A 112147-nucleotide genomic window follows, 5' to 3' on the forward strand; every position below is an offset into this window, starting at 1 on the left:
GCTCGCACCTCCTACAACTGCCTGAGTTCGAAAAGTACAAGGCCACCTGATGAATGCCCCGAGGCGTCCACGAACAAAACCCAATTTTGCAGGTCCGACGACGTACAGGCCCGCTACGAGCAGCAGCGCCAGGACGCGACGGTGTCCGCGCCGAAGGGCGGCGTGGTGACGTTCTCGGGACTGGTGGCGGGACGCATGTTGTCGACGAGCGATGTCGCGCTGGTCATCGCGACCAAGGAGGGCGGGCCGCTGCGTGTCGCGCTGAGCATTCCGTCGCGGCGTCGCGGCTTCGTGCGCGAAGGTCAGCTCGTGCGGCTCAAGTTCGACGCCTTTCCCTACGCCAAGTTCGGCACCTACGAGGCGCGCATCGATTCCATTTCGGGAACCACCGTGCTGCCCGCGAGCCCGCCCAGCAACCAGGGCACGCCGGGCACGCCCGACCCGGAGCAGACCGCCGGCTCGAAAGGCTCGGACAGCGAAGGCGACTATCTCGCGTGGGCCACGCTGCGCGGCAATACCTTCGACTTCGAAGGTCAGCATTTCGCGATTCTTCCCGGCATGCGCGCGACCGCGAGCATCGTCGTGGAGCGCAGAAGCATCGCCGAATGGGTGTTGGCGCCACTGTTTCGAATGTTGAGGGGATGAACGTGCGAGTGATCTATCAGAATGAAGTAGCCGAATGCGGCTACGCGTGCCTGGCGATGGTGCTGTCGCATCTCGGCCGCGCGACGGAAGTGCGCGAGCTGTCCGCCTACAAGCCCATCTCCGCGAACGGCCTGAGCTTGATGGACCTGTACGACGTGGCCGTGGACTTTGGCCTGGCGGTGCAGGCGTATCGCTTCGACCCGTCGCATCTTTCCGAAGTCAAGAAAGGCTCGATCCTGCACTTCGGCGGCGCGCACTTCGTCGTGTTCGAGAAGGTGAGCCGCGGCTATATCAGCATCCTCGATCCGGCCACCGGCCGCCGGCGCGTGTCGATGGATACCTTCCGCTCAGCCATTTCCGGCTTCCTGCTCGAGTTCTCGCCCACACCCGAGATGCCGCGCATCCGCGCGAAGTCGCGCGTGCCGGCAGCGTTGAAGCGCGTGCGCGCCTTCAGTCCGCAACTGAAGCGGCAGACGGCCAAGGTGCTGTTCGTCGCGCTCGGCAGCCAGTTCGCCATTCTCTCGATGCCGTACTTCGGCAATCTCACGCTGGACCATGTCGTTGCGGCGGACAATCGCAACCTGCTGAACGTGCTCATCATGAGCTTCGCCAGCATCTTCCTGCTGGGCGCGCTGAGCGAGTACGTGCAGAAGTATCTGACCGAACTGCTCTATACCCTCACGCAGATCAACTCGACGGAAGGTGTCGTGCGTCATCTGCTGCGCAATCCGATGTCGTGGTTCGAGAAGCGTCACGTCGGCGATGTCTTCGCCCGCGTGAAGGCGCAGGATGAAATCAGCGCGTATGCCACGCGTTCGGCCATTACGCTGCACATCGATCTGGCGGTCGGCGTGCTGGCGCTCGTACTGATGCTGATCCAGAGCGCGCAGCTCACGTTCATTGCGCTGGCGGTGTTCGCGCTGTATGTGCTCATCGCGCTGAGCATGTACCCGGCAATGCGCGACACTCACGCGCTCGTGCTCGAAACCTCCGCGCGTTGCGACGATTCGCTGATCGAGACCATCCGCGCCGCGTCGCTGCTCAAGCTGGCTCAGGGGGAGACGCGCCGCACGGCCATTCACATGACGCTGTTCAAGGCCTATGCCTCGGCCCTGTTGCAGAGCAGCCGCCTGGCCTGCCGGCGCGACGGCTTTCTCAAGCTGGTCAATTATGCGGACACGCTCGTCATCACCTGGATGGCGGCGCGCCTCATGCTGGGCGGCAAGATTTCGGTCGGCGTGTTCTATTCGTTCCTGATCTACAAGTCGCTGATGTCGGAGCGGCTCGCGAGCGCCATCGGCGCAATGTTCCAGTACTTCATGCTGAGTGTGCCGACGGCGCGTGTCGACGACATCGTCGAATGCGAGAACGAGCGCTATACGCCGCTGCCCGATACGCAACGCGCAACGGAAGTGCGTCAGTTCGACTGCATCGACGTGCGCAACGTGACCTTCAAGTACGGCATTTCGGATCAGCCGGTATTGCGCGATGCGGGTTTCCGGATCAGCAAGGGCGACAAGATCGTCATCACCGGACCGTCCGGCAGCGGCAAGTCGACGCTGTTCAAGCTGTTGTCGGCGGCCGAGCCGCTGCAGGACGGGCAGATCGTGTTGAACGGCATCGCGTGGCCGAATCTCGCCGTCGATGAAATCCGCCGGCATCAGGCGCACATGCGGCAGGGCGACATCATCCTGCATGGTTCCATCGCCGACAACATCACACTGTTCGCAGGCCAGACGGACGAGGATCGCGTCCACGCGATCCTCGACGACGTCGGTCTGCTGCCGGACGTCATGCGGCTGCCGATGCGCACACGCACGGTCATCAGCGACACCATCGCGAACATCTCGGCGGGGCAGCGTCAGCGTCTGCTGCTGGCGCGGGCGCTGTATCAGCAGCGCGAGGTGCTGCTGCTTGACGAACCCACCTCGAATCTCGATCCGGTGTCCGTACAGCATATCGCCACGCTGCTGCGCAATCTCAATCGCACGGTGGTGGTGATCACGCATGACATGTCGCTCGCATCGTGGTTCGACATCCGCTATCGCTTCGAAGACGGCGCGCTGGTGCGCGAAGACGCCGGCGCTGAGCAGGAGGCCGCCTATGCTTAAGCGAGGCTTGGGCGCAACGGCGCTGCTCGTGCTGCTCGGAACCACCCATCTGGCGCAAGCCGACGATCTTTCCACGGTCGTGCAGCAAGCACTCGATTACGACGCGGAGCTGGGCCAGGCCCGCGCTGCCTACGAGGCCGCGAAGCTGTCGGTACCGATCGCACGCGCGGGCTTGTTGCCACAAATCACCGGCGGCTGGGGCCGCGCGTACAACCGTATCGACATGGATCCCTATCCGCGGCAGACCTACTGGCAGAGCGGCTGGATGGTCAACATCACGCAGCCGCTGTTCGACTGGAGCAAGTGGACGGCCTATCGGCAGGCGGATTACATCGTTGCGCAAGGGGCCGTCGATCTGGCCGCGGCGCAGCAGAAGTCCATCCTGCGCGCAGTGCGTGCCTACTTCGACGAACTCGCCGCGGAAGACGAAGTGAAGCGCTCGGGCGAGTATCTGAAGGCCATCGAGGCGCAGCGCGATCAGGTGCGCCGCAAGCGCGCGGCGGGCGAGGCGACGCTGATCGACGAACGCGAAATCGACGCCGCGCGTGAACAGGCGCAATTGCAGGCAATGGACGCGCAAGAGGAACTGGGCGTCAAGCGTCGCGCGGTGCAGCAGGCGACGGGACAGCCGTTCGTGGCGCTGACGCCGTTGCCCGCCGGCATGACTCCGCCGGGTCTCACGGAGGGGCAGGAAGCCTGGGCCGAGCAGGCGAAGACGAGCGCGTATGAAGTGCAGTCGAAAGAATTGGGCTGGAAGATCGCGCAATTCGATTCCGCGAAGGCGCGCGCGGCCGGCTATCCGGTGGTCAGCGTGACGGGCAGCTATACGCCGGCGGGCGCGGCGGGCGGCTATTCGCGTCCGACCACGACCACCGTCGGCATGTTGCAGGTGCAGGTTCCGCTGTTCTCGGGAGGCGAGATCCAGGCGCGGGTGAAGCAGTCGCTCGCGCAGCAGGACAAGGCGGAGCAGACCTTCAACGCGGCCTCGGTGCAGGCCGAAGCCGCCGCGCGCGATGACCACGCGCGCTATGTGCGTGAACGCATTCGCAGTGAATCGCTGACGCATCTCGTCGCGACGGCAGACGAGTCGCTGCAGGCGACGACGGTCGGCTTCAAGGTGGGCAGCCGCGCGAGCACGGACGTCCTGCGCGCCATCGACACGCTCTATACCGCGAAGCGCGACCTGTTGCGTTCACGTTATGAGGCGCTGGTTGCGTTCCTGCGGCTCAAGGCGGACGTGGCGACGCTGAGCATGGAAGACATCGATTCGATGAACGCGCTGTTGGGCGGCTCGCCCGAAGTGTCTTCCCGCTAAGACTGCTTCATTCCGCGCTGGTGCCGCGCTTCACCGCGCGCACCAGGCGCGCGAGCGCCTTCAACGCATCCGCGGGCGAGTCGGCGAACTGCGCGGCGACAATGGCGCCGTCCACTGCGAGGGCGAGCGCCTGCGCGTCGGCTTTGGCGGTGCGCGCGGCCGGCATGAGTGCGCGAATGGCGGACGTCATGTCGCGCTTGTGCCGTCGCGCGATCTCTACCGCCTGCGGCAACGTGCCGCCGATTTCCACCACCGAGTTGATGAACGCGCAGCCGCGATAGCTTTCGGCGCCGAACCATTCCGCCAGCGCCGGCACCAGCGCCGCCAGCGTGCCGCCGTGCCGTTGCAGCGCGTCCTTGAACCAGTTCATCCAGTTGTCGTGCCTGAACTCGAGGAACGCGACAATCAGATCGTCCTTGCTCGGAAAATAACGATAGAACGTCTTCTTCGCGACGCCTGATTCGGCGATCACGCGGTCGATGCCCGTGGCGCGAATGCCGTCGCGATAAAACAGATCATGCGCGGTCTGGAGAATGCGCGCATCGGGCGTGAGTTCCGGAAACTCGATCAGGGAGGCTGCCGTATTCATGCCGGCGATTGTAGACAGGTTCGTCTACCTGCGCTAGAGTGCGTCGGAGTAGACAGACTTGTCTACCAGGCGCGAATCTGTCAATTGTCTGCCGCTGTTCTGTTTACAGGAGGAATCGTCATGGAAAGCAAGCCGCCGTTCCCGCCGTTCGATGAAGAATCGGCCCGTCTGAAAGTGCGTCTCGCGGAAGATGCATGGAACACGCGTGAACCGGAGCGTGTGTCGCTCGCCTACAGCACGGATACACGCTGGCGCAATCGCGCCGAATTCGCGAACGGACGTGAGGAAGTGGTGGCGTTCCTGCGCCGCAAATGGGCGCGCGAACTGGACTATCGCCTGATCAAGGAACTGTGGGCCTTCACGGGCAACCGCATCGCGGTGCGCTTTGCGTATGAATGGCACGACGATGCCAACAACTGGTATCGCAGCTACGGCAACGAGAACTGGGAATTCAACGAGCAGGGGCTGATGACGCATCGTCATGCGTCGATCAACGACCTGCCCATCAAGGAAGCGGACCGGAAATATCACTGGCCGCTGGGCCGTCGTCCCGACGAGCATCCGGGCCTGAGCAACCTGGGCTTCTGACGCGCCCTTGAGACGCTCAGCCGTTGCGGCGGCGCCGGAAGGCCCACCATCCCGCCAACGCGGTGAAACTCGCGACGATCACCACGAGCAGCCAGAAGCCGTGGTGATTCTCGGCGAGCGGAATGCCGCCGACATTCATGCCGAAGAAGCCCGCGACGATATTGATCGGCAGCGCCAGCACGGTCACGAGCGTCAGCGTGAACAGTGTGCGGTTGCTCTGTTCGTCCATGCGCGTGCCCACTTCCTCCTGCAGCAGCTTGATGCGCTCGACCAGACCCGCGAGATCGTTGAGCACGAGCGAAAACTCTTCGGTGGCGTCACGCAGGTCCTGAATGTCCTGGGCATGCAGCCAGCGCGGCGGCCGGGCAAGCAGCCGGAACACGGAGCCGGGTTCCGGCGCGAGCAGGCGTTGCAGCCGGACCAGCACGCGGCGCAGTCCACCGAGGTCGGTGCGCATCTCGGTGCCGCGCATCGACAGAAAGCGGTCTTCCAGTCCATCGACCTCGACGCTCGTGCGCCGCACGATCTGCACCAGCAGGTCGGCCTGATCGCGCAGCAGATGCGCCAGCAATTCGGCCGGCGAGCGGAAGACCTCGCCGCGCCTGACCGATTCGCGCAACGAGTCGACCGATCGCAACGGCTTGAGACGCGCGGTCACGATCAGCTTCTGGTGCGTATAAACCCACAATGTGGCGATCTCGGAAGGCGTCAGTTCGAAGTTGAACATCACGTCGTTGATGAGCGCGAACAGCGCGCCCTCGTGATGCTCGAGGCGCGTCGAGTGCGAGCCTTCGTGCAGCGTGTCGAAGAACGCGTCCGGCAAGTCGAGCCGGCCGCGCATCCAGCGTTCGCACGCACTGTTCGCCAGATCGAAATGCAGCCAGACGAACTCCTTGGTCGTGTCGTCGCGGGCGAGCCATGCGCTCGCGGCCTCTGCATCGATCGGTTCGCCGGGCTGATCGACGTGGAATCGAAAGCCGCAGACGAGGCCGGAGAAATCGGAGCCGTAAGGCGGTCTTTGCAGGGTAGCGGGATTCATGCGGGATTCGGTTGCGGTTCTGGGGCGATCTGCGTGTCTGCGACAGGCGCCGCGGCGGACGCCACGCAGTAGTGTGCCATCGGTCGCGCCCCGAATCGGGATCGTAACGCGTGACGACCGTGAAACGATCATGGTGAGTGCATCGGTACATGCAAATAATGACTGTCATATTGGCGGCGTATCATCGCCGGACCGGAGACGGGCGCTCATGCGGCGTCCGCATCGGGCCGGCCGCGCACCGGGCGCCGCGCGCCAACTTGGGGAGAAGGTTTTGGAAGACCACGACGATCTGGACGGCGCGACTCAGACCACCGCCGGAGGACTCATCCGGCTGGCATCGGTCATTGGGACGTTGACGCGCGAGAGCGCCATCGATACGCGCTTCGGCGCGAAACTCCTGAAGCGTCTCGACAAGGAGGCGCGGCGCGTGACACAGAGCGGTGCGCTGCTGGACGATGCCGAGCAGGCGGCGCTGCTGGGCGCGCTCGGCGAGCTGGATCTCGTGTTGCGCCAGCGCGACGCCGCATCGCTGGTCGAGGCCAACGCTCGCCTGCGCGACACCGAAGCGGCAGCGTCCAGCAAGAAACGCAAGGGCAAGAAGGACGACAAGGCCGCACCGTCCGCCAACGACGACACCGCCTGAATGCTTTCCGCCTGGGCCGGGCTCGATTCGTGCTGCACTGCGGGCATACGAATCCGTCGACTGGCTCATGTCCGTTTCCCTGCATTCCCCCCATTGCGCGCTGTGGTCGCGCCGTAATGTCGACGTGGATCGCGACCAGTGGCGCATCCTGGTCGTCGACGACAACGCCTTCAGCGCCGAAGCGCTTTCTGCCGCGCTGATCTCGGACGGTTTCGACACGCGCTTCGCGCTCTCCGGCGTGGACGCGCTGCACGCCGTCGATCACTGGGTGCCGCATGTCGTCATTCTCGACATCACCATGCCCGAACACGATGGCTACGCAACCGCGCGCGTGCTTCGGCGTATCGCTCATACGCGGGATGCGGTGATCATTGCGTTCACGGCGCTTGGCGAGGAAAGCGTGCGGCCGCAAGGGCTGCCCGCAGGTTTCGACGGCTATTGCCAGAAGGGCAACCCGCCCGGCGCGCTGGTGCATCTGATCGAGCGGCTGGTCGTTCACTGATAACGCCGGAAATCACGTGCGCCAACGTTTTTAACGCACGCTCGTGCGCTAAATATTGTTCCGTCCCCGCCGAATGAAGCGTGCGGTGACAGAACATCTATTCCGGCTTAAATCCCTTACGCTGCGAGCCGCTGCGCGGTTTCAGCACGATTGTGCGGCCAGCGATTGTTGGCATTCCACGAAAACTGTATTGAAACCAATGGGGATAAAAAAGCGATAGTAGGGGTATACACTGCATTCCATCGACGTAGCAGACAGTTTCTCGCAAGACCGCTGCGGCGCTTTCTGATTGAACGTCAACCGTCTTTAGAGCACACACCATGAAACGCAATCTTCTCGCTACCCTGCTTATCGCTGTTTCCGCCGCTGTCGCCGCCCCCGCGTTTGCAAGCGGCTACGGTCCGGCTCCGTTCTACCGTCCGGCTGTCGGCGCGCCCGCTTCGCAGCAAGGCCCGAGCGCACAAGCCATCGCCGCTCAGGAAAACGCCAACGGCGTGAACACGACCGCTTTCGGCGGCTCGCGTGAATCGCTGGCTCAATCGGGCAATCGCGCCCAATCGAGCAACAACAACGCGCAATCGGTTTTCTTCGGTCACTGATCGAACCGGTCAAGCCTGGCGTACCGGCCAGGCTGACGGTCTGAATGAATTTCGGCGCCCGGCGGCGCAGACTCACGAGGTCTGCACCACCGGGCGCCGATCGTTTTGGGAAACGCTGTTCAGGCCGGCGTCACGCGGCCCGGGCGAGGGCGCCGCGCATCACGCTGGCCAGCTCGGACGCCTCGAATTTCGACACATAGGCATTCGCGCCGACCTTGCGCACATGCTGTTCGTTCGCTGAACCGGACAGCGACGAATGGATCACCACCGGAATGTGCATCAGGCCGCTCTCGGCCTTGATGCGGCGCGTGAGCGTGAAGCCGTCCATCTCCGGCATTTCGAGATCGGTGAGTACGAGCGCGATCTGATCGGCGACTTCGGTGCCTTCCTTCTGCGCTTTCTTCAGCGCGGCTTCCAGCACGTTCCACGCTTCCTGGCCGGTCTTCGTCATGACGAACGGCACGCCCATCGCGGTCAGGCTTTGCTCGATCAGCGCGCGCGCCACGCCGGAATCGTCGGCGGCGAGCACGCGTGCGCCCGGCCTCAGTTGCAGGCGGCCGGTGCTGGCCTCGGTGATGTCGGAGGTCTGTCCCGGCAGCACGTCGCGCACGATGCGCTCGACATCGAGCACCTGCGCGAGGCGCGAGCCGTCGACGTTGCCGTCCAGCCGCGCGAAACTCGTCACGGCGGTGCCCCCTGAGTGCGATTCCGCCGACAGCACCTGATTCCATTCGAGCCGCACGATATCGTCGACTTCCTCGACGGCGAAGCCTTGCGTCGTGCGCGCGAATTCGGTGACCAGCAGGATTTTCGGACCGTTCTTCGGACGGCAACCGGTGATGCGCGCGAGATCGATGACCGGAATGATCTGGCCGCGGATATCGGCGACGCCGAGAATCTCTTCGCTCGATCCGGCGACGGCCGTGATCGACGGCATCGCGAGAATCTCGCGGACCTTGAAGACGTTGATGCCGTACAGTTCGCGCTGCTCCGAGCCCGGCGCCTCGCCGAGCCTGAAAAGGAGCAATTCGAACATGTTGCTGCCTGCGAGCCGCACGCGCTGCTCGATATCCTGTTGTGAAGTGCTCACCTGTTCTCCCTGAGTGGCGCGTCGCGCCGCGTTGCCGTCCTGTATGCCGCATCCGGCGATGATTTCCGCCGGGTGTCTGAATAGCGGCACGCGTCGCGGAAACTGAAGGAAGACGGTGCGCGGCCTTTGCACGATGCAGGCGGCGCGTCACATCGTTGATCTATACTTTTTTCCGAATGGTCGGGTTAATGCCGATGAGGGCGTCGCGCGCAAGGCTTTAGGCTCTTGAAAGGCGCACAACAAGACCGTCGCCCAGAGACAGCATCGTTTTCCGCGTACAACAATGCGCACCACGCCGGCACGATGCGCCGGCAGACCGCGCGAAGCCAGTCGGAGGCGCTCGATGGCAACAGTCGCACAGGTACTGAGTTCGAAACCCGACCAGACGGTCTTTACGGTGGCCGCCACGGCATCGGTCTTCGATGCCATCAAGATGATGGCCGACCGGCATATCGGCGCGGTGATCGTCACCGAGGGCGACGAGATCGTCGGCATCATGACCGAGCGCGACTATGCGCGCAAAGTCGTCCTGATGGACCGCGTGTCGAAGCAGACGCCGGTGCGCGACATCATGACGTCGCAGGTGCGCTACGTGCGCCCCGACCAGACCACCGACGACTGCATGGCGCTCATGACCGAAAAGCGCATGCGCCATCTGCCGGTGATCGACGGCGGCAAGCTGGTCGGCATGATTTCGATCGGCGATCTGGTGAAAAACATCATGGCCGAGCAGCAGTACACCATCCAGCAGCTCGAGTACTACATTCGCGGCGAACACACGTAAGCTGCCGCATCCGGACTGTAAGCCATTCGTTATAATCGGCAAGCCGCCGCGCACCTGCGCATCAGGCGCGCGGCGGTTCGCCGTGTCCATCGCGCACGGGAATCGCAACGAAACCGCGAGGAGCGCTGCCGATGACCCCTACCGTTGCATCCCCATCCGTCACGTCGGCCGAAACGGCCATCACCCTCGCTCCTGACGCGCCGTTCTTCATCGTGATGAACGCGGGTTCCGGCCGCAAGCTCGTCGACGAAACGCGCGTCGTGCTCGAACGCGAACTCGGCGCGGCGGGGCGCCGCTTCGAACTGCGCGTCGTCGAGGATCCGCGCCGGCTGCAAGCGGTCGCGCGTGAAACGGCAGACGCGGCGCGCGCGCAGGACGGCGTGCTCGTCGGCGCGGGCGGCGACGGCACGCTCTGCACCGTCGCGCACGCGGCGCTGGACGCCGGCTGCCCGTTCGCGGTGCTGCCGCGCGGCACCTTCAACTATTTCAGCCGCGATCACGGCATTCCCGCCGACCTCGAATCCTCCACGAAACTGCTCCTCGCCGCGCGCGCGTATCCGACGCAGACCGGCTTCGCCAACGGACGGATGTTTCTCGTCAACGCGAGCCTCGGCCTCTATCCGCGCCTGCTCGAAGACCGCGAAACCTACAAGCAGCAGTTCGGCCGCAGCCGGCTGGTGGCGCTGTGGTCGGCGCTGTATACGATGCTCAAGCCGCACCGCCATCTGCGCCTGCATCTCGAACACGAAGGCCGCACGACCGAGTTGCGCTCATCGACGCTCTTCGTCGCCAACAACCGGCTGCAAATGGAGCAGATCGGCATGCCCGATGCCGCGCGCGCACTGGAACAGGGTTTGCTCGCAGCGCTTGCGCCGCGGCCGGTCGGACGGCTGATGCATCTGTGGCTGTCGCTGCATGGCGCGGCGGGGCGTCTCGCCGATTCGGATCACGTGACGAGCCTGACCTTCGAGCGGATCGTGGTGACGCATCCGTCAAAGAAGCGCAAGCTCGTCAAGATCGCCACCGATGGCGAGATCACGCGGCTGCAACTGCCGCTCGAATTCCGCGTGTCCGACCGGCCGCTGCTCCTGCTCAAACCCGAGCCCGAGGTGGCGGAAGCGAATCGTTCATGACCTTGCTGTTGCAGATATCGGATCCTCATTTCGGCACCGAACGGCCTGCGGTGGTCGCCGCGCTGCTGCATCTGATCGAAACGTTGCCGCCCGATCTCGTGGTCCTGTCGGGCGACATCACGCAGCGCGCGCGCCGCAGCCAGTTCGCGGCCGCGCGGGCGTTCGTCGATAGGCTCGGGGCCACGCCCACGCTCGTCGTGCCGGGCAATCACGACATTCCGCTGTTCAATCCGCTCGCGCGTCTCTGCACTCCCTACGCCAATCATCAGCGCGCGTTCGGCGCGGACCTCGAGCCGAGCTTCGAATCGGCGGCGCTGCTGGTGCTCGGCGTCAACACGACGCGTCCTTGGCGGCACAAGGACGGCGAAGTGTCGATGGCGCAGATCCGGCGCGTCTCGGCACGGCTGGAAGCGGCGCAGGCCGAACAGCCGGCGCAGTTGCGCGTGGTGGTCACCCATCAGCCGGTGGCCGTGACGCGCGCGCAGGACGAGACGAACCTGCTGCACGGACGCGAGCGCGCGGTGACGCGCTGGGCGCGCGCCGGCGCGGACCTGATTCTCGGCGGGCATATCCATCTGCCTTATGTCCTGCCGCTGCACCATACCTTCGCCGGTTTGCCCCGGCGCATGTGGGCGGTGCAGGCGGGCACGGCGCTGTCGAGCCGCACGCGCGGCACCATCGACAATTCGGTGAACCTGATCCGTCATGACGCCGCCGCAAGCGGTGAGCGCCGGACCACGGTGGAACGCTGGGACTATTCGGAGACGCATGGCGCGTTCGAGATGATCGCGCGGCACGATCTGGCGCTCGACGGCGTGCTGCCGCCGGCCGTGGTCACCCAGCCCGGATGACCAGTTCCGCGAAGCCGGTGATGGCATCGGGTTCGCGGGTGTAGCGCTCTTCGGGCAGATGCGCGACGACGAGCTCGACCGTCGTCCGCACGATGCAGCCCGGCGCGACGTGCCCGCCGATGACCCGGCCGTCGGCATCGGAGATGCTCATGTGCAGGTGCGGACCTTGCGCGGAAAGCGAACCGGCCAGCGTCAGGATTTCCAGATCGCCCTGCAACGCGGCGATGTCGTCGCGGCCCGCATAACGGATCCGCGCGACACTCAGGCTGCCGATGCCCTGCAGCACGAACGCCGCCGAAAGCCCGCGCGACTGGAAGGCGTCATCGAGCGCGGCGCGCAGGTCGCAGCCGGGCGAGAGGTGGAGGGTCAATGCATGCATGACGACGGGACGAGTAGAGCCGGACCGTATTCAAGGTAACACGCTCGCGGATCGCGATGGCATGATGGCGCGACCCGTTCCGGGCATTCATCGATGGAGGCGCCGTGAGTTTCGAACTGACGATGCTGGCATGGACACTCGTGCTCGCGCTGGTGCAAGTCTTGCTGCCAGCCTTCGTACGCAGCCGCGAAGTGGGGCTGCGCTACAACGCCGGCCCGCGCGACGCTCCCGCACGGCCGCCCGGCAGGCTCTCCGGGCGGCTGCTGCGGGCCCAGACGAACCTTTTCGAAACCCTGCCGATCTTCGCCATCGCAGTGCTGATCGTGCACGTGACCGGGCGCGAGAACGTCCTGACGCATTACGGCGCGCTGGCCTACTTCGTCGCGCGCCTGGTGTACGTGCCGCTATACGTGGCGGGTGTGCCGTTCGTGCGCTCGCTCGTGTGGCTGGTGTCCATCGTGGGGATCGTGCAGATTCTCGTGCCGATCGTCTAGCCGCTGTCCCGCTGTCCCGCTGCCCAGCAGCGCATCCAGGCAGCCCGCGTATTCAAGCCATGGAGTGCCGATCAATGACCGACCAACCCGCCACTATCGAGATCGAAACCGCGCCGGATCCGCGCTTTGCCGTGATCCTGATGCACGGCCTCGGCGCCGATGCCAACGACTTCATCCCGCTCGTGCCTGAGCTGCGCCTCGCCGATGCCCCCGCCATCCGCTTCGTGTTTCCGAACGCGCCGGAGATCGCCGTCACCGCGAACAACGGCTATGTGATGCGCGCGTGGTACGACATCCTGTCCTTCGAAGGCGTGAACCGGCGTGTGGATGAGTCGGGGATCGAGGCATCGGTGGCGCGGGTGCGCGAGCTGATCGCCGAACAGACCGCGCGCGGCATTCCCACTGAACGCATCTTCCTGGCGGGCTTCTCGCAGGGCGGTGCGATGACGTATCACGCCGGCCTCACGCATCCGGAGCGGCTCGCGGGGCTGATCGTGCTGTCGGGCTACATTCCGTCGGAAGGGCTGATCGGCGAAGCCTTGAGCGAGGCGAACCGCACCATACCGATCTTTGCCGCGCACGGCACCTTCGATGACGTCCTGAAGCCGAGCCTCGGCGAACAGGCCTGCGAGTTCGCGCGCGAGCAGGGCTGCGACGTCGAATGGCATGCCTACCCGATGCCGCACTCGGTCTGCATGGAGGAAGTCGAGGCGCTACGCCAGTGGCTCGGCGCGCGCCTGGTTGCTTAAGGTCGCGGCGAAGAGTTCCAGCACGGCGTCCGCATCCACGCCGATGCATGCATCGCAGGCCGGACGCGTGTCCCACTCGGGCGCGGGCGCGTGCATCGAAGCGGGCTTCTGCACGGTGAGGCCGGCGGCGATGCCTTCCGTCAGCACACGCACCGGGCCGCGCCGCGTCACGTAGCATTCGCGCGCCACGACGAAGGCCGCCGCCGAATAATCGTGCGCGTAGATGCCGCCCGTGACGCCTTCCTCCGCATGAAAGCGCTCGTAGAAGCGGGACACGTCCCACACGAACCGGCCCGCGTCGCCGGCGTTGTCGCGCAGCGCGGCCAGGAAAGCGGTGGTCATCACGGTTTCGTGCGTCACATCGAGTCCGGCAATCGACACCTTCCAGGGCGCGCCGAACACGATGTCGGCGGCATCGGGATCGCCGTGCATGTTTGCTTCGGCGGCCGGCGTGACGTTGCCGAGCGCGCCATGGATGCCGAACGCGCCGCCCATCACGACGACCTCGCGCACCAGCGTCGCGATGCCGGGATCCAGTTGCAGCGCGAGCGCGAGATTGGTCAGCGGCCCGACCGCGAGCAGCGTGATCTCGCCGGGATGCGCCCGCACCGTCTCGACCATGAAGCGATGCGCTTCCCGCCCGTCTTCTTTCCCGGAACCGCCATCCCGCTCGATCTCCCCGAGCCCGTCCTTGCCATGAATATGCGGAATCGGCAGGGGCGCGGGCCGCCGCAGCGGCGCCGCCGCGCCGCGCACGACCGGCACGCCCGGCGCGAAGCGCTGCGCGAGATAGAGCGCGTTGGCGGTGGTCGTGTCGATATCCGCGTTGCCGAACACGCTCGTGATGCCCACCAGTTCGATATCCGGATGCAGCGCCTGGAACACGAGCGCGATGGCGTCGTCGATGCCGGGATCGGTGTCGTAGATGATCTTGTGCAGCGTCATGCGGCGTCCGCCGTCTCGTGAAGCGGCAGCAGCGCGAGCATGCCGCGCCGCAGTTCGGCCGGGCTGACCGGCTTGCTCAGCACGTCCTGGTCACAGGCGAGCGGCACGATGCAGGCCGCCGGCTCGCCGGTCACCACGAGCACGGGACACGGCCGGCCGAGCTTCGCGGCGCCGAGCATCGCCACCTGGCGGGCAGTGCGGGTGTCGCGCAGACGGAAATCGGTAATGATGAGATCGGGAAAACGCTCGATGTCGCTCAGGATGTCCTCGTATTCCTCGAAGGTCGCCGCCGAATCGAACAGCACGCCCCACTGGGACAACAGCGCTTCCGTGGAGGCGCGCACGAGCCCGTCGTCTTCCACGAGCAGCACGTAGCGCCCCTTCAGCTGCGCGGCTTCGGCCGCTTCCGAGCGTGCCGGCGCGCGCGCCGACGGCTTGTCCTGCGACGGCCCGCACAGCGGCATTTCCAGCGAGAAGCGCGAGCCGCGTCCCTCGGTGGACTTGAGTTCGATCCGATGCTGGTCGAGCATCGACATGACCGCGTTGACGATCGACAGTCCGAGGCCCAGCCCCTTGTCGCGATCCTGCTCGGGATTGTCGACCTGGAAGAACGGCTGGAAGATGGCGTCGAAATAATCGGCGGGAATGCCGATGCCGTTGTCCAGCACGTCGATGCGCGCGCGCGTGGCCGAGCGCACCACGCCGACGATCACGGTCGGCCAGGTCGACTTGCTGGCGTCCGCGTACTTGATGCCGTTCGAGACCAGATTGGCGACCGCGCGCCCGAGCCAGTGCGCATCGCTGCGCACGCAGACCACTTCTTCCTTCGGCAGCCGCAGGCGCAGCTCGACGCCCCGGCTCGTCGCGAACGGCCGCAACTGCTCGGCGGCTTCCTCGACGATCTGCCGCACGTCGAACACGTGATAGCGCGGCACGACCCGTCCCGATTCCAGCCGCGACAGATCCAGCACCGCGTTCAGCAGCCGCGCGAGGATCACGGAGGAACGGCCGCAATCGTTGATGAGCCGCTCGGCCTGGTCGAACTCGCCGTTGCGAATGGCTTCGGCGGCGGCCTGCAGGAACAGGTTGAGGGCATGCATCGGCTGCCGCAGGTCGTGGGTCGCGGCGGCGAGGAAGTTGGACTTGTCGCGGCTCGCGGTCTGCGCCGCGATCATCTGCTGTTCGCGCAGCGCGAGCAGCGCGTTGGTCTTGTTTTCCTGATCCTTCTTGGAAATCTCCAGCTCGCGGTTCTTGCGCCCGAGCGAGCCGTTGGCGGCACGCAGTTCGTCGTTCAGCGAGGCCAGCGCGCGCTCGGAGCTGTAGCGTTCGCGCGAGACGCGCTCGGCGTGCGTGCAGACGCCATGTCCGACGATCAGCACGTTGAACATATAGAACAGGCCGGCGAAGAAGTCCTCGGTGTTGAGCAGGTGGATCGTGATCTGGCACAGCACGACCGAGGCCATCGTGATGGCGCCGGCCGTCAGCGCGACGCGCGAGCGCAGGTAGAAGAAGCTGAACTGGAAGAACAGCGCCAGATAGAGGCCGATGAAATACTGCGTGTAGTTGTAGGGCGCGGGGGTGATCGCGACCATCGTCAGGATCAGGCACAGCAGCCCGTAGATGCCGGTGAGGATGACGCGCTGCGCGTTCGCATGCGAGCGGAACGACGGCCGGAGCACCAGCGCGCCGACGAAAATCAGCAGCGCGACGCCCGCGAAACGCAGCGCGAGGATGTCGGCGAGGCGCACGTTGAGCGCCTTGTTGCCGCGCACGAAGCTGAAGTCCCACCAGAGGAAGCACGTCCAGATGACGAGCGCGAGCAGCGCGGACGCGCGCCGGAACGCGCAGAAGCGCTGACTGTGATCCTCGAGGAACTGGGCCTCGAGAGCGGGATCGGAGAACGGCGCCGGGATCGCGAGATTGCGCACCAGGCTCGCGACGGCTTCGCGGGCGGCCGCGGACAGCACTCCTGGGGTACGCACGCCGGCGGCGCGTTGCGGTACGGCCATCTTCATGCTCGCTCTGGGATGGGGGACTCTACTTTAGGACAATGCAGTCATACCAATACGCCTTTTTTTAGCCAACAACCGTTATATCCGGCAAATATTGCGGTTTTATGGGTCTTTTCAGGCGGGGTATCGGGGGATCAGGCAGGAACCGGCGGGGTCGAACAGCGAGCGCCGCGAAGGCCGCGCCCGCCGTGTCGAAGGATAGCCACAGGAAATGCCCCCCGCGCGATGAAGAGGGCGGATCGTGCGATGACCGCTCAGGACTTCGGTTTTGCCTTGGTGGTGCGCTTGGTGACCTGCATCTCTTTTGCGCCTGCGGCCTTGGCGGGCGATGCCTTGGTGCCGGCCGTTTTCTTGCGGCTCGACATTTCAGTTTCGGCGGGTTGCTGAGCTGAAGCCTTGCGTGGGGATGGCATGATGACCTCCTTCAGGACGTGTCCGGATCGACACACTGATAACCATAGGCGGCGCTCCGCCGCTATTCAAGACCTGGCGCGGCTGAAAACGCTTCTGATGACGAAGCATTTCGGTCTTGCTCCCACCGAAGCGGTTCAACGAAGCAGTTCAACGAAGCAGCTTGAGCCCTGCCGGCAGCGTCTCGCCGAACACACGGCCTTCGTCCGCGCGATCCAGATCCACCGTCTCGCGGACCATCGCGATCCACGACTGCGCCGCGTTCATCGCTTCGAGACGCTGCATGACGGCGGCGCGCGTCTCGTCGGGGAGATCGCGCGAGCGGTCGCCAGTCATGCGGGCGATCTGCACGGCGGCGAACGCGGCGGGATCGACCTTCTTCCAGTCGAGCGCGAGCAGGGCGTCCAGCCAGTGTGCAGCGACATCGGGCGGCACCACGCCGTGCGCGCTGCCGTAGAACGGCTGGCGCGCGCCGATCCGCCCCAGCGCCCACCAGCTCTGGATGTTCTCGGAAGGCTTCTTCAGCCGCGTGAGCAGCCATTCGCCGACCTCGATCTTGCGTTCCACCGGCACGCGTTCGAGCGACGCCGCGAGCCGCACCATGTCCTCGTAGCCCGCGCGCGCCGCACCCGCCGCACGGCGGTAACGGCTCGTGCCGGGCGGCTGGAGCACGAAGGCCATGTCGTCCAGCAACCGCAGCTGGGCCGCTTCGGACAGCCCGCCGGCCGCGCGCCGCCACAGCGTCCACCACTCCGACCAGATCTGGCTTTCGTTGCTGTACTGGATGCCCTGGTCAAACAGCGTCCATAGCTGCTCGACGCGCCAGTCGTCGAGCGGATGGCCGAAGCCCGGCCGCATGCAGGAGCCCGTCAGGTTGAGCCACAGGCGTTCGTGATCGGCGCTGCGCCGGCGCTTCTTCGCGCGCTCGAACAACGCGCCGAAGAGCTCGCGCAGCAGGGCGATGTCCCAGGTATCGCGCGTGCCGAGCGCGTGTTCGAGCTGCGCACGCAGGCGCTTCACTTCCTTCGGGCCGACGTCCTGCGAACGCGCGCCAAAGGTGCGGTCGATCAGTTCGACAGCCTTCGGCAGCGCCGGATGCGTGACCGCGCCCGCCGGCTCGGCCGGCGCCGTCTCATGGCGCAGCTGGAATTCGAGCCGCCAGCGTTTCGACGGGTCATCGACGGCGATGCAGTGCATCTCCAGCGTGCCCACTTCGGTCAGCGAGGTCGTCAGCTGCACGGCGGTGTCACGGGGGCGGGCCGGGTCGCCGGCGTGCGCATCGACGACGGTGGCGATCGGCGGCAGCCGCACGAAGTCGGCCGATGCGCCGAGGTCCGCAAGTTCGCCCGCCTGCCAGGCCGTCTCCGCCACCGACGACGCCAGGTGGAACCGCACCGGCGCGCCGAGCGTCAGCGCGAAGGTGCGATCGGCGAGATGCACCGGCTGGTCTTCCTCGGTGCCGCGCGGCAGCACGCAGACGCCGCGCGTGCTGTCGGGCGCGTTGTCGAGCAACAGGAAGAAGCTGCGCGCCGAGCCGCCGCCGATCTTCGGCGCATGCCCCGAGCGCGCCAGCGCATAGGCGACGGCGCCGCGCGCAACGGCCACATCGGGATCGGCGTTTTCAAGCACGTTGACCGACGCGCCGCGCCAGTCCGACAGCGTCCGGGCGATGCGCCGCGACAGCGGCCCGGCGCGGAACACGCCGCCGTTCAGCAGCAGCGTGTCGGGAATGGCGAGGGCGTCGGCGGGCAGGTCGAGCGCCTTGCGCGCCTCGCCCGCGTGCTGGCCGAGAAAGGCCGCGACGTGCCGCGTGATGGCCGGATCGCTTGCATAGGGCAAGCCGAATTCCACCAGACCGCCGCGTCCACGCCCCGGCCGGTCGCTCGCGGTGACTTGCGGGAAGAAGCCATCGACGATGATCTGCCCGATCTCGTCGCGCGTGATCTCGACGGAACGCGCCCCGCCGATCAGCTTCGAGCCCGCGCCCAGCAGCGTCACCGCGACGGACGCGGGCGCGTCCTTGCCGAGCAGTTGTTCCTTGGCGGCCCGGCAGCGTTCGACCAGTTCCGCCATGCGCGCCGCCGAAAGCCGCGCGGTATCGCCCGTCAGCCGCCTTTCGACGAGATGGGCGAGCGCCAGGTCCATGTTGTCGCCGCCGAGCATCAGATGGTTGCCCACGCCGACGCGCGTCAACACCGGCTCGCCGTCCTGCATCGCGACCTGGATCAGCGTGAGGTCGGTCGTGCCGCCGCCCACGTCGACGATCAGCACGAGGCGTGTCTGTGCAAGTTCATCACCAAGCGTCGCTCGATGATGGAACAGCCAGTCATAGAACGCGGCCTGCGGTTCCTCCAGCAGGCGCAGCGAGGTCAGCCCCGCCATGCGCGCCGCTTCGAGCGTGAGGGCGCGCGCGCCTTCGTCGAACGAGGCGGGCACGGTCAGCACCACGTCCTGGGCGTCGAGCGGCGCGTCCGGAAAGCGCTCGTTCCACGCGGCGTGCACGTGCGCCAGATAGCTCGCGCTGGCGATCACCGGCGAGATCTTCTCGACATCGTCGCCCGCGCCCCACGGCAGAATGGGCGCGAGGCGATCCACGGCGCCGTGCGACAACCAGCTCTTCGCGCTCGACACGAGCCGTCCCGGCGCCTGCGCGCCGAGCTTGCGGGCAAACTGGCCGATGACCGCGGCCGCTTCCATCTCGCCCCACGGCAGGTGCAGGTCTTCGCTGCGAAGCTCGCCCGGCGCGTAGTGATAGCGCAGCGACGGCAGCAGCGGCAGCGCCGCGATCTCGCCCGGAGCGACGAGCTGGTCGATGCCGAACACGCGCACCTCGTCCGAGCCGGCCGCCGCATACGCGACGACCGTATTGCTCGTGCCGAGATCGATGCCGACGCTGAAACGGGACACTTACAGGCCCATGCCCTGATCGACGCTGGCGTTCGGACCGCCGCGCACGTCGAACTCCACCTTCCAGCGTTCCGACGAACCGCGCGGAATCGCTTCGAGTTCGAGCGTGCCCGCCTCGGTCACGCGGGCGTGCAGCTTGACCGGCACGACTTCGCCGGGCGTGCGGCCTTCCGACGGCAGCGAGGCCTCGATCTCTTCGAGTTCCTGGAGCTCGTCGGGCTGCCAGAAATCGAGCAGCGTGCCGACCTGGTCCTGGCGCCGCACCGATGAGCCGAAGAAGCGGAAATGCACCGGCTCGCCGACGACGAGACCGAATTCCTGCGCGGGCAACGCGGCGTCGGTGCCTTCCTCCATGCCGAACGGCGCGACGCACAGCGCCTGCACCGGCGGTTCGAGGCCGGGCACGGCGGGCATCGCCGATTCGATCGCCACGTAGTACGCGCGCGCCGTGCCGCCGCGAATCCGCACGCCGCGGCCATGCCGGACGTAGCCGTAATAGGCCGCGCCGCGCGCGACCGCGAGGTCGAGGTCCGCGCCTTCGAGCAGGCGTGCGGCGGGCGCGTTTTCGGCGGCGAGCCACTGATTGAGCGTGGCCATCACGCGGTCCACCAGCAGCGGCGACTTGAACACGCCGCCATTGAACAGGACGACGGTCGGATGGAGCATCGTCGCGCCCTGCGGCGCCTCGCGCCGGAGCCCTTCGACTTCGGCAAGCGCATTCACCTGACGGCCGAGGAAAGCCGCCAGATGACGCGTGACGGCGGCGTCCTGCGCATAGGGCAGGCCGAGTTGCGTCAGGCCGACACGTGCGCGCGACACGGGACGCGCCGCGGCGTCGACTTGCGGGAAGAAGCCTTCGAGCAGGATCTGGGTCAGCTCGGCGCGCGTGAGTTCGGTGCGCAGCGAACCGCCGATCAGCTTCGAGCCGCGGCTCGGCACGACGAGCGGCACGGCGTCGGCGGCGGGATCGGAGAGCAGGGTTTCCTTGGCCGAACGGCAGGCGTAGGTGAGCGCGCGCAACTGCCACGGATCGGGCTGCGTGCCCTGCGCCGCCAGCTTCCGGGCGACGGTATGCGCGAGCGCGAGGTCCATGTTGTCGCCGCCGAGCAGGATGTGCTCGCCGACCGCGACGCGATGCAGTTCAAGATTGCCTTCACGCTCGACCACGGCGATCAGCGAGAGATCGGTCGTGCCGCCGCCGACATCGACCACGAGGATCACGTCGCCGACCTTCACCTGCTTGCGCCAGCCGCCCGCCGACTTCTGGATCCAGCTGTAGAGCGCGGCCTGCGGCTCTTCGAGCAGCGTCATGCGCGTATAGCCGGCGGCCGCCGCGGCTTCGGCGGTGAGTTCGCGCGCGGCGGGATCGAAGGACGCGGGGATCGTCACGGTGACGTCCTGCTGGCCGAACGGCGCGTCCGGATGCTGATGGTTCCACGCTTCCCGCAGGTGCGTCAGATAGCGCACCGAGCTTTCCAGCGGCGACACGCGCTCGACTTCCTCGGGGGCATCGGCGGGCAGGATGGCCGCGCGGCGATCGACGCCCGGATGGCACAGCCAGCTTTTTGCGCTGGAGACGAGGCGGATGGGCGTGCCCGCGCCCCGGCTGCGCGCCAGTTCGCCGACGATGAAGCGGCGTTCCTGCGTCCACGGCAGCGTCATGTCGCCGGGCGCGAGTTCGTTTTCGTGCGGCAGGTAGAGAAAGGAGGGCAGCAGCTCGCGTTCTTCGGCGGCGCCGGGCGCGGTCAGCTGCGCGACCGGCAGCACGCCTTGCGCGGTCTTTTCGCCGTCGCTGGCGCTCATGTCGACGTAGGAGAGCGCGCAGTGCGTCGTGCCGAGATCGACGCCGATCGAATAGCGGGCGCGCGTTTCGTTCATATCGCTCACAGTTCCACCTCCGCCGGCGCAACGATGCTCGCATCATGGGACGGCGCCAGCTTCGGCAGGCGCGTGTCCTCGACCTTCCAGCCGCGATGGCTGATGCTGCCGCTGAACGGCGCGCGGCCGACGACATTGCCGGTCAGGCGCACGGCTGCCGCGTCGAAGCCTTCCTGCAGCGTGATGCGGCTGCCTTCAGCTTCGCTGCGCACGGGGTTGATCGTGAAGTGCTCACGCAACACGGCGCGGCAGCCGTCGTGCACGAGGCGGGCGGCAGCGCCGATATCGGCGTCGCTGTATTTGGCGATGTCTTCCTCGACGAAATCGACGAAGCGCGCGTCGCGTTGCAGCAGCGCGAGCAACTGGAGCGCGGCGACCGGGCTGGCTTCCTTCAGCGCGGACGGCGCGGGCTGCACCGGCGCGGCGGCGGGCTTCGGCGGCTGCGGGGCGGCGGGTGCCGCTTCGGGCGCATGGGGTGCGTCGCGCAGGCGCTGCACGCGGCCGGCGAACGCGGCGTTGCCCAAGACGCCGAAGAAGGCGCCGAAGGCAATGCCGATCCTGCCGAAAAAGCCTGGGTTCATGTCGGTCATGTGATGCTCCTGTAGGCCGCGCGAGGACGACTCCGATCCTCGGGCGGCGCGGGTGGCCGGTGTTGGGTGCCGTTGGGCGAAAGGTGCCGGAATGCCCGCAGGTTCGTGCTCCGTGCGCCTGCGCGAGCAGTCGGCATGCCTTCGCTGCGAAGACGACGGGACGAAGCAAGGGACAACGCGGGAAACCTGGCAAACGCGCGCGTGGTGCGTTCAGCGAATTCCGCTATTTTCCATGATGTCGCGCCCCGGCCGGAAAAACGCGCCTGAACGCGCAGGCGCGCGAGACGCCTTGGGCTGCAACGGCGGGCCTCATTCTCGCGATTTGCGCGGCCAAGTCAAGGCGCGGCGGGGCTTTTCGAACGCCGGCAGGTCAGAGCTTGTAGCCGATCTGGCGCAGCAGGTCCTTGCGCCATTGCACGTCCTGCTCCGCTTCCACGCCGAGCGGCGGCAGGCCGTCCACCACGCCGACGATGCCGCGCCCCTGATCCGTCTGCGCGACCAGCACCTGGGTGGGATTGGCGCTCGCGCAGACGATCCGGCAAACCTCGGGCACCGCCTTGACGGCGTTGAGCACGTTCACCGGAAAGAAACCATCGCCGAGCATGATGATGAAGCTGTGTCCCGCGCCGATGGTCAGCGCGTTGCGCGCAGCCAGATCGACGAGATTTTCGTCGGTCCCCGACGTGCGCACGAGCCGCTTGCCCGATGCCTCGCAGAACGCGAGTCCGAAGCGGATGCCGGGCACCGCGCCGACCAGTGCCTCGTGCAGGTCCTCGACCGTCTTGATGAAATGCGACTGGCCGAGGATGAAATTCGTGTTCTCGGGCTTGTCGATGCCGATCGCGAGCAGTTCCATGGCGTGTCTCCCGTGCGCGCAGGAACTTCCATGGTAGGCGCTCCGGCGCCGCTCACGCGCGGATTTCGAAGCCCGCGAGATACGCCGCGCTGTCGCCGCCGTCCCACACGCGGCCGTCGCAGAAGGTGGCGGCGCGCCGCTCGCCCGGTATCGCGATGCCGGCCGCCTGCGCCGCCTCGCGATACAGCGCGGTCTGGTTGACGGCCGCGGCGAGGGCGGCGTCGTCGGGGGCGCTGTCCAGCATGCCCCAGCGCCGGTACTGCGTGATGAACCACTGGCCGTCCGAGAGGCGCGGATAGTTGACCGCGCCGCCATCGAAGAAACGCACGGGCAGCGCGTGCGCATCGCCGCCATGGGCCACCGAGAGACGCGCCTCGATCAACCCGCGCGGCACATCCAGCAGTGACGCCGAGGCCAGCGCCTCCGCGATCTCCGTGCGGTGCGCGGGCGCATCGAGCCAGGCGCAGGCGTCGAGCATCGTGCGCACCAGCGCGCGCGCCGTGTTCGGATACAGCGCGGCGAAATCGCGCCGGCACGCCAGCACCTTTTCCGGATGGTCCGGCCAGATCTCGCTCGTATAGGCCACCGTGCGGCCCGCGCCGTGCGCCTCGGCCACCGCGTGCCACGGCTCGCCCGCGCAGAAGCCGTCGAGTTCGCCGGCCGCGAGCGCGTCGGCCATGCGCGGCGGCGGAATCACCACGCTGCGCACGTCGCGCAGCGGATGCAGGCCGTGCGCCGCGAGCCAGTAGTAGAGCCACATCGCGTGGGTGCCGGTCGGAAAGGTCTGCGCGATGACGGGCGGACGGCCAAGTGCCTGTAACGCTTGCTTGATGCTTGCGCCGTCTTCGATTGCATCGGCGAGCGCGCGCGACAGCGTGATGGCCTGGCCGTTGCGGTTGAGCACCATCAGCACGGCCATGTCCGCCTGCGGTCCGCCGATGCCCAGCTGCACGCCATACACGAGGCCATAGAGCGCGTGGGCGGCATCGAGTTCGCCGGAGAGCAGCTTGTCGCGCACGGCGGCCCACGACGGCTGGCGGCACAGTTCGAGCGTGATGCCATGACGCGCGCCGAGTTCGCGCAACGCGGCGACGGCGAGCGGGGCGGCATCGGAGAGCGCAACGAAACCGAGCCGCAGATGCGTGCGTTCGGGCGTGGAGAGAGGGGTGTCGGGCGGGTTCATGATGGTTCTTGAATGCTGTATCGGTCAGCGCAGCAGGTCGGCCATGGCGAGCAGCTGGCGCGCGATTTCCGCGACCTTCACGCCCTGATCCATGGCGCGCTTGCGCAGCGCGGCGTAGGCGTCGTTCTCGGACATGCTGCGCTTGTCCATCAGCAGGCGCTTGGCGCGGTCGATGACCTTGCGCTGCTCCAGTTCGTTTTCCACTTGCGCGAGCCGCAGGCGCAATTGTTCTTCATGGGCGAAACGCGCGAGCGCGACCTCGATGATCGGCGCAAGACGCGCGCTCGCGAGTCCTTCGACCGAATAGGCCGTGACGCCCGCGCCCACGGCCGCGCGGATGAATTGCTGGTCGGCGTCGTTGCTGAACATCAGCACGGGGCGGGGCGCCGCCTTGTTCATCACGGCAAGCTGTTCGAGCGTGTCGCGCGACGGCGAGTCGGTATCGATGATGACGACATCGGGTTTCTGACTCTCGACAGCCGCATGCAGCGCCGAGGGCGCGGCGACTTCGGCGAGCATGTCATAGCCCATGCGCGCGAGCTGCTCGCGCAGGTCGCCGATGGGCTTGTCGGTGTCGGTGACGAGGAGAACGCGCAGCATGCGGGAAGCGGGAGACGGGGTCATGCGAGGAACGGCGATGGCGGCCGCGGAGACTTCAACGACTTTAACGCGCCGCCCGCCGTTTGAGAACCCGCATCAGGCAGCATGCGCGAAGCCTTGGGCGTGAACGGCGAATTCGACCGCCTCGCCGATCGCGCCGCCGATCAGGATCACGGCCGGGCTGCCGAGGCCTGCTGCGGCGGCGTCATCGGCGAGACGGCCGAGCGTGGTGACGAGACGCCGTTCCTGCGCCGAGCCCGCGTGCTGCACGACGGCGGCGGGCGTGCTCGCGGGCAGCGCCTTGCGCAGCGCCGCCGCGATGCTCGCCATGCGGCTCATGCCCATGTAGATGGCGAGCGTGGTGCCGGTGGCGGCAAGCGCCTGCCAGTCCGGCTGGCGATGATCCTGCAGATGCGCGGTGACGAAAGTGACGCCCTGGCAATGATCGCGATGCGTAAGCGAGATGCCGAGTCCGGCCGCCGCCGCGAAGCCCGACGACACGCCGTTGACGATCTCCACCGCGATGCCCGCTTCGCGCAGCGCCGCGATCTCTTCGCCGGCGCGGCCGAAGAGCAAGGCATCGCCGCCCTTGACGCGCACAACGTGCAGGCCTCTGCGTGCATGGCGCTGCATCAGCCGCTCGATGAAGGCCTGCGGCGTGGAGCGGCAGCCGCCGCGCTTGCCCACGCGGATCACGCGCGCTTGCGGCGCGAGCGAGACGATGTCCGGATTGGCGAGGTCGTCGAGCAGCAGGACGTCGGCGGCGGCGAGCGCGCGGGCGGCGCGCAGCGTCAGCAGGTCGAGATCGCCGGGACCTGCGCTCAGCAAGGTGACTTTCCCTTTCGCGGTGTTCATCTTGATGTCCTCTTTCGACTGAAGCGCAAAAACAAATGGCGTCCGCTCGTGCCGGTGCACGAAGGGACGCCATTGTCCTTGCTCTCATGGATTCGTGTGCCGCGCACGTCGTTGCGCGCGGCGCTGCATGAGTCAATGCAAGTAGCAGGCCATGCCACATTCAACCGGATTTCGGCACCCGCCTTGTGCGCGGCGCACTGGACGAGCACCGTTTCGGCGCATGCATGCCTGCTCTGTGTGAACGGTGCGTGTTCACCGGGTGGTTAAAAAAGATAACCAGACGGTACACATAAGCAAGCAGCGCTGCGTGTCGATGCAGCGGCCCGCACGGCATCAGTGCTGCGCCGCACCAGCGCTGTGCCCGCCTGCATCGAAAGCGCGCTGCGCCGGGTCTTCGCGAAGGCTCCGGTCATGCCGCGCACAGCCATGCCCAGCAAGGCTTTGCAGCCGATTCCGCCGCCGATGGCATAGCCCTTGCCTTATGGCTTGCCATCGGATCAACGGCGATCCGTCTCGATTACAGCGCCCGCAGGTGAACACCGTGCGGGCATCGGACAACGGCGTCCCCCGCATCGGCTTACCGGCTGAATGCGCGGGACGCCTTTCTTTTTTTGGCGGTTAGACGATGGACAAAGCCACCCGGATCGATCTCTTCAGCATGCGCAGCGTGCCGATGCGCGCCTTCCATCTCACCTGGATGGCGTTTTTCGTGTGCTTCTTCGCGTGGTTCGCGTGCGCGCCGCTGATGCCGCTCATCAAGCGCGAGTACGGTCTCAGCGCCGATCAGGTCGCCAACATCAACATCGCGGCCGTGGCCGTGACGATTCTCGTGCGGCTCGTGATCGGCCCAATGTGCGACCGCTTCGGTCCGCGCCGGGTCTATAGCGTGTTGCTCGTCGCAGGCGCGGCGCCGGTGATCGGCGCGGCGCTCTCCACCGGTTACGACAGCTTCCTGTGGTGCCGTCTTGCCATCGGCGCGGTAGGCGCGAGCTTCGTCATCACGCAGTACCACACGTCGGTGATGTTCGCGCCGAACGTGGTCGGCACCGCGAACGCGACGACCGCGGGCTGGGGCAACGCCGGCGCAGGCGCAGCGCAGGCCGTCGTGCCGCTGCTGGTGGCGGCGGCCATCGCGCTCGGTGCGGGTGCTGCGTCGTCGTGGCGCATCGCGCTGCTGGTGCCCGGTCTCGCGATGCCGGTCATGGCGTTCTTCTACTGGCGCTATACGCAGGACTGCCCGCAAGGCGACTTCGTCGAACTGCGCCGCGCGGGCATCGCCATCGACGGCGGCAAGAAGGGCGGCTGGCAAAGCTTCCTCGCCGCGTGCTCGAACTATCGCGTGTGGATGCTGTTCGTCACGTATGGCGCGTGCTTCGGCGTCGAAGTGTTCATTCACAACATGGCCGCGGTGTATTACGTCGACCGCTTTCATCTCACCCTCGGCGAAGCGGGTCTGGCGGCGGGCAGCTTCGGCCTGCTCGCGCTGTTCGCCCGCGCGCTCGGCGGCTGGCTCTCGGACAAGGTGGCCGCGCGGCGCGGTCTCGACGTGCGCTCCACGCTGCTGTTCGTGCTGATCGCGGGCGAAGGGATCGGGCTGTTTGCCTTCGCGCATGCGCCGGGCGTCGCGCTCGCCGTGATCTCGATGCTCGCCTTCGGCCTCTTCACGCACATGGCCTGCGGCGCGACCTACGCGCTGGTGCCGTTCATCGACCGCAAGGCGCTCGGCGGCGTGGCCGGCGTGATCGGCGCGGGCGGCAATGTCGGCGCGGTCGCGGCGGGCTTCCTGATGAAGGGCCTCGGCAGCGCCCAGGCCACGCTTTCGATGCTCGGCGTGATCGTCGCCGGCACGGCGCTGTGCGCGCTGGCCGTGCGCTTCTCGCCCGAACACAAGGCGCGCGAAGCCGCGCTGCGCGAACACGCGCTTGCAGCCAACAACGTCGTCGCGAACTGAGAACAACAAGGTCCCCCGTCATGAAAATCGTCGTCATCGGCCACGGCATGGTCGGCCACAAATTTCTCGAAGCGCTTGCCGAAAGCGGCAACGATGCCGTGCAGGTCACCGTGCTGTGCGAAGAGCCGCGCGCCGCGTATGACCGCGTGCATCTCACGAAATTCTTCACGGGCAAGAGCGCGGATGATCTCTCGCTGGTCGAGGAAGGCTTCTTCGAGCGTTCGGGTTACGCGCTCAAGCTGAATGCACGCGCTGTAGCAATCGATCGCACGGCGCGCACCGTGACTGCCTCGACCGGTGAAGTCCTCGCCTACGACAAGCTCGTGCTCGCGACGGGTTCGTACCCGTTCGTGCCGCCGGTCGAAGGACGCGATCGCGCGGGCTGCTTCGTGTACCGCACCATCGAGGACCTCGAAGCGATGCAGGCCTTCGGCGCGCATTCGAAGACCGGCACGGTAGTCGGCGGCGGCCTGCTCGGACTGGAAGCGGCCAAGGCGCTGCGCGACATGGGCTTGCAGACCCACGTCGTGGAATTCGCGCCGCGCCTGATGGCAGTGCAGGTCGACGAAGGCGGCGGCCGCATGCTGCGCGGCAAGATCGAGGAACTCGGCGTCACCGTGCATACGGGCAAGAACACGCTGGCGATCGTCGAGGGCGAAGGCGCGGCGAACCGCATGAACTTCGCCGACGACACGCATCTCGACACCGACATGATCGTGTTCTCGGCGGGCATTCGTCCGCGTGACGACATCGCGCGCGCGGCGGGGCTGGAGATTGGCGCGCGCGGCGGCATCGCGATCGACGACGCCTGCCGCACCAGCGATGCGGACATCTACGCGATCGGCGAATGCGCGCTGTGGAAAGGGCAGTTGTTCGGGCTCGTGGCGCCGGGTTACGACATGGCGCGCATCGTCGCGAAGCAGATCCTGGGCATCGAGGCCGCCTTCGCCGGTGCGGACATGAGCACGAAGCTCAAGCTGATGGGCGTGGACGTGGCGAGCATCGGCGATGCGCACGGCAAGACGCCGGGCAGCCGCACCTACCAGTACAGCGACGAGCGCAAACAGGTCTACAAGAAGATCGTCGTGTCCGATTGCGGCAAGTTCCTGCACGGCGCGGTCATGGTGGGCGATGCCGCGGAATATGGCACGCTGTTGCAGATGATGCTCAACCGGATCGAGCTGCCCGAGGCGCCCGAATTCCTGATCCTGCCTTCGAGCGACGGCCGCGCGAAACCCGCGCTTGGCGTGGAAGCGCTGCCGGACGGCGCGCAGATCTGCTCGTGCAACAACGTGAGCAAGGCCGAGATCTGCGCTGCGGTATGCGCGGGCGCGACCAGCATCGGCGCGGTCAAGTCGTCGTGCAAGGCAGGCGCGACTTGCGGCGGCTGCGTGCCGCTCGTCACGCAGGTGATGAAGTCGGAGATGAAGCGGCAAGGTCTTGCAGTCAACAATCACCTCTGCGAACACTTCCCGTATTCGCGCCAGGAGCTGTATCACATCGCGCGCGTGGAAGGACATCGCACTTTCGCCGCGCTGCTCGCGAAGCACGGCAAGGGACGCGGCTGCGATATCTGCAAGCCGGTCGTCGCCAACATTCTCGCGTCCTGCTGGAACGAGTTCGTGCTGAAGAAGGAACACGCGAGCCTGCAGGATTCCAACGATTACTACCTCGCCAACATCCAGCGCGACGGCACGTATAGCGTCGTGCCTCGCATGCCGGGCGGCGAGGTCACGCCCGATGGCCTGATCGCGGTGGGGCAGATCGCGAAGCAGTATGGCCTCTATACGAAGATCACCGGCGGCCAGCGGGTCGACATGTTCGGCGCGCGCGTCGAGCAGTTGCCGTTCATCTGGGAAGCATTGATCGCGGCGGGCTTCGAGTCGGGACATGCTTACGGCAAGGCGCTGCGCACGGTCAAGTCGTGTGTCGGCTCGACGTGGTGCCGCTATGGCGTCGGCGATTCGGTCGGCCTCGCGATCGAACTGGAAAATCGCTACAAGGGCCTGCGCACGCCGCACAAGATCAAGTTCGGCGTGTCGGGCTGCACGCGTGAATGCGCTGAAGCGCAAGGCAAGGACGTCGGCGTGATCGCGACGGAGAAGGGTTGGAACCTCTACGTGTGCGGCAACGGCGGCATGAAGCCGCGCCATGCCGAACTGCTCGCGTCGGACATGGACCACGCAACGCTCGTGCGTTACATCGACCGCTTCCTGATGTTCTACGTGCGCACCGCCGACCGCCTGCAACGCACCAGCGTCTGGCGCGACAACCTCGAAGGCGGCCTCGACTATCTCATCGATGTGGTCGTCAACGACAAGCTCGACATTGCAGCGGAGCTGGAAGCGGAGATGCAGCTCGTCGTGGATACCTACGAGGACGAATGGAAGAAGGCCGTGACGGATCCGCAGACGCGCAAGCGCTTCCGTCACTTCGTCAACAGCGACGCCGCCGATGTCAACGTGACCTTCGTCGAGGCACGCGGCCAGATCCGGCCCGCCACGCCGGATGAACGCAAGTCGAGGCTCGCTGACATCCCCGTGGTTGTCGAGACCGTCTGACCCATTGAAACGCAAGGAGATCAACATGAACGACCGCATCGAACAGGACTGGACTGCCGTGTGCGAACTCGACGACATCGTGCCGGACACGGGCGTCTGCGCGCTCGTAAAGGGCGCGCAGGTCGCGGTTTTCCATCTCGCGGGCGAAGAGGCGCATGTCTACGCAATCGACAACTACGATCCGCATTCGCAGGCGGCGGTGTTGTCGCGCGGCATCGTGGGCAGCGTCGGCGAGCGCATCGTCGTGGCCTCGCCGATCTACAAGCAGCATTTCGACCTCCAGACAGGCGAATGCCTCGAGACGCCCGAGCTTTCGGTCAGCGCGTATCGCGTGAAGGTGGCGGGCGGCAAGGTGTGGGTCGCCGCCTGACCCATCTGCAGTTCGCTTTCATTGCATGACACAGCGCCGCCCGGCGCTGTGAAGCTGCTCTACGCTACTGCGCGCAACGCGCACGCCTCCGTGGAAACCCCTGAAAACAGGGCGTTTCTGTCTGCATACCTCCTACAAATGAGCGCTGGGCCACTCAATTTCTCACGATCTGGAAGGACGTGAGGTCGAGTGTTGGCTTTCCCACGCTTATTGCCGTTCATTTTCCTTACAGTCACTCAAAACACAGGCACTCAGTTCAAGACCAAACGCCTGGAAACATCACCAAAAAGGTGATACGGGGATTGCGATGAAGAACGACCAACAACAAGCACAAGAAGCGGAAGGCCTGCGCGCCGCGCTCCGCTTCACGGACGGCCACCGTCCGCCACGCCTTCAAGAGCGCCGCTTTCGCTTGCCGGAAGCGCGCGCCGTGACCAGCCCGTACCCACGCTGAACACGCGCTCCGGCGCTTCCTGATTCACCCGCTTGCGACATCGCCCGGATCGACCGGGCAGATTCGAAGCAAGCCTGTGAAACAGGATGCCTAACTAAATGGATTTGCTGTGCCCGCTACATATCGGCGTCGATGTAGCTGGATAAAAACGTGCGCCAAAACCAGGAGACATCACCATGCAACGCAAACTGATCGCAGCCGCCATCCTGTCGCTCGTGTCCGCTGCCGCCTTCGCCACGGGCACGAATTCCAGCTCCAGCTCGACGTCGGGCGGCAGCACGGCAGCCGCCGTGCACGGCTTCGGCGCCTTCACGGCCACCAACTCGGGCATCGCCAACGGCAACGCCTCGGCGCTGGCCGGCACGGGCTTCGGCGTCACGGGCAACGCAACCAACGCGACGACCGGCCACATCAACAATTCGTCGGTGGGCGGCGCGGGCTTCGGCGGTTCGTCGGCGAAGGGCGTGTCGGGCGCGGATGCCGCAGCGAATGCCTGGAGCAAGCTCGGCGGCGGCTGGCATTGAGCCACGGCGACGGACGGCGGATGCCGCCTGAAGGCTCCGTTTTCCCGTCACCGCATGAAGCAAACAGATGTAACGACAACTGATTCCAATTTCACTCCGTCAACAAGGAAGGTCCATCATGAAACGCACTCTGATCGCTGCCGCACTGCTCTCTTTTGTCTCCGTCGCCGCCATGGCCACGACCACGAATTCCACCTCGAGCTCGACCTCGGGCGGTTCGACCTCGGCTTCCGTCTCGGGCTTCGGCCGCTTCACCGCCACCGACTACGGCACGGCCAACGGCAACGCCCAGTCGGTCGCGGGCGGCATGTATGGCGTCACCGGCAACATGACCAACGCGACGACCAGCCACAGCAACACGTCGACGGTCGGCGGCTTCGGCCACGGCTCGTCGCAGGCAGGCGGCCTGTCCGGCGCGGATGCAGCCGCGAACGCCTGGAGCAAGCTGGGCGGCGGCTGGCGCTAAGCGGGTCACGAGCCACGGCTCACCCGCCAGGCAAAGGCCGCGTCGTGACGCGCCACGAGAGCGCAAGACGCGTCCTTTGCCCCAGCCGATAACAATAAAACCAGATCGTGTCACGGGACCGCCACGCTCACGGCGCCCCCTTCCTTCCGGAGAACCATAATGAACAAGACCACTGTGCAACTGGCCTGTGCGGTTCTGTTTTGCGCCGCGCAACTCGCTCATGCCGATACCACGGCCAACTCGTCGTCGGGCTCGGTGTCGGGGTCCACGTCCACCGGCATCGGCCAGGGCGGCGGATCGAGCCTGAACAACATCGGCACGTCGGCCAATTCGACCGCCAGCACCACCTCGAATTCCTCTTCCGTCGGCGGCCTCGGCGTGGCGACGGCGAACGGCGGCCGTTCGTCGGCCACGGGCGGTTCGTCGAACGTGAACATCTCGCTGACCATGCCCTCGCTGACCAACTCCAGCTCGTCATCGACGGGTGCGGCCGGCAGCGGCACGAGCGGCACCAGTGGTTCTGCGAACGGCATCGACGCGACCGGCAAGGCCTCGACGCCGGGTTCCAGCGCCTATGACACACGCGCCACGGTGGACTACAACCAGAGCTCGTACTCGGTGCGCACGACGCCGTCCATCGCCGCGCCCGCGCTCACCACGACGCTCTCCGATACCTGCATGGGCTCGGCAAGCTTCGGCCTCTCGATCACCGGCTTCGGCGCCACCGGCGGCACGACGATGGTCGACCAGGCGTGCGTACGCCGCCTCGACGCCCGCGAGTTCCGCGCGATGGGCCTGACCGATGTCGCGCTCGCGCTGCTGTGCCAGAGCGATTCGAACCGCCGCGCTGTCGAAGCCACCGGCCATCTGTGCCCGGGCACGACGAAGCCGCTGGCGAAGTCGGGCGAAGACGCCGTGCTGTCGGACGACGAGAAATACCGCGACCCGCTGGTTCGCGCACGCCTCGGCCTGCCGGTCACCGCCGCGAATCATCCTGAAGTCAGCATGAAGACGCAGGACGCGCCCGAGGTGAAGCAGCCCGCGCCGGCATCGGCGAAGCAGGCTGTGCAGCCGTCGCCGGTGGCGGAGCGCGGTCACGACAAGGCCGATGTCGCCGGCAATGGCGTCGAAGTGGCGAGCTCGCCCATCGGTGAGAAGATCGAAGTCGCGCTGATGCAGTGACGCAGCGCCGGTTCGCCGGCAAGGTGGTGCAGTGAAGCAGGAGACGCTTCGCGTTGCATGAGCGTCTCATCCTTTCAAGGGTTGGCTCGTTGTAGGGTTCCCGGAGAGCCAACCCTCGTTTTCCCGCTGAGGCATGCGATGAAGAGTCAGAAGATAGCGGCGGCCATCGCGCTCACGGCAGGCTCGATGCTCGCGACGATGCCGCCCGCGCACGCCCAGACGAGCGCGGGCGTGGTGTGGGCCGCGAACCCGGCCGGCGTGCAGGCGATGCCCAATGCGCAGGCGCTTGCGTTGTTGCCGTCGAGTGGTTATGTGCCGTTGCAGACGTCGGGTGGCACGTGTCTGCTGGTTGCGCGGCGCGGCACGCAGATCGTCGCGCTGGAGTTGTCGCCGCTCGCAATCGGCGCGAAGGTGATCGGCTGGAAGCCGCAGGTAATCGACATGAGCACGCTCACGTCGAAATGGGGCTACAAGACGCCGGATGCATCGATGGAAATGCAGTCATTCGGCAATCCGGTGACGGCGCAGATCTCGGCGCAGAGCAGCATGGACATGTCGAACCAGGCAAGCTCGTGGAGCAACGGCAAGGTGGAAGCGCACAGCAGCGCGATTGCAGCGGCATCCGGCGCGAGCGCGGGAGAGATGGAGTCGGCGGAATCCGTGACGGTGAACGGCAAGACTTATCGGCGCTACAGCCACTTCAAGCCGGCGACGGCAGATGCGCCGGTCGCGGCATCGGACGAATATTTCTGCCAGTGAAATGCCGATGAGACTCAGGTCGCGGTCGATTTGCTCTCGGCCACCGGCGGCACCGGCAACGCCATGTCGTGCGTGGTGCGCGGCTCGCTGCCGAAGCGCGCGACCGAGAATGAGAAGGTATTGATGCCGCCCGCGCTCGTGGCCGCCACAGTGCCGCGATGCATCTCGGCCACCGCCTTCACGATGGCGAGCCCCAGGCCGTGATTCTCACGGCTGTTGGTGCGCGAACTCTCCGCGCGATAAAAGCGGTCGAACAGATGTTCCATCACGTGCGGCGCAATTGGGTCGCCCGGATTGGCCACCGCAATGCGAATCCGTCCGTGTTCGCGCACGACGGATACGGCAATCGTCGCGCCCGGCGCGCAATGCTGGATTGCGTTCATCACGAGATTCGACAACGCGCGTCCGAACAGCGATGTATTGACGAATGCGCGCGCGTCGCCGCTTGCCACTGCGCTGACGTGCGCTTCTTCGAGCGGAATCTCCAGGAATTCGAGCGTGCGATTGATCTCCGCCGCCAGCGATACCTCCACGAGCCCGGTGGCGCGTTCGCCCTGGTCCGCGCGGGCGAGGAACAGCATGTCGTTGATGATGGCGCGCACGCGCTCGAATTCTTCGAGATTGGATTGCAGCGTGTGGCGCAGTTCATCGATTGAACGGTCGCGCGTCAGCGCCACTTCCGTCTGTCCGATCAGAATGGTCACTGGCGTGCGCAGTTCATGCGCGACATCGGCATTGAAGGATTCGAGCCGGCCGTAGGCGTGATCCAGACGTTCGAGCGCGCCGTTGAAGGACTTCGCGAGATCGTCGAGTTCCATGGGCAGTGCGCGCGTATTGAGGCGCTGCGAGCGGTTGTTCGGGCTCAGCGTCTGCGCATCGCGCGACAGGCGTGTGAGCGGCGCAAGCCCGAGGCGCGCCACCGAATAGCTCAGCAGCAGGACCGCGACCGTGGCGAGCGCCATCAGCGCGGCGAGCGCCAGACCGAAGGCGCGCATGGTGTGGACGTTCGGAGAACAGTCGATGGCGACGAACAGCTGCAGCGGCGGCCGGTCCACATTGGGCGGAATGGTCAGCGTGGTCATCAGCATGTCGTAGGCGCGGTCGGCCGGACGGAAGTGTACGTAGCCGCCCATCACCTGCTTGATGACGCGGCCCGCGGGCGGCGCGCCGTATTCGAAACGCGGGTCGTTGCTGGTGACGGCGAACAGCGTGGAGCCGTCGCGCGGCGTGATGTCCGCGAGCTTCTCTCGGGCGATCTTCCACTTGTCCGGATTCGACACGTGCGCGACGATGAGCCGGGCCACTTCCGCACGATTGTCGAGCGAGTCGCGCAGATGCTGCTCCAGCTGCATGCGCAGCACGAGAAACAGCCCCGACCCGACGAGCGCGAACACGAACAGCGCGACGAGCGCGAACATCACGGCGAGCCGCCGCGAGATGGAGCGGTGCGCGCGTGGTTCAGACGGCGACGACGCCCACGGCATGTTCATGATGGTCTCGCATCTTCCCGGGTTTCACGCAGGTCGCGGGCTTCGCGCACTTCGAGCACATAGCCCATGCCGCGCACGGTGTGCAGGAGTTTGGTGCGGAACGGGCCGTCGAGTTTGGCGCGCAGGCGCTTGATGGCCGTTTCCACGACGTTCGTATGACTTTCGAAATCGACTTCCCAGACGAGTTCGGTGATCGCGGTCTTCGACAGGATGTCGCCGTGGCGGCGCGCCAGCACCGACAGCAGCTGGAACTCCTTGGCGGTGAGATCGAGGCGCACGCCGTCGCGGGTGGCGCGGCGGCCGATCAGGTCCACGTACAGATCGCCGACGGAAATGAGCGTGGATTCCTGCGCGCGCGTGCGGCGCGCCAGCGCATGCAGCCGCTCGACGAGTTCCAGGAACGAAAACGGCTTGGTCAGGTAATCGTCCGCGCCTTCGCGCAGGCCGCGCACGCGGTCGTTGATGTGATCCCGCGCGGTCAGCATGATGACCGGCGTCGACTTCTGCAAGCGCAGCGCCTTCAGCACGGCGAAGCCGTCGCGGCGCGGCAGCATGACGTCGAGCACGACCACGTCGTAGTCGTATTCGATGGCGAGATGGGTGCCTTCCTCGCCATCCATGGCGACGTCGACGACCCAGCCCTGCTCGGTCAGGCCCGAGCGCAGGTAATCCACCACCTTGTGTTCGTCTTCGACTATCAGGACTTTCATGCCGGGCACCTGTGAGGGTTCTGTTCAGTGTTCATGTCTTGTTGTAGCGGTAACTATACGAGCCTCGCGATCATCCTGCTTACGTCTTCTTTCAAGTCACTGCGCGGGCGTGTTGCCGTGCGTTGCAGCCATTGCTTCGTCGTCTGGTGCAGCGCGTGTGTCCCAGCCGCCGCCCAGTGCCTTGACCAGCGCCACTGAAGTCGTGCGTTGCTGGCCCTGGATCTGCACGTCCTGGCGCTCGCTCGTGAGCAATTGTTGCTGTGCGGTGATGACGTCGAGATACGCGACCAGGCCGCCTGAATAGCGGTCGTTCGCCAGCGAGAGCAGACGCTGCGCGTCGTTGACCGCCGCGTGCGACTGCTTCGCCGCGCCATCCAGCACCGACAGTCCGACGATGCCGTCCTGCACCTGCTGGAACGCGCCCAATACCGTCTGCCGGTAATTCGCGACCGCCGCAACATAGCCTTCATTGGCGAAGTCGACGGCAGCGGAGCGGCGCCCGCCATCGAACACGACCTGGCTCGCCATCGTGCCGATGGTCCATAGCAGGCTCGGCGCGGAGACGAGGCTGGCGAGCGCGGTGCTTTCCCAGCCGACCGTGCCGTTCAGCGTCAGGCTCGGGAAGAACGCCGCGCGCGCGACGCCGATCTGCGCGTTGGCCGCAGCCATCGCGCGTTCAGCGGAGGCGACGTCAGGCCTGCGTTGCAGGATGTCGCTCGGCAGACCGAGCGGAATGGCCGGCAGCGGATGCATGGCGAGATCGGGCGCGATCGAGAACTGCGGCGCGGGCGTGCCGACGAGCGCCGCGATGGCGTGCTCGTACTGCGCCCGCTGGGTCAACAGCAATTGAGCCTGCACGCGCGTCTGGTCGAGCAGCGCCTGTTGCTGGAGCACGTCGAGACCCGACACCGCGCCCAGATCGTGTTGCGCCTGCACATAATCGAGCGCCTTCTTTTGCAGCGCGACCGAGCGATTCAGCACGTCGAGCTCGGCATCGAGTTCGCGCAGCGAGAAGTAGCTGCTGGCGAGGTCGGTGGTGAGCACGAGACGCGCGTTCGCCAGGTCGTCGCCCAATTGATCCGCCGAGGCCCGCGCGCTTTCCACTTCACGGCGGATGCGCCCGAACAGATCGATGTCGTAATTGACCGTCGGCGCGAGCTTCAGGTCGTTCTGCACGGTGGTGGCGTTCGGCGTGTTGTAGTTGTTGACCGGACGATTCTTCGAGATGCGCAGGCGCGATGCGTTCGCGCCGAGATCGACCTCGGGCAGCGCGAGCGCGCCCGTTTGCGCGAGTGTCGCGCGTGCCTGCGCGTAGTGCGCGCTGGCGGCGGCGAGCGTCTGGTTCTGCGCGAGCGCCTGGGTTTCGAGCGCGTTCAGCGTGGCATCGTCGAAGCCTTGCCACCAGTCGGGCGCGAGCGGCGCATGCGACGGTTCGCCCACGCGCCAGTAGGAATCGGTCTTCCAGGTGGGCGGCGTGTCGGCGTCGGCGCGCCGGTAGTCGGGACCGACCGTGCAGGCCGCGAGCAGGGAAACAAGCGTGAGGCCGAGCAGCGCTTTCATGATGCAGCCTTCGTTCCCGACGCGGCCTGCTGACCCGGCTGTCCTTGCTTCTGCTGCGGCGCGATGACCACGTGATCGCCGTCCGCAATGGAGTCACTCGGGTTGATGATGATCTTGTCGCTCGGCTCGATCCCGCTCTCGATTTCCAGCGATTGCCCGAGATCCTGCGCGATCACGATCTTGCGCAATTGCACGTGCCCGTTTGCATCGACCACAGCGACGCGCGGCCCTTCGGAACGGAACAGCAGCGCATTGCCCGGCACCAGCAGACGGGCATGCGCGGCCGCCGGCAGCGCGACCTGCACATAGGCGCCGGGCCGCAGGCGGCCGTCGGGATTGGGCAGCGTCACTTCGATTTGCAGCGAACGGGTAGGCACATCGATGGCGCCCGACACATGCGTGATCTTGCCGTGGAATTTCTCGCCCGGCAGTTCCGCCTGCGTGACGGTGGCGTCCTGTCCGACGGAGACGTTCTGCGCATAGGCCTGCGGCAACTGCACGAACACGCGCAGCGGATCGGACTGCGCCAGCGCGAAGAGCGCGCGGCTCGTGCCGCTGCCGGCATCGATGAGATCGCCGACATCGACGTTGCGCTGCGTGACCACGCCCGCGAACGGCGCGACGATGCGCTTGAACGATTCGAGCTGGCGCAGGCGCTTCACGTTGGCGTCGGCGGCGGCGAGATTCGCGACGTCCTGGTTGTAGGTGCTTTGACGTTCATCGAGTTCCTGTTGCGAGACCGCATCGCGCTGACGCAACTGCTGCCAGCGATCCAGCGAACTCTTTGCAAGACCGAGGCTCGATGAGGTCTGGTCGCGCTGCGCGACGGCCTGCGCGAGTTCCTGGTCGATCTCGGGCGTATCGAGATCGGCGAGCAGCTGGCCTTGCTTCACGCGTGCGCCGATATCGACATACCAGTGCAGCAGATAACCGGTGGCGCGTGCATAGATCGGCGATTCGACGAAGCCGCGCAGCGTGCCCGGCAAGGTGGTTTCAGCGCCGCTGTCGGTGTGCGAGGGCTGCACCACGTTTACGTACTGCTGCGCGTTCTGCTGCGTGCGCGTGGCGATGGAGCGGTTGTGCACCATGTCCGTGACGACGGTGCGCGCGGCGCCGATCGCCAGCAGCGCGAGCACGATGACGAGCGCAAGCTTGGCGCGCTTCCATTCGGCATGGCGCGGCGGCAGCGCGGGCCCTTCGTCGGAGTCGCGCGCGGGAATCGCAAGCGAGGCGTGGTTCTTTTCGGTCATGTTCGTGATCGGGTCTATATCGATATCAATGTTGTCCGCTTGCGGCGTCGCGCTGCGAAGGCGTCTTGCGCGCGGCGCGGCGCGCGAGCCTTGCATGGATGCCCGCGAAGATGAGCGGCACGAAGAAGAGCGTGGAAACGGTTGCGAACAGCAGCCCGCCAATCACCGCGCGGCCGAGCGGCGCGTTCTGTTCGGCGCCTTCGCCGAGGCCGAGCGCCATCGGGATCATGCCGATGATCATCGCGAAGGCGGTCATCAGCACCGGGCGGATGCGGCTTGCGCCTGCTTCGAGCGCGGCGGTCAGCGGCGGCATGCCGGCGTTCAGCCGTTGCCGCGCGAAGGACACCATCAGGATGCTGTTGGCGGTGGCGACGCCCATCGTCATGATCGCGCCGGTGAGCGCGGGCACGGAGAGATGCGTGCCGGTGAGAAAGAGCATCCAGACGATGCCCGCGAGCGCGGCGGGCAGCGCGCTCACGATGATGAGCGGATCGATCCACGACTGGAAGTTCACGACGATCAGCAGATACACGAGCACGATGGCCATCGCGACGCCGATGCCGAGCCCGAAGAACGACGTGCGCATCGTCTCGACCTGGCCGCGCACGACGATCTGGCTGCCGCGCGGAAGCGTCTTGCGGGCTTCGTCGACGAGATGATTGACCTGGCGCGCGACGCCGCCGAGATCGCGGCCCTCGACGCTCACGAACAGGTCGATGACGGGCCGGATGTTGTAGTGCGTGACCACCGCGAACTGGCTTTGCGGCGCGATGCGCACGAGATTGCCGAGCAGCTGCGTGGGCCCGTTGAGCGAGGCCGAGACCGGCGTGCGCAGCAGTTCGTCGATCGACGAGACCTGATACTGCGGCGTCTGCACCGCGAGGTTGTACTCGACGCCGTTGCGCGGATTGAACCAGAAACCCGGCGCGGTCTGCGAGCTGCCCGACAGCGACACGAGCACGTTCTGCGCGACGTTGTTCGCATTGAGATTGAGCTGTTGCAGACGCGTGCGGTCCATTTGCAGGTCGATGACGGGCTCGTCCAGCTTTTGCTGGATATGCGTATCGACGTTGCCGGGAATCATGCGGATCTGCTTCATCAGCTTGCTCGCGGCTTCGAAGTTTGCCTGGCCGTTTTGCCCCTGGATCTGCACGTCGATGGCGGCGGGCAGGCCGAAGTTCAGGATCTGCGTGACGATGTCGGCCGGCTGGAAGAAGAACTCGACGCCCGGGAACAGGCGCGGCAGCCGCGCGCGCAGTTCGTCGATGTAGGTCTGCGTGGGCGCGTGATCGGCGGTGAGCGCGACCTGGATCTCGCCGTCCAGCGTGCCGATCGTGCCCGCGTTGCTGTAGGACAGGTTGATGCCGCTGTAGGGCAGCCCGAGGTTGTCGAGGATCGTCGAGAGTTCATGCTGCGGCACCACTTGACGCACGACGTTTTCGACCTGGTCGGCGAGACGCGCGGTTTCCTCGATGCGTGTGCCGGTCGGCGCGCGCATGTGCATGCGGATGTCGCCGGCATCGACGCTCGGGAAGAAGTCTTCGCCCAGGATGAACACGAGGCCCGTGGAGATCACGCAGAAGCCCAGGAACAGCGAGCCGAACAGGCGCCGGCGTACCAGCAGCGTCGAAAGAATCACGATGTACGCCGCGCGCATGCGCTCGAAGCCGTGGTCGAAACGCCGATGCAGCCGCATGAAGACATTGGGCCGGGCGTGCGCATCCGGTGCGTGCGCGTGGCCCATCAGCAGCATCGCGAGCGTCGGGACCAGCGTGCGCGAGAGGATATACGACGCGATCATCGCGAACACGACCGCTTCCGCCAGCGGCACGAACAGGAACTTCGCGACGCCGGTCAGGAAGAACATCGGCACGAACACGATGCAGATGCAGAGCGTCGAGACGAGCGCGGGCACGGCGATCTCGCCGGCGCCTTCGAGAATCGCTTCGTGCAGGTCGGTGCCCATGTGCAGATGGCGCTCGATGTTCTCGATGGTCACCGTGGCGTCGTCCACCAGGATGCCGACCGCGAGCGCGAGGCCGCCGAGCGTCATGATGTTGATGGTCTGCCCGAGCGCGTGCAGCACGATCAGCGAGGAGAGGATGGACAGCGGAATCGAGATCGCGATGATGCAGGTGCTGCGCCAGTTGCCGAGGAACAGCAGGATCATCGCGGCCGTGAGCGCGGCGGCGATCAGCGCTTCACGCACCACGCCCTGCACGGCCGCCTTGACGAAGACGGACTGGTCGAACAACGCGCTGATCTTGAGATCGGGCGGCAGCGAGGCGCGCGCTTGCGGCAACAGGTCCTTCAGCGTGTTGACGATGGACAGCGTCGACGAGTGGCCGTTCGTCAGCACCGAGATCAACACGCCGCGATGGCCGTCCTGCCGCACGATGTTGGTCTGCGGCGTGAAGCCGTCACGCACGTGCGCGACTTCGCGCAGATAGGTGGTCGCGCCGTTGATGGTGCGCACGGGAATGTCGTTCAGGCCCGCGACGGTGGCAGGCGAGCCGTTCATGTTGATCGTGTATTCCTTCGGCCCGATCTTTGCGGTGCCGGTCGGCAGGATCAGGTTCTGGGCGTTCACGGCCTGCACGACGTCGGTGGGCGTGAGGCCCTTGGCGAGCAGCGCGCGCGTGTCGAGATCGACGGAGATCACGCGGCTCTTGCCGCCGTACGGATAGGGCACGGCGGCGCCGGGAATCGTCACGAGCTGCGGACGCAGGAAGTTGAGCGCGGTGTCGTTCAGGTCCTGTTCCGATTGCTTCGGGCTGGAGAGACCGAGCTGGATCACCGGAATGCTTGACGCCGAATAGCTGATGACGAGCGGCGGCGTGGCGCCGGGCGGCATCTGCTTCAACTGCGCCTGCTCGACCGCGACGGTCTGTGCAATCGCGGTCTGGATGTTCGCCGTGGGTTGCAGGAAGAGCTTGATGATCGCGATGCCTTGCAGCGACTGCGATTCAATGTGCTCGATGTTGTTCACGGTGGTCGTCAAGCTGCGCTCGTTGACTGACGTGATGCGGTTGGCCATGTCCTGCGCGGAAAGGCCGGTGTAATTCCAGATGATGCTGACGACAGGGATGTCGATTTCAGGGAGTACGTCTACCGGCGTCGTCAAGAGGACGAAGGGCGTCGCCAGCAGGATCATGATGGCCATCACGATGAACGTGTAGGGCCGCTTCAGCGCAACGTTGACTATCCACATTGAGTCGTTCGGAAGAGCTTGGAAAGGGCGCGGCGGCGAGCTTGCATGCGGCGCGCGGGACGCAATGACGGACGAGGCGGGCGAAGATCTGCCGTGACGCTATGGTAGTGGCCGCGCGCCAACGACAATGTGGCGTGAATATGGCGCGTATGTCAGATTAGGCGATTTGAAAGCAAGCGCTTGAAAGGGCGCGTTCATCGCTTGCGTGTCGGGGAATACAACGGCGTTGGCGCTGGTCATCTCCGGCAGCGGACGAGCGGCGAGACGGCGCGGAAACGCTCGCAGAGGAAGGGAACCGCGCGGGGGTCTCGACGGAATGAAGCGTGGGCTTGCTGGTTACTGTGCGGGTTGCTGCATGGCGGGTTGTCCGGCGGCGGAGGAACCATCGGTCGATGCGCCGTAAGCGCTCGACGACTGCACCTTGGCTTCGGCGGCCTGGATGTTATCGGGGTAGAAGGCGTCGCGTTCGGACGGGTTGTAGCCTGCCTGCTCGACGCGTTGCAGGTCCTGTTTGACCTGGGCGCGCGTCAGACCATCGGTTTGTGCCAGCGCGGCGAGTGGAGTGGCGGCGAGTGCGACGATCGCGAAGCGGGTGATCAGTTTCATGAGGGACTCCTCGAACGTGGTGACGATGAATGCGGCGCATGCCTGCAAGTCATGCACGGCCACGGGCTCATTCTATGTTTCGGGTGGTGACGACATGCTGGCGTTCAAATGACGCTTTCGTCAGATTGGAGCGCGTGTCGGATTGCCGGTAAAGGGGTGTTGAAGGCAGCAGGGAAGTGGTCTGTAAAGGTTGGAGGCCGGTGATAGACTCGCCGGCTTGGGCGAACGTGCTGCTCGCGCCGGGTTCAATCAAGCATCGCAGTGGGGATCGATAAATTGCCGTTCAATCTGCCGACTACGGCCACCGCGCCGTTCTGTCCTTCCGAAGTCAAAGGCTCCGTGGCCGTTGCATCCGGCGCGCCGCTCTGGAAGAAGCTGCTGCAATTCGCGGGACCCGGCTTGCTCATTTCCATCGGCTACATGGATCCGGGAAACTGGGCGACGGATATCGAAGCCGGCTCGCGCTATGGCTATGGGCTGCTGTTCGTCGTGGTGCTGTCCAGTCTCGCGGCGATGGTGCTGCAATGTCTTGCCATGCGGCTCGGCATCGTCACGGGGAAGGATCTTGCGCAGTTGTCGCGCGAACGCTATGAGAAGCCGGTAGCGAATGCGCAGTGGGTGCTGGCCGAGCTGTCGATCATTGCGTGTGATCTGGCCGAAGTGCTGGGTGGTGCGCTCGCGTTTCATTTGCTCTTCGGCGTGTCGCTGATCTGGGGCGTCGTGCTGACAGCGTTCGATACGCTCATCGTGCTCGGATTGAAGGGCAAGAACTTTCGCGATCTCGAAGCCATCATGCTCGGGCTCATTGCGACGATCGGGATCGGTTATGTGGTGGAGCTCGTGCTCGTGAAGCCGCACTGGCCTTCGGTGGCGGCCGGGCTCGTGCCTTCGATCCATGCATTGAGCCAGCGGGAGCCGCTTTATCTCGCCATCGGGATTCTTGGCGCGACTGTGATGCCGCATAACCTTTATCTGCATTCGTCCATCGTGCAGACGCGGGTGGTGGAGCGTGACCGGACAAGTCTTCGGTCTGCGATCACGCTTTCACGGCTGGATACCATCGTGTCGCTGATTCTCGCGCTGATGATCAACGCGGCGATCCTGATCCTGGCGGCGTCGGCGTTTCATGCGACCGGGCATACGCAGGTGACCGAGATCGAGGACGCTTATAAGCTGCTTGCGCCGATCGTGGGGACGGGGCTGGCGGCGGTCTTGTTCGCGGTGACGCTGTTCGCGTCCGGGCAGAGTTCGACGTTCACCGGGACGATTGCCGGGCAGGTCATCATGGAAGGGTTCTTGAGGTTCAAGATTCCCTGTTATCAGAGACGGTTCATTACCCGGGCGCTGGCGTTGATCCCTGCGCTGATCGGGGTTTATTGGCTCGGGAATGGGGCGGTGGGGAAATTGCTGGTGGGGAGTCAGGTGGTGTTGAGTTTGCAGTTGCCGTTTGCCTTGTATCCGCTTATCCGGATGACCAGCGATCGGAGGCTCATGGGGGAGTTCGTCAACGCGAGTTGGATGAAGGTGGCCGCGTGGGGGTTGTTTGTGGTGATCAGTGCCGCGAATGCTTGGCTTGTGGTGCAGACGGTGGGGGAGTGGGTGGGGTGAGACGTCGGGTCAAGAGCCCGCGACGTGAAGCACGATCCGAACTCGTGTTTCCTCCGCGGGCCCGATTGGTCGCAATGCTACTTCACCACACTCACCGTCCCATTCGACTTCGCCGCCACCGCAGCCGGAATCGCAGCCTCCACCGGTTGCCCTTGATCGACCGTCGTCCTCCCACCATCCTTGAAGAACGCCTGCTCCGCGGCCTTGTTAAGAACGAGAATACTGATCCGCCGATTAGTCGGCTCATCAACCACATCCTTGTTCAGCGGCAGCACGTCAGCCAGCCCGCGCACCTGCAGCACCTTGCTTTCCTTCATCCCCCCGGCCACCAGCGCGCGCCGCGCCGCATTCGCGCGCTCACTCGACAATTCCCAGTTCGAATACCCGGCCTGACCACCGGAATAGGGCACCGCATCCGTATGTCCCGCGATCGACACGCGGTTCTCCACATCGTTCAGCGAAGCCCCGATGTTGGTCAGAATCGTGGTCACATAACCTTCGAGCCTGAAACTGCCGGAAGCGAACATCGGCCGATTGAGCGAGTCCACGATCTCGATACGCAAGCCTTCGCTCGTGATCGCGATCCGGATCTGATCCTTGAACGCACGCAGCGCCGGCGTCTGTTCGATCAAGGCAGTCAGCTTCTGCTTCAGTTGCTGAAGCTTCTGCAAATCCTCCATCGCAACAGCGGCGCGCGCGATGGTCTGCGGCACCGGCTGCGTCTGGCTCTTCTTGCCTTCGCCGGGACGCGTGCTCGACAGATCCTGACCGCCGCCGGTAATCACGCTCGTATGCGTGGACGCACCGCCATCGTTGCCGAACAACGCCGACAACGGCGTGTTGAAATACTGCTCGATGCCTTCCTTGTCGTACTTCGACGTGGACCCGAGCAGCCACATCAACAGGAAGAACGCCATCATCGCGGTGACGAAGTCGGCGTAGGCGATCTTCCACGCGCCGCCGTGATGGCCATGTCCGTGCGCCTTCTTCTTGCGTTTCACGACCACGGTGGGCGCAAGTACGGATTGCAGCGGATCGCGTGACGGTTTCTCAGCCATGAGAGTGATTTCCTTCTTGCGTGCGCGTGCAGGTCAGGAAGCCGCTTTCGGCATCTTGGTCGCGCGCACCGCGTCGTCCAGTTCCTTGAAGCTCGGGCGGTCCGCCGTGAACAGCACCTTGCGGCCGAATTCCACCGCAATAGTCGGCGCGTAGCCGTTCATCGAAGCAAGCAGTACCGACTTCACGCACTGGAACGGTTTCGCTTCCGCAGCGCCCTTTGCATTGAGCAGATCGGCGAGCGGGCCGATGAAGCCGTAAGCCAGCAGAATGCCGAGGAACGTGCCGACCAGCGCGCCCGCGATCATCTCGCCGAGGATGGCGGGCGCGGCGCCCACCGAACCCATCGTGTGCACCACGCCCATCACGGCGGCGACGATACCGAACGCAGGCAGGCCATCGGCCATCTTCTGGATCGCGTTGGCCGCGACCGAGCTCTCGGTGTGATGCGTCTCGAGTTCCTCGTCCATCAGGTCCTGCATCTCGAGCGCGTTGACATTGCCCGCCGACATCATGCGCAGATAGTCGACGATGAAGTCGAGCAGATGATGATCGGCCATCACGTGCTCGTACTTCTGAAACAGCGGGCTGGATTCGGGCGCGTCGACATCGGCTTCGAGCGCCATCATGCCTTCCTTGCGCGCCTTCTGAAGCAGTTCGTACAGCAGCGCGATCAGCGCGACGTACTTCTCTTTGGTATAGCCGCCGCCCTTGAACGCCTTCGGGATGGATTGCAGGGTCTTCTTGAGCGTCGCGGTTGGATTCGACACGACAAATGCGCCGATCGCCGCCCCGAAAATGCACAGCAGCTCGAACGGCTGCACGAGCGCGGCCAGGTGGCCGCCGACGCCGATGAAGCTGCCGATCACCGAGCCGATGACCACCACCCATCCGATGATGACAAACATGATTTCTCCGCAGTTTTCCGCGCGCCGCGGGCCGTGCGTGCTTGCTTGAAGAAAAGACGCGCACGGCTCGCGACGCATTGTTCGCTTGTTCAGGCTCTTAACGGCCGGTAAGAACGGGAAATGAAGGGTGTCCGGAGCAAGTTTTTCTGCGCAAATGTTTGCGTCGTAAATGTTACGTTCCGGCCGATCGGCGCCGCGGACGCAAGGCAGTCGCGCTGTGATGACGTGGCAGGTAATGGAACGGGCGCATCCGGTTCGACTAAGATCGTCCGCATGAACTCGACTCTCGTCCACGCCCTTGCTGATCCGGCGTCCTCCGCCCCGGACGCGACCGTCGGCGCGCTGCTGCGCGAATGGCGTCAGCGAAGACGCATGAGCCAGCTCGATCTGGCCGGCGAGGCCGATGTCTCGACGCGGCACCTGAGCTTCGTCGAATCGGGGCGCGCGCTGCCGAGCCGGGAAATGGTGATGCGCCTCGCCGAACAGCTCGATGTGCCACTGCGCGAGCGCAATACGCTGCTGATGGCGGCAGGCTACGCGCCGCTGTATCGGGAGCGCGCCCTGGCCGATCCGCATATGGCCAGCGCGCGCCGCGCCGTCGAACTGGTCCTGAAAGGTCATGAGCCGTTTCCGGCACTTGCCATCGACCGCCACTGGAACATTGTCGCGGCCAACGCGGCGCTGCCGCCGCTGATCGTGTCCGCCGATGCCGCGTTGCTGGCGCCGCCCGTCAACGCGCTGCGCCTCTCGATGCATCCGCGCGGACTCGCCGGCGTCATCGACAACTGGCACGAGTGGCGCGCGCATCTGCTCGCGCGGCTGCATCGGCAGGTGGAGGTGTCGGGCGATCCAGTGCTGCTCGCACTGCACGCCGAACTGGAGGCGTATCCCGCGCCCGCGCACGCCCACGCGCCGCCGTCCAGGCGTCACGAGCCCGATCCGGTGGTCGTGCCGCTGCGCCTGCGCACGCCGCATGGCATGCTTTCGTTCTTCAGCACGACCACGGTGTTCGGCACGCCGGTCGACATTACCTTGTCCGAGCTGGCGATCGAAGCCCTGTTTCCCGCCGACGACGTCACCGCCGCTATCCTCGGCCGGCTCGCCGAGGCACGATGCTGAACTTGCGCCAGCGCGCACGGGCTTACAGAATGGAACCTCGTGCGGGCAGGCGGATCAATCAGGAAGGCAGGCCGGATATTCCGAGCCTGGTGAGCTTTTGTCCAACCAACGCGGAAGATAGCGATGATTCAAACATTCGAGCAAGTGATCGGCGGGCAAAGCATGCAGTTCTGCGCAAGCATTGCGGACGGCGGCGGCCCGCCGCGCGTCATCATCAGCCGCGCAGATTCGGCGGAGTCACTGGTGATCGTCGAAGCGGAAGGCATCATCAGCACGATCAAGGCGGAAGTGGAAGCGCCCGCGTCGCTCGTGGCCGATGCCGTTCGCAAGGCGCAGCAGGAAGCGCTCATCGAGCGCGCACTGGAAACCGGCGCCGTGCAGACCACGAGCCTGTAGGCTTCGCGGCAGCCGGCTTCACACAAACGTGCCCGCGCGGTTCTTCGAGCCGCGCGGGCATTGTCTGGTCAGGCGGAAACGTCCGGCGCTACAGGCGCGGTTCGCCGTTTTTCGGATCGGCGGGCACCATCGGCGTGGCGGAATCCGGGCCGTCAGGCATGTCCGGATCGTCGGGGTTCGGCGCCGCATCGGGATCGAACAATTCGTCGGGATCCGGTTCGTACGGCTCTTCAGGGGAACGGGGCAGCGTCGACATCAGCTTCTCCTTGAGGTTGGATGGCTTCAGGCTCCGAGGCAGCTTGCTTCGATCCGGTCTGCCCCGGGCGTCTCGCTTGATCGTTGCAACAGGCGTACCCGCTGACTGACACGCGTCAAATTGCTGCATTTAGTTAACATTCTCCGAAAGCGCGTTGCGCACGCAGTCTGACGGGCGATCCTTGTTCGTCTGCGCCGGATTGCTGATCTGACGCGCAACCAACGCCGTGCCCAGCAGGAGCGCGACGGAAATTCCGGCCGACCAGCGCACGGCATCGACGATATGCGCCGCGCCCGCCGCGCCGTCCCCATGACCCGCGAGCGCGCCGAACGCCGCGACCCCGATCGCTCCCGCCGCCTGGCGCGCCGTGTTGAGCACCGCGGACGCCGTCCCCGCGCGCTGCTGGCCGACGGTGCCGAGCAAGGCGGTCGTCATCGCGGGCACCGCGAGCCCCATGCCGGACGGAATCAGCAGGAACGGCAATAGCAGGGCGGCCGTGGGCGTGTGCGCATCGACGAAACAGAGTGCGGCGAAACCGGCGGCGTCGAGCAGCGCGCCCGCGATCATCGGACCGCGCGAGCCCAAACGCGCCACCACGGGTCCGCTCGCCAGGTTCGAGATGAGGAACCCGCCCGTCAGCGGCAGGAACGCCAGGCCCGTTTGCAGCGGTGTATGGCCGAGCACGCGTTGCAGGTACAGGCTCAGAATGAACACCGTTCCATAGTAGGTGAGATTCACTCCGATACCGAACAAGACCGCCGCGCTGAAGGTGCGCTCGGCGAACAGCGAGAGCGGCAGCATCGGCGACGCGCTTCTTCGTTCAGTCGCGATGAAACCGCCACCCGCCGCCAGCGCGAGCAAAAATCCTCCCCACACGAGCGGATGAGCGATCCCGAGCGGCCGCCATTCGATCACCGCGCCCACCAGCGCCGCCAGCGCCACGATCGCGAGCGCCTGACCCAGCAGGTCGAGACCGCGGGCGTCATGCGCATTCTTTGGTTGCGCGGCCCGCACCCACAGCAACGTCGCCACGATACCCGCCGCGCAGACCGGCAGATTCACCCAGAAGATGCTGCGCCAGCCGAAGGCCGCGATCAGCAGGCCGCCGACGATCGGCCCCGACGCAATCGACACCGCGCCCGCCGCCGTCCAGAGCCCGACAGCGCGAGCGCGCAGCCGCTGATCGTGGCCGCACGCCGCGTTGAGCAGGGCGAGCGAGTTAGGCAACATCGCGGCAGCGCCGACGCCCTGCGCCGCGCGGGCGGCGATCAGCTGCGGCGCATCGGTTGAAAAGGCGCACGCAAGCGATGCCAGCCCGAACAGCAGCAGTCCGCCGAGAAACATGCGCCGCGCGCCGAAGCGGTCGCCGAGCGACCCGGCCGAGAGCATCAGCGCGGAAAACGCGAGCGCATAGCTGTCGACGGTCCATTGCAGGCTCGCGACGCTCGCGCCCAGATCGCGGCCGATGCTCGCCAGCGCGACATTGACGATGGACACATCCAGCTGGGACACGACAAAGCCGACGCTGGTCGCGGTCACGACGAGCTTCTGCCGCCCGGAAAGATGCGCGGAGGAGGAAAGGTTCGAGTTCATGCCGACCATCGTAGGCGCGTCGCGCGTTCGATGTTTCGGGCTGGCCTGAAACGTGAGATCCGGACATCGGATCAAAAAAAATGGCGCACTGCATCAGCAGGTGCGCCATTTTTCTCGAGTGAAACCCGAACTTAACGGGCGTGCTTGATGAACAGCGTCGTCAGCGCGCCCACCACGCACAGCGCGGCGACATACCACACCGGCGCGAGCGGGCTCGACTTCATGAACAGCGAAACGACGATGGGCGTCAGTCCGCCGAACACCGCGTACGCGACGTTGTACGAGAACGAAATGCCCGAGAAACGCACGGCGGCGGGGAACGACTTGACCATCACGAACGGAATCGCGCCAATCACGCCGACGAAAAAGCCCGCGACCGAATACCACGGCAGGAGCGCGGAGGCATCGACGGCGACTTCGCGGAACAGCATCCAGTACGACACCGCCAGCGCCAGGCCACCGATGAAGATGGTCTTGCCCGCGCCGATCCGGCCCGCGATCGCGCCGGCCAGCACGCAGCCGATCGTCAGGAACAGCGTCGCGGCGCAGTTCGCCACCAGGACCGTCGCCGGGGCGAGGTGGAACTGCTTCTGCAGCAGCGTCGGCGTCATCAGGATCACGACGACGATCGCCGCCGACAGCATCCACGTGAGCAGCATCGAGACGATCACGGCGCGGCCGTGGTCGCGCAGCACGGCCTTGAGCGGCAGTTCCGCCGCGAGCGACTTGCGCAGCTTGAGTTCGGCGAAGACGGGCGTTTCGTGCAGCCAGCGGCGCAGATAGACCGAGCACAGCCCGAACACGCCGCCCAGCAGGAACGGCAGGCGCCAGCCGAAAGCGGCGACGTCGGCGGGCGTGAACGCCTTGTTGATGCCGGTCGCGATCAGCGAGCCGAGCAGGATGCCCGCCGTGAGGCCTGCCGTCAGCGTGCCGCATGCATAGCCGATATGCCGCGCCGGCACGTGTTCCGACACGAACACCCACGCGCCCGGCACTTCGCCGCCGACCGCCGCGCCCTGCATCACGCGGAACAGGAGCAGCAGCACGGGCGCCATCAGGCCGATCGACGCATACGTGGGCAGCAGGCCCATCAGCAGGGTCGGCACCGACATGAGCAGCACGGAGAGCGTGAACATGCGCTTGCGTCCGAGCAGGTCGCCGAAGTGCGCCATGATGATCCCGCCCAGCGGACGCGCCAGATAACCCGCCGCGAAGATGCCGAAAGTCTGCAATTGGCGCAGCCAGTCAGGAATGGCCGGCGGGAAGAACAGCTGGCCGATGACCGGTGCGAAGAACACGAAAATGATGAAGTCGTAGAACTCGAGCGCGCCGCCGAGCGCGGCGAGCGTGAGCGTCTTGTAGTCGCCGCGCGTGAGGGCGCGGCTGGCCGCGCGCGGGGCGTCGGACAGAGGTGTTGCCTGCATCGAAAGAAAACCCGTGAGTGAAAAGACCACGCGTGACGCGCGGGCAGGGCGAGGCTGTGCCCGATGCGGGAAGGGTCGGGTGCGCCGGATGGGCGCGCGGCGGATCCGGGTGTGGAAGACGCCGATGACCGGACAGGTGCGGAGTCGAGAGCCGCCACCCGTCCATCCGCGCTGCGGGAAGCGGCGGAGAGCCGCGGCGCAGCTTGCTACGCGACGTCTCGGTAAAACGGCGTAAGCGGGGACTGAAAAGCCAGACGCGCGATGTTACAGGATGCAAGCGGCTGAAAAAACGAAATGCCGTTCTATTTTTTGCAGGGGTTGCGCGCATAAGACGGCACGAGATTGTCCTCATGCCCGGACACATGCATTGACAATTCAGACGAGTCCGATGGGAAAGCGGCGCGTGCTTGCCCAGAATGCCGAGTTCGAAGCGCCCGTCTCATCCCTTCGACGAGACGCCCGGCGGATGCCTTTAGCCGCGCATCCGCTCCATGTCCCTTGGACTCATCAGGTAAGACACCATGCGCGTCGCCGTTCTGCAAACCGATCCGAGTTATCGAAATCTCGTCAGCGACGTCGTCAAGCGACTCGGCCATACCTGCGTGACTTTTGGCGACGGCCTCGTGCTGTCGAAAGCCCTGTCGCGCTCCACGGTCGATCTGCTGATCCTCGACTGGAATTCCACCGGCCTGTGCGGACTGGATCTCCTCAAATCCGTGCGCTCCAGCTTCGGCGAGCGCGTGCCCGTGCTGTTCGCCACGCCGGACGGCGCCGAGCACAACGTCGTGTGCGCGCTCACCGCCGGCGCGGACGATTACGTCGTCTATCCCATCCGTCCCGGCGAACTCGGCGCGCGCATCGAGGCGCTGCTGCGGCGCGCCTATCCGACCACGTCGAACGCCTGCCTCGAAATCGGCCCGTATCGCTTCGACGCCCGCCAGCAGATCGTCACGGTGCGCGGCAAGCCGGTGCAGCTGAGCGGCACGCAATTCCGGCTGGCGCAGCTGTTCTTCTCGAACATCGGCCGCGTGCTGTCGCGCGATCACATCTTCGCGATGGTCTGGGGACGCGAGTTCCGCGAAACCACGCGGACCATCGACAGCCACGTGTCGCGTCTGCGGCTCGCGCTCGAAATCGAGCCGGTCAACAACTTTCGGCTGCAGCCGGTCTACAAGAGCGGGTATCGGCTGCTTCATCTGTACGACGACGGCAAGGGAAGAGGCGACGAGCGCGTCGAGTCCGCCGCCGCGCAGATCGCCGCCTGACGGCGGGGGTGGCAGCCAGCGTGGGTCGCATCGCGATGCATCGTGGGGGCGGCACGCATTTTTTTCAGGGCGGGGCGCTTTTATAATCGGGCGCCAGAATCCCTCGCGCTTCCGGCCCGCGGCATTCGACCTCAACCCGATTGCACCCCGACACCACGACGCATGACGAGCACGGCAGCCCCATCGAGCGGGACTTTCATCGCGCGCCCTCCGGCATCCACGCTTGCCGACATGCTCGGGCATTTCGCCCAGCTCGCGCCGGTGTTCGACGCCATGCCGGACATCGTGTTCTTCGTGAAAGACCGTGAAGCGCGCTATGCGATGGTCAACCGCACGCTCGCCCGGCGGTGCGGCTACAAGGACAACAAGACGGCGTTGCTCGGCAAGACCGCCGAAGAAGTGTTTCCCCGCCGCTTCGGCCGCATCTACACCGCGCAGGACCAGGCGATCATCGCGCAGGGGCATCAACTCATCGACCAGCTCGAACTGCATCTCTACCCGGGCCGCGAACCGGGCTGGTGCATGACCTGCAAGCAGCCGTTGCTGGACGGCCAGGGTGCGATCGTCGGGCTGGCGGGCATCTCGCGCGACCTGCAGGCTGCCGAAGGCACGCATCCCGCCTACAGCCGGCTTGCCGCGGTGGTCCGGCACATCCAGGAGAACTACGTCCAGCCGCTCAACATGCGGCAACTCGCGCAAATGGCCAACATGTCGATTGCGCAACTGGAGCGCTATTTCCACAAGGTGTTTCACCTGACGCCGCGGCAGGTGCTGCTGAAGACCCGTCTCGACGCCGCCACCGCGCTGCTGGTCTCACAAGACGACAAGGTCACGGACGTCGCGGCGTTGTGCGGCTATACGGATCACAGCGCGTTCACGCGCCAGTTCAAGGCGACGGTCGGCATCACGCCGTCCGAATACCGCGCGTTGCTGCAATCGGGCACAATGCGCCCCGATTCGCCGCAGGACACAAAAGTCTGACGGGAAATCGGGGTACAACTGGTCCCTGAATTACATGGTCGTGCGGTTCCAGGGCGGATCCGGCTGCGTGTAATCGGCGCTCAGGCCCGCCAGACGGGCGGTTGCGGCTTGTTTCGAGAAAACCGGTCCGCTTCTTGCTCGAACACGCACGCCACGGCCAGCGACGATTCGCCGGGCGTGGCAGAAACCGCGAGGCGTTCCGCACCGGCGCACGCGCGGCTCAAATAGCGGTGCGTTCGGAATTCCCGCCGCGTTTTCGTGTCAACAAGGCGCACCGCGTGTTTGCGGAGCGCCCGATGCGGCGAGTCAAGGAGACCGTCGCGAGAATTCCGTTTTTGGCAGTTGAAAAGAACATCATGAACGAAGTAGCAAGACTGGGGCATATGCGGATCGTGCTCATCGAGGACGATCCGGAAAGCAGGGCATCGCTGCAGATGCTGTTGCAAGAGGAGGGGGCCGAAGTCATCGCCGTAGCCGACGCCGAGGACGGCGCGCAGGCGGCGATCGAGCATCTTCCCGACGCGGTGATCTGCGATCTCGACCTTCCTGAAATGGATGGTTTCTACCTGATCCAACGTTTGCGGGACCATGAAATACGCGGCAACCTGCCGCCGTCCGTCGCCATCGCGCTGACGGGACACGATGGCGAAGAATACCGCCTGCGCAGCATCGGCGAAGGTTTTCAGCACTTCATGACCAAACCCGTGCATCCCGATGAACTCGTCACCTTGATCCAGGATGCGGCCGGAGCGCGCGTCGTGATGTAGCGCGCCGAAGGCCATCGCACGCGGCGCGCTGCGCCGCGTGCCGCTACGCGCTCAGGACCGGTCGCGGTTGCGTGCCCGAGTTGCGCCCGTGATGATCGCAATGCCGAGCATGATGACGGCGACGATCATGATCGTGTGCTGCGAGACGTGCATCGCGACGAGCGCCCACGACACGCCGCCGATCAGCACGAGCCATCCGACGAGGTAAATGATCAACGTCATCGTTTTCTCCTTCTCTGTTTCTAGTTGTCGACAGGTAGAGGCATGCTGCCTGCAAGATGCGTACCGGCGCCACGGGCCGGTGTGTCGGGGATATTGATAGAATCCGAGCCACTCTTTCTTCGACACGGCAGACCGAGACTATGTCGCATGCTCATGAGGTGGTTCGAGAAGCAGACCGGTGCGTGGCGTTCACCTGCAACATTTGCGGACAGGCCAACAGCGTCGAGAAGGCGCGGCTGACGCGCGAGGAGCCCAGCTGCACCTCGTGCGGCTCGACCGTGAGGATGAGGTCGATCGTGCAGGTGCTGACGCGCGAATTGTTCGGGCGAAGCATGACGATCGCGCAAATCGATCCGCCGCGGCCGGATATCGTCGGCATCGGGATGAGTTGCTGGCATGGCTACGCCGGTCCCATCGCGCACCGGATTGCGTACCGCAACACCTTCTATCACCAGGAACCGCGGCTCGACATCACGCAGATCGATCCTGCGATGGAAGGGACGCTCGACTTCGTCGTTTCGACGGATGTGTTCGAGCATGTTGCCGCGCCGGTGCACCGGGCTTTCGACAATACGCGCAGGCTCCTCAAGCCGGGCGGCGTGTTCGTGTTCGCGGTGCCTTACTTTCACCAGGGCGAGCAGCACGTCCTCACGACGGAGCATTTCTCCGATCTCCACGATTACCGGATCGTCGAGGATGAATACCTCGGTCCGATGCTGAAGAATACGAAGCCGAACGGCGACGTGCAGTATTTCTACAACCTCGTGTTCCATGGCGGCCCGGGCGAGACACTGGAGATGCGGCGCTTCTCGGAATGGTCGGTGCTGGAGGAACTGAAGCTAGCCGGCTTCAACGACCTGACGATCTATCGAAACGACGATCTGCCGTTTGGCATCGCCTGGCCGGCCGGTCATTCGGCGCCGATCGCCGCGCGCGTGGACCCGGATGCTTCCGGGGTCACGGTGCGGGTGCGGTGAGCGACACGGAAAATTCAAACTCATGCTGACCGTCCACCACCTCAACAACTCCCGTTCGCAGCGCGTCCTATGGATGCTGGAAGAACTGGGCGTCGAATACGAGCTGAAGCGCTACCAGCGCGATCCGCACACGATGCTCGCGCCGCCCGAGCTGCGCGCCGTGCATCCGCTCGGCAAGTCGCCGGTCGTGACGGACGGCGACCTGACGCTCGCGGAGTCGGGCGCGATCATCGACTACCTGGTCGAGCGTTACGGCGAAGGGCGCTTCTCGCCGCCGCCGGGCGTTTCGCCCGAGCGCGTGCGCTACACCTACTGGATGCACTACGCCGAAGGCTCGGCCATGCCGCCGCTGCTGCTCAAGCTGGTCGCGCGGCGTCTTGAAAGCGCGAAGATGCCGTTCTTCGTGCGGCCGATTGCACGGCGCATCGCGCAGACGATGCAGAGCAGCTTCATCGATCCGCAATTGCGGCTGCACTTCGGCTACATCGACGCCGAACTCGCCAAATCGCCCTGGTTTGCCGGCGATAGCTTCAGCGCCGCCGACGTGCAGATGAGCTTCCCGCTCGAAGCGGGCAGCCAGCGCGCGGGGGCCAAGCAGTTGCCGCATATCCGCGCGTTCCTCGAACGGATCCATGCGCGGCCCGCGTACCAGCGCGCGCTGGTACGCGGCGGGCGTTACGACTACGCGAGCTAGCCGACGCTAACCAAAACTAGCCATCCGGCCAGGTTCGGAACGCCCGGCCTCTTGCGTACAATGAGCCGCACAAAGTCAATCGCTGGACGCAAACCCAAAGGCAAGCATGGCTCGAATCGTTCCTGACGACTGGAAGAATCTCGAAGCAACCGGCGCGGCCGCGCGCGAGCTCGAAACCCTGACGCGGCTCGAAAAGCTGCCGGACGAGTACACGGTGTATCACGGCGTGCACTGGACGCGCGTCAACGAAGGCTTCTCGGTATTCGGCGAGGCGGATTTCGTCGTCGTGGCGCCGTCCGGACGCGTGCTGATGATCGAACAGAAGGCCGGCTTCCTGCGCGAAACCAATGCCGGCCTCGTGAAGGTCTATCTGCAGAAGGAACGCAACGTCGCCATCCAGCTGGCGCGCACGCTGGAAAACCTGCATCGGCGCTTCACGGCGGCGTTCGGCGCGGGCACCTACCGGATCGAGGAACTGCTGTACTGCCCGGATTACACGATCAAGGACGCGGCCATTGCGGGCGTGCCGCCTGCGCGGATCGTCGACGCCAGCCGCAAGGACAAACTCGCGCGCGTCGTGCTGGATATCCTCCCGCCGGATGAACCGCGCTTCGAGGCGGCGGCCCGTATCCATCACTTTCTCGCCGACGAACTCTCCCTCACGCCCGACACCAACGCGCTGGTCGGCGCGGCCAATACGCTCGTCACGCGGCTCTCGGGCGGGCTGGCCACCTGGGCACGGCGGCTCGAGTTCGAACCGTTCCGCTTGCGTGTGATCGCGACCGCCGGCGCGGGCAAGACACAGCTCGCGGTGCGCGTGATGCGCGAGGCGCTTGGGCAGGGCAAGAGCGTGCTCTATGTCTGCTTCAACCGGCCGCTTGCCGATCACATCCGCGCCATCGCGCCGAAAGAGGCGAAGGTCGCGAATTACCATCAACTGAGCGCGGCGGTGGCGCGCGATGCAGGCAGCCCGCCCGACTTCAGCCAGCCCGATATCTTCGCCACGCTCGAGGAGCGCTTCGCCGCCGTGCCGGTGCCGGAGCACTGGAAGACCGACGTGCTGATCGTCGATGAAGGCCAGGACTTCCAGGCGGCCTGGGTCGAGGCGCTGGAACGCCTGCTGAACCCGGCCGGCGCATGGTGGTGGCTCGAAGACCCGATGCAGAACCTGTATCTGCGCGAGCCGGTGCCCTTGCCGGGCTGGACCATCCTGCGCGAATCGACCAACTATCGCAGCCCGCGCGATCTCCTGGGTTTCATTCGCAAGATCGTCGGCCCCGAGGTGCGGCTCGACGCAGGCAGTCCGTTCGACGGTTCGGACGTCAGCATCGCCACCTACGAGAACGGTCACACCGAGGAGATCGTCGAGGCCACCAAGCGTGCGATCACGCAGGCGCTCTCGCTCGGTTTCCGCAAGCAGGACATCGCGGTGCTGTCGTTCCGCGGCCGTGAAGGCTCGGCGCTCACGGCGGTCGAGCAGCTCGGTCCGCACAGGCTGCGTGCGTTCACCGGCACCTACGACCTGTTCGGCAACCCGGAATATCGCGAAGGCGACGTCCTGCTCGAATCCATCTATCGCTTCAAGGGCCAGTCCGCGCCGTGCGTGATCCTCACCGAAGTGGACTTCGACCCGCTCGACGAACAGGCCGCGCGCAAGATTTTCGTCGGCGCCACGCGCGCGACCATGAAGCTGATCGTCGTGGCCTCCGAACGCGCCGCACGCGCCATCGAGGCGCTGTAGCGGCCGGCTGCCCGTGACGAGTTCCGTCTCTTCCGTGCGCGGCCCGGCCGTGCGTCCATGGTTCCGCCGCCTGTGGTACGCGGCGCTGGTCGCGCTCGCCATCGCACCGCCCATCGGCGCGGTCGGTTACATGCTCTATTCGGGGCTGCTCGCGCGCGAAACCCATACGCTCGTCGCTCCGTACGACGTGTATTGGGATGCCGCACAGTTCCAGATCGCCTACGAACGCTTCGAGAATCACGTGCTGCTGTACCGCAACGGCATCGACGAAGATGCCGACGCCGTGCGCACGAGCTATCGGCTGCTGCGTGCGCGGCTGCTGCAGGTTTCGTCGTCGCCGGGGCTCGCCGCCGGGCATGAAGCGCTGTTCAACCGGCAGCGCGAAATCCTGCGGCAATTGCAGACCGCGTTCGATTCCATCCAGGCCGACGTCGATGCCATCGATGCCGAGCGAAGACACAGTCTGCGCATCGTCGGCGTGCTGCGCCAGAATGCGCCGGTCGTGGCGGAGCTGGCGAGCGGGCGGCGCCTGATGGATGTGGCCGAGCGCGAAAACATCGTGCGCGATTTCGACGCCAAGCGCCGCTATCTGATTCTTGGCGGCATTCTGCTCGGCATCCTGTCGGCGGCGGCCACCATGCTGCTGCTGTTCAACGGCTACCGCCGCACGCGCCTGATCGAACAGCAACGCACGGCGCTCGCGGCCGAGCACCAGGCGACGCGCGCGGCCCGCGAAGCCGGCGTCGCCAAGGACACCTTCCTCGGCATGCTGAGCCATGAACTGCGCACGCCGCTGCATGCCATCGTGTCGTCGGTGGAACTGCTCGGGCTGAACGCGCGCGGCGATGCGGATCGCAAGATCATGCACCGGCTGGAATCCGGCGCGCGTCATCTGGAAGCACAAATGCGCGACCTGACCGACTACGCGCGGCTCGGCGCGGGCAAGCTGGAACTGCGCACCATGGCGTTCGATCCGGTCGAACTGCTCGAATCGATCGTCGATGCGAATGCGTCCTCCGCGACCGCCAAGGGGCTGGCGCTGCGCGGCGACTTCGCGGGCGAGCGCGGCCCGCTCGAATCCGATGCGCATCGCGTGCGGCAGATCGTCACGAATCTCGTCACCAACGCCATCAAGTACACCGATACGGGTTCGGTCGAGGTGCACTTCATGCGCACCGAGAAGCGCCTCGACATTTCCGTCATCGACACGGGGCCGGGCATTCCGCGCGAGCAGTTGCCGCTGATCTTCCAGGAATTCACCCAGCTCGATTCATCGAGCACGCGGCGTTTCGACGGCGCCGGCATGGGCCTCGCCATCGTGCGCGGACTGGTGGAACTGCTCGGCGGCAAGATCACGGTTTCGAGCGAAGTGGGCCAGGGCGCGGCGTTTCGCGTGAGCCTGCCGGTCGTGTCGGTGGATCATCTGCCCGCGCGCGCCGAGCTCGACGCGGCGGCGCCGGCGCAGCGCAAGTCGCGCGTGCTGGTCATCGACGACCACGAGTCGATCCGGGAATCGCTGAGCGAAATGCTCACGCATCTGGGCTATTCCGCGGTCGCCATGCCGGAGGTGGACAGCGCGCTCGCCTGGCTGCGGGCCAACGACGCCGACGTGATCCTGGCCGACCTGCACATGCCCGGCAAGGACGGTTACTCGTTCGCCAACGAATACCGCGCGCGCATCGCGCCCGGCGCCAGCGTGCCGATCATCGCGGTGAGCGCATACGCGCCCGAGCTGGTGGACCCGAGCGCGGCCATCCTGTTCTTCGACTATTTGCTGAAGCCGGTGCGCTACGAAGTGTTGAAGGGCGCCGTCCACCGCGCTGTGATGGCACGGCGGCGCGTGAACTGAGGGCCGGCAACGCGCCTAGCTGCGCATCAGGCGCTTGGAGAGATCGGCGACCAGAATGCCGAGCCGGGCGGGCTTTTCGAAGCACGTGGCGTTGTAGTCGCGGATCAGCTGGCTGATCTCCGATTCGCTTGCCTTGCCCGTGGTCAGTTCGCCGGTGAGCACGAAGATCGGCGCATCCGGATTGTCCGATTCACGCACCGCGCGGATCGCGCCCGCCGACGTATGCACGCCGAACAGCCAGTCGATCACCACGGCATCGAAAACCTGCGACTGCAAGGCTTCGAGGAAAGCGTCGAGACCATAGAAGGCCATCGCCGTGAAGCCGGTGGCTTCGAGATAGTCGTGCAGGTTGTCGGCGGAGGCGTGGTCGTCATCGACCACGGCGATCACCGGCTTGTCCGTGTCCGGGCGGCGCGGCTGGATCTCGATCTTGTGGACGTCGCTCGCTTCGTGCAGCAACACGCCTTCGTGCTTGCTGACGATCCAGCGGCCATTGAGTTTCTGCGCGATGAAATCCGGACGGCTGCCCGGATCGAGCGCATTGCCGACCCACGCCATGCAGGGAATCTCCACCGAGCCGAGCTTGAAGACGGCGTCGTGCGCGGTGCCTTCGGTTTCGTCGGGGCGGGTGTTGATCGAATCGAACAGCTTGAGGGCCGGTTCGTCGAAAGCGTCGGCGACCCGGCGGATTTGTGCGAGCGTCCACGGACTGTTGCCGCGCAGCTTGCGGTGACCTTGCGAAAAACTCAGATCGAGAATGCGGCACAACTCAGCGGTCTGTTGCCGCTTGCCGATGCCATGACGGCCCATTAGCTCGCGCACGCGTTCAGCGACGGCGAGTGATTCCGAAGAAGACGTTTCAGTGACCATACCGCCAGCGGAGTGAAAAGTGGGACTGCGGGAGGGGAACAGTCTGGCGCGACGATCGGCCAGGCGCAGTCGAACGGACATTGTAAAGGGCGCGGCCCGACGCACTCAAAAGGTGCCGGCAGATGCCTCGTACTGCATTGATTGAATTGAAGAAAAGAATTCTTCCGACAAAGCGCGCAGTCGCGCCGGCAGCAATCTCCCGGCGCCGCGCTCGCGCTAATCGTGCCTTACTGCGGCTGAATCTCGGCGGCCTGCAAGCCCTTCGGTCCCTGGCGCACTTCGAACATCACGCGCTGGTTCTCTTGCAGCGACTTGAAGCCGTCGGCGCGGATTTCCGAGAAATGCGCGAACACGTCGGGCGTGCCGTCGTCCGGCTGGATGAAGCCAAAGCCCTTTGCGTCGTTGAACCACTTCACAGTACCAGTTGCCATTGTTTCCTCTTCTTGCAGCGTTGAGCGAGACGGCGTCCCGCCTGGGTTGATCAATACGGTTTTGCAGCAGTGCCGGGATCAGGCCATCGCCGCCACGCGCGACCGGGCGGGCGCGGCGGCCACGGGAATCTCGTCGAGCAGGGACGACAGTTCGTGGTCGCCATTGCCGCCGCTGAATTCGCGCAGCGTCGCGAGCAGCGTGCGCCACGGCGCGGGCCAGCGCGTTTCGCGCACACAGCGGCCGTTGGCGTCGGTGATGCGCAGCAGGGTGGTGTCTGGGTAGTAGGTGAGCGTGACGGGCATGCCGTCGAGAACGCAGGTGGCGGTACAGGCTTTCGGTGTGAACATGCTTTCTTGTAGATGAGCGATCGTCGTGCGCGCGGCATGCGCGTTTCAATCGACGGCCGCTGACTTGAGCAACGTGCGTGCCTGAGCGTTCGAAAGAAGAATTCCCAGGCTGACAGTCTGGAGCGATTAGCCGCAGTATTCGCGCAGGTTGAACGGAGTATTGTCCAATTTCACGACAATTGACGTCACACGACGATTTAGACTTCAACCGGGTCAGACTGGAGTCGAAATCGTGTTGCTTGCCGTCATGTTGATCAGCCCCGTAAGCGTCGCCGCGCTTTTTGCATTCGCGCGTTTCGCAGACAGAACCTTCCGGGACAGCGCTTCCCTGGCGGAAAATCGCTTCACACAGGTCGCCGGGCGTTCGCGGCCACGCGAAAAGCAGCGCCACGCGGGCTGATTGCCCCGAAATTCAACGTCGCACGCCGTTCGATTCACTTTTGCTATCGAACGATCGCCCTTTCGAATTGTTCCGCTATTGGCGCCGGACTATAGTGCTTTCCACGGCATGAACCGGCCATAAGTCCAACGAGACAACGAAAGGAGACACGCATGAACCGTATCGATCTGGCTGAACGCACGGTGATCATCACGGGCGGTGCGCGGGGCATCGGCCTCGCGGTTGCGGAACGGGCGCTGGACTCGGGCGCCGACGTCGCCCTCTGGGATGCGGACGGCGAACGCCTGCAACGCACCAGCGCCGACCTCACGGCGCAACACCCCGGACGCCGCGTGAGCGACGCGGTCGTCGAACTCACCGACGAGGCCTCCGTCGATGCCGCCGTCAAGAAAACACTTGCCGCGCACGGCCGGATCGACGTGCTGGTCAACAATGCGGGCATCACCGGCGGCAACGGCAGCACCTGGGAACTCGCGCCGGACGTATGGCGCCGCGTGATCGACGTCAATCTGATCGGCCCGTATCTGACCTGCCGTGCGGTCGTGCCGCACATGCTGAAAAGCGGCTATGGACGCATCGTCAACATTGCGTCGATTGCCGGCAAGGAAGGCAATCCGAACGCGTCGCACTACAGTGCATCGAAGGCGGGGCTGATCGGGCTGACCAAGTCGCTCGGCAAGGAACTCGCCGGCAGGAACATCCTCGTCAACGCGGTCACGCCCGCGGCTGCCAAGACCGAAATCTTCGATTCGATGTCGCAGCAGCACATCGACTACATGCTCTCCAAAATCCCGATGAACCGCTTCCTGCTGCCGCACGAGGCCGCGTCGCTGATCCTGTGGCTCGCCTCCGAAGACTGCGCGTTCAGCACGGGCGCGGTGTTCGACCTGTCGGGCGGACGCGCCACCTATTGAAGCGGACGGCCGCCGCGCGTCCCTGCGCGGCGCTTCTGGAGAGAGACATGGATGACTCCGCACGCGCGGAAGGCGCCGTCACGTCGCGCGTGATGCGCCGGCTGCTGCCGTTCCTGCTGCTGATGTACGTGCTGGCGTTTCTCGACCGCGCCAACATCGGCTTTGCGCAGAAGGCGTTGCAGCAGGACACCGGTCTGTCGAATGCGGCGTTTGCCTTCGGCGCGGGGGTGTTCTTCATCGGCTACGCGATCTTCGAGGTGCCGAGCAACCTGCTGCTGCATCGCGTCGGCGCCAGGCTGTGGATGTGCCGCATCATGGTCACGTGGGGTCTCGTCTCGGCGTCGATGGCCTTCGTGCACAACGCGACGACCTTCTATACGTTGCGCTTCCTGCTCGGGGTGGCGGAGGCGGGCTTCTTTCCGGGCATCGTCTATTACCTGACGCGCTGGTTTCCGCAATCGGCGCGGGCGCGCGCGCTCGGCGTGTTCTATTTCGGCGCGCCGCTCGCGTTTATCTTCGGCGCGCCGTTGTCCGGCCTGCTGCTCGACCTGCACGGCGCGGCCGGCCTGAACGGCTGGCAATGGCTGTTTCTCGTCGAAGGGCTGCTTGCGTCGATCGTCGGCGTGTGGGCTTTCTGGTATCTAGACGACGATCCCGCCCGCGCCCGCTGGCTCACGCCGGAGCAACGCGCCACGCTGGTCGCGCGACTCGCCGACGATGCCCGTTTCGCGTCCTTGCATGGCCCGCGCAGCGTGCTGGCGTCGCTCGTCGATGCCCGCGTGCTGGTGCTGTGCTGCGTCTACTTCCTGATCCAGGCGGCCGTGTACGGCGTCGTGTTCTATCTGCCGCAGCAAGTGGCGGCGCTGCTCGGCACGAAGGTGGGATTGCGCGTGGGACTGGTGACGGCGCTGCCTTGGCTTGCCGCTGTGGTCGTCACGTGGATCGTGCCGCGCTACGCCGACCGCACCGGGCGGCATCGCCTGTGCGCCGTCGCGTTGCTGCTGATGTCGGGCGTCGCGATTGCCGTGTCGGGACTGGCGGGGCATCCGGCCATTTCGCTCATCGCGCTGTGCTGCGCCGCGAGCGGCTTCATCGCCGCGCAGCCGCTGTTCTGGACTTTTCCGACGCGTTATCTGACCGGCGCGGCCGCCGCCGCCGGCATCGCGCTGATCAATTCGCTCGGCGGACTCGGCGGCTTCTTCGCGCCGATGGCCCGCACCGCCGCCGACGCCGCCCTGCACTCGACCGGCGCCGGCCTCATGGTGCTCGGCGGCGCGAGCGTGCTGGCGGCGCTGATCATCGTCGTGATGGTGCGCCCGCACCGCGACCTCCCGCTAGCCGATGCGCGCGCCGGCAACGCCCGTGCATCCTGAACCTCCTGAACACCCAGCCCAACACGGAGCAGACCATGTCCATGCCTACGATTCGCCAGGTGCGCGCCTTCACGGTTCGCGGCGGCGGCGCCGACTATCACGATCAGGGCGCCGATCACTGGATCGACGATCACATTGCCACGCCGATGGCGCGCTATCCCGAATACCGCAAGAGCCGCCAGTCGTTTGGCCTGAACGTGCTCGGCTCGCTGGTGGTGGAGATCGAGGCGAGCGACGGCACCGTCGGCTTCGCGGTGACGACGGGCGGCGAGATCGGCGCGTTCATCGTCGAGAAGCATCTGGCGCGTTTTCTGGAAGGACAGCGCGTGACCGACATCGAGAAGATGTGGGATCAGATGTTCAACGCGACGCTCTATTACGGACGCAAGGGCATTGTGCTGAACGCGATTTCGGGCGTCGATCTCGCGCTGTGGGACCTGCTCGCGAAGGTGCGCAAGGAGCCGGTGTTCCAGCTGCTCGGCGGCCCGGTGCGCGACGAACTCCAGTTCTACGCCACCGGCGCGCGGCCTGATCTGGCGAAGCAGATGGGCTTCATCGGCGGCAAGATGCCCTTGCAGCATGGTCCGGCGGAGGGCGAGGAAGGGCTCGCGAAGAATATCGCCAAGCTGGCCGACATGCGCTCGAAAGTGGGCGACGACTTCTGGCTGATGTTCGACTGCTGGATGAGCCTCGATGTGAACTACGCGAAGCGGCTGGCGCACGCGGCGCGGGAATATGGTCTCAAGTGGATCGAGGAAGCGCTGCCGCCGGACGACTACTGGGGCTATGCCGAACTGCGCCGCAGCGTGCCCGGCGGCATGATGGTGTCGACCGGCGAGCACGAGGCGACTCGCTGGGGCTTCCGCATGCTGTTCGAGATGGGCTGCGCGGACCTGGTGCAGCCGGATGTGGGCTGGTGCGGCGGCATCACCGAGCTCATCAAGATTTCGGCGCTCGCGGATGCGCACAACGTGCTGGTCGTGCCGCATGGTTCGTCGGTGTATAGCTATCACTTCGTCGTCACGCGCCACAACTCGCCGTTCGCCGAGTTCCTGATGATGGCGCCCAAGGCCGACCAGGTGGTGCCGATGTTCACGCCGCTCCTGCTCGACGAACCCGTGCCGGTGAACGGCCGCATGAAGGTGCCCGAGACGCCGGGCTTCGGCGTGCGGCTCAATCCCGAGTGCAAGCTCGAACGGCCTTATACCCACTGACGAGGACGAGGACGTCATGCTGCTTGAGAACAAGGTCGTCGTGGTGACCGGCGGATCGCGCGGCATCGGCCGGGCGATTGCGCTGGCCAGCGCCCGCGAAGGCGCGGACGTCGCCATCAACTACTGGGGCGACAACGATCGTTCCTATGGCCGCGGGTCGGCGGTGGAATCGATCGTCGGCGAGATCGAGGCGCTGGGACGCCGCGCAATTGCAGTGGAAGGCAACGTCGCCGAGCACGATACCGGCGCCGAACTGGTCCGGCGCACGGTGGAGGCGTTCGGGCGCATCGATGTGCTGTCCAGCAACGCCGGGATCTGCCCGTTTCATGCGTTCCTCGACATGCCGCCCGCCGTCTATGAAACCACGGTCGCCGTGAACCTGAACGGCGCGTTCTATGTGACGCAGGCGGTGGCGAACCAGATGAAAACGCAGGGCACGGGCGGCGCGATCGTCGCGACGAGTTCGATCAGCGCGCTCGTCGGCGGCGGCATGCAGACGCATTACACGCCGACCAAGGCGGGCGTGCATTCGCTGATGCAGTCGTGCGCGATTGCGCTCGGGCCGTATGGCATCCGCTGCAATTCGGTGATGCCGGGCACCATCGCGACGGATCTCAACGCCGAGGATCTCGCCGACCCGGACAAGCGCGCCTATATGGAGAAGCGCATTCCGCTCGGCCGCCTGGGCGAACCCGACGATGTCGCGCAATGCGTGGTGTTCCTCGGCTCGGAGCGCGCGCGCTATGTGACGGGCGCGTCCTTGCTGGTCGATGGCGGGCTGTTCGTGAACCTGCAATAACGTGCTTCAGTGCTTCAGTGCGTCAGTGCTGCGCCGACGCCGAGTACTTGCGCAGCAGCGCGATGAAATACTCCGCGGGTTCGCTCAAGGTTTCGAAACGGCGGCGGAGCAGCCCGAAGCCCGACAGGCTCTTGCCGACCTCGATCGGCAGTTCCACCAGCAACTGCGCGCGCAGATAGTCGCGCACGACGGACTCGGGCAGCATCGCGACGGCCTCGCCGTTTTGCAGCAATTGAAGCGTCGCGAAGATCGACGCGCATTCCACGATGTCCGCCGGCGAGCTGAGCCGCGCACGCGCGAGTTCGTCTTCGAAGAGCGCGCGCGCGGGACTCGTGATCGGTTGCAGGATCCATGGCCAGCCCACCAGTTGTTCGAGCGTGAGCGCGGTCTTGCCGACCAGCGGATGGCTCGCGCGCACCACGAGTCGCATGGCCTCGCGGGCGAGCGGCTCGAAGTCGAAGTCATTGTGTTGCAGCGGCGTGGTCAGCCGTCCAAGCGCGAGATCCACTTCGCGGCGATGCAGCAACTGCACGACCTGATCGCTGGTTTCGCCGAGGATGCGCACGTTCAGCAAGGGCCGCTCAGTTTTCAGTTCGGTGACGGCCATGGCCAGCACGTCGGGCGCGGCACCCATGATCGCGCCCACCGTCAACTGGCCGTGACCGCCGCGGCGCTTGGCGTCGAGGTCTTCGGCGAAGCGCGTGAGGTCCGCAAGCGAGCGGCGCGCGTAAGCCAGCGCCGCCATGCCGAGCGGCGTCGGCTGCATGCCGCGCGCATTGCGCTCGAACAGCAGGAAGCCGAACGCCTCCTCGATATCGCCCAGCATGCGGCTTGCGCTCGGCTGCGCCACGTTGATGGCTTCGGCGGCCTGATGCAGGTTGCGGGCATCGTCGAGTGCGACGAGCAGCGCGAGATGCTTGAACTTCAGGCGGTTGACCAGAGCGCTCGGCGAGATGCTGGGCGATGGGCTCGGCGACACAGTGTGGGACGCAATCTCGTTCATTCGACAGTCCGCGTGAAAGCGCGCGATGATAGGGCGCAGCGATACGGTTTTGCGATCGGCCAATCCTGCATTCGGATTGTCGTGTTATCGGTCGGCGAATTATAGTCGCAGCACAACGAGTCCCGGACACAGGGAAACACTCAATCAGAACAAGGCGGTCCGCCATGGAGACAGTGGCATTTCGCATGACCCTGAAACCAGGCATGCGCGAGGAATACACAAGGCGTCACCGCGAGATCTGGCCGGAACTGGCCGAAGCGTTGCGCGCCGCGGGCATCCGCGATTACCGCATCTTTCTCGACGAATCGACCGGACATCTCTTCGCCATCTACGCGCGCACGGCAGACCACACCGTCGATGCGCTGCCGATTCTGCCCATCATGCGCACCTGGTGGGACAGCATGGCCGAACTGATGGAGACGCACGCCGATAACGCGCCGCTGAGCGTGCCGCTGACGCCGGTCTTCCATCTACCCTGAAACCCTGGCCGCTTTCGCGAGGAGCGCAACCATGCAGGTCGTCGATCCGCATATCCATCTGTGGGATCTGTCCACGCATCATTACCCCTGGCTCGCGAATCCGCAGACCTCCTTCGTCGGCGACGCGCGCAAGCTGAAGCACGACTATCTGCTCGGCGATCTGCTGAGCGATGCCGAAGACATCCAGGTGCTGAAAATCGTGCACGTGGACGCCAATCACGATCCCGCCGATCCGGTGGAGGAAACGCGCTGGCTGCAGGGCATCGCGGATGGCGCAGGGCGCGGCATGCCGAACGGCATCGTCGCGGGCGCGGATCTTTCGGCGGACGATGCGCCGGCCGTGCTCGAAGCCCATGCCGCGTTTGCCAACACGCGCGGCATCCGCCAGATCCTGAACGTGCATGACGATCCGCTGTACGACTACGTCGGCCGCCACTACATGCGCGAGCCGCAATGGCGCGAGCACTTCGGCTTGCTGCGTCGCTACGGCATGTCGTTCGACCTGCAACTGTATCCGTCGCAGATGGCGGAAGCGGCGCAACTTGCACGCGAGCATGCCGATACGCAGTTCATCGTCAATCACGCGGGCATGTTCGTCGATCGCAATGCGACGCGCGGCTATCGCGAATGGCGCGACGGCATGCGCCTGCTGGCCGCGTGTCCGAACGTCGCGGTGAAGCTGAGCGGCTTCGCGATGTTCGATCACGACTGGACCCTCGAAAGCCTGCGGCCCTACGTGCATGAATGCATCGACGTGTTCGGCTGCGAGCGCGCGATGTTCGCGTCGAACTTTCCGGTGGACCGGCTGTTCGGCAGTTATACCGGCTTGTGGAACGCGTATGCGCGGATCGTCGGCGGGGCGAGCGACAGCGAGAAGGACGCGCTGTTCGTGCGCAATGCCGAGCGCATCTACCGGATCTAGAGAGGTTTCGCGATGACCATGACACCACGTCTCGAACTGCTGCACGCAAGCAAGTCGTTCGGCCGCGTGCGGGCGCTCGGCGACGGCAGCCTGCAACTCTTTCCCGGCGAAGTGCATGCGCTGCTCGGCGAGAACGGCGCGGGCAAGTCGACGCTCGTCAAGCTGCTCGCAGGCGTCTATCAGCCCGATGCGGGCGAACTGCGCATCGAAGGCGTCGCGCGCCGCTTCGCCGATCCGGCCGAGGCGCGCGATGCCGGCATTGCAGTGATCTATCAGGAGCCGACGCTGTTCGCCGATCTCTCGATTGCAGAGAACATCTACATGGGCCGGCAGCCGCGCGACCGCCTGGGCCGGATCCGCTACGACGAGATGCATCGCGAAGTGGATGCGCTGCTCGCGTCGCTCGGCGTGAGCCTGCGGGCGCAGCGGCTGGTGCGCGGGCTGTCGATTGCGGATCAGCAGGTGGTGGAGATCGCCAAGGCGCTCTCGCTGGATGCGAACGTGCTCATCATGGACGAGCCGACCGCCGCGCTCTCGCTGCCGGAAGTGGAGCGGCTGTTTGCGATTGTGCGCGCGCTGCGCGAGCGCGACGTGGCCATTCTTTTCATCACGCATCGTCTGGACGAAGTGTTCGCGTTGACGCAGCGCATGACGATCATGCGCGACGGCATGAAGGTCTGCGACGCGCTGACGCCGGACATGAGCATCGACGCGATCGTCAGCCGCATGGTAGGCCGCGACCTCGACACCTTCTATCCGAAAGCCGATGTCACGCCCGGCGACGTGCGGCTCTCGGTGCGCAATCTGACGCGCCAGGGCGTGTTCCGGAACATTTCCTTCGATGTGCGCGCGGGCGAGATCGTCGCGCTGGCGGGACTGGTCGGCGCGGGGCGCAGCGAAGTGGCGCGGGCGATCTTCGGCGTCGATCCGGTGGATGGCGGCGAAGTGAAGATCGCGGGCAACAAGCTCGCGCTCGGCAAGCCCGCTGCGGCGGTGCGCGCGGGCCTCGCGCTGGTGCCGGAGGACCGTCGCGCGCAAGGGCTCGCGCTGGAGTTGAGCATTGCGCGCAATGCGTCGCTGACAGTGCTCGGACGCCTGATGCGGCATGGGCTGATTACGGCGCGCAGCGAGTCGTCGCTGGCAGCCGACTGGGGCAAGCGCCTGCGCCTGAAAGCAGGCGATCTCGATGCGCCGGTCGGCACGCTGTCGGGCGGCAATCAGCAGAAAGTCGTGCTCGGCAAATGGCTGGCCACACATCCGAAGGTGCTGATCATCGATGAACCGACGCGCGGCATCGACGTCGGCGCGAAGGCCGAGGTGTACCGCACGCTGGCGGAACTGGTGAGGGAGGGCATGGCCGTGCTGATGATATCGAGCGAACTGCCGGAAGTGCTCGGCATGGCGGACCGCGTGCTCGTGATGCACGAAGGGCGCATCAGTGCGGACATCGCCCGCGCGGATGCCAGCGAGGAACGGGTGATGAGCGCCGCACTGGGTGCATCGCCGCAGAATCTGGGGCGCGCCGCATGATGACACGACATTCTCCGACGCTGCCCGCGATGCCGCCCGCCGAAACCAAGCGCGACAGTATCGCGGTTTCCATCGCGAAGAGCCGCGAACTGACGCTCTTCATCGTGCTGCTGGTGCTGATCGGCGCGACGGCGGCAGCCAAGCCCGACTTCCTGAACCTGCAGAACCTGCGCGACGTGCTGCTGAACGTCTCGATCATCGGCCTCCTGACGGCGGGCATGACGATTGTGATGCTGATGCGGCATATCGATCTCTCGGTGGCGTCGATCGTCGGCGTCAGCGCGTATGCGGTCGGCAGCCTGTTCGTCATGTTCCCGCATCTGCCGGTGATCGTCGCGCTGCTTGCGGGCATCGGTATTGGCGGCTCGATCGGCGCGGTGAACGGCGTGCTCGTCACGTTCGGCCGCGTGCCCTCGCTGGTGGCGACGCTCTCGACGCTGTACATCGTGCGCGGCGCGGATTACGCATGGGTCCACGGCGGCCAGATCAACGCGACCAGCCTGCCGGATGCATTCGCGGCGATCGCCACCGGTTCGCTGCTCGGCGTGCCGAACCTCGTGCTGATTGCGCTCGTGGTGCTGATCGCGTTGTCGGTGTATCTGAAGCAGTATCGCGGCGGGCGCGAGCACTACGCGATCGGCTCGAATCCCGAGGCGGCGCGGCTTGCCGGCATTCGCGTGGACCGGCGCGTGATGATCGGCTTCCTGCTGTCCGGCGCGATTGCGGGCCTGGCCGGCGTGCTGTGGCTTGCGCGCTTCGGCACCGTCGATGCCAGCACCGCCAAGGGCATCGAGCTTCAGGTGGTGGCGGCGGCGGTGGTGGGCAGCGTGGCGATCACGGGCGGTGTCGGCACCATCGCGGGCGCGACGCTCGGTGCGCTGGTGCTCGGCGTCATCAACATCGCGCTGGTGGTGCTGCGCGTGTCGCCGTTCTGGCAGCAGGCCATCCAGGGTGCGCTGATCGTCGCGGCGATCGCGCTCGATACCTTGCTCGCGCGTTCAGTGGCGCGCCGCATGATGAGGAAACGCGATCATGGCTAAACCGGACTCCGCACTCTCGACGAGCCGTCGCCGGCACCTGCAATGGGAAGCGATGCTCGCCATCGTGCTGGTGGTGTCGCTGGCGGCGGGGCGCGTGCTGTCGCCGCTGTTCCTGTCGGCGGCCAACGTGTCGAACATGCTCGCCGACTTCACCGAGATCGCGCTGATCGCGCTGCCGATGACGCTCATCATCGTCGCGGCGGAGATCGATCTTTCGGTGGCTTCGGTGCTCGGCGCCTCCAGCGCGCTGATGGGCGTGCTCTGGCACATGGGCCTGCCGATGCCGTTGGTCATCGTGCTCGTGTTGCTCTTCGGCACGCTGGCGGGGCTCCTGAACGGCCTGGTGATCGTGCGCTTCAACCTGCCTTCGCTGGCGGTGACGATCGGCACGCTCGCGCTGTTCCGCGGCCTGGCGTACGTGCTGCTCGGCGACCAGGCGATCGCGGATTTTCCGGCGGCTTATACGGCGTTCGGCATCAATACACTCGGCGACACGTTCCTGCCGATGCCCTTCATTCTCGTGATCGCCGGCGCGGTGATCTTTACCGTGCTGTTGCAGGCGACGCCGTTCGGCCGCAGCCTGTTCGCGATCGGCGCGAATCCGACGGCCGCGCAGTTCTCGGGCATCGACGTGGCGAAGACCAAGCTCAGGCTCTTCATGATGTCGGGCGCGATGGCGGCGCTCGCGGGCATCGTCTATACGCTGCGCTTCACGAGCGCACGCGGCGACAACGGCGAGGGCTTCGAGCTCTCGGTCATCGCGGCGGTGCTGTTCGGCGGCGTGAGCATTTTCGGCGGACGCGGCTCGATGGTGGGCGTGCTGCTGTCGCTCGTGATCATCGGCGTGCTGCGCAATGCGCTGACGCTCGCGGATGTATCGAGCGAGACGCTGACCATCGTGACGGGGGCGTTGCTGCTTTCGTCGGTGCTGATTCCGAATCTCGTGGCACGCTGGCGGGCCGTGCGCGAGAAACGCCTGATGATCCGGGGCGTGACTGAATGACTGGCGGTGCTCGTCGATAACCAGCGCAAGGATTGGCGTCGCCGCTGTCCGCGCGCAATGACAGGAGACTTTACGACATGAAGAAGCCCATTCGATTTCCGCGCGGCCCGGCCGTGGCGGCGGCTGTTCTTGCGGTGACGGTCGCGCTGACGGCCGCCGCCGCCGAGGTCAAGAGCGGCCTGAAGATCGCCTTCCTGCCGAAGCAGATCAACAATCCGTACGAGGTCATCGCCGATGACGGCGGCATGGCGGCCATCAAGGAGATGAAGGGCGATGGCAAGGTCGTGGGGCCATCGGATGCGGGGGCGTCGTCGCAGGTGAGTTATATCAATACGCTGATCACGCAGCGGCAGAACGCGATCGTCATCGCGGCCAACGATGCGAATGCGGTCGTGCCGTATTTGAAGAAGGCGATGTCACAGGGGATCAAGGTCGTTACGTTCGATTCGGATACCGCGCCGGACGGAAGGCAGATTTTCGTCAATCAGGCGGATTCGGAGGCGATCGGGCGCGGGCAGATCCAGTTGTTGTCCAAGCTGATTGGCGGCGAGGGCGAGTTTGCCATTTTGTCGGCGACGCCGAATGCCACGAATCAGAATACGTGGATCAAGTGGATGCAGGAGGAGTTGAAGAAGCCCGAGTACGCGAAGATGAAACTCGTGAAGATTGCGTACGGCAACGACGACGATCAGAAGTCGTTCGTCGAGACGCAGGGTCTGTTGCAGGCTTATCCGAATCTGAAGGGCATTGTGGCGCCGACGTCGGTGGGGATTGCGGCTGCCGCGCGCTATATCTCGAGTTCGCCGGCCAAGGGCAAGGTGGTCGTGACCGGACTCGGCACGCCGAATCAGATGCGTGCTTTTGTCAAGAACGGGACTGTCAAGGCGTTCCAGTTGTGGGATCCGGGTCAACTCGGGTATCTGGCGGCGTTCGCGGCGGCGAATCTGGCGTCGGGGACGATTACCGGGAAGGAAGGGGATTCGTTTGAGGCAGGGAAACTGGGCAAGCGGACGGTCGGGAAGAGCGGAGAAGTGATTCTTGGGCCGCCCACGACGTTCGATGCGGCGAATATCGATAATTTCAATTTTTGAGGGCGGTGGGAGAAAGGGGTGTTGGACCTGAGAGATGGCGGGACGCCTGCGGGCGTCCCGTTTTTTTGGGGGATTGTCGTTGCATGTTGTGCACGCAGGCGAATCGAACCGAAAATCACACCCTATGATTTTCTTCAGCTTCGTTCCTGCCTTCAGACGCATGGAAACTAATACGTGCATGCATTCATGAATCTCGCGACCGGGACTTCGATGTCGGACGCTTGCGATAACGTGTGAGCATGTGCGCTATTCGTCGGAGTCGCGTCGTTTGACGGCGGCATGTTTCTTTCGCGCCCTCGAATTTTCTTGCTCCGCACGGCGCAATTTCTCATTTTCATTCTGAAGTCTTTGATTTTCCAAGGAGGCCCGAATGGACTCGGCCCCGCTCTTGCGCCACGCGAGAAAACTGGTAGCAATTGTCCCTGACGCGGTAATCACGGACGTGATACCTGTCAAGATAGAAACGAGAGTCGCAGTGGAAAAATCCCCCTCACTTGTCGAACTGCGGTGCTCCAAAGCACCTTCAGGTTGAACTTCATCAGGCATCCGAGCCAATACTGGAAGCGTTGACGAAGCTGCTTCGGCTACCGGATCGAGCGTGTCAAACTCACGAACACGATTTTCGTAGATGTCAACATGCTTTTCTTGGATTCCTCGACATTGACACGATGCTGCGTCCGTGGGTCTCACTCCTAAGGTTTTAGTCGGCATGACACAACCCAATAAGAGAGTTGTTTTTCTATCCGACCGCTAGCGCCCATGGAGGATCGCCGCCGAGCGCTTGTAACTCCCGGCGCTGGATGCCGTTCGGATTTTTCTGCCGGCGGGACGGCCTGCACGCTTGTACGCGGGAAAAAATCCGGGGCGCTTCTCAATTGACAGAAAAAGTGAACGGAACCGTGAACCCGACTTCGACGGCTTGCCCATCCGCGTAGTACGGAGTACATCGTGAGCGTTTCATAGCCGAAATCGCGGCTGCGTCCAGTAACGGGCGATTGCTGCTTTCGAGCACTTCAACGCTCGCGATTTTCCCTTCTCGATCCGCTTTGACTTTTAGCTTCACGCTGCCGGACTCCCTTCTTTGCAAAGAGACTGTTGGGTAGTAGGGTTCAGCGATATCGCAACTCAGCCTGCTTTCAGAAGTTTCTTGCTGTGCGCACCCACTGCCTGCGATAGCCAAGGCAGAAGCGAAAAAGAGCCGTCTCATTAGAAATCCTCCATAAAGGAGCGAATTCCAAATCACCTTTTGTCGCGATCATCTCAATATCGTTTGCGCGTCGACTTGACGCGTTGAGGCGGCCGATGCTCATGCGCAGCGCCAGAAAGTCTTCGTTATGCCGGGCATTTCTTAGCGGAAATGTCACGATCTTTCCGGCTACCCCAGGCACTCATGCTCGCTTCATTCACCAACCCAATATTCCTGAGCTTGTCGATGAACATAGCCAAGGCAATTATCCTGATGAGGGGTGTGAGTGAAGGATTGATCGACGGCGTAGGCGTTACTTCGGCGATCGGCTTGCTGAACTATCAAGGACAGTATCGCCAGCGACGAATCGACCCCTTACCGCCGCGACTTCGACAACGCATGCCCCAACCCCAAATTGGTCGCGATCTGCCACACATAGACGCGTGAGTAGCGCACCCCATAGCGTCGCTCGATCAGCTCGCGCAACCGCGCATTGGTCCACGCGTCGCTCTCGAAACCGTGCGCGCGCGCCGGTCCTTGCAACGCCTCCGCGATCCAGTCGAGTGCCGCGCGATCCAGCGCCGACGCCCGCCCACCCACGGCCATTTTTCCGAGCGCATCAAGACCGCCTTCTTCAACGAGCGCCTTGTAGCGCCGCACCGTCTGGATCGACAGATGCAACGCATCCGCAACCGTTTCCACCGACGCCCCTTCCATCAACATGCGCCCCGCTTCCAGGCGCCGTGCGACGCTCGGCAGGGTGTCGGAATGGGGACGGGGAAGCATGGCGCGCCGTTCGATCAGGCCAACCCGATCGCGGCCAGACCACGGGCCGCGAGGCAACAGGCAATGCGCATCGCACCGCAAGCAACCTTGCGGTGTGGGTGTGCGTTCATGGTTGCCCCCTTGTCGAGTGAGGCTCGTTGCGTAACGGCGGCAGGACGGGATCGGGCGATGTGAGTTCGGTGTACGGCTGTCGTGCGCCGCCTTTCCGAGATGTACCAATAAACGTTTTCAGCGACGATGGACCAGCATCGCCGAAAATTTTTTGGCTTGATTATTCCCGATGAATTTCCTATGACGACCGCGCGAGGCAGGCACACAGGCACACAGGCATGCAGGGTCAAAGGGTCGCACGGCAGAGACCTGCGAAAGGCCAACCCGGCGCTCCAGCAACAAACCGCCTCAAACCCGATAGAACTCGATGTCCTGCCCCGCATGAACCGCGCGCTTGAGCCACTCGGGCATGTCGCCGAGGCCGTCCCACGTGTCGCCGGATGCATTGCGGAAGATTGGCATGGCGCTGCCCGCCGCATGCGGCATGGAAGGCAGTTGCGGCATCGGCCGCTTCACCTTGGGCGCGCCATTAGGTCCGTTGGTCTTGGTGAAGGAGGGCGGCGGCGGATTCTCCGCAGGCACTTCGGCCAATGATTCAGCCAACGCTCTTTCCGAAATGCCGAACTCGACCATTCGGCTGCGCAAATACGCAATGATGCTGTCTCGCTTTCTTTCGTCCACGGCTTTCCTGATTCAGCTTTTTGATTATCAGAAGACGAACCGATATCCCGCGCGGACCGGCAGGCGGCTCGATGACTTGATTGGATGTGTTTCTTGAAGCGTGGCGCAGTGCGTGCCTCGCGTCAATTAGTGTATTACCGCAATATCAATTAATGCGCCCGGGCACCTTGCCATTACTGCCGGCATTTGCCCCGAATGCGAACATTCATCCACCCGGGCATCGCAATGACGGACGCGCGCCTCGATGCGCACGGTACGCCGCGTTGAGGAGCCACGATCCGCCAGAAGCAAGGTCATCACAGCCAGTGCCCGCATGACGAACGGCCGATTACCTCGCGTATGTCTATTGTATGCTGCCAATCGTCACTGTTAAATCGCTTTTAACGATTGTGTTGTTCTCCCGGTAATTCCGCGCCATGCGCCCGTATGGCGGCAATCAATTCCGCTGGCGTTATCTCATAACGCACTTCGCGATGAATGCCGGGTTTGCGCTCGTCGATTTCGATCAACAGTACAGCCTTGCCGTCCGCCGCCGGTTCGAGTCGCAGCGAACGCACTTCCTGGCCGCCGGCGTCGTCATATTCCGTCATGAGCGTGATGGCGCCCGTGACGGCGCTTCTCGGCATCGACATTCTTCCTCCCATCTTGCTGCGTCATTGTTGTTGCGCCGCGCCCCAATCCCGCGTGCACCTTTGCGGGCGCGCGTGAAGCGGGTCAGGCCGGGCGGATGAAGCGGACGCGGAGGGCGCCGAGGTGCTCGCCGCCTTCCGGTTCCTCATTATTGCCTGTCAAAAGCAGCGGCGTCCAGCACGCAACAATCGATGACAACCCGCGGCGCGCGCCTTTCAGGCCGTCTGGCCGATGGCGTCGCGCGCCTGGGCGGTGATTTCGAACGAGCGCAGGCGCTTCGCGTGATCGAAAATCTGCGCCGTCACGATCAGTTCGTCGGCCTGGGTCTGCTCGATCACCGAGCGCAGGCCCGCTTCGACATCGGCCGGACCGCCCACCACCGAGCACGCCAGCGAACGCTCGATACCCGCGCGTTCCGCGTCGCTCCACGCCACCGCTTCGACCGGCGGCGGCAATTGTCCGGGCGTACCGCGTCGGAGATTGATGAACTGCTGCTCCAGCGACGTAAAGAGGAAGCGCGCTTCCTCGGTGGTATCGGCGGCGAAGACGTTCACGCCGACCATCGCGTGCGGCTTCTTCAGCGTCGCCGACGGGCGGAATTGCGTGCGATACACCTCCAGCGCGGTCAGCAGGTAATCCGGCGCGAAGTGCGACGCGAACGCGAACGGCAGCCCGAGCGCCGCCGCCAGTTGCGCGGAGAACAGCGACGAACCGAGCAGCCAGATCGGCACATGCAGGCCGGCACCGGGCACGGCGCGCACCCGCTGGCCTTCGACGGGATCGGCGAAATAGCGCTGCAACTCGACGACGTCATCGGGAAACGACTCGGCGCTGCCGATCAGATCGCGGCGCAGCGCCCGTGCGGTCGTCTGGTCGGTGCCGGGTGCGCGGCCGAGTCCCAGGTCGATGCGCCCCGGAAACAGCGAGGCCAGCGTGCCGAACTGCTCGGCGATGACGAGCGGCGCATGATTCGGCAGCATGATGCCGCCGGATCCGACCCGGATCGTCTTCGTGCCGGCCGCGATATGGCCGATCACGACGGCCGTCGCCGCGCTGGCAATGCCGGACATGTTGTGGTGTTCCGCGAGCCAGTAGCGCACAAAACCCCAGCGCTCGGCGTGCTGGGCGAGATCGAGGGAATGGGCGAACGCATCGGCGGGCGTCGAGCCTTGCGGGACGGGGGAAAGGTCGAGTAGCGAAAAGGGGATCATTGCGGCGTTCCGTAAGCGTGGCGGCGCGGGCGCGGCTTCGCGGTGCGCGTCGGCACGATCCGCGGCGCTGTTGCGCGCCAGGCGCTCAAAGACTCGATTGTGCCGAAACTCCGCGAACCATGCCGGGACGGTCCGTTACCCTGCGCTGCGGTCTAGCCCAGGCTTAGTCGAGTTTCGGATAGCCGAGCGCCATCGCGTCGCGTTCGTAGTCGAGGATCGACGCGTAATCGGCGAGCGTGCGCCGGACGACGCCGGTGAGCCGAAGCCGCCGGGCCAGCGCCGGGTCGGCACGCGAGGCGTCGGCGAGCGCCTGGAAGACGCGTTCCCGCGCGTCCTCCGGCAGCCGGGTCGACGCAATGAACGGCAGCGCGCCCGCGCTCGCCGTCGTGCCGATCACGCGCACGCCGTCGGTCAGTTCCGGCGCATGCGTCTGGGCGAAGGCGAAGGTCACGCAGTCGATCGCCGCGACATCGGCATGGCGCTCGATCGCCAGCGCGCGCAGCGACGCGAGATGCGCGCCGGTCCACAGCACCGACGAAAAGAAGCGGCCGTCCCGCGCGAGCGGCGCGACGGCGTGTCGCAGCAGGTTCATGCCGCTGTTGGAATCGGCGGCGTTGCTGGCGGCGCGCAAGCCACGGCACGCCTCGAGCGACGTCGCGCCGACATGCGCGCCCGCCACCAGGACGCTGTGATAGCGGCCGTCGTCGCAGCCGGGAAGATCGAATGATGGTGCGCCGAGCAACCGCACCCGCGAGGCGAGCGCATGCACGAGCGGATAGCCGCAGGTCTGCGACAGCAGGAGGTCGTCGCGGAGCCAGAAGGTGGTCAGATCGGCGTCGGCATCGACGATGTCGATCGTATCGCCGCGCGCTTCCAGCCAGTCCGCGAGATTCGCGCGGACGTGATGCAGCAGTTCACGCCAGTCCGCCGCGAGCGCGGGGCTGACGTTGTACATCGGCAGTGCGGCGATCCAGCGCATCGGGGGAATCCGGAAAGTCGGCGTTGCCGCATGGTACAGCGGCGCGGGTCAGCCCGCGAGACCGCGCCGGGACGTCGCGAGACGGCCGGAAGCAACGTCCGGCCGCAGCGACGCGGCGTCCGGATGCACGGCATCCTCGGCTTGGGCGAACGCGTGACGGACCATCCATTCGCCATACCCGCGCACGACAAAGCCGCCATTGCGGGCGCGATAAGCGTCGCGGCGGCGCGCGTAGATTTCGCCGAGCGCGAACCACGGCGCGCCGGGCAGGTCGTGATGGACGGCGTGGTAGTTATTGTTGAGAAAAAGCAGGCGCCACGCCCAGGCGGCTTCGTTGATGACCGTGCGCTCGTCCACCTGCGCCGCCGCGCGATGCTCCTGGAACGACCGAACGGACGCCAGCGCGAGCGACGCATAGCCGACGCCGAAGACGAACGCGCGCCACGGAATGCCGCAGCGGGCATCGAGCCACCACGCGAGCGCCGCCAGCGCGACACCATGAAATACCCAGCTCGCGACGATCGCCCAACGCCGCTCGACCACGGCGCGGAACGCTTCGCGCAAGGTGGCGGCAATCGAGAACCACGGTCCGAGCAGTAATCTTCCGGCGAAGGTATTGCGCGCGGCGAGCGCGCCGCGCAGCACGACGCCGGCGCCCGCCCATTGCTCCGCCGTCACGTAATAGCTTTCCGGGTCGAGGCCGGGCTTGGTCAGATGATCGTCGTCGTGATGGCGCAGATGCGAGTCGCGATACACCGCGTACGGAAACCACACGGCGAGCGGCGCCAGGCCGAAGAGCATGTTGACGAGCGGCCAGCGCGTCGGGTGCCCGTGCATGAGTTCATGCTGCAACGACATGTACCAGCACGACAGCAGCGCAAGCAGCCCGAGCGCGGGCACGAGTCCGAGCGCACGCGCGTTCAGCGCGACTCCGAACCAGCCGGCGTACACCGCGACGATCACCGCCCAGGTCGGCCATTCGCTGCGCCAGCGCCAGCTGGCGCGCCGGGCTTGCAGTTCGATGCGCTGGACGTCGTCGAGATAGCGGGGCATGGCGAAATTCACGCGGAGTCAGAATGGGCGAGGGGCCATCGTAACGGCGCGTCCCGCGCGCTCAAACCAAGCATTCCGTCTAAGTTTTCCTGATGCGGCGCTATAAGCTTCGGGGCGTCGCCATTATTGGCCGGGCGATCCGGCACGGTATCCTTGACGCCTTTAGCGGCCTTCGCATCGCCCATGACCGAACCCTCCGCGTCCCGCTCGCTGCAAACCTCGGCTCTCTTGCCGCGCAGCTCCGCCCGCCTCGTCGCCGGGTTGATCGCCTTCAATCTGCTCACCTGGATCTGGGCGCTGGTCGCGTTCCGGCACTATCCGCTGCTGCTCGGCACGTCCTTGCTGGCGTATTCGCTCGGGCTGCATCACGCCGTCGACGCCGACCACATCGCCGCCATCGACAACGTCACCCGCAAACTGATGCAGGAAGGCAAGCGGCCGCTGTACGCCGGATTCTTCTTTTCGCTCGGCCATTCGACCATCGTCATCCTGGCCACCGCGCTGATTGCCGCGACCGCGCTCGCCGTGCAGGGACGCTTTGCGGACTTCCGGGAGATTGGCGGGCTCATCGGCACGTCGGTGTCGGCGCTGTTCCTCTTTCTGATCGCCGCGATGAACCTGTTCGTGCTGCGCGGCGTGTGGCGCGCGTTCCGGCGTGTGCGGCGCGGCGAGCCGGTTCGCGAACAGGACGCCGATCTGCTCGCCGCCGCCGGCGGCCCGCTCGCGCGTGTCGCGCGGCCGCTGTTCAAGCTGATCGGCAAGAGCTGGCACATGTATCCGCTCGGCTTCCTGTTCGGCCTGGGCTTCGACACGGCCACCGAGATCGGCCTGATGGGCATCGCCGCGGCGGAAGCGGCGCGCGGCCTGCCGGTCTGGTCGATTCTCGTGTTTCCGATGCTGTTCACGGCCGGCATGTCGCTCGTCGATACCGCCGACAGCCTGCTCATGACCGGCGCCTACGGCTGGGCCTTCACGAAACCGCTTCGCAAGCTCTACTACAACCTCACCGTGACCTGCGTCTCGGTGCTGATCGCCGTGCTGGTCGGCGGCATCGAGTTGATCGGACTGATCGCCGGCCGGCTGCAACTGAGCGGCGGACTGTGGGACGTGGCCGGCGCGCTGTCGAAACACTTCGGGGCGCTCGGCTACGGCATCGTCGCGCTGTTCGTGGGGTGCTGGCTGCTGTCGGCGCTGATCTGGAAATGGCGCGGCTACGACGACCTCGACCAGAGCGTCACCGGCTGAAGCCACGGGCATTCTTCCTGCTGTAAGGATGGGCCAGCCGCCCATCCAATCCCGCATCGGGCGGCGACCAGGGAGACCCTACATGAACGACCCCCAAGCCGGCGCGGACTCGCCGCACCTCGACAGCGCCGAGCAGGAGCAGGCCGCCGAACATTCCGCGCCGCATCCGCTCGTGATCCACGAGATCGTGCGCGAGGAGGGCGAAGTGGCGATGGAACGCACCTTCGTCGCGCTGATGTTCTCCGCGCTCGCCGCCGGCCTCTCGATGGGCTTTTCCTTTCTCGTTCAGGGCGTTCTCGACAGCGCACTGCCCAAGCGTCCCTGGAGCGATCTGATATCGAGCTTCGGCTATACGATCGGCTTCGTGTTCGTGATTCTCGGCCGCCAGCAGCTGTTCACCGAAAGCACGCTGACGGCTGTGCTGCCGGTGCTCACGCGCCGCGATTTCGCGACGCTGTTCAAGACGCTGCGCCTGTGGGCAATCGTGCTGTTCTTCAATCTCGTCGGCACGAGCCTCTTCGCGGCGATCCTGCAGATCCGCGGCGTATTCGCGCCGGACGTGACCGAGGCGCTCGCCGAACTCGCGATGACGCCGCTGTCCGCCGAATTCGGCATGACCGTCGTGCGGGGCGTGTTCTCCGGCTGGCTCATCGCGCTGATGGTGTGGCTGCTGCCGAGCGCGCGTTCGGCGCGGCTGCTGACGATCCTGCTCGTGACCTATACCGTCGCGGTCAGCAAGCTGACGCACGTGATCGCCGGTTCCGTCGAAGCGGCGTATGCGGTGATGAGCGGCGCGGCGGGCATCGCGGACTATGTCTTCGTGTTTTTCGTGCCGACCCTGATCGGCAACATCATCGGCGGCGTGTCGATGGTAGCCATCGTCAATCACGCGGCGATCGCGCCGGAGATCGGCGGCGCGTCGCAGCGGAAGGCGGACCCCGACTAACCCAGGCTATTTGTTGTTGCCCGCACCGGTGCCGTACAGGCCGTTCTCGAAACCGGTATTGCCCTCGGGCTTCTGGTGCTTGCCCGAGGCGGCGCGGCGACCCTGCGCCGCATCCTTCGACTGCGGCTTGTTCGATTCAATGACTGGACTGCCCGCAGACTCGGACGCGCCGTTCGCGCTCGAGTCGGACTGGCGGTTGTCCTGGCGTCCGGCGCCCGCGCCCTGGGTGATCTGCGCGACGCCGCAGGTACTGAACGCGGCGATCAGGCTCGCGAGGACGAGTCGAACGAACCGTTCGTGAGAAAGGCTGGACATGGCGGCTCCCGGCATGATCGAAATACGGTCTTTCGAGCAGGTTCGATGCCTGACGCCGCGAATCGTGAGATGCAGAACTGGCTGGGTACGCCCGGCTCGCAACGAAACCAAACGAAACGAGAGCGGGCGTCCACCGGGAGTCGCGCCTGTCGCGCGAATGGCGAAAGCGGCGGTTCAGGCCGCTTTCGCCCAAAGCCTGTTGGTCGGGCTCCTGCCGCGCGAACCCGAATGGCGCGGACCGGCATCGATCGTATCAAAGGCGACGCGCAGGGCTTCCGCGCGCTGCTTCTGCGCCGGCACCAGCGCATAGCCCTGGACGACCGCCGTCAGCCGCTCGCGCCAGTACTCGACGTTGAGCGTTCCGGATGCCTGGTTTTTCATGGTGCGGAGCTGTGCGAGCGCGCGCTCGATATGCTGAAGTTCGACATCGGCCATTGCCGAGGGCAAAAGGCTGCCCTTGGTCTCGCTTTTCTTCTTTTTCATCTGGTCTTCCTCTCGGCCGTGCAGCACCCCATCCGGCTCGCGGATCGCGTGCTGCCCCAGGCACCCCGTTCACCCGCGCATGTTTTTTAAATCTGTCGCGGGCGGCCTTTGCTCTTTTCTTCGGATGACCGATCGATGCCAGTTAACAACTGACTCGATCGTTAGCAAAAATGTACGCAATGACTGGCGGGTGGCTCCGTCTGTCATCGCACACTCGGGCGGGCGGAAGGTGCGGCATGAAACGTTGCCGCATGAGACGTGAAAAACCTTATTCGCTGCTTTCGGGCGGTTCCGCAGCCTTATTGCCGCTGCGGCGGATCTGCTCTTCCATCGCGAGATCGAGCTTGCTGACCTTGCGCGGCCTGGCCGGATCGCGGGCGTTGACGAACGCGACGAAGGCGTCCATGGGCATCGTGTCCGAGAGCCGGGCGGAGCCGGCGGCTGAGCGTTCCACGAGATAGAAGAGGCCGCCGGGCATCGACACCGCCGCGTAGTTCGGATTGCCGCTGCGCGTCTTGAGCCGTTCGACGGCGTTGATGGCTTGGGTGGAGCGCATGATCGCCGGGTTATTTCTCGGTGCGGTCGGTGCTGGGGGTGTCGGACGGCGCGCACTTCTTGCCCGCGCCCTCGATCCACAGATTCGACGCGTGGCGCTTGCCCGGATAGAAGCGGTAGGTGGTTTCGCCGTTGTCGTAGCGCACCTTGATGACGTTCGAATCGCCGAATTCGAGCATCACGCCTTGCGGGATGGACGTCTGCTGGTACTTGGCGTCGTGCTTCTTCGCTTCCGCGTCGATGCACTGGACGATACCGTTCACCTTGTCGTTGGTCGACGATTTCTCGACCTCGGGTTGTCCGGCATCTTCGTTGTGAAATTGCGCACAGGCGGCGATCAGCAAAGGCAGCGCGAGCGCCGCGACAAGTTTTTTCATGGTCTTTTCCGTCTGGATCTCCCGGGGATCGCTCCCGGTCGAGGTGTCGGGCTGAACCCGGCATTAGAGCACACGCCCTTTACAGTTCGGACAGGTTCGCGAGCAGGCATCCCGGACGATGCAGCAAGGGCCGCGCCCGATTCGGGACGGATCACGCGTCGGGCGGCACGCCGAGCAGCGGCAGCGTCCCGCCGACGATCCCCGAAAACACCGGCCCGGCCACCGTGCCGCCGTAGTAACTGCTGCCGCCGGGTTCGTCGATCATCACGGCGACGATCAGGCGCGGATCGCTCATCGGCGCAATGCCGACGAAGGACGCGCGATACTTGTTCGCTGCATAGGCGCGCCCGATCTGCTTGCGCGCCGTGCCCGTCTTGCCGCCGACGCGATAGCCGTCCACCGCCGCCGCGCGTCCCGTGCCGTGTTCGCCGATGGCGCGCTCCAGCATGTCGCGCACCGCCCGCGCGGTGGCGGGTTGCGTGACCGGCAGCGCGTCGCGGCGCTTGTCGCCGGCGATCAGCGTGGCGGCGTGAAAGCGGCCGTCGCCGGCATAGGCCGTGTAGATCTGCGCAATCTGCACCAGCGACAGCGACAGGCCATAGCCATAGGCCATGGTGGCCTGCTCGATGGGCTTCCAGCGCTCGGGCGACCGCAGCCGGCCGGTGGCCGCGCCGGGAAAGGTCAGCTCGGGCGCGCGGCCGATGCCGTATTCACGATACTTGTCCCAGATCGTTTTCGCGGGCAGCTGCAGCGCGAGCTTCGTCAGCGCGACATTGCTGGACATCTGCACCGCCTCCGCCACGGTGATGACGCCGTGATTCGACGTGTCGTGAATGACGTTCGGCCCGATCTTGATCGTGCCCGGGCCGGTGTCGATGCGCGTGTCGGGCCGCACCTTGCCGAGATCGATGGACAGCGCGGCCACCAGCGGCTTGATGGTCGAGCCGGGCTCGAAGGTGTCGGTGAGCGCGCGGTTGCGCAACTGTTCGCCGGTGAGGCGCGTGCGGTCGTTCGGATCGAAGCTCGGGTAGTTGGCGAGCGCCAGCACTTCGCCGTTCTTCGCGTCCAGCACGACGACGCTGCCCGCCCGCGCCTTGTGCTTCAGGATGGCCGCCTTCAGTTGCGTATGCGCGAGCTGCTGGATGCGCCGGTCGATGGTCAGCTGAATGGTTTCGCCGTTCTGCGGCAGGTCGATCTCGCCGATCTGCGAGATCACCCGGCCAAGCCGGTCGCGGATCACTTCGCGCTGACCCGCTTCGCCGGTGAGGCGGGCGTCGGCGGCCAGTTCGACGCCTTCCTGGCCATGGTCCTCGTTGTTCGTGAAGCCGACCACGTGCGCCGCCGATTCCCCTTCGGGATAGAAGCGCTTGGTGTCCGGCACGAGCGTGATGCCCGCGCGTCCGATGGTCGCGATGCGCTCGGCGGCTTCCGCTTCCACCTGGCGCTTGAGCAGGACGAAGGCGCGGTTGCCGTCGATGCGCCGCTGCAATTCCTGCGGCGGCATGTCGAGCAGGCGCGCGATCTCGTTGCCGTGATCGCCGTCGAACAATTTGGGCGAGGCCCAGACTTCGTAAGTGGCGAGACTGACGGCGAGCATCGAACCGTTCCGGTCGACGATGCGCCCGCGCGTCGCCGACAGCGACAACGTCCGCTGATAGCGCTTCTGCCCTTCGCCGATATAGAACTTGTGGTCGATCACCTGCACCCACAGCGCGCGCGCGCCGAGCGCGAGAAACGCCGCCGTGACGCCGACGACGACCAGCCGTGAACGCCAGGCAGGCAAGGTGGTGGTCAGGACCGAACTGCGGTGATGCGTCTGGAAATCGCTGCCGCCGCGCGTCTTCTTCTTGAACATCGTTGTCTCACAAGTAAGCTAGGGAGTGCCGGCGGCGGGTTCCCCAATGATTCAGAACAGGCTTCAGGGCAGGCAGGACAAGGCGGCATCGAGCGCGGCGGCATCGTCGCCATCCGGCAGACGAATGCCGATCTCACTCGCGAGGATCTGCCGCAGCTCGGCCACGCTCGCGGCCACGCGGGCTTCGCTCGGCGCGCCGTCGTCGTGCGTGTGATGGATGTGCAGGCGCCCGTTGAACAGGCCGTAGCGCACGCCGGGCGCGAGGCGCGCGGCCAGCAGGTTGTGCACGAAGACCGATTGCGGGTAAGTGGACACGAAATGGTTGGCCATGTCGTAGTCCGCGTCATACTGCGGATCGAGATCGAAGTGATAGACGCTCGCCCAGTTGCCGTCCACCAGCGCCTTCAGGATGAACGCGGGCGGCTGGCCACTCGCGCCGTCTGCGTTCTCCAGCCGGAACGCGCCGTGCGGCGTGATCTGTTCGAGACCGGTTTCGAAGACGAGCGGCGCTGAAAGCACCATGCCGCCGAAACCGACATCGGCGAGATAGGTGCCTTCGTCGAGATCGACCAGCAGCAGCATGTGCGTGCGCGCAGGCAGGTTTGAGACGTCATGATTCCCCTCGCGCCCCCACAGCACGCGACCCGCGAAGCTGCGCACGCGAAAGCCCAGCGCGCGTAGAACGCTGCGCAGAAGCAGGTTGTGTTCGTAGCAGTAGCCGCCGCGTTCCTGCGTGACGAGCTTGCGCTGGATCGAGGCGAGATCCAGCCGGACCGAGCGGCCGAGCAGAACGTCGAGATTTTCGAAGGGGATGGCTTGAGGATGCAGCAGGTGCAGCGCGCGCAAGGTGTCGAGCGTCGCCGCCGGGCGCGCGGCGGCGGAAAAGCCGATGCGCATGAAGTAGGCGGCGAGGTCGGGTGAAGTGTCGTGTGCGTTCATGTGGAGTTCGGGCAAGGGTCGGCTTCGATGTCTGTCGCCATGTCCGCGAGCGCTGTCGCAAGCGTGCATATCTTACTTCACGAAAGCATCGAAATTACAAAAAGCATACGCTGCTGTGCGGCCGTGCTTTCAACTGAGGTTCAGTTGAACTGTGACGCAACGCCGATGGTCTTTCCAAGGTTCAATACGCAACCGTGCAATTGATAAGGGGCGCCACACCATGTCGAAAGATGCAAACGAAGGGACTCAGCCGAATCAATCGAACCAACCGGAAAACGGCAAGCCGGCCAGCGAGACCTGTGCGGGCAAGCATCCCGCGCCGCCGTGCACGCTCGTCATCTTCGGCGCCGGAGGCGATCTCACCAAGCGCCTGCTGATGCCTTCGCTGTACAACCTCGCCTCGGACAAGCTGCTCGACGACGCGCTCGAGATCATCGGCGTGAATCGCGGCGAACGCGAAACCTCCGACTGGCGCGACGAGCTCACGCAATCGCTGCGCAAGTTCGCCTCCGACAAGGCCGCGACCTTCCACACGTCGAAGCTCGACGAGGAAGCCTGGAGCTGGGTCGAGCAGCGGCTCGAATACTTTCCCGGCGAGTTCACCGACGAGGACACCTTCAAGCGCCTCAAGGAACGTCTCGCGAAGGCCAAGTCGGGCAGCGTGATGTTCTACTTCGCGGTGGGCGCGCGCTTCTTCGAGCCGATCGTCGAGCATCTCGGCGCGGCCGGCTTGCTGGAGGAGAAGGACGGAAACTTCAGGCGCATCGTGATCGAGAAGCCGTTCGGCACGGACCTGGCAACGGCGCGCGAGCTGAACGCCTGCATTCTCAAGTACGCGCAGGAAACGCAGGTGTACCGGATCGATCACTTCCTCGGCAAGGACACGGTGCAGAGCATCCTGGCCGTGCGCTTCGCCAATGCGATGTTCGAGCCGGTGTGGCGGCGCGAATACATCGACAACGTTCAGATCACGGCGGCCGAGACGATCGGCGTGGAAGGGCGCGGCGCGTTCTACGAGCAGACCGGCGCATTCCGCGACATGCTGCCGAACCATCTGTTCCAGCTGCTTGGCATGGTAGCGATGGAGCCGCCCAATTCGTTCGATGCCGAATCCGTGCGCGACAAGAAAGCCGAAGTGTTCGACGCGATCCGTCCTCTGACGGCGCAGGACGTCGTGCTCGGTCAATACGAAGCGGGTCCGGCGGGGCCGGGGTATCGCGAGGAAGAGGGCGTGGCGCCCGACAGCCGCACCGAAACCTACGCGGCGGCGCGCGTGTACGTGGAGAACTGGCGCTGGGCCGGCGTGCCGTTCTATCTGCGCACCGGCAAGCGGCTGACCGAGCGCCGCACGGAGATTTCGATCACGCTCAAGGCGGTGCCGTTCCTGCTGTTCCGCGATACGCCCGTCGATGCGCTCACGCCGAATGTCTTCACGCTGCGCATCGATCCCGCGCACGGCACCACCTTCGACTTCAACGTGAAGGTGCCGGGTCCGCTGATGCAGATCGGCAAGGCGCGTTCGGCGTTCAACTACGCGGATTACTTCGCGGAGCGCGCGAACGTGGGCTACGAGACATTGCTGTACGACTGCATGCTCGGCGACGAGACGCTGTTCCAGCGCGCCGACAGCATCGAGACGGCATGGGCCGCCGTCGATCACGTGCTGCATCCGGACAGCCCGTTGCCCGTGCACGGGTATGCGGCGGGCAGCACGGGACCGGCGCAGGCGGACCAGCTGCTGGCCGATGATGGCCGCGCGTGGCGCGCGCTGACCGATCCGGTCAAAAAGAACTGAACACCACTCGAACTTCACTGCAAGGACAACACACGTGAGCACAGAATCCAGAACCAGACAGAAAACCCACGTGACGGCGGACAAACTCGCGATCAAGGCGGAACGCATTCTCGCGATCGACATCGGCGGCACGGGGTTGAAGGCGGCGATCATTTCCGAGGATGGCCAGATGAAGAGCGACCGCCTGCGTGTCGCGACGCCGCAGCCGGCCAAGCCCGACGTGGTCGTCGAGACGCTGATGCAGCTGATCGCGCCGATCGTCGCCACGCCGCCGACGCATATCTCGATCGGCTTTCCGGGCGTGGTGCGCGACAACATCGTGCTGACCGCGCCGAATCTCGGCACGCCGGCCTGGCGCGGCGTGCCGCTCGCCCAGTTGCTGTCGGAGCGGCTCGGCGACGTCCCCGCGCGCATGATCAACGACGCCGAGATGCAGGGGCTCGCGGCCATTGAAGGACGCGGCATCGAGATGGTGCTGACGCTCGGCACCGGCGCGGGCACCGCGCTGTTCCGCGACGGCGAACTGATGCCGCATCTGGAGCTCGCCCATCATCCGATTGCGAAGGACAAGACCTACGACGAGTACATCGGCAACGCGGCGCGCGAGAAGGCCGGCAAGAAGCGCTGGAGCCGGCGCGTGGAGAAGACGATCGAGATCCTCGCGTCGCTCGTGAACTACGACAAGCTGTGGATCGGCGGCGGCAATGCCGCGCACATCAAGTTCAAGCTGCCGGACAACGTCGCGACGGTGTCGAATGCGGCGGGCATCGAGGGCGGCGCGCGGCTGTGGCATCCGCGCTCGGTGCGCGAGACGCGGCAATTGCCGCATTTCAACCAGCGTGAAGGGGCGCACTGATGGCAGGCGACAGCAAGTACGGACTGACGAGCACGGGCGGAGCGGACGCGTTCGAGGCACTGGCGAACATCGAACTGGTCGTCACCGATTGCGACGGCACGCTGCTCTACACCGACAAGGCGCTCGGCCAGCCCGCGATCGACGCCGTGCGCCGCCTGCAAGCCGCGGGCGTGCGCTTCACGGCGGCGAGCAGCCGGCCGGGCAAGGGCATGCGCCATATCGTCGAGGCGCTGGGCATCGATATGCCTTATGCGTCGTACAACGGCGGCAGTCTGGTCGAGCCGGGCACGTGGAAGGTGCTGTCGTCGCACAAGCTGCCGCGCGACGTCGTACAGACCTCGCTCGAAACGCTCGCGACGGCGGGTGTCGATGCGTGGGTGTTCATCGACGATGCGTGGTACCTGACCAATCCCGACGCGACCTATGTGCCGCTCGAAACCCGCACGGTGGGTTACGAAGGCGTGCGGGTCGCGCGTTTCGAAGACCTGGATCTCGCTGCGGTCGATAAGATCGTCGGGTCGACGGCCGATACCGCGCTGCTGTCGCGCGTCGAGACTGGCTTGCAGCAGCAATTGCACGAACGCGGCCACGCAGCCCGCTCGCAGACCTACTATCTCGACGTCACCAGCATCGACGCCAACAAGGGCACTGCGGTGCGCGAGCTGGCGCGGCTGGCCAACGTGCCGCTCGAACGGGTGGCCGTGCTCGGCGACATGGGCAACGACGTGCCGATGTTCGAGATCGCGGGCGTGTCGATCGTGATGGGACAGGCGTCGGACGCCGTGCGGCGTCAGGCGAGCCTTGTCTCGAAAAGCAATGACGAAGATGGCTTTGCGACGGGCGTCGAGGCGATCGTGGCGGCGCGCGCGGGCGGCTGAGCCACGTAGCCACGAAGGGCGTTGACATCGACGCGAGGCGCTGCCGCTGCGAATGTGGCTGGGCGCGAGGCAGGCGGCTGCGTCGAAGGTCAGGAAATCCGCGGTAGGGCGTCTCAGGCGTTCGCCGCGGATCAGGCGGACGCTCGGTGTGGTTGAAGCAGTGGCAGGAAGCCGGTGCGCTTAACGACGGCGCATCGGTGCGCGCGGGGCACCGCCGCCGGCACGCTCGTCCTTGTGACGGAAATTGATACGGCCTTTGGTCAGGTCGTAGACCGACAGTTCCAGCGTCACGCGGTCGCCGGCGAGAATCCGGATGTGGTTCTTGCGCATGCGGCCCGAGGCGTACGCGCCGACCACGACGCCGTTGTCCAGCGTCACGCGATAGCGGCTGTCGGGAAGGACTTCGTCAACGATACCGTCGAGTTCGATGAGTTCTTCTTTCGCCATATGAGGCTCCTGTGTAATGAATGATGGGTGCTGCCGCGCGTCCTGCGCCCGTGTTCGACCTGCTTCCGGCGCTGCGCTCGTCGCCGATGAGCAGCCGTGCGGCACTTCACTGGACGGCGTCGCAGCGGACTCGAAGGGCAATGCGATACGTGGCGCAACGGAAGCGCACCGCGTCTCTCTTCAGGCTCGTTGTGAGCTTGACGGCATAGGCCGGATGGACGTGCGGGCCGCGCAGGCGGCGCGCCGCGGCCGGCATGACCGGGACGGCGACGTCGGCGGACTGCGGTGCCGACGTGCGGTTAAAAAGCGGGTTATAGCGAAACGCGACGTATCGCGCGATGAAGCTTGCAAAAAACTTTCAAATCTGTCTTCAGGCCGCGGCGCGTATATCGAACGCCTGACTGATATGCGGCCAAAGGGTCAAACTTGCAAGCCCTGGCGTTATTTTCGCCTAAAACGCTTGATTAGACAATGAAATTCGCCGGAAGGTTTCTGCAAGGGCGCTTTTTGCTACAACCACCCGGCCTTCTTGAAACGCCAGTACAGCACGACATCCACCACCAGCATGACAGCAATGCAGGCCGGATAGCCATATACCCAGTCAAGTTCGGGGATCGACTTGAAGTTCATGCCGTAGATGCCGGCGATCATCGTCGGCACGGCGAACAGCGCGGCGAAGGAACCCAGGCGTTTGGTCACCTCGCTTTCGGCCAGCGCGATCAGGCCCAGATTCACCTGGATCGCCGTGACGATCATTTCGCGCCGTCCCTCGATGGTCTTCACGATGCGCAGCAAGTGGTCGTACACGTCGCGGAAGTATTCCTGCATGCCCGAACACACGCCGGGCGACCTGCCGCCATACAGCTTGCTGACGGCTTCGAGCAAGGGCGCCGTGTGATGCTGGAGAATCGTCATGCGGCGCTTGAGCGAGTACAGGTCCTCGATGATCTCGCGCGACTCCACCGAACCCTTTTGCTCGAAGATGCGTTCTTCGACTTCGTCGAGTTCGGCGCCGAGCGTTTCCAGTACGGGGAAGTAACGGTCCACGACGGCATCGAGCAGCGCATACATCACGAAGGCGGGACCGTGCTTGAGCAGATGCGGTTCGCGCTCGCAGCGCTTGCGCACTTCCTGGAAGCCCTGCGTGGTCCGGTTGCGCACCGAGAGCACATAGTTCTTGCCGACGAACACGTTCATCTCGCCGACCAGCACGTCGCCTTCTTCGTCGAATTCGACTGTGTGAAAGACCGCGAACAGCGAGTCGCCGTACTCCTCGATCTTCGGCCGCTGATGACCGTTCTGCGCGTCCTCGACCGCCAGTTCATGCAGCCCGAACTGCTGCGTCAAGTGGGCGAGTTCGCCGGGACCGGGCTCCTTCAATGCAACCCAAATGAAAGAGTCGGGACGATCGCGATAGGCATTGATGTCGTCGATGGGCACATCGGCGAGCTTTCGGCCGTTCTCATAAACCGCGCAGTTGACCAGCATGGGGCGCCCTTTTTTATATCGATTTCTTGTTATCGATGTGACGCTATCGATGTGACCCGGCCACGCGTCGATGGGCGCTCGGGGGGCGCGAGCGCGTGGCCTCCATCCGTTGAATCTTAGCCCAAACGGCTGATTCCAACCGGCGACGCCGAGCGCATTCCGGCCAGGAAGCGGGAGCAATCAGGATGCCTTGACATCCACCCACGCCATCGTGGCTTCGTCGCCCATGAGGAATGCGCGGTTCGCTTCGGCCGCCGCGCGCAGATGGTTCCACACCGTCGTGATGCGCTTCAGCTTGCGCAGATCCTCGCGGCAGGAGAGATAGAACGCGCGCGTCACGATGATCTCGTCGGGCAGCACCGGCACGAAGCGCGCGTCCGACGACGCCATGAAGCACGGCAGGATGGCCAGCGCCCGGCCCTGCAGCGCCGCGAAGTATTGCGCGATCACGCTCGTGCTGCGCCAGCGCGAGATCGCGCCCGGCACCGCGCGTTCGAGATACAGCAGTTCATAGCTGAAGGCGAGGTCATCGATATAGCTGGCGAAGCGATGCTGGCGCAGGTCGTCGGTGGTGCGGATCGGCGCGTGAGCCGCGAGATAGTCGGCGGTGGCGTAGAGCCTTAGACGGTACTCGCAGAGCTTCGTATAGACATACTGGCCCTGTTCGGGACGTTCGAGCGTCACCGCGATATCGGCCTCGCGTTTCGACAGGCTCACGAAATGCGGCACCGGCAACAAATCGATGGTGATGTTCGGGTGCGCGTCCTGAAAGCGCGCGAGTTGCGGGGCGAGAAAGAAGCAGCCGAAGCCTTCGGTCGAGCCGACCCGCACGTGGCCCGAGAGCGCATGCCCCGTGTTCGCGATCTGCTCGGTGGCCGACTGCACCGTGGTCTCGATGGAATCGACATAGGCCAGGAGGCGTTGTCCTTCCGCGGTCAGGATGAAGCCGCTGCTGCGCGACTTGTCGAACAGCAGGGTGCCGAGCGCGTCTTCCAGCGCCCGCACGCGCCGCGCGACGGTCGTGTAGTCCACGCCGAGCCGCTTCGCCGCGCCGCTGGCACGCTGCGTCCGGGCGACTTCGAGGAAGTAGCGCAGGTCGTCCCAGTTGAGCCGGGCGAGGTCGGGCGGGGCGGATGGCATCGGATTTTTTTGCATATCGATCGGGTGTTTTTATCGCGCCATGATGGACTTTTGCATAACTATACTCAGGAAGCGAGCCTGCATCATTGCGGGCTGCATACCAACAAGACGGAGACACGATGCTTTTTCTTCCAGCGCCCGCGCGGCGCGTCTCTTCGCCTGTCCTCGCTGTTTCCTTCCACCTTTCCTGCCCGTCGGCAATTTCCCACGCAAGGAGTGACTCGTGAATATCGCTGCTGAACATCCGGCGCAGAATGCGTCTGTCCGCACGGCCAAGCTGCTGATCGACGGCCAGTTCGTCGAATCGAAGAGCGCGGAATGGCGCGACATCGTCAATCCGGCCACGCAGGACGTGGTCGGCCGCGTGCCGTTCGCGACGATGGACGAAGTGGATGCCGCCGTCGCTGCGGCGCACAAGGCGTTTCAGACCTGGCGCACGACGCCGCTCGGCGCCCGCATGCGGCTGATGCTGCGCTTCCAGGACCTGGTGCGGCAGAACCAGAAACGCATTGCGCAGACGCTCACCGCGGAGCAGGGCAAGACGCTCGCCGACGCCGAGGGCGACATCTTCCGCGGCCTGGAAGTCGTCGAGCATGCGTGCTCGATCAGCACCTTGCAGCAGGGCGAATTCGCCGAGAACGTCGCGGGCGGCGTGGATACGTACACGCTGCGCCAGCCTATCGGCGTCTGTGCCGGCATCACGCCGTTCAACTTCCCGGCGATGATCCCGCTATGGATGTTCCCGATGGCCATCGTGTGCGGCAACACCTTCGTGCTGAAGCCCTCCGAGCAGGATCCGCTCTCGACCATGGAGCTGGTCGAACTGGCGCTCGAAGCCGGCGTGCCGCCCGGTGTGCTGAACGTCGTGCATGGCGGCAAGGAAGTGGTCGATGCGATCTGCACGCATCCCGAGATCGAGGCGATTTCCTTCGTCGGCTCGACGGCTGTCGGCACGCATGTCTACAACCTCGCGAGCCAGCACGGCAAGCGCGTGCAGTCGATGATGGGCGCGAAGAACCACGCCGTCGTCCTGCCCGACGCCAACAAGGAGCAGACTCTCAACGCGCTCGTCGGCGCGGGCTTCGGCGCGGCGGGACAGCGCTGCATGGCGACGTCGGTGGCGGTGTTCGTCGGGGCGTCGAAGGAGTGGGTGCCGGAACTGGTCGAGAAGGCGAAGACGCTCAAGGTCAACGGCGGCGCGGAGCCGGGCACGGATGTCGGCCCGGTGGTCTCGAAGGCGGCGAAGGAACGCATTCTCGGGCTGATCGGCCAGGGGGTGGAAGAGGGCGCGACGCTCGCGCTCGACGGCCGGAACATCGGCGTGAAGGGCTACGAGCAAGGCAACTTCATTGGGCCGACCATCTTCACGGGTGTCGATACCGAGATGACGATCTATACGAAGGAGATCTTCGGTCCGGTGCTGTGCGTGCTCGAAGCCGAGACGCTGGACGATGCCATCGCGCTCGTCAACCGCAATCCGATGGGCAATGGCGTCGGCCTGTTCACGCAGAGCGGCGCGGCGGCGCGCAAGTTCCAGAGCGAGATCGACATCGGTCAGGTGGGCATCAACATTCCGATTCCGGTGCCGGTGCCGTCGTTCAGTTTCACGGGTTCGCGCGGCTCCAAGCTCGGCGATCTGGGGCCGTACGGCAAGCAGGTCGTGCAGTTCTACACGCAGACGAAAACGGTCACGGCACGCTGGTTCGACGACGCCACCGTGAACGACGGCGTGAACACCACCATCGCACTGAAATAACAACGAGGAGGCAGCGATGAAGATTGGTTTCATTGGTCTCGGACACATGGGCGGCCCGATGGTCGCGAACCTGCTGAAGGCAGGGCATGCGCTCACGGCGTTCGATCTCGTGCCGGCCGCGCTGGACGCCGCGCGCTCGGCGGGCGCGACGCTCGCGGACTCGCCGCGTGCGGCGGCGGAAGGTGCGGAAGTCGTTATCACGATGCTGCCCGCGGCGCAGCATGTAAAAGCCGTCTATCTGAACGACGACGGCGTGCTCGCGGGCGTCGCGAAGGGCGTGCCGCTGGTGGACAGCAGCACGATCGACCCGGCTACGGCGAAGCTGATCGGCGAGGCGTCGGCCCAGCACGGCAATCCGTTTGCGGATGCGCCGGTGTCGGGCGGCGTCGTCGGGGCGCAGGCGGGCACGCTGACCTTCATGGTCGGCGCGGACGAAGCGTTGTTCGACACGCTGCGTCCGGTGCTGAGCGGCATGGGCAAGAACATGGTGCGCTGCGGCGAAACCGGCACGGGTCAGATTGCGAAGATCTGCAACAACCTGCTGCTGGCCATCTCGATGATCGGCGTGGCTGAAGCGATGAAGCTGGGGGAAACGCTAGGTATCGATCCGTCGAAATTGGCGAGCATCGTGAATACCTCGACGGGACGCTGCTGGAGTTCGGATACGTGTAATCCCTATCCGGGGATCGTCGAGACGGCACCGGCTTCACGCGGCTATGCGGGCGGCTTCGGCGCCGATCTGATGCTGAAGGATCTGGGCCTTGCCGTCGATGCGGCGCGCGGCGCAAAACAGCCTGTTTTCATGGGTGCGCTGGCGCAGCAGCTTTATCAGTCGATGAGCCAGCAAGGCCTTGGCGGACTCGATTTCTCGGGCATCATCAAGTTGTACGGGAAGAACTGATAGCGGCCAACAGTATCAAACGAAGGAGGGTGGCGGCACGACCGTGCGTGCCGATCCTGCCCTCTGTTTATAACTAGTTTGTTCAGTTGCACTGCACAACGCGTCGCGCAGTCCGTTACTGGGAAAGACCATCGGGAATACGATGATTCGCTTTCCAGAAAATTGTCCTATTCTGAAAGCACGACGCCCGTCTGCCGTTCGGTACGAACGCTCCGGTAGCGCCACGGTGCTGGTAGAACGCCCGTCGTTTTCGGGCAATCAGATGAGGAGTACGCGATGCAAGTTACACGTCACTTGAACATGGAATTGCGGCACGCCACGGTGCCGACTTATGTCGCCAGCTATTTCTTTCCGTTGCTGCTTTTGGCATACGAAGTATGGCGAGTGGGATCCTGGGTTGCAGTGAACGGCTTCAACTTCATGAACTTCAACGCGATGGGTTATGAATTCGCGCTGATGGTCGCCGTGTTCTGCATGCAAGTCATCGTGGAAATCGCGTTCCTCGCAGGCGCTGTGCTGACCCGACACAAGGATGTCGGTCATCGACTGGCCAATCTCTCGCTGGGTCTGTTCTGTTCGATGGTCGTCCTCGGATTCGATCTTGCACTGCAATATGGTTTGAGCGGCAATTAAGTCTCAAGCCGTATTTCGAAGGCCAAAACGAAACGCCGGTTGCGCATGCGCAACCGGCGTTTTTTTTGTGCACTGCTGCAAGCATCAACAGCCCGCAGCACTCGCTAATGCCGGCGGCGTCTCAGAGCGTTGTTCATAGCATTTCGTGTCCGCATCCTTGAGCGCGCTGCGCAAGCCTTCTTCGACGACCGGATGATAGAAAGGCAGCTTGAGCATTTCATCGAGCGTCAGGTCGAGTTGCAGCGCCCACGCAAGCAGATGCCCGAGATGTTCCATCGCCGGACCGCAGCCTTGCGCGCCGCGCAGCTTGCCGGTCTTCGCATCGGCGTAGACGTGCAGCAGACCGCGGTTCTGCCGCATCACGCGACTGCGGCCCTGATCCTCGAACGACGCTTCCCCCGTTACCGTCATCTGTTTCTCGAGATCGTCATAGGATGCGCCGACGATCACCACCTGCGGCTCACAGAAGACCAGCGAGAACGGCACCTTGCGCTTGATCGCCTGCACGTCGGTGAAGCGCGCGGCGTTGTCGCCTTCGATCTTGCCGTCGTCGGCGGCGTCGTGAAGCCAGGGGCGTGTGCCGTCGCAATCGCCTGCAATGAAGATCGTGCTGTCGCCGCATTGCATCGTGGTTTCGTCGAATAGCGGCACGCCCTTGTCGTTCAATGCGATGCCCGTCTTGTCCAGTGCCAGCGCTTTCAGGTTCGGGGCGCGGCCCGTGGCCGCCAGCACGAAATCGAAGCGTTCGGTCCGCGGCTCGCCTCCCGGTGAGGTGAAGCGCAAGGTCGGTTGGTCGTCTTCCAACGACATCGCATCGAACTTCGCGTCCGGATCGAAGTAGAACTCGTCGGCGAGCGCTTCTCTCAGCGCGTCGCGTACCGGCGCATCCGTGAGCGCAGCCACGCTGCCGCCCTTGCCGAACACAAAGACGTCGACATCGAGACGGGCCAGTGCCTGGCCCAGTTCCAGCGCGATCGGTCCCGCGCCGAACACCGCGATCTTCGCGGGCAGCGCGTGCAGTTCGAACAGGTCGTCGCTGGTGATGAGCTTGTCGCCGAAGACCTTGAGTTCGTCCGGCACGCTCGGCGCCGCGCCCGTCGCGATGACCACGCGCGCCGCCTCGATACGCGTGTCGTCGCCGACCATCAACCGCGTCGGCGATTCGAAGCGCGCCTGGCCGCGCACGATGCAGTCGTCGGGAAACGACTCCACTTCGTCCAGCACGCTTTTGACGAAATGATCGCGCTCGCGCCGCACATAATCGAGCGCGTGTTCGCGATTTACTTCCAGCGCATGCGTGCCCTCGATGCCGCGCGCCGCCAGCGACCGCGCTTCGTGCAAACCGTTCGCCGCCGCGAGCAGCAGCTTGGACGGCATGCAGCCGACCCTCGCGCAAGTCGTGCCGAACTCGCCGCTCTCGATCAACACCGCGCTCGCGCCCGCGAGCCGCGCCGCGCGAAACGCCGCCATGCCGGCCGTCCCCGCGCCGATCACCGCCACATCCACCTTCATGTCCTTCATAAGCTTCCCCGTGTTGCTGCCATCGTTCAGCCGTTGTCGGCAAAGCCCGGATAGAGCGTCATGCCGCCATCGACGAACAGGGTCGTGCCGACGACGTAATCGCTGTCGTCGGAGGCGAGCCAGACGGCCGCCCGGCCTATGTCGTCGACTTCGCCGATGCGTCCGTATGGAATCAGCGTCAGCAGCTTCTCGAGTTGCTCTGGCTGGTCCCAGGCTTCGCGGTTGATCGGCGTGCGAATGGCGCCGGGCGCGATGCCGTTGACGCGGATCCGCTGCGGCGCGACTTCCTGGGCGAGCGATTTCATCATCATCTGGATGCCGCCCTTCGACGCCGCATAGTTCACGTGCCCCGCCCACGGAATGACTTCGTGCACGGAACTCATGCAGATGATCTTGCCCAGCGCCTTCGACACGTCGCGCATGCCGCGCCGCTCGAATTCGCGCACGGCGCGCTGGGCGGTGAGGAATTGGCCGGTGAGATTGGTGTCGATGACCTTCCGCCAGTCGGCAAGCGTCAGTTCGGTGAATTTCGCGTCCTGCTGCAAGCCCGAATTCGCGATCACGATATCGAGCGTGCCCCAGCGCCGCACGACGGCGTCGAACATGGCGTCCACTTGCGCTTCATCGGCGACGTCCGCGCCGACCGCGAACGCTTCGCCGCCTTTTGCGCTGATCGCGGCGGCGAGCTTCTCGGCGGGTTCGGCATGCGAGTGATAGTTGATGGCGACGTGCGCGCCCGCGTCGGCGAGTGCGTGCGCCACGCCTTCGCCGATACCCGAGCTTGCGCCCGTCACCAGCGCGATCTGACCTGCGAGGGGTTTGTGCATATGCTCCGTCCGTGTCTGAGGGTGACGGATCGGGAGCAAGGCATGCGCCCGCGCTTCAGCCGCCGGTCAGCCCCTGATACACCTCCGCGTATTTGAGCGCGGCCGCTTCCCAACTGAAGCGCTGGTCCATGCCGCGCCTGACCACCGTCTTCCAGTCGGCGCGCCGCTGTTTCAGCGCGAAGGCACGGCGGATCGAGGCGACCATGGTGGCGCGATCGAACGTGTCGAAGACGAAGCCGGTGGCGAGATCGTCGGCGAGATTTTCGAGCGAGCAATCCGTCACGGTGTCCGCCAGCCCGCCCACGCGATGCACGAGCGGCAGCGAGCCATAGGCCAGGGCGTACAGCTGCGTGAGCCCGCACGGCTCGAAGCGCGACGGCACCATCACCACGTCGCTGCCGGCGATGATCGAATGCGACAGCGTCTCGTCGAAGCCGAGTTCCACCGCCACCGCGCCCTGATGCGCCGCCGCCGCGTTCTTCATGCCGGTTTCGAGCGCCGGATCGCCGGTGCCGAGCACGACCAGTTGCCCGCCGCGCTGCACGATGTCCGGCACCACCGACAGCAGCAGATCCAGTCCCTTCTGTTCCGTCAGCCGGCTGACGACGCCGAACAGCAGCGCGTTGTCGTCGCGTTCCAGGCCCATGCGTTCCTGCAACGCGGACTTGCACTTCGACTTGCCGGAGACGCGCGTGGGCGTGTATTTCGTCGCGATGGATTCATCCACGGCCGGACTCCAGATGGCGTAATCGACGCCGTTCAGGATGCCGGTGATGTCGTGCGTGCGCGTCTGCAGCAGGCCGTGCAGGCCCGCGCCGTGAGCCTGCGTCTGGATCTCGCGCGCGTAGGTGGGGCTGACCGTGGTGATTCGATCGGCGTAATACAGCCCGGCCTTCAGGAACGACACGAGGCCATAGAACTCGACGCCATCCACCGCGAAAAAATCGCCGGGCAGTTGCAGCGCGCCGAATTCCGACGCCGGAAACGTGCCCTGGTAGGCGAGGTTGTGGACCGTCATCACGCTGGCGGTCTTCGCGGCGCCCGCGCGTTCGAACGCGCGCAGATAGGCGGGCGCGAGCCCCGCATGCCAGTCGTGCGCATGGACGATGTGCGGCTTCCAGGCGGGATCGGCGCCCGTCGCGATGCGTGCGGCCGCCCAGCCGAGCAGCGCGAAGCGGCGGTCGTTGTCGGCGTAGGGGCGGTGAGCCGCGTCGAGATAAGGGTTGCCCGGGCGGTCGTAGAACGGGTCCGCCCGCACGACGTACACAACCACCCCGTGCGGCGCCAACACGCCGCGTTCGAGCCGGATCTGGCCGACTCCAAACGCCGCGCCCAGATCGGCGACCGGCTGCAGGTCGTCGAGCCCTGCAAGCACGGCCGGGAAGCCCGGCAGTACGACCCGCGCGTGCGTGCCCAGTTGCGACTGCGCGGGCGGCAGGGCGCCGACCACGTCGGCGAGACCGCCGGTCTTCAGCAGCGGAAACATTTCTGCTGCGGCATGCAGCACGCGTACGGTCATCGGCGCTCCCGTCGATTGATGGTCATGGTGCTCCCGCGTCTATCCCTGCGACAGTCGCGCGAGCGCGTCCCGCGTGATGAGCGTGACACCCGACTCCGTGCGGAAGAAGCGCGCGGCGTCGTCGTCCGGATCCTCGCCCACCACGAGTCCCTCGGGCACCGTGCAACCGCGGTCGATCACGACGCGCTGCAGCCGGCAACTCGGCCCGACGGTTACCTGCGGCAACAAGACTGCCTCATTGATGTTACAGAACGAGTGCACCCGCACCGCCGACGAAAACACCGACTTCGACACCTGCGAGCCCGAGATCACGCAGCCGCCGCAGACCAGCAGGTTGGTGATGGCGCCTTGCTGGCCGTTGAGGTCGCGCACGAACTTGCCCGGCGGAAGCTGCTCCTGATTGGTCCAGATGGGCCACTTGCGGTCATAGAGATCGAGCTCCGGAATGGTGGAGGCGAGGTCGAGATTCGCTGCCCAGTAGGCATCGACGGTACCGACATCGCGCCAGTACGCGGGCGCTTCCGGGTCGCTCGACGACGTCACGCACGACATGCTGAACGGATGCGCGATGGCCTTGCCGGTCGTCACGACGCGCGGAATGATGTCCTTGCCGAAGTCGTGATCGGTATTCGAGGTCTCGATATTGTCCTGCAGCATCTCGTACAGATACTTCGCGCTGAACACATAGATGCCCATGCTCGCGAGCGCGACATCGGGCTTGCCGGGCATCGCGGGGGGATCGGCGGGCTTCTCCAGGAAGTCGGTCACGCGGCGGTTCTCGTCGACGTGCATCACGCCGAACGCCACCGCGTCCATGCGCGGCACCTCGATGCAGCCCACCGTGCAGTCCGCGCCGCTCTCGACGTGATCCAGCACCATGCGCGTGTAGTCCATCTTGTAGATGTGATCGCCCGCCAGCACGATGACGAATTCCGGGCCGATCGAACGGATGATGTCCATGTTCTGGTACACGGCGTCCGCCGTGCCGCGGTACCAGCTCGAATCGACGCGTTGCTGCGCCGGCCAGATATCGATGAACTCGTTGAACTCGCCGCGCAGGAAACCCCAGCCGCGCTGCATGTGGCGGATCAGCGAGTGAGCCTTGTACTGGGTGACGACGGCGATGCGGCGAATGCCGGAGTTGAGACAGTTGGACAGCGCGAAATCGACGATGCGGTACTTGCCGCCGAAGTGGACGGCGGGCTTCACGCGCTTGTCGGTGAGTGGTCCGAGGCGGGTGCCGCGCCCGCCGGCGAGGACGATTGCGAGGGTCGACTTCTGCAAATCGGTGCGATTCTTGATCAGCGTCTCCATTCCTGCCTCCTGATTTGACCTGCGACTATGGATGTCCTGCCGAGAGTTCGTCCTCGTGTTCGTGTGTCTGATTTCCAGGCCGGGGAGTGCGTGCGTTGCGCGGCGTGTCGCGCTGTCATTCACGCATTATCAGGCGGCGTGGCCCTTCCTGTGCGGAAGTCGGCTGGTTTTTTGCCGGACGTTCGTCCTTGCTGTGGACCTGTGCCGTTCGTCGGATGATCTATACCATGCCGCGGACGTTCCGGCCGAGCAAGGCGCATGCCGAATTGCGCAAAGCAGTCTTGCCATGCCCGATATGACCGGCGTCGATGTTCGCGACGCTCGACAAGCAAGGTTCGCCGATTTTTAATGACGAGGCCGTGCCGCAGTGCGTCGAGGCACGGCACAATACAAGACACGCGATGCCGGCGGGCGTCCTGAAGGGGCCGTCTGAGGCAGACCTTTGGCGCGCACCCGCGATCGCTGCACTGCAAGGCGACGTTTCGTCGGACCGAACAACTGGAACCAAGCGGGAAATCAGAATATGAACAACGTCCTGAGCGTTCAATCGCATGTGGTGTTCGGCCATGCGGGCAACAGCGCGGCGGTCTTTCCCATGCGGCGGCTGGGCGTCAACGTCTGGCCGCTCAACACCGTGCAGTTCTCCAATCACACGCAGTATGGCCGCTGGACCGGCAGCGCCTTCGATGCCGACGAGTTGCAGAGCGTGATCGAAGGGATTGGCGCGATCGGCGTGCTGGGGCGCTGCAATGCCGTGCTCTCGGGTTATCTCGGCGCGCCCGAGCAGGGCCGCGCGGTGGTCGAGATCGTGAAGATGGTCAAGGCGGTGAATCCGCACGCGCTCTTCTTCTGCGATCCGGTCATGGGCCAGACGGGCGGCTGCACGGTCGCGCCCGGCATCGAGGACTTCCTCGTCACCACGATGCCCGGCATCGCCGACGCGCTGATGCCCAATCACGTCGAACTGGAAAAGCTCGTCGGACGCAGCATCGAAACCGTGGAAGAAGCGGTGGACGCCTGTCGCGAGGTCATTGCGCGCGGGCCGCGCATCGTGCTCGTCAAGCATCTGCTCGACCGCAACAGCCGCGCCGATACCTTCAACATGCTTGCAGTCGGCCCGACCGAGGCGTGGTTCGCGCAACGTCCGCTGTATCCGTTCGCGCGCCAGCCGGTCGGCGTCGGCGATCTGACGAGCGGCGTGTTCGTCGCGCGCACGCTGCTCGGCGATTCACTGCGCAACGCGCTCGAACACACGCTCGCGGCCGTCAACGCAGTGGTCAAGGCCACCTACGAGGCCGGTCGGTACGAGCTGGAGATCGTCGCGTCGCAGGACGAGATCGCGAAGCCCACCGACCGCTTTCCCGCCATCCGCGTGATGGGCTCCGAAACCGTCAAGCGGGCCTGACTAGCTCGCCTCGGTCGCTTCAAGCAAGCCGAAACGCCAGGACAGCCTGCGCGTCGCGGCCAGCAACGTGCGCGCGAGCGGGCCGTCGGCGGCGCTGTCGAAACCGCCCGCCGAACCGATCAGCGCCAGCACCAGGCACACGCTGCCGGTGTGATCGAAGACCGGCGCGGCCAGCGAGTGAATGCCGGGGACCGGTGCATCGAGCGCCGTATCGAAACCCTGCTCGCGGATGCGTGACAACGTTACGTGATAGTCACCGTCGTCCGTCGTGGCGAACGATGTCGGCGCCACGCCCGCGAGGCGGATGCCGTCCTGTTGCAGCAGACTCGTCCGCACTTCATCCCCGAGATGCGCCGCGAAGACTCGCCCAATGGCCGTGTTCACGAGCGACATCGCGGTGCCGATGCGCAGGCTCACGTGCTGCGGCCGCGCCGATTCCTCCAGCCGGATGACCGTCGGTCCGAGCGGCCCCAGCGTGGCGGCCGCGACCGTCATCGACGTATCCGCCGCGAGCGCGACGATCTCCGCTTCGGCATCGCGGACCGGCGAGAGTCGTTGCAGCGCGATCAAACCCAACTCGCGGCTCAATGGCCCCGCGTGGAAGCGCCCGGCGTCGTCGCGCGACAGCAGGCCGACCTTCACGAGGCTCACCAGATGCGCGAACGCCTTGGCCGGCGGCATGCCGGCCGCCGCCGCGAGGTCGCGCAGCAGCAGCGGGCCGTCTGCCGCCACCAGCGCGTGCAGCAGATCACCGGTCGCATCGAGGGCGTTGATGCCGCGCTGCGGACGGGCGTCGGGAGCGTGCGTCGTCATGACAAGGCGGCGGTGAGGTCGCGTGCCGCATGCCGCAGCGCCTGCGCCAGTGCGCCGTTCCAGGCGACGTCGCACAGGCCGGTCGGACCGATCGCGGTCAGCGCCAGCTGCATCTTTTGCGCGGCGTCGAACACCGGCACGCTCATGCTGCTGACGCCCGGACTCGGCGCATCGATGCCGCGTTCGATGCCACGCGCCCGGATTTCGTCGAGCCGCGCGTTCAGGCTCGGCAGGTCGGCTTCCGCCTGATGCGCCTGCATGGCCGAGACGCTGGCGGGGGTGTCGAAGGCGAGGAAGATCCGGCCCGTCGCCGTGGCCGGCAGCGACATCACCGTGCCGACATGCAAATTGACATGCAAGGGCTGGCCGCCGCGTTCGTAGCGCACGATAGTCGGCCCCTGCGGCCCGGCTACGCTGACTGCCACGCTCATGCCGGTCTCCAGCGCCAGTGCCGCGACGCGCGGCGCCGCCGCCCGGTACGCCGGCTGCTGCTCCAGGTTCATGACGCCCAGGCGCAACGAGAGCGGGCCGGGTTCGTAATTGCCGGTCAATGCATCGCGCTTCACGAGCCCGAGCCGCGTCAGGCTGACGAGATAGGTGTGCGCCTGCGCTGTGGGCATCGCGGCGGCGTCGGCAAGCGCACTGAGCGCAAGCGGTTCGCGCCGCTTCGCGAGGGCGTCGAGCAGGCGCGCGCCGACTTCGACGCTTTGAATGCCGCGCTGCTGTTTCGTTTCGACGGGTGCCGCATGCTGCGCAGCGGATAGGAGACGGGCCAAAGTGCGTTCCGTGATGGGAAGTAACTGGGCGGCTCGACCGAACGGCCGATGCCCTTCAGTATTTACCCGAAATTTGTCTATGGCAAGTGTACTTGCTGTTGACAAAGTATGGGCTCGCATCGATCATCGGTTCATCCTCACAAGACTGGACGAGACACGATCATGGCAAAGGCTTTCGCATCGCAGGCGGATCTGCAGGAGAAGAAGATCACCTTCACGCAGCTCTCCGACAACGCGTACGCCTACACGGCGGAAGGCGATCCGAACTCGGGCGTGATCGTCGGCGACGACGGCGTGCTGATCGTCGATACCACCGCGACGCCTGCGATGGCCCAGGACCTGATCGAAAAGATTCGCGGCGTCACCGACAAACCCATCAAGTACGTCGTGCTGTCGCACTACCACGCGGTGCGCGTGCTGGGGGCATCGGCGTATTTCAAGGAAGGTGCGCAGGAAGTGATCGCGAGCCGCGGCACTTACGAGATGATCGTCGAGCGCGGCGAGCAGGACATGAAGTCGGAGATCGAACGCTTTCCGCGTCTGTTTGCGGGCGTCGAGACGGTGCCCGGTCTCACCTGGCCGACGCTGGTTTTCGAGCGCGAGATCACCTTGTTCCTCGGCAAGCTCGAAGTGAGGATCGCGCATCTCGGTTCGGGTCACACGAAGGGCGACACCGTGGTCTGGCTGCCGTCGCAGAAGGTGCTATTTTCAGGCGATCTGGTGGAGTACGACGCAGCCTGCTATTGCGGCGACGCGCAGCTCGAGGATTGGCCCGCGACGCTCGAAGCCTTGCGCGCGCTCAATGCGGACAAGCTGGTGCCGGGACGCGGCCCGGCGTTGCTGTCGCCGGCGGGTGTGAACAAAGGACTCGACTATACGAAGGACTTCGTCACGACGCTGCTTCAGGCGGGCCGCGAGGCCGTTGCGCAGAAGCTCGACCTGAAGGGTGCGATGGCGCACGCGCGCAAGTCGATGGATGCGAAGTTCGGTCACGTCTTCATCTATGAGCACTGTCTGCCGTTCGACGTGTCGCGCGCTTATGACGAAGCCAGCGGCATCCGCCATCCGCGCATCTGGACCGCCCAGCGCGACCAGGAGATGTGGGCCGCGCTGCAGGACTGACGAGGCGCTTACGCCTGATAAGGGTTGGCCGCCGCCATCGCCTTGAAGTTCTCGGGCGTCGAGAAAGCCAGATACTCGGCTTGCATGTCGGGCGTGAGGAATTCGAGCATCGTCGAGTTCTCGATCCACAGTTCGATCACGTGGAAGAAGTTGTTGCCGCGCGTGCAATGCACCGCGCGCCAGCCTTCACGCTCGCCAATCGCGATGACTTCCGCGCTCGTCCGGGGCGTCGCAATCGCCATATGGAAGGCGCTGTAGCGCGGCCGCGCTGCGGTGTCCGCGCCGTAGCCCACGCTTTCTTCCTCACCACCGCCCGGCGTGATCACGCGGTCGCCTGGATACACCTCGATGATGCTGCCGCGCTCGTCGCCCGCCACGGCCATCCACGCGTCCGGGAACGGCGAGAACGGCGCGGCGAAGCCATCCCAGAGTTCGGCCAGCACCTGCGCGACGTGTTTCGGATCGTTGGCGGGTATGGAGGCATGGAAAATCATCGCGGGAACTCCTTTGGGTAACGAAGGAACGGCGGTGTGGATTGTTCCAGAGTCCTTTGTTATGAGTGTTTCCGCATGCGTCGTGCGTGTGCGCTTTTCCGACTGCCGAACCGGTCAGGCGACCAGAAACGCGACGATGGCATCGCATACTCGACCGAACATCTGCGTGCCGGTCACGGTCACGCAGCCGCGCGCGCGGGCCGCTTCAATGAACGGCGTCAACGGCGGCTTGGTCACGACGTCGCCGACGAACGTGGTGGGCGCAAGGCGCGAGACGTCGATCGGCAGCGGATCGCCCGCGCGCATGCCCGCCGGCGACGCATTCACGATCAGTTCATAGGTTTCCGCGCCCGCATCGTCCGCGACCTGCACCGCGCCGCGTTTCAATGCGGCAAGACGCGTGACGAGGGCATCGGTGCGCGCGGCGTCGGAATCGCGGATCGCGAGCGTCGCCACGCCGGCATCCACCAGTGCATGCCCGATCGCCGAACCCGCGCCACCCGCGCCGATCAGCAACGCACGCTTGCCCGTCGGTTCACAGCCGGCGTCGCGCAGCGCCGCGACCATGCCGATGCCGTCCGACGCGCCGCCGTGCCAGCTGCCGTCCGCATTGCGCCTGAGCATGTTGACCGCGCCGAGGAAACGGCCTTCGTCGGTCAGGGTGCTGCAGAAGGATGTCGCGCTGAACTTGTGCGGGACGGTGACGATCACGCCGTCGCAGTTCTGCAAGTGCGCGAGACCGGCGAAGAACGCTTCGAGGTCGGCGGGCGCGACGTGCGCGGGAATCACGATCGCGTCCTGGCCTTGCGCACGCAGCGCGGCGGTTACGCCGGCCGGGGAGCGCACCTGCGCGATCGGATCGCCGACGATGAAATACACGCGTGTCGCGCCGCTGAGGCCTTCGTCGAGCGAAGCCGAGAAAGAGGGGTCCTGCGCCATTGTTGTCTCCGGACTGGAATTCGAGGCGATCGGGATCGGTTCGCCTGTTCGTGGAGAACTCTAATCTAAAGTGGAATTATGTTCAATATTCAAGGCGAAAGACCGCAACTAATCGTCTTCGTTCGAACCCGCCCTCAAATCAGGAGCGTCGTCGCGGGATCCATGCCGCAAAAGGCTGCTTACAGCGGATCAGGTCCGTGCATCGGCGCGGGAACGCCGACCGCCGCCAGCGCTTCATGCAAGGTCCCGAACACGTTCGATGCCCCCAGCACGCGCGTCAGCCCATGCCGGTCCATGTCGCCGCGCAGGAAGCGATTCACCCTCCCGAAACGCACCGCGATGCCGCGCGCCTGCAAGGTTTCGATGAGATCGCCGATCGTCCGCGCCGCCGAATAATCGAGGTCGGTGATCGCTCCGGCATCGACGACAAGATGGCGCAGAGCGCCGGGCGCCGTATCGACGAGCTCCGTCAATTCCATCGTGAAGAAGTGATCGTTCGCATAGAACAGATCCGCGCCGAAGCGATACACGATGAGTTCCCGCGTGGTCATCGCGCCCGGCGCCGTGGGCACGAACTGCCAGCGCCCGTCGGGCGGAACGGGCGTCAGCACCATCGTGTGCGGATGGTAGCTGTGGCGCACGTGCCGCATCAGCGACAACGCCACGGCGAGCAGGATGCCGTGCTCGACGCCGATCATCACCACAGCCGCCGCCGTCACCAGCGCGAGCGTGAACTCGCCCGGACTTTCGGCGCGGATGTCCCGCAGGCTCCGAACGTTAACGAGGCCGATGGCGATGGTGAACACGATCGCCGCCAGCACGCAGTGCGGCAGGTAGCGCAGATAGCCGCTCAGGAACAGCAGCACGACGGCGACCACCGCCGCGAACGCGACCTGTCCGAACTGGCTGCGGGTCCCGGCGCGCTCGGCCATCGCGGTTTGAGTGGGGCTGCCGTTGACGACGAAGGTGCCGCTGAAGGCCGCCGCCGTGTTGGCGGCGGCGAGACCGAGGATGTCGGCGTTGGTGTCGACGTCCTCGCGATACTGCTGCGCATAGACGCGCGCGGCGGCCGCGCTCTGCGCGATGATCATCACGAAGCACGAGGCCGCGACGGGCATCAGGTCGAGGAACTGCTGCCAGGTGACGGCGGGGAAGCGCAGCGCGGGCAGGCCGCCGTCGATGGGTCCGAGCACCGCGATGCCATGCGCCGAGAAATCGAACAGCTTGCTGGCAACGATGCTGCCGACCACTGCGATGAGCGGCATCGGCACGCGCGGCGCGGCGCGCTTGCAGAGCAGGATCGGGACGATCACGAGCAGCGCAAGCCCGAAGGTCGGCCCATGGAATTGCAGCGCATGTCCGGCGACATAGGCCAGTTGCGCCAGACTGCGCGACGAAGGCTCCGGCACGGTCATGCCGAGAAGATCGCCGAGCATCGCGATGGAAACCTGCACGCCGACACCCGCCAGAAAGCCGACCAGGACCGTGCGCGACAGGAAATCGGCGAGAAAGCCCAGCTTGAAGAGCCGCGCGAGCAACAGCAGCGCGGCGGTCTGCAATGCAACCATGCCGGCGAGCGCGATGTAATCGGCGCTGCCCATGGCGGCCATCGTCGAGACGCGGCTGGCGAGGATGGTCGCCGTCGCCGAGTCCGCCGCGACCACCAGATGACGCGACGCGCCGAACAGCGCAAACGCGAACAGCGGCAGGAAAGCCGTGTACAGGCCGGTGACCGGCGGCATCCCCGCAATGCGCGCGTAGCCGAGCACCTGCGGAATATCCATCGAGGCGAGCGAGACGCCCGCCAGCGCATCGCGCAGCGCGGCGGCGCGGTTCAGCGGGAGCATGCCTTTCAATAGCCAGGCATGGAGGGCGGGCCGGCGAGGGGATGGCTGCATGGGCGGGCGCGGGTCATCGAAGAAGCGAATCGTGCCCCAATGACGGATGGCTGCCAAGCTGTACGAGGGTTCGTCGAACGAAAATGGCTTTGCTTCATTCGCTAAAGTGGAATAGGATTCTGAAATAGAAGAAAGTTCAGCGAATGAGCGGGGAGCGGAGCATATCGATGACGGAGACACTGGAGCAGTTGGGATCGGACGAGCAATTCGATGCCGTCGTGGTGGGCGCGGGCGGCGCGGGGATGTCGGCGGCGCTGGTGGCGGCCATCGACGGCGCGCGCGTGCTGCTCGTGGAAAGCACGGAATACGTCGGCGGCACGACGGCTTACTCGGCGGGCACCACCTGGATACCCGGTTCGATGCACGGGCGGGGCGTCAATTCCGAAGACACCGTGGCGAATGCCGAAGCATTCCTGGATCGCGCGGTCGGCGCACACAGCCACGCCGCGATGCGCCGGGCGTTTCTCGACGCTGGTCCGAAGGCGGTCGCGCAGTTGGAAGCCCATAGCGAAGTGAAATACCGCGCGCGCCCGTTCCATCCGGATTACCTGTCGGAAGTCGAAGGCTCGACGTTGCGCGGCCGCGCGCTGGAGCCGCTGCCCTTCGACGGCCGCACGCTCGGCCCCGACTTCGCGCTGATCCGTCCGCCGCTTCCCGAATTCACTGTGCTGGGCGGCATGATGGTCGATCGCGACGACGTCGCGCATTTGCTCGGCATGACGAAATCACTGAGGTCGTTGCGGCACGCTGCAGCGCTGCTCATGCGGCACGCGCGCGACCGGCTGAATTCGCCGCGCGGCACGCGGCTCGTGATGGGCAATGCGCTGATCGGACGGCTGCTGCTGTCGCTGCGCCAGCGCGGCGTGACGATCCTGACCAAAACCCGGGTCGATGCGCTGCACAGCGGCGCACATGGCATCGAAGCCGTGTCGCTGAGTCAAATCAACGAGCGTCGGCGTATCCGCGTGACAGGCGGCGTGATCCTGGCGAGCGGCGGCTTCAACCGGCACGCGACGCGGCGCGCCGAACTGCTGCCGGGCGCCGATCCCGCGTGGTGCGCAGGCGCGCCCGGACATACCGGCGGCGCGCAGGACCTGGCGCTCGCAGTCGGCGCGCGCTTTGGCGAGGGCGCGCGGTCAAACGCGTTCTGGGCGCCGGTGTCGACCCGCAAACGCGCGGACGGCAGCACCGCCGTGTTCCCGCACTTCCTGATGGATCGCGGCAAGCCGGGGATGATCATCGTCGATCGCAACGGCAGGCGCTTCCTCAACGAAAACACGTCGTATCACCTGTTCGGCATCGCGATGCAGGAAGCGCACCGCGCGCAGCCGTCGATCCCCGCGTGCCTCGTCACGGATGCGGATGGCTTGCGCAAGTACGGGCTCGGCATGGTGCGTCCGGGCGGCAAGGGGCTCGCGCCGTTTCTCGCCGACGGCTATCTCGTCGAGGGCAGCACGCTCGACGAACTGGCGGACCGGCTCGGCATTGACCGGACGGGACTCGCGGACAGCGTTGCGCGCAATAACCGTTATGCGCAGACGGGTGTCGATGCCGATTTCCAGCGCGGCACGACCGCGTATCAGAACGCCAATGGCGACGCGAACTGGAGCGGACCGAACAAGTGCCTCGGGCCGATCGCACGGGCGCCGTTCTATGCGGTGCGGCTCTATCCGGGCGATATCGGCGCGGCGACCGGTCTCGTCACCGATACCGACGCGCGCGTGCTCGATCGGGACGATCAGCCGATCGCCGGCCTGTACGCCTGCGGCAACGACATGCAGTCGGTGATGGGCGGCGTTTATCCCGGCCCGGGCATCACGCTTGGCCCGGGACTCGCATTCGGCTATCTGGCGGCGCGGCATGCGGCGGTTCGGGCACAAAACGCGCAACACGCGCTGATAGATGCACGCGATGAAGCGCTCGTGGTGCCTATGGAAACCGGATCGAGCCTGCACGCGCACGCGGTGGTGAAATGAGCCAGCCACCGGTGATCCATTGCGATGTCCTGGTCCTCGGCTCCGGCGCCGGCGGTCTGTCCACAGCGGTCACGGCGGCGCAGCAGGGCTTGTCCGTGCTGGTCTGCGAGAAGGAAGACGTGTTCGGCGGCACGACCGCGTGGTCGGGCGGCTGGATGTGGATTCCGTGCAATCCGCTCGCGCAGCGCGCCGGGATCGTCGAACCGGCGGATGCGCCGCGCGCGTACCTCGCGGGCGAACTCGGCGCGCACGTCGACGCCGCGAAGATCGATGCGCTGATCGAACACGGTCCACGCATGATCGAATTCTTCGAGCGGCATACGGCGGTGCGTTTCATCGAAGGCAACCGCATTCCCGACTTCCACACGACGCAAGGTTCGGCAAACGGCGGCCGCTCGGTAGGCGCGATGCCGTTCGACGGCCGTGCGCTCGGCCCGCTGCTCGACCGTCTGCGGCCGCCGCTCGCCGAAACCACGGTGGCCGGCATGGCGATCGCTTCGGGCGCGGACTTGACGCATTTCTTGAACGCGACGCGCAGTGCAGCGTCGGCCTGGCATGTGGCGCGGCGCTTCGCAGCGTTCGCATGGCAGAAGCTGCGCTACGGCCGCTCGATGCATCTCGTGAACGGCAATGCGCTGGTCGCGCGGCTGTTGAAATCGGCGGCGGATGGCGGTGTCGATCTGCGCACGCGTGCGAAGGCCGTGACGCTTCTGCACGGCGCGACGCGTGTGACGGGCGCGCGCGTCGAGATCGACGGCGTGCCGCACGACGTGCTGGCAAAACGCGGCGTGGTGCTCGCCTGCGGCGGCTATCCGCACGATGCCGCGCGTCAGGCGCATACGTTTCCCTGCATGCCGCACTGGTCCGCCGCGCCCACGAGCAATACCGGCGACGGCATTCGCGCGGGCATCGACGCCGGCGCGCATTTCGACGCCGCGCTGGACGCGCCCGCCGCGTGGGCGCCAGTTTCGCTGGTGCCGCGCGCGCACGGCGCGGAGGCGGCGTTCCCGCACCTGATCGAGCGCGCGAAGCCGGGCGTGATCGCCGTGACGCGCGCGGGGCGGCGCTTCGCGAACGAGGCGTCGTCGTATCACGATTTCGTCTCGGCACTCATCGGCACGGTGCCGCCCGGCGAGGAAGTCTGCGCGTGGCTCGTTTGTGATCACCGGTTCCAGCGGCGCTATGGCCTGGGTGCGGCGAAGCCGTTTCCGTTTCCGCTCGGGCCGCTGCAGCGCGCCGGCT

General features: G+C 65.4%; 109 protein-coding genes and 1 pseudogene (1 of these 110 running past the window's edge). 54 read left to right on the plus strand and 56 right to left on the minus strand.

Going from position 1 to position 112147, the window contains the following annotated elements; genetic code table 11:
- Window positions 1-102: 102 nt before the first annotated feature.
- The 3 genes and pseudogenes from QCE69_RS30120 to QCE69_RS30130 all read left to right on the plus strand — a co-directional run.
- Window positions 103-645: pseudogene (locus QCE69_RS30120) on the plus strand (HlyD family efflux transporter periplasmic adaptor subunit); the annotation flags it as partial.
- 2 nt (window positions 646-647) lie between these two features.
- Entirely contained in the window at window positions 648-2756 is a 2109-nt protein-coding gene (locus QCE69_RS30125; RefSeq protein WP_309934590.1) for a peptidase domain-containing ABC transporter, read from the plus strand.
- Complete coding sequence (locus QCE69_RS30130; protein WP_309926004.1) at window positions 2749-4071, plus strand: TolC family protein; 1323 nt, start codon at window positions 2749-2751, stop codon at window positions 4069-4071. Before QCE69_RS30125 ends, QCE69_RS30130 begins: the two co-directional genes overlap by 8 nt.
- 7 nt (window positions 4072-4078) lie before the next feature.
- On the opposite strand, the gene QCE69_RS30135 is transcribed toward QCE69_RS30130, so the two are convergent.
- Entirely contained in the window at window positions 4079-4660 is a 582-nt protein-coding gene (locus tag QCE69_RS30135) for a TetR/AcrR family transcriptional regulator (RefSeq protein WP_309934591.1), read from the minus strand.
- 120 nt (window positions 4661-4780) lie between these two features.
- Between QCE69_RS30135 and QCE69_RS30140 the strand changes: the two genes are divergently transcribed.
- Window positions 4781-5248 carry a nuclear transport factor 2 family protein gene (locus QCE69_RS30140; RefSeq protein WP_309926006.1) on the plus strand — a complete coding sequence of 156 codons (468 nt, stop codon included), beginning with the start codon at window positions 4781-4783 and terminating at the stop codon, window positions 5246-5248.
- A 16-nt stretch (window positions 5249-5264) separates the two neighbouring features.
- Here QCE69_RS30140 and QCE69_RS30145 read toward each other — a convergent pair whose 3' ends face one another.
- Entirely contained in the window at window positions 5265-6287 is a 1023-nt protein-coding gene (locus QCE69_RS30145) for a transporter (protein WP_309926007.1), read from the minus strand.
- A 271-nt stretch (window positions 6288-6558) separates the two neighbouring features.
- Between QCE69_RS30145 and QCE69_RS30150 the strand changes: the two genes are divergently transcribed.
- The 3 genes from QCE69_RS30150 to QCE69_RS30160 all read left to right on the plus strand — a co-directional run bounded on the left by QCE69_RS30150 (window position 6559) and on the right by QCE69_RS30160 (window position 8031).
- Window positions 6559-6930, plus strand: coding sequence for a hypothetical protein (locus tag QCE69_RS30150; protein WP_309934592.1), 372 nt, complete (start codon window positions 6559-6561; stop codon window positions 6928-6930).
- A gap of 67 nt (window positions 6931-6997) precedes the next feature.
- A complete protein-coding gene (locus tag QCE69_RS30155) occupies window positions 6998-7432 on the plus strand; it encodes a response regulator (protein ID WP_309926010.1) in 435 nt (144 codons plus the stop codon).
- A gap of 320 nt (window positions 7433-7752) precedes the next feature.
- Window positions 7753-8031: a hypothetical protein gene (locus QCE69_RS30160; RefSeq protein WP_309837826.1), complete on the plus strand. Its 279-nt coding sequence runs from the start codon at window positions 7753-7755 to the stop codon at window positions 8029-8031.
- Between the two features lie 130 nt (window positions 8032-8161).
- Here QCE69_RS30160 and QCE69_RS30165 read toward each other — a convergent pair whose 3' ends face one another.
- Window positions 8162-9121 (minus strand): chemotaxis protein, encoded by a 960-nt coding sequence (locus tag QCE69_RS30165; RefSeq protein ID WP_309819785.1) that lies wholly within the window; start codon window positions 9119-9121, stop codon window positions 8162-8164.
- A 343-nt stretch (window positions 9122-9464) separates the two neighbouring features.
- On the opposite strand from QCE69_RS30165, the gene QCE69_RS30170 reads away from it, so the two are divergent.
- The 3 genes from QCE69_RS30170 (at window position 9465) to QCE69_RS30180 (ending at window position 11889) form a co-directional block, all read left to right on the plus strand.
- Complete coding sequence (locus QCE69_RS30170) at window positions 9465-9905, plus strand: CBS domain-containing protein (protein WP_309926012.1); 441 nt, start codon at window positions 9465-9467, stop codon at window positions 9903-9905.
- 131 nt (window positions 9906-10036) lie between these two features.
- The gene (locus tag QCE69_RS30175) at window positions 10037-11038 is read left to right on the plus strand and encodes a diacylglycerol kinase family protein (protein ID WP_309934594.1); all 1002 of its coding nucleotides are present in this window, start codon (window positions 10037-10039) and stop codon (window positions 11036-11038) included.
- The gene (locus tag QCE69_RS30180; protein WP_309934596.1) at window positions 11035-11889 is read left to right on the plus strand and encodes a metallophosphoesterase family protein; all 855 of its coding nucleotides are present in this window, start codon (window positions 11035-11037) and stop codon (window positions 11887-11889) included. The genes QCE69_RS30175 and QCE69_RS30180 overlap by 4 nt, the downstream gene beginning before the upstream one ends.
- Here the strand turns inward: QCE69_RS30180 and QCE69_RS30185 are convergent.
- On the minus strand, window positions 11873-12268 hold the full coding sequence (locus tag QCE69_RS30185) for a DNA-binding protein (RefSeq protein ID WP_309934598.1): 396 nt from the start codon (window positions 12266-12268) through the stop codon (window positions 11873-11875). The genes QCE69_RS30180 and QCE69_RS30185 overlap by 17 nt on opposite strands.
- 104 nt (window positions 12269-12372) lie before the next feature.
- Here QCE69_RS30185 and QCE69_RS30190 point away from each other — a divergent pair, with 104 nt between their 5' ends.
- Entirely contained in the window at window positions 12373-12762 is a 390-nt protein-coding gene (locus tag QCE69_RS30190) for an MAPEG family protein (protein WP_309837833.1), read from the plus strand.
- A 74-nt stretch (window positions 12763-12836) separates the two neighbouring features.
- Window positions 12837-13511, plus strand: coding sequence for an alpha/beta hydrolase (locus QCE69_RS30195; RefSeq protein ID WP_309934599.1), 675 nt, complete (start codon window positions 12837-12839; stop codon window positions 13509-13511).
- On the opposite strand, the gene QCE69_RS30200 is transcribed toward QCE69_RS30195, so the two are convergent.
- From QCE69_RS30200 to cobA, 10 genes are all read right to left on the minus strand, one after another.
- Entirely contained in the window at window positions 13476-14456 is a 981-nt protein-coding gene (locus tag QCE69_RS30200; protein ID WP_309926020.1) for a nucleoside hydrolase, read from the minus strand. The two genes, QCE69_RS30195 and QCE69_RS30200, sit on opposite strands and share 36 nt — an antisense overlap.
- Window positions 14453-16471 carry a hybrid sensor histidine kinase/response regulator gene (locus QCE69_RS30205; protein WP_309934601.1) on the minus strand — a complete coding sequence of 673 codons (2019 nt, stop codon included), beginning with the start codon at window positions 16469-16471 and terminating at the stop codon, window positions 14453-14455. The genes QCE69_RS30200 and QCE69_RS30205 overlap by 4 nt, the downstream gene beginning before the upstream one ends.
- 251 nt (window positions 16472-16722) lie before the next feature.
- A complete protein-coding gene (locus tag QCE69_RS30210) occupies window positions 16723-16881 on the minus strand; it encodes a hypothetical protein (RefSeq protein WP_309819798.1) in 159 nt (52 codons plus the stop codon).
- A gap of 148 nt (window positions 16882-17029) precedes the next feature.
- Window positions 17030-19786 carry an Hsp70 family protein gene (locus tag QCE69_RS30215; protein ID WP_309934602.1) on the minus strand — a complete coding sequence of 919 codons (2757 nt, stop codon included), beginning with the start codon at window positions 19784-19786 and terminating at the stop codon, window positions 17030-17032.
- Complete coding sequence (locus tag QCE69_RS30220; RefSeq protein ID WP_309935412.1) at window positions 19787-21664, minus strand: Hsp70 family protein; 1878 nt, start codon at window positions 21662-21664, stop codon at window positions 19787-19789. It abuts the gene before it with no gap.
- A gap of 5 nt (window positions 21665-21669) precedes the next feature.
- Window positions 21670-22254, minus strand: coding sequence for a DUF2760 domain-containing protein (locus QCE69_RS30225; RefSeq protein WP_309934604.1), 585 nt, complete (start codon window positions 22252-22254; stop codon window positions 21670-21672).
- 370 nt (window positions 22255-22624) lie between these two features.
- Entirely contained in the window at window positions 22625-23110 is a 486-nt protein-coding gene (locus QCE69_RS30230; RefSeq protein ID WP_309819806.1) for an adenosine-specific kinase, read from the minus strand.
- Window positions 23111-23162: 52 nt separating this feature from the next.
- A complete protein-coding gene (locus QCE69_RS30235) occupies window positions 23163-24293 on the minus strand; it encodes a CmpA/NrtA family ABC transporter substrate-binding protein (protein ID WP_309934605.1) in 1131 nt (376 codons plus the stop codon).
- A 24-nt stretch (window positions 24294-24317) separates the two neighbouring features.
- Window positions 24318-24893 (minus strand): ANTAR domain-containing protein, encoded by a 576-nt coding sequence (locus tag QCE69_RS30240; protein WP_309934607.1) that lies wholly within the window; start codon window positions 24891-24893, stop codon window positions 24318-24320.
- Window positions 24894-24989: 96 nt separating this feature from the next.
- A complete protein-coding gene (gene cobA / locus QCE69_RS30245; RefSeq protein WP_309934609.1) occupies window positions 24990-25748 on the minus strand; it encodes a uroporphyrinogen-III C-methyltransferase in 759 nt (252 codons plus the stop codon).
- A 625-nt stretch (window positions 25749-26373) separates the two neighbouring features.
- Between cobA and QCE69_RS30250 the strand changes: the two genes are divergently transcribed.
- From QCE69_RS30250 to QCE69_RS30285, 8 genes are all read left to right on the plus strand, one after another.
- Window positions 26374-27699, plus strand: a complete 1326-nt coding sequence (locus tag QCE69_RS30250; protein WP_309819814.1) for an MFS transporter — start codon at window positions 26374-26376, stop codon at window positions 27697-27699.
- 20 nt (window positions 27700-27719) lie between these two features.
- Window positions 27720-30260 carry a nitrite reductase large subunit NirB gene (nirB, locus tag QCE69_RS30255; RefSeq protein ID WP_309934611.1) on the plus strand — a complete coding sequence of 847 codons (2541 nt, stop codon included), beginning with the start codon at window positions 27720-27722 and terminating at the stop codon, window positions 30258-30260.
- Window positions 30261-30285: 25 nt separating this feature from the next.
- Window positions 30286-30630, plus strand: a complete 345-nt coding sequence (gene nirD, locus QCE69_RS30260; protein WP_309926032.1) for a nitrite reductase small subunit NirD — start codon at window positions 30286-30288, stop codon at window positions 30628-30630.
- A 307-nt stretch (window positions 30631-30937) separates the two neighbouring features.
- Complete coding sequence (locus QCE69_RS30265) at window positions 30938-31084, plus strand: hypothetical protein (RefSeq protein ID WP_309926033.1); 147 nt, start codon at window positions 30938-30940, stop codon at window positions 31082-31084.
- Window positions 31085-31260: 176 nt separating this feature from the next.
- Entirely contained in the window at window positions 31261-31608 is a 348-nt protein-coding gene (locus tag QCE69_RS30270; RefSeq protein WP_309926034.1) for a hypothetical protein, read from the plus strand.
- A gap of 118 nt (window positions 31609-31726) precedes the next feature.
- Window positions 31727-32074 carry a hypothetical protein gene (locus tag QCE69_RS30275; RefSeq protein ID WP_309926035.1) on the plus strand — a complete coding sequence of 116 codons (348 nt, stop codon included), beginning with the start codon at window positions 31727-31729 and terminating at the stop codon, window positions 32072-32074.
- Between the two features lie 159 nt (window positions 32075-32233).
- Window positions 32234-33256: a hypothetical protein gene (locus tag QCE69_RS30280; RefSeq protein WP_309926036.1), complete on the plus strand. Its 1023-nt coding sequence runs from the start codon at window positions 32234-32236 to the stop codon at window positions 33254-33256.
- 138 nt (window positions 33257-33394) lie between these two features.
- Window positions 33395-34015 carry a hypothetical protein gene (locus tag QCE69_RS30285; protein ID WP_309934613.1) on the plus strand — a complete coding sequence of 207 codons (621 nt, stop codon included), beginning with the start codon at window positions 33395-33397 and terminating at the stop codon, window positions 34013-34015.
- A 14-nt stretch (window positions 34016-34029) separates the two neighbouring features.
- Here QCE69_RS30285 and QCE69_RS30290 read toward each other — a convergent pair whose 3' ends face one another.
- The 6 genes from QCE69_RS30290 to QCE69_RS30315 form a co-directional block, all read right to left on the minus strand.
- Window positions 34030-35505: a heavy metal sensor histidine kinase gene (locus tag QCE69_RS30290; RefSeq protein ID WP_309934614.1), complete on the minus strand. Its 1476-nt coding sequence runs from the start codon at window positions 35503-35505 to the stop codon at window positions 34030-34032.
- Entirely contained in the window at window positions 35502-36215 is a 714-nt protein-coding gene (locus QCE69_RS30295) for a heavy metal response regulator transcription factor (RefSeq protein ID WP_309819829.1), read from the minus strand. Before QCE69_RS30295 ends, QCE69_RS30290 begins: the two co-directional genes overlap by 4 nt.
- A 96-nt stretch (window positions 36216-36311) precedes the next feature.
- Entirely contained in the window at window positions 36312-37775 is a 1464-nt protein-coding gene (locus QCE69_RS30300; RefSeq protein ID WP_309934615.1) for an efflux transporter outer membrane subunit, read from the minus strand.
- Window positions 37772-39025 carry an efflux RND transporter periplasmic adaptor subunit gene (locus QCE69_RS30305; protein WP_309926040.1) on the minus strand — a complete coding sequence of 418 codons (1254 nt, stop codon included), beginning with the start codon at window positions 39023-39025 and terminating at the stop codon, window positions 37772-37774. Before QCE69_RS30305 ends, QCE69_RS30300 begins: the two co-directional genes overlap by 4 nt.
- 25 nt (window positions 39026-39050) lie before the next feature.
- The gene (locus QCE69_RS30310) at window positions 39051-42236 is read right to left on the minus strand and encodes an efflux RND transporter permease subunit (protein WP_309934617.1); all 3186 of its coding nucleotides are present in this window, start codon (window positions 42234-42236) and stop codon (window positions 39051-39053) included.
- A gap of 336 nt (window positions 42237-42572) precedes the next feature.
- Window positions 42573-42842 (minus strand): DUF4148 domain-containing protein, encoded by a 270-nt coding sequence (locus QCE69_RS30315; RefSeq protein WP_309819837.1) that lies wholly within the window; start codon window positions 42840-42842, stop codon window positions 42573-42575.
- A gap of 276 nt (window positions 42843-43118) precedes the next feature.
- Between QCE69_RS30315 and QCE69_RS30320 the strand changes: the two genes are divergently transcribed.
- Window positions 43119-44450: an Nramp family divalent metal transporter gene (locus QCE69_RS30320; protein WP_309935413.1), complete on the plus strand. Its 1332-nt coding sequence runs from the start codon at window positions 43119-43121 to the stop codon at window positions 44448-44450.
- Between the two features lie 77 nt (window positions 44451-44527).
- Here the strand turns inward: QCE69_RS30320 and motB are convergent, their stop codons facing one another.
- Both motB and motA read right to left on the minus strand, forming a co-directional pair.
- Window positions 44528-45508, minus strand: coding sequence for a flagellar motor protein MotB (motB, locus tag QCE69_RS30325; protein ID WP_309926045.1), 981 nt, complete (start codon window positions 45506-45508; stop codon window positions 44528-44530).
- Window positions 45509-45541: 33 nt separating this feature from the next.
- Window positions 45542-46414: a flagellar motor stator protein MotA gene (gene motA, locus QCE69_RS30330; protein WP_309926047.1), complete on the minus strand. Its 873-nt coding sequence runs from the start codon at window positions 46412-46414 to the stop codon at window positions 45542-45544.
- 273 nt (window positions 46415-46687) lie between these two features.
- Between motA and QCE69_RS30335 the strand changes: the two genes are divergently transcribed.
- Together QCE69_RS30335 and QCE69_RS30340 are read left to right on the plus strand one after the other, a co-directional pair.
- Window positions 46688-47533, plus strand: a complete 846-nt coding sequence (locus QCE69_RS30335; protein WP_309934618.1) for a helix-turn-helix transcriptional regulator — start codon at window positions 46688-46690, stop codon at window positions 47531-47533.
- Between the two features lie 123 nt (window positions 47534-47656).
- Window positions 47657-47929 carry a hypothetical protein gene (locus QCE69_RS30340; RefSeq protein ID WP_309926050.1) on the plus strand — a complete coding sequence of 91 codons (273 nt, stop codon included), beginning with the start codon at window positions 47657-47659 and terminating at the stop codon, window positions 47927-47929.
- Between the two features lie 88 nt (window positions 47930-48017).
- Here QCE69_RS30340 and QCE69_RS30345 read toward each other — a convergent pair whose 3' ends face one another.
- From QCE69_RS30345 to QCE69_RS30355, 3 genes are all read right to left on the minus strand, one after another.
- On the minus strand, window positions 48018-48185 hold the full coding sequence (locus tag QCE69_RS30345; protein WP_309819848.1) for a hypothetical protein: 168 nt from the start codon (window positions 48183-48185) through the stop codon (window positions 48018-48020).
- A gap of 129 nt (window positions 48186-48314) precedes the next feature.
- Window positions 48315-49787, minus strand: a complete 1473-nt coding sequence (locus QCE69_RS30350; RefSeq protein ID WP_309934620.1) for an MFS transporter — start codon at window positions 49785-49787, stop codon at window positions 48315-48317.
- A gap of 122 nt (window positions 49788-49909) precedes the next feature.
- A complete protein-coding gene (locus QCE69_RS30355; protein ID WP_309837883.1) occupies window positions 49910-51202 on the minus strand; it encodes an MFS transporter in 1293 nt (430 codons plus the stop codon).
- 521 nt (window positions 51203-51723) lie between these two features.
- On the opposite strand from QCE69_RS30355, the gene QCE69_RS30360 reads away from it, so the two are divergent.
- The 3 genes from QCE69_RS30360 to QCE69_RS30370 all read left to right on the plus strand — a co-directional run bounded on the left by QCE69_RS30360 (window position 51724) and on the right by QCE69_RS30370 (window position 54215).
- Window positions 51724-52467 carry a response regulator transcription factor gene (locus QCE69_RS30360; protein WP_309819853.1) on the plus strand — a complete coding sequence of 248 codons (744 nt, stop codon included), beginning with the start codon at window positions 51724-51726 and terminating at the stop codon, window positions 52465-52467.
- 162 nt (window positions 52468-52629) lie between these two features.
- On the plus strand, window positions 52630-53448 hold the full coding sequence (locus tag QCE69_RS30365) for an AraC family transcriptional regulator (RefSeq protein WP_309926054.1): 819 nt from the start codon (window positions 52630-52632) through the stop codon (window positions 53446-53448).
- Between the two features lie 296 nt (window positions 53449-53744).
- A complete protein-coding gene (locus tag QCE69_RS30370; RefSeq protein WP_404986150.1) occupies window positions 53745-54215 on the plus strand; it encodes a response regulator in 471 nt (156 codons plus the stop codon).
- A gap of 51 nt (window positions 54216-54266) precedes the next feature.
- On the opposite strand, the gene QCE69_RS30375 is transcribed toward QCE69_RS30370, so the two are convergent.
- Window positions 54267-54437 carry a hypothetical protein gene (locus QCE69_RS30375; protein WP_309819855.1) on the minus strand — a complete coding sequence of 57 codons (171 nt, stop codon included), beginning with the start codon at window positions 54435-54437 and terminating at the stop codon, window positions 54267-54269.
- Between the two features lie 182 nt (window positions 54438-54619).
- On the opposite strand from QCE69_RS30375, the gene QCE69_RS30380 reads away from it, so the two are divergent.
- The 4 genes from QCE69_RS30380 (at window position 54620) to QCE69_RS30395 (ending at window position 59698) form a co-directional block, all read left to right on the plus strand.
- On the plus strand, window positions 54620-55414 hold the full coding sequence (locus QCE69_RS30380) for a methyltransferase domain-containing protein (RefSeq protein WP_309934621.1): 795 nt from the start codon (window positions 54620-54622) through the stop codon (window positions 55412-55414).
- A gap of 22 nt (window positions 55415-55436) precedes the next feature.
- Window positions 55437-56108 carry a glutathione S-transferase gene (locus QCE69_RS30385; RefSeq protein WP_309934623.1) on the plus strand — a complete coding sequence of 224 codons (672 nt, stop codon included), beginning with the start codon at window positions 55437-55439 and terminating at the stop codon, window positions 56106-56108.
- Window positions 56109-56214: 106 nt separating this feature from the next.
- Window positions 56215-57849 (plus strand): ATP-binding domain-containing protein, encoded by a 1635-nt coding sequence (locus tag QCE69_RS30390; RefSeq protein WP_309934625.1) that lies wholly within the window; start codon window positions 56215-56217, stop codon window positions 57847-57849.
- Between the two features lie 13 nt (window positions 57850-57862).
- On the plus strand, window positions 57863-59698 hold the full coding sequence (locus tag QCE69_RS30395) for an ATP-binding protein (protein ID WP_309934626.1): 1836 nt from the start codon (window positions 57863-57865) through the stop codon (window positions 59696-59698).
- A gap of 15 nt (window positions 59699-59713) precedes the next feature.
- Here QCE69_RS30395 and QCE69_RS30400 read toward each other — a convergent pair whose 3' ends face one another.
- The 3 genes from QCE69_RS30400 to QCE69_RS30410 form a co-directional block, all read right to left on the minus strand.
- Complete coding sequence (locus QCE69_RS30400) at window positions 59714-60568, minus strand: helix-turn-helix domain-containing protein (protein ID WP_309926060.1); 855 nt, start codon at window positions 60566-60568, stop codon at window positions 59714-59716.
- 227 nt (window positions 60569-60795) lie between these two features.
- Entirely contained in the window at window positions 60796-60999 is a 204-nt protein-coding gene (locus tag QCE69_RS30405) for a cold-shock protein (protein WP_309837892.1), read from the minus strand.
- A 78-nt stretch (window positions 61000-61077) separates the two neighbouring features.
- Window positions 61078-61347 carry a hypothetical protein gene (locus QCE69_RS30410; protein ID WP_309926062.1) on the minus strand — a complete coding sequence of 90 codons (270 nt, stop codon included), beginning with the start codon at window positions 61345-61347 and terminating at the stop codon, window positions 61078-61080.
- Between the two features lie 232 nt (window positions 61348-61579).
- Between QCE69_RS30410 and QCE69_RS30415 the strand changes: the two genes are divergently transcribed.
- From QCE69_RS30415 to QCE69_RS30435, 5 genes are all read left to right on the plus strand, one after another.
- Window positions 61580-61747: a hypothetical protein gene (locus QCE69_RS30415; RefSeq protein ID WP_309934628.1), complete on the plus strand. Its 168-nt coding sequence runs from the start codon at window positions 61580-61582 to the stop codon at window positions 61745-61747.
- A 152-nt stretch (window positions 61748-61899) separates the two neighbouring features.
- Window positions 61900-62661: an SDR family NAD(P)-dependent oxidoreductase gene (locus tag QCE69_RS30420; RefSeq protein ID WP_309934629.1), complete on the plus strand. Its 762-nt coding sequence runs from the start codon at window positions 61900-61902 to the stop codon at window positions 62659-62661.
- 47 nt (window positions 62662-62708) lie between these two features.
- Window positions 62709-64034: an MFS transporter gene (locus QCE69_RS30425; protein ID WP_309934630.1), complete on the plus strand. Its 1326-nt coding sequence runs from the start codon at window positions 62709-62711 to the stop codon at window positions 64032-64034.
- A 35-nt stretch (window positions 64035-64069) separates the two neighbouring features.
- Entirely contained in the window at window positions 64070-65248 is a 1179-nt protein-coding gene (gene rhmD, locus QCE69_RS30430) for an L-rhamnonate dehydratase (protein WP_309819875.1), read from the plus strand.
- Window positions 65249-65264: 16 nt separating this feature from the next.
- A complete protein-coding gene (locus QCE69_RS30435; protein ID WP_309926065.1) occupies window positions 65265-66047 on the plus strand; it encodes an SDR family NAD(P)-dependent oxidoreductase in 783 nt (260 codons plus the stop codon).
- A 22-nt stretch (window positions 66048-66069) separates the two neighbouring features.
- On the opposite strand, the gene QCE69_RS30440 is transcribed toward QCE69_RS30435, so the two are convergent.
- Window positions 66070-67050: a LysR family transcriptional regulator gene (locus QCE69_RS30440; RefSeq protein WP_309926068.1), complete on the minus strand. Its 981-nt coding sequence runs from the start codon at window positions 67048-67050 to the stop codon at window positions 66070-66072.
- Between the two features lie 164 nt (window positions 67051-67214).
- Between QCE69_RS30440 and QCE69_RS30445 the strand changes: the two genes are divergently transcribed.
- The 6 genes from QCE69_RS30445 (at window position 67215) to rhaS (ending at window position 73115) form a co-directional block, all read left to right on the plus strand.
- A complete protein-coding gene (locus QCE69_RS30445; RefSeq protein ID WP_309934631.1) occupies window positions 67215-67529 on the plus strand; it encodes an L-rhamnose mutarotase in 315 nt (104 codons plus the stop codon).
- 31 nt (window positions 67530-67560) lie between these two features.
- Window positions 67561-68451 (plus strand): amidohydrolase family protein, encoded by an 891-nt coding sequence (locus tag QCE69_RS30450; protein ID WP_309934632.1) that lies wholly within the window; start codon window positions 67561-67563, stop codon window positions 68449-68451.
- A 12-nt stretch (window positions 68452-68463) separates the two neighbouring features.
- Window positions 68464-69981 carry a sugar ABC transporter ATP-binding protein gene (locus QCE69_RS30455; RefSeq protein ID WP_309934633.1) on the plus strand — a complete coding sequence of 506 codons (1518 nt, stop codon included), beginning with the start codon at window positions 68464-68466 and terminating at the stop codon, window positions 69979-69981.
- Window positions 69981-71021 (plus strand): ABC transporter permease, encoded by a 1041-nt coding sequence (locus QCE69_RS30460; protein ID WP_404987794.1) that lies wholly within the window; start codon window positions 69981-69983, stop codon window positions 71019-71021. Before QCE69_RS30455 ends, QCE69_RS30460 begins: the two co-directional genes overlap by 1 nt.
- The gene (locus tag QCE69_RS30465) at window positions 71014-72024 is read left to right on the plus strand and encodes an ABC transporter permease (RefSeq protein ID WP_309837911.1); all 1011 of its coding nucleotides are present in this window, start codon (window positions 71014-71016) and stop codon (window positions 72022-72024) included. Before QCE69_RS30460 ends, QCE69_RS30465 begins: the two co-directional genes overlap by 8 nt.
- 77 nt (window positions 72025-72101) lie before the next feature.
- Window positions 72102-73115 carry a rhamnose ABC transporter substrate-binding protein gene (gene rhaS, locus QCE69_RS30470; RefSeq protein WP_309819890.1) on the plus strand — a complete coding sequence of 338 codons (1014 nt, stop codon included), beginning with the start codon at window positions 72102-72104 and terminating at the stop codon, window positions 73113-73115.
- Between the two features lie 871 nt (window positions 73116-73986).
- On the opposite strand, the gene QCE69_RS39600 is transcribed toward rhaS, so the two are convergent.
- The 4 genes from QCE69_RS39600 to QCE69_RS39605 form a co-directional block, all read right to left on the minus strand.
- Window positions 73987-74322: an energy transducer TonB gene (locus QCE69_RS39600; RefSeq protein ID WP_309926074.1), complete on the minus strand. Its 336-nt coding sequence runs from the start codon at window positions 74320-74322 to the stop codon at window positions 73987-73989.
- Window positions 74252-74479, minus strand: a complete 228-nt coding sequence (locus QCE69_RS30475) for a hypothetical protein (RefSeq protein WP_309934634.1) — start codon at window positions 74477-74479, stop codon at window positions 74252-74254. Before QCE69_RS30475 ends, QCE69_RS39600 begins: the two co-directional genes overlap by 71 nt.
- Window positions 74480-74676: 197 nt before the next feature.
- Window positions 74677-75087 (minus strand): helix-turn-helix domain-containing protein, encoded by a 411-nt coding sequence (locus QCE69_RS30480; protein WP_309926075.1) that lies wholly within the window; start codon window positions 75085-75087, stop codon window positions 74677-74679.
- A gap of 399 nt (window positions 75088-75486) precedes the next feature.
- Window positions 75487-75600, minus strand: coding sequence for an H-NS family nucleoid-associated regulatory protein (locus QCE69_RS39605; RefSeq protein WP_404985904.1), 114 nt, complete (start codon window positions 75598-75600; stop codon window positions 75487-75489).
- Here QCE69_RS39605 and QCE69_RS39610 point away from each other — a divergent pair.
- Window positions 75599-75916: a hypothetical protein gene (locus QCE69_RS39610; protein WP_404987600.1), complete on the plus strand. Its 318-nt coding sequence runs from the start codon at window positions 75599-75601 to the stop codon at window positions 75914-75916. The two genes, QCE69_RS39605 and QCE69_RS39610, sit on opposite strands and share 2 nt — an antisense overlap.
- A 283-nt stretch (window positions 75917-76199) precedes the next feature.
- On the opposite strand, the gene QCE69_RS30490 is transcribed toward QCE69_RS39610, so the two are convergent.
- The 4 genes from QCE69_RS30490 to QCE69_RS30505 form a co-directional block, all read right to left on the minus strand.
- Window positions 76200-76445: a hypothetical protein gene (locus QCE69_RS30490; protein ID WP_309819900.1), complete on the minus strand. Its 246-nt coding sequence runs from the start codon at window positions 76443-76445 to the stop codon at window positions 76200-76202.
- A gap of 219 nt (window positions 76446-76664) precedes the next feature.
- Window positions 76665-77660 carry an LLM class flavin-dependent oxidoreductase gene (locus tag QCE69_RS30495; protein ID WP_309926077.1) on the minus strand — a complete coding sequence of 332 codons (996 nt, stop codon included), beginning with the start codon at window positions 77658-77660 and terminating at the stop codon, window positions 76665-76667.
- Window positions 77661-77823: 163 nt separating this feature from the next.
- Entirely contained in the window at window positions 77824-78639 is an 816-nt protein-coding gene (locus tag QCE69_RS30500) for a PhnD/SsuA/transferrin family substrate-binding protein (protein WP_309934635.1), read from the minus strand.
- A gap of 48 nt (window positions 78640-78687) precedes the next feature.
- On the minus strand, window positions 78688-79692 hold the full coding sequence (locus QCE69_RS30505) for a fatty acid desaturase (RefSeq protein ID WP_309934636.1): 1005 nt from the start codon (window positions 79690-79692) through the stop codon (window positions 78688-78690).
- A gap of 183 nt (window positions 79693-79875) precedes the next feature.
- Between QCE69_RS30505 and QCE69_RS30510 the strand changes: the two genes are divergently transcribed.
- Together QCE69_RS30510 and QCE69_RS30515 are read left to right on the plus strand one after the other, a co-directional pair.
- The gene (locus QCE69_RS30510) at window positions 79876-80937 is read left to right on the plus strand and encodes a HoxN/HupN/NixA family nickel/cobalt transporter (protein WP_309934637.1); all 1062 of its coding nucleotides are present in this window, start codon (window positions 79876-79878) and stop codon (window positions 80935-80937) included.
- Between the two features lie 82 nt (window positions 80938-81019).
- Window positions 81020-81883: a formate/nitrite transporter family protein gene (locus QCE69_RS30515; RefSeq protein ID WP_309934638.1), complete on the plus strand. Its 864-nt coding sequence runs from the start codon at window positions 81020-81022 to the stop codon at window positions 81881-81883.
- A gap of 6 nt (window positions 81884-81889) precedes the next feature.
- On the opposite strand, the gene QCE69_RS30520 is transcribed toward QCE69_RS30515, so the two are convergent.
- From QCE69_RS30520 to QCE69_RS30545, 6 genes are all read right to left on the minus strand, one after another.
- Window positions 81890-82198 carry a beta-xylosidase gene (locus QCE69_RS30520; protein ID WP_309934640.1) on the minus strand — a complete coding sequence of 103 codons (309 nt, stop codon included), beginning with the start codon at window positions 82196-82198 and terminating at the stop codon, window positions 81890-81892.
- 174 nt (window positions 82199-82372) lie between these two features.
- Entirely contained in the window at window positions 82373-82681 is a 309-nt protein-coding gene (locus tag QCE69_RS30525; protein ID WP_309926084.1) for a hypothetical protein, read from the minus strand.
- A gap of 268 nt (window positions 82682-82949) precedes the next feature.
- Window positions 82950-83237, minus strand: coding sequence for a hypothetical protein (locus QCE69_RS30530; protein WP_309926086.1), 288 nt, complete (start codon window positions 83235-83237; stop codon window positions 82950-82952).
- A gap of 10 nt (window positions 83238-83247) precedes the next feature.
- On the minus strand, window positions 83248-83613 hold the full coding sequence (locus tag QCE69_RS30535) for a hypothetical protein (protein WP_309934642.1): 366 nt from the start codon (window positions 83611-83613) through the stop codon (window positions 83248-83250).
- Between the two features lie 151 nt (window positions 83614-83764).
- Window positions 83765-85468: a penicillin-binding protein 2 gene (locus QCE69_RS30540; protein ID WP_309926088.1), complete on the minus strand. Its 1704-nt coding sequence runs from the start codon at window positions 85466-85468 to the stop codon at window positions 83765-83767.
- A 63-nt stretch (window positions 85469-85531) separates the two neighbouring features.
- Entirely contained in the window at window positions 85532-86407 is an 876-nt protein-coding gene (locus tag QCE69_RS30545; RefSeq protein WP_309934644.1) for an arylamine N-acetyltransferase, read from the minus strand.
- Window positions 86408-86627: 220 nt separating this feature from the next.
- On the opposite strand from QCE69_RS30545, the gene zwf reads away from it, so the two are divergent.
- Genes zwf through QCE69_RS30560 form a run of 3 tightly spaced genes read left to right on the plus strand, consistent with a single transcriptional unit; the run spans window position 86628 to window position 89936 of the window.
- Complete coding sequence (zwf, locus tag QCE69_RS30550) at window positions 86628-88202, plus strand: glucose-6-phosphate dehydrogenase (RefSeq protein ID WP_309934646.1); 1575 nt, start codon at window positions 86628-86630, stop codon at window positions 88200-88202.
- A 34-nt stretch (window positions 88203-88236) separates the two neighbouring features.
- Window positions 88237-89058 (plus strand): ROK family protein, encoded by an 822-nt coding sequence (locus QCE69_RS30555; protein WP_404987604.1) that lies wholly within the window; start codon window positions 88237-88239, stop codon window positions 89056-89058.
- A complete protein-coding gene (locus QCE69_RS30560; RefSeq protein ID WP_309926093.1) occupies window positions 89058-89936 on the plus strand; it encodes an HAD family hydrolase in 879 nt (292 codons plus the stop codon). The genes QCE69_RS30555 and QCE69_RS30560 overlap by 1 nt, the downstream gene beginning before the upstream one ends.
- 180 nt (window positions 89937-90116) lie before the next feature.
- Here QCE69_RS30560 and infA read toward each other — a convergent pair whose 3' ends face one another.
- The 3 genes from infA to QCE69_RS30575 all read right to left on the minus strand — a co-directional run bounded on the left by infA (window position 90117) and on the right by QCE69_RS30575 (window position 93011).
- Window positions 90117-90383 carry a translation initiation factor IF-1 gene (infA, locus tag QCE69_RS30565; RefSeq protein ID WP_006999277.1) on the minus strand — a complete coding sequence of 89 codons (267 nt, stop codon included), beginning with the start codon at window positions 90381-90383 and terminating at the stop codon, window positions 90117-90119.
- Window positions 90384-90893: 510 nt separating this feature from the next.
- Window positions 90894-91871, minus strand: a complete 978-nt coding sequence (gene corA, locus QCE69_RS30570; protein WP_309926095.1) for a magnesium/cobalt transporter CorA — start codon at window positions 91869-91871, stop codon at window positions 90894-90896.
- Between the two features lie 180 nt (window positions 91872-92051).
- Window positions 92052-93011: a LysR family transcriptional regulator gene (locus tag QCE69_RS30575; RefSeq protein ID WP_309926097.1), complete on the minus strand. Its 960-nt coding sequence runs from the start codon at window positions 93009-93011 to the stop codon at window positions 92052-92054.
- 223 nt (window positions 93012-93234) lie between these two features.
- On the opposite strand from QCE69_RS30575, the gene QCE69_RS30580 reads away from it, so the two are divergent.
- From QCE69_RS30580 to QCE69_RS30590, 3 genes are all read left to right on the plus strand, one after another.
- Window positions 93235-94767 carry a CoA-acylating methylmalonate-semialdehyde dehydrogenase gene (locus tag QCE69_RS30580; protein WP_309926100.1) on the plus strand — a complete coding sequence of 511 codons (1533 nt, stop codon included), beginning with the start codon at window positions 93235-93237 and terminating at the stop codon, window positions 94765-94767.
- Window positions 94768-94783: 16 nt separating this feature from the next.
- Complete coding sequence (mmsB, locus tag QCE69_RS30585; protein WP_309926103.1) at window positions 94784-95668, plus strand: 3-hydroxyisobutyrate dehydrogenase; 885 nt, start codon at window positions 94784-94786, stop codon at window positions 95666-95668.
- 276 nt (window positions 95669-95944) lie between these two features.
- Window positions 95945-96301: a hypothetical protein gene (locus tag QCE69_RS30590; RefSeq protein ID WP_309819941.1), complete on the plus strand. Its 357-nt coding sequence runs from the start codon at window positions 95945-95947 to the stop codon at window positions 96299-96301.
- A gap of 84 nt (window positions 96302-96385) precedes the next feature.
- Here the strand turns inward: QCE69_RS30590 and QCE69_RS30595 are convergent, their stop codons facing one another.
- From QCE69_RS30595 to glgC, 4 genes are read right to left on the minus strand one after another with little or no spacing between them, the layout of a single operon-like run.
- Window positions 96386-97822, minus strand: coding sequence for a dihydrolipoyl dehydrogenase (locus tag QCE69_RS30595; protein WP_309934648.1), 1437 nt, complete (start codon window positions 97820-97822; stop codon window positions 96386-96388).
- A 26-nt stretch (window positions 97823-97848) separates the two neighbouring features.
- Window positions 97849-98649: an SDR family oxidoreductase gene (locus QCE69_RS30600; protein ID WP_309926107.1), complete on the minus strand. Its 801-nt coding sequence runs from the start codon at window positions 98647-98649 to the stop codon at window positions 97849-97851.
- A 55-nt stretch (window positions 98650-98704) separates the two neighbouring features.
- A complete protein-coding gene (glgA, locus tag QCE69_RS30605; protein WP_309926110.1) occupies window positions 98705-100168 on the minus strand; it encodes a glycogen synthase GlgA in 1464 nt (487 codons plus the stop codon).
- Window positions 100169-100207: 39 nt separating this feature from the next.
- Window positions 100208-101482, minus strand: a complete 1275-nt coding sequence (gene glgC / locus QCE69_RS30610; RefSeq protein WP_309926112.1) for a glucose-1-phosphate adenylyltransferase — start codon at window positions 101480-101482, stop codon at window positions 100208-100210.
- Window positions 101483-102005: 523 nt separating this feature from the next.
- On the opposite strand from glgC, the gene pdxY reads away from it, so the two are divergent.
- On the plus strand, window positions 102006-102887 hold the full coding sequence (pdxY, locus tag QCE69_RS30615) for a pyridoxal kinase PdxY (protein ID WP_309819951.1): 882 nt from the start codon (window positions 102006-102008) through the stop codon (window positions 102885-102887).
- Here pdxY and QCE69_RS30620 read toward each other — a convergent pair whose 3' ends face one another.
- Both QCE69_RS30620 and QCE69_RS30625 read right to left on the minus strand, forming a co-directional pair.
- Complete coding sequence (locus tag QCE69_RS30620; protein ID WP_309934650.1) at window positions 102888-103700, minus strand: IclR family transcriptional regulator C-terminal domain-containing protein; 813 nt, start codon at window positions 103698-103700, stop codon at window positions 102888-102890.
- Window positions 103697-104476 carry a helix-turn-helix domain-containing protein gene (locus QCE69_RS30625; protein ID WP_309934652.1) on the minus strand — a complete coding sequence of 260 codons (780 nt, stop codon included), beginning with the start codon at window positions 104474-104476 and terminating at the stop codon, window positions 103697-103699. Before QCE69_RS30625 ends, QCE69_RS30620 begins: the two co-directional genes overlap by 4 nt.
- 162 nt (window positions 104477-104638) lie before the next feature.
- Here QCE69_RS30625 and QCE69_RS30630 point away from each other — a divergent pair, with 162 nt between their 5' ends.
- Entirely contained in the window at window positions 104639-105598 is a 960-nt protein-coding gene (locus QCE69_RS30630) for an MBL fold metallo-hydrolase (protein ID WP_309934654.1), read from the plus strand.
- Window positions 105599-105606: 8 nt separating this feature from the next.
- On the opposite strand, the gene QCE69_RS30635 is transcribed toward QCE69_RS30630, so the two are convergent.
- The 3 genes from QCE69_RS30635 to QCE69_RS30645 all read right to left on the minus strand — a co-directional run bounded on the left by QCE69_RS30635 (window position 105607) and on the right by QCE69_RS30645 (window position 108878).
- Entirely contained in the window at window positions 105607-106092 is a 486-nt protein-coding gene (locus QCE69_RS30635; RefSeq protein ID WP_309926119.1) for a hypothetical protein, read from the minus strand.
- Window positions 106093-106206: 114 nt separating this feature from the next.
- Window positions 106207-107031: a shikimate dehydrogenase gene (locus QCE69_RS30640; protein WP_309934656.1), complete on the minus strand. Its 825-nt coding sequence runs from the start codon at window positions 107029-107031 to the stop codon at window positions 106207-106209.
- Window positions 107032-107210: 179 nt separating this feature from the next.
- On the minus strand, window positions 107211-108878 hold the full coding sequence (locus QCE69_RS30645; RefSeq protein WP_309934657.1) for a SulP family inorganic anion transporter: 1668 nt from the start codon (window positions 108876-108878) through the stop codon (window positions 107211-107213).
- 218 nt (window positions 108879-109096) lie between these two features.
- On the opposite strand from QCE69_RS30645, the gene QCE69_RS30650 reads away from it, so the two are divergent.
- A complete protein-coding gene (locus QCE69_RS30650) occupies window positions 109097-110905 on the plus strand; it encodes an FAD-dependent oxidoreductase (RefSeq protein WP_309934658.1) in 1809 nt (602 codons plus the stop codon).
- Window positions 110902-112147, plus strand: the 5' portion of a protein-coding gene (locus QCE69_RS30655; protein ID WP_309934660.1) for an FAD-dependent oxidoreductase. 503 nt of this gene lie beyond the right edge of the window; only the first 1246 of its 1749 coding nucleotides appear in the window; its start codon is at window positions 110902-110904; its stop codon lies off the right edge, out of view. Before QCE69_RS30650 ends, QCE69_RS30655 begins: the two co-directional genes overlap by 4 nt.

The organism is Caballeronia sp. LZ032 (genome assembly GCF_031451315.1).
In the GTDB taxonomy this organism is placed as follows: domain Bacteria; phylum Pseudomonadota; class Gammaproteobacteria; order Burkholderiales; family Burkholderiaceae; genus Caballeronia.

Bases quoted from the DNA above. Each gene is read 5' to 3' on its own strand.
- QCE69_RS30400 (WP_309926060.1), bottom strand. From the start codon at position 60,568: ATGGTCACTGAAACGTCTTCTTCGGAATCACTCGCCGTCGCTGAACGC.
- QCE69_RS30405 (WP_309837892.1), bottom strand. From the start codon at position 60,999: ATGGCAACTGGTACTGTGAAGTGGTTCAACGACGCAAAGGGCTTTGGC.
- QCE69_RS39610 (WP_404987600.1), top strand. From the start codon at position 75,599: ATGGCGCTGCCCGCCGCATGCGGCATGGAAGGCAGTTGCGGCATCGGC.
- QCE69_RS30350 (WP_309934620.1), bottom strand. From the start codon at position 49,787: ATGGTCGGCATGAACTCGAACCTTTCCTCCTCCGCGCATCTTTCCGGG.
- QCE69_RS39605 (WP_404985904.1), bottom strand. From the start codon at position 75,600: ATGCCAATCTTCCGCAATGCATCCGGCGACACGTGGGACGGCCTCGGC.
- QCE69_RS30515 (WP_309934638.1), top strand. From the start codon at position 81,020: ATGAACGACCCCCAAGCCGGCGCGGACTCGCCGCACCTCGACAGCGCC.
- QCE69_RS30235 (WP_309934605.1), bottom strand. From the start codon at position 24,293: ATGAACCCGCCCGACACCCCTCTCTCCACGCCCGAACGCACGCATCTG.
- QCE69_RS30345 (WP_309819848.1), bottom strand. From the start codon at position 48,185: ATGTCGACGCTGCCCCGTTCCCCTGAAGAGCCGTACGAACCGGATCCC.
- QCE69_RS30360 (WP_309819853.1), top strand. From the start codon at position 51,724: ATGCGCGTCGCCGTTCTGCAAACCGATCCGAGTTATCGAAATCTCGTC.
- nirD (WP_309926032.1), top strand. From the start codon at position 30,286: ATGAACGACCGCATCGAACAGGACTGGACTGCCGTGTGCGAACTCGAC.
- QCE69_RS30250 (WP_309819814.1), top strand. From the start codon at position 26,374: ATGGACAAAGCCACCCGGATCGATCTCTTCAGCATGCGCAGCGTGCCG.
- QCE69_RS30520 (WP_309934640.1), bottom strand. From the start codon at position 82,198: ATGTCCAGCCTTTCTCACGAACGGTTCGTTCGACTCGTCCTCGCGAGC.
- QCE69_RS30440 (WP_309926068.1), bottom strand. From the start codon at position 67,050: ATGAACGAGATTGCGTCCCACACTGTGTCGCCGAGCCCATCGCCCAGC.
- QCE69_RS30465 (WP_309837911.1), top strand. From the start codon at position 71,014: ATGGCTAAACCGGACTCCGCACTCTCGACGAGCCGTCGCCGGCACCTG.
- QCE69_RS30490 (WP_309819900.1), bottom strand. From the start codon at position 76,445: ATGCCGAGAAGCGCCGTCACGGGCGCCATCACGCTCATGACGGAATAT.
- QCE69_RS30460 (WP_404987794.1), top strand. From the start codon at position 69,981: ATGACACGACATTCTCCGACGCTGCCCGCGATGCCGCCCGCCGAAACC.
- QCE69_RS30170 (WP_309926012.1), top strand. From the start codon at position 9,465: ATGGCAACAGTCGCACAGGTACTGAGTTCGAAACCCGACCAGACGGTC.
- QCE69_RS30500 (WP_309934635.1), bottom strand. From the start codon at position 78,639: ATGCGCTGGATCGCCGCACTGCCGATGTACAACGTCAGCCCCGCGCTC.
- QCE69_RS30340 (WP_309926050.1), top strand. From the start codon at position 47,657: ATGATTCAAACATTCGAGCAAGTGATCGGCGGGCAAAGCATGCAGTTC.
- QCE69_RS30205 (WP_309934601.1), bottom strand. From the start codon at position 16,471: ATGAAGATGGCCGTACCGCAACGCGCCGCCGGCGTGCGTACCCCAGGA.
- QCE69_RS30545 (WP_309934644.1), bottom strand. From the start codon at position 86,407: ATGAACGCACACGACACTTCACCCGACCTCGCCGCCTACTTCATGCGC.
- QCE69_RS30575 (WP_309926097.1), bottom strand. From the start codon at position 93,011: ATGCCATCCGCCCCGCCCGACCTCGCCCGGCTCAACTGGGACGACCTG.
- QCE69_RS30300 (WP_309934615.1), bottom strand. From the start codon at position 37,775: ATGAAAGCGCTGCTCGGCCTCACGCTTGTTTCCCTGCTCGCGGCCTGC.
- QCE69_RS30195 (WP_309934599.1), top strand. From the start codon at position 12,837: ATGACCGACCAACCCGCCACTATCGAGATCGAAACCGCGCCGGATCCG.
- QCE69_RS30375 (WP_309819855.1), bottom strand. From the start codon at position 54,437: ATGACGTTGATCATTTACCTCGTCGGATGGCTCGTGCTGATCGGCGGC.
- QCE69_RS30145 (WP_309926007.1), bottom strand. From the start codon at position 6,287: ATGAATCCCGCTACCCTGCAAAGACCGCCTTACGGCTCCGATTTCTCC.
- QCE69_RS30505 (WP_309934636.1), bottom strand. From the start codon at position 79,692: ATGCCCCGCTATCTCGACGACGTCCAGCGCATCGAACTGCAAGCCCGG.
- cobA (WP_309934609.1), bottom strand. From the start codon at position 25,748: ATGAACACCGCGAAAGGGAAAGTCACCTTGCTGAGCGCAGGTCCCGGC.
- QCE69_RS30295 (WP_309819829.1), bottom strand. From the start codon at position 36,215: ATGAAAGTCCTGATAGTCGAAGACGAACACAAGGTGGTGGATTACCTG.
- QCE69_RS30335 (WP_309934618.1), top strand. From the start codon at position 46,688: ATGAACTCGACTCTCGTCCACGCCCTTGCTGATCCGGCGTCCTCCGCC.
- QCE69_RS30530 (WP_309926086.1), bottom strand. From the start codon at position 83,237: ATGCGCTCCACCCAAGCCATCAACGCCGTCGAACGGCTCAAGACGCGC.
- corA (WP_309926095.1), bottom strand. From the start codon at position 91,871: ATGCTGGTCAACTGCGCGGTTTATGAGAACGGCCGAAAGCTCGCCGAT.
- QCE69_RS39600 (WP_309926074.1), bottom strand. From the start codon at position 74,322: ATGAGACGGCTCTTTTTCGCTTCTGCCTTGGCTATCGCAGGCAGTGGG.
- QCE69_RS30315 (WP_309819837.1), bottom strand. From the start codon at position 42,842: ATGAAACTGATCACCCGCTTCGCGATCGTCGCACTCGCCGCCACTCCA.
- QCE69_RS30130 (WP_309926004.1), top strand. From the start codon at position 2,749: ATGCTTAAGCGAGGCTTGGGCGCAACGGCGCTGCTCGTGCTGCTCGGA.
- QCE69_RS30265 (WP_309926033.1), top strand. From the start codon at position 30,938: ATGAAGAACGACCAACAACAAGCACAAGAAGCGGAAGGCCTGCGCGCC.
- QCE69_RS30620 (WP_309934650.1), bottom strand. From the start codon at position 103,700: ATGACGACGCACGCTCCCGACGCCCGTCCGCAGCGCGGCATCAACGCC.
- QCE69_RS30200 (WP_309926020.1), bottom strand. From the start codon at position 14,456: ATGACGCTGCACAAGATCATCTACGACACCGATCCCGGCATCGACGAC.
- QCE69_RS30140 (WP_309926006.1), top strand. From the start codon at position 4,781: ATGGAAAGCAAGCCGCCGTTCCCGCCGTTCGATGAAGAATCGGCCCGT.
- QCE69_RS30535 (WP_309934642.1), bottom strand. From the start codon at position 83,613: ATGAAAAAACTTGTCGCGGCGCTCGCGCTGCCTTTGCTGATCGCCGCC.
- QCE69_RS30135 (WP_309934591.1), bottom strand. From the start codon at position 4,660: ATGAATACGGCAGCCTCCCTGATCGAGTTTCCGGAACTCACGCCCGAT.
- QCE69_RS30385 (WP_309934623.1), top strand. From the start codon at position 55,437: ATGCTGACCGTCCACCACCTCAACAACTCCCGTTCGCAGCGCGTCCTA.
- zwf (WP_309934646.1), top strand. From the start codon at position 86,628: ATGTCGAAAGATGCAAACGAAGGGACTCAGCCGAATCAATCGAACCAA.
- mmsB (WP_309926103.1), top strand. From the start codon at position 94,784: ATGAAGATTGGTTTCATTGGTCTCGGACACATGGGCGGCCCGATGGTC.
- QCE69_RS30305 (WP_309926040.1), bottom strand. From the start codon at position 39,025: ATGACCGAAAAGAACCACGCCTCGCTTGCGATTCCCGCGCGCGACTCC.
- QCE69_RS30285 (WP_309934613.1), top strand. From the start codon at position 33,395: ATGAAGAGTCAGAAGATAGCGGCGGCCATCGCGCTCACGGCAGGCTCG.
- QCE69_RS30495 (WP_309926077.1), bottom strand. From the start codon at position 77,660: ATGATCCCCTTTTCGCTACTCGACCTTTCCCCCGTCCCGCAAGGCTCG.
- QCE69_RS30240 (WP_309934607.1), bottom strand. From the start codon at position 24,893: ATGCTGCGCGTTCTCCTCGTCACCGACACCGACAAGCCCATCGGCGAC.
- QCE69_RS30600 (WP_309926107.1), bottom strand. From the start codon at position 98,649: ATGCACAAACCCCTCGCAGGTCAGATCGCGCTGGTGACGGGCGCAAGC.
- QCE69_RS30525 (WP_309926084.1), bottom strand. From the start codon at position 82,681: ATGAAAAAGAAGAAAAGCGAGACCAAGGGCAGCCTTTTGCCCTCGGCA.
- QCE69_RS30230 (WP_309819806.1), bottom strand. From the start codon at position 23,110: ATGGAACTGCTCGCGATCGGCATCGACAAGCCCGAGAACACGAATTTC.
- QCE69_RS30450 (WP_309934632.1), top strand. From the start codon at position 67,561: ATGCAGGTCGTCGATCCGCATATCCATCTGTGGGATCTGTCCACGCAT.
- QCE69_RS30280 (WP_309926036.1), top strand. From the start codon at position 32,234: ATGAACAAGACCACTGTGCAACTGGCCTGTGCGGTTCTGTTTTGCGCC.
- QCE69_RS30540 (WP_309926088.1), bottom strand. From the start codon at position 85,468: ATGTTCAAGAAGAAGACGCGCGGCGGCAGCGATTTCCAGACGCATCAC.
- QCE69_RS30590 (WP_309819941.1), top strand. From the start codon at position 95,945: ATGCAAGTTACACGTCACTTGAACATGGAATTGCGGCACGCCACGGTG.
- QCE69_RS30420 (WP_309934629.1), top strand. From the start codon at position 61,900: ATGAACCGTATCGATCTGGCTGAACGCACGGTGATCATCACGGGCGGT.
- QCE69_RS30275 (WP_309926035.1), top strand. From the start codon at position 31,727: ATGAAACGCACTCTGATCGCTGCCGCACTGCTCTCTTTTGTCTCCGTC.
- rhmD (WP_309819875.1), top strand. From the start codon at position 64,070: ATGTCCATGCCTACGATTCGCCAGGTGCGCGCCTTCACGGTTCGCGGC.
- QCE69_RS30225 (WP_309934604.1), bottom strand. From the start codon at position 22,254: ATGACCGACATGAACCCAGGCTTTTTCGGCAGGATCGGCATTGCCTTC.
- QCE69_RS30445 (WP_309934631.1), top strand. From the start codon at position 67,215: ATGGAGACAGTGGCATTTCGCATGACCCTGAAACCAGGCATGCGCGAG.
- QCE69_RS30175 (WP_309934594.1), top strand. From the start codon at position 10,037: ATGACCCCTACCGTTGCATCCCCATCCGTCACGTCGGCCGAAACGGCC.
- QCE69_RS30635 (WP_309926119.1), bottom strand. From the start codon at position 106,092: ATGATTTTCCATGCCTCCATACCCGCCAACGATCCGAAACACGTCGCG.
- QCE69_RS30270 (WP_309926034.1), top strand. From the start codon at position 31,261: ATGCAACGCAAACTGATCGCAGCCGCCATCCTGTCGCTCGTGTCCGCT.
- QCE69_RS30435 (WP_309926065.1), top strand. From the start codon at position 65,265: ATGCTGCTTGAGAACAAGGTCGTCGTGGTGACCGGCGGATCGCGCGGC.
- QCE69_RS30645 (WP_309934657.1), bottom strand. From the start codon at position 108,878: ATGCTCCCGCTGAACCGCGCCGCCGCGCTGCGCGATGCGCTGGCGGGC.
- QCE69_RS30425 (WP_309934630.1), top strand. From the start codon at position 62,709: ATGGATGACTCCGCACGCGCGGAAGGCGCCGTCACGTCGCGCGTGATG.
- QCE69_RS30510 (WP_309934637.1), top strand. From the start codon at position 79,876: ATGACCGAACCCTCCGCGTCCCGCTCGCTGCAAACCTCGGCTCTCTTG.
- QCE69_RS30370 (WP_404986150.1), top strand. From the start codon at position 53,745: ATGCGGCGAGTCAAGGAGACCGTCGCGAGAATTCCGTTTTTGGCAGTT.
- motA (WP_309926047.1), bottom strand. From the start codon at position 46,414: ATGTTTGTCATCATCGGATGGGTGGTGGTCATCGGCTCGGTGATCGGC.
- QCE69_RS30455 (WP_309934633.1), top strand. From the start codon at position 68,464: ATGACCATGACACCACGTCTCGAACTGCTGCACGCAAGCAAGTCGTTC.
- QCE69_RS30595 (WP_309934648.1), bottom strand. From the start codon at position 97,822: ATGAAGGACATGAAGGTGGATGTGGCGGTGATCGGCGCGGGGACGGCC.
- QCE69_RS30480 (WP_309926075.1), bottom strand. From the start codon at position 75,087: ATGCTTCCCCGTCCCCATTCCGACACCCTGCCGAGCGTCGCACGGCGC.
- QCE69_RS30220 (WP_309935412.1), bottom strand. From the start codon at position 21,664: ATGAACGAAACGCGCGCCCGCTATTCGATCGGCGTCGATCTCGGCACG.
- QCE69_RS30355 (WP_309837883.1), bottom strand. From the start codon at position 51,202: ATGCAGGCAACACCTCTGTCCGACGCCCCGCGCGCGGCCAGCCGCGCC.
- QCE69_RS30180 (WP_309934596.1), top strand. From the start codon at position 11,035: ATGACCTTGCTGTTGCAGATATCGGATCCTCATTTCGGCACCGAACGG.
- QCE69_RS30290 (WP_309934614.1), bottom strand. From the start codon at position 35,505: ATGAACATGCCGTGGGCGTCGTCGCCGTCTGAACCACGCGCGCACCGC.
- QCE69_RS30390 (WP_309934625.1), top strand. From the start codon at position 56,215: ATGGCTCGAATCGTTCCTGACGACTGGAAGAATCTCGAAGCAACCGGC.
- glgA (WP_309926110.1), bottom strand. From the start codon at position 100,168: ATGACCGTACGCGTGCTGCATGCCGCAGCAGAAATGTTTCCGCTGCTG.
- nirB (WP_309934611.1), top strand. From the start codon at position 27,720: ATGAAAATCGTCGTCATCGGCCACGGCATGGTCGGCCACAAATTTCTC.
- QCE69_RS30410 (WP_309926062.1), bottom strand. From the start codon at position 61,347: ATGTTCACACCGAAAGCCTGTACCGCCACCTGCGTTCTCGACGGCATG.
- QCE69_RS30210 (WP_309819798.1), bottom strand. From the start codon at position 16,881: ATGCCATCCCCACGCAAGGCTTCAGCTCAGCAACCCGCCGAAACTGAA.
- QCE69_RS30560 (WP_309926093.1), top strand. From the start codon at position 89,058: ATGGCAGGCGACAGCAAGTACGGACTGACGAGCACGGGCGGAGCGGAC.
- rhaS (WP_309819890.1), top strand. From the start codon at position 72,102: ATGAAGAAGCCCATTCGATTTCCGCGCGGCCCGGCCGTGGCGGCGGCT.
- motB (WP_309926045.1), bottom strand. From the start codon at position 45,508: ATGGCTGAGAAACCGTCACGCGATCCGCTGCAATCCGTACTTGCGCCC.
- infA (WP_006999277.1), bottom strand. From the start codon at position 90,383: ATGGCGAAAGAAGAACTCATCGAACTCGACGGTATCGTTGACGAAGTC.
- QCE69_RS30185 (WP_309934598.1), bottom strand. From the start codon at position 12,268: ATGCATGCATTGACCCTCCACCTCTCGCCCGGCTGCGACCTGCGCGCC.
- QCE69_RS30160 (WP_309837826.1), top strand. From the start codon at position 7,753: ATGAAACGCAATCTTCTCGCTACCCTGCTTATCGCTGTTTCCGCCGCT.
- QCE69_RS30310 (WP_309934617.1), bottom strand. From the start codon at position 42,236: ATGTGGATAGTCAACGTTGCGCTGAAGCGGCCCTACACGTTCATCGTG.
- QCE69_RS30630 (WP_309934654.1), top strand. From the start codon at position 104,639: ATGGCAAAGGCTTTCGCATCGCAGGCGGATCTGCAGGAGAAGAAGATC.
- glgC (WP_309926112.1), bottom strand. From the start codon at position 101,482: ATGGAGACGCTGATCAAGAATCGCACCGATTTGCAGAAGTCGACCCTC.
- pdxY (WP_309819951.1), top strand. From the start codon at position 102,006: ATGAACAACGTCCTGAGCGTTCAATCGCATGTGGTGTTCGGCCATGCG.
- QCE69_RS30650 (WP_309934658.1), top strand. From the start codon at position 109,097: ATGACGGAGACACTGGAGCAGTTGGGATCGGACGAGCAATTCGATGCC.
- QCE69_RS30640 (WP_309934656.1), bottom strand. From the start codon at position 107,031: ATGGCGCAGGACCCCTCTTTCTCGGCTTCGCTCGACGAAGGCCTCAGC.
- QCE69_RS30155 (WP_309926010.1), top strand. From the start codon at position 6,998: ATGTCCGTTTCCCTGCATTCCCCCCATTGCGCGCTGTGGTCGCGCCGT.
- QCE69_RS30365 (WP_309926054.1), top strand. From the start codon at position 52,630: ATGACGAGCACGGCAGCCCCATCGAGCGGGACTTTCATCGCGCGCCCT.